This window comes from Pseudomonas sp. GW822-FHT04C11 (assembly GCF_058800905.1).
In genome coordinates this window covers 111,401-224,804 of the sequence record NZ_JBXAMS010000003.1, presented here as the reverse complement: position 1 = coordinate 224,804, position 113,404 = coordinate 111,401, and the positions used below count along the sequence as shown (strand labels likewise).

General features: G+C 59.1%; 104 protein-coding genes, 1 other RNA gene and 1 pseudogene (2 of these 106 cut by a window edge). 39 read left to right on the top strand and 67 right to left on the bottom strand.

Features of this window, described 5'->3' with window-relative positions; translation table 11 throughout:
* The 3 genes from AC1RJ3_RS06580 to AC1RJ3_RS06570 all read left to right on the top strand — a co-directional run.
* On the top strand, positions 1 to 1,314 hold the 3' portion of the coding sequence (locus AC1RJ3_RS06580; RefSeq protein ID WP_493078055.1) for a GMC family oxidoreductase. The gene continues 282 nt to the left of window position 1, outside the view; 1,314 of the gene's 1,596 nt are visible here — the last part of the coding sequence; its start codon lies off the left edge, out of view; the stop codon is at positions 1,312 to 1,314.
* A gap of 115 nt (positions 1,315 to 1,429) precedes the next feature.
* Positions 1,430 to 1,909 (top strand): pantetheine-phosphate adenylyltransferase, encoded by a 480-nt coding sequence (gene coaD, locus AC1RJ3_RS06575; protein ID WP_008019993.1) that lies wholly within the window; start codon positions 1,430 to 1,432, stop codon positions 1,907 to 1,909.
* Positions 1,910 to 2,033: 124 nt separating this feature from the next.
* Positions 2,034 to 2,285, top strand: a complete 252-nt coding sequence (locus AC1RJ3_RS06570) for a YfhL family 4Fe-4S dicluster ferredoxin (protein WP_019694109.1) — start codon at positions 2,034 to 2,036, stop codon at positions 2,283 to 2,285.
* 99 nt (positions 2,286 to 2,384) lie between these two features.
* Here the strand turns inward: AC1RJ3_RS06570 and AC1RJ3_RS06565 are convergent, their stop codons facing one another.
* Genes AC1RJ3_RS06565 through AC1RJ3_RS06555 form a run of 3 tightly spaced genes read right to left on the bottom strand, consistent with a single transcriptional unit; the run spans position 2,385 to position 4,421 of the window.
* Positions 2,385 to 2,708 carry a multidrug transporter gene (locus AC1RJ3_RS06565; RefSeq protein WP_103316813.1) on the bottom strand — a complete coding sequence of 108 codons (324 nt, stop codon included), beginning with the start codon at positions 2,706 to 2,708 and terminating at the stop codon, positions 2,385 to 2,387.
* 54 nt (positions 2,709 to 2,762) lie between these two features.
* Positions 2,763 to 3,575 carry a bifunctional DNA-formamidopyrimidine glycosylase/DNA-(apurinic or apyrimidinic site) lyase gene (gene mutM, locus AC1RJ3_RS06560; protein ID WP_054594486.1) on the bottom strand — a complete coding sequence of 271 codons (813 nt, stop codon included), beginning with the start codon at positions 3,573 to 3,575 and terminating at the stop codon, positions 2,763 to 2,765.
* A gap of 30 nt (positions 3,576 to 3,605) precedes the next feature.
* Entirely contained in the window at positions 3,606 to 4,421 is an 816-nt protein-coding gene (locus tag AC1RJ3_RS06555; RefSeq protein WP_347930089.1) for an HDOD domain-containing protein, read from the bottom strand.
* A 201-nt stretch (positions 4,422 to 4,622) separates the two neighbouring features.
* Between AC1RJ3_RS06555 and AC1RJ3_RS06550 the strand changes: the two genes are divergently transcribed.
* Positions 4,623 to 5,819 (top strand): class I SAM-dependent rRNA methyltransferase, encoded by a 1,197-nt coding sequence (locus tag AC1RJ3_RS06550; RefSeq protein WP_054594488.1) that lies wholly within the window; start codon positions 4,623 to 4,625, stop codon positions 5,817 to 5,819.
* Positions 5,820 to 5,965: 146 nt separating this feature from the next.
* Complete coding sequence (locus AC1RJ3_RS06545; protein ID WP_489110749.1) at positions 5,966 to 7,168, top strand: MFS transporter; 1,203 nt, start codon at positions 5,966 to 5,968, stop codon at positions 7,166 to 7,168.
* Here AC1RJ3_RS06545 and AC1RJ3_RS06540 read toward each other — a convergent pair.
* The gene (locus AC1RJ3_RS06540) at positions 7,165 to 8,898 is read right to left on the bottom strand and encodes a DUF4153 domain-containing protein (RefSeq protein WP_054594490.1); all 1,734 of its coding nucleotides are present in this window, start codon (positions 8,896 to 8,898) and stop codon (positions 7,165 to 7,167) included. The two genes, AC1RJ3_RS06545 and AC1RJ3_RS06540, sit on opposite strands and share 4 nt — an antisense overlap.
* A 278-nt stretch (positions 8,899 to 9,176) precedes the next feature.
* Here AC1RJ3_RS06540 and ilvD point away from each other — a divergent pair, with 278 nt between their 5' ends.
* A complete protein-coding gene (gene ilvD / locus AC1RJ3_RS06535) occupies positions 9,177 to 11,018 on the top strand; it encodes a dihydroxy-acid dehydratase (protein ID WP_347928251.1) in 1,842 nt (613 codons plus the stop codon).
* Between the two features lie 102 nt (positions 11,019 to 11,120).
* Here ilvD and AC1RJ3_RS06530 read toward each other — a convergent pair whose 3' ends face one another.
* Genes AC1RJ3_RS06530 through AC1RJ3_RS06520 form a run of 3 tightly spaced genes read right to left on the bottom strand, consistent with a single transcriptional unit; the run spans position 11,121 to position 14,836 of the window.
* A complete protein-coding gene (locus AC1RJ3_RS06530) occupies positions 11,121 to 12,347 on the bottom strand; it encodes an SGNH/GDSL hydrolase family protein (RefSeq protein WP_493078050.1) in 1,227 nt (408 codons plus the stop codon).
* Position 12,348: 1 nt separating this feature from the next.
* Positions 12,349 to 13,449, bottom strand: coding sequence for an SGNH/GDSL hydrolase family protein (locus AC1RJ3_RS06525; protein ID WP_493078048.1), 1,101 nt, complete (start codon positions 13,447 to 13,449; stop codon positions 12,349 to 12,351).
* Positions 13,436 to 14,836, bottom strand: coding sequence for an MBOAT family O-acyltransferase (locus AC1RJ3_RS06520; RefSeq protein WP_493078046.1), 1,401 nt, complete (start codon positions 14,834 to 14,836; stop codon positions 13,436 to 13,438). The genes AC1RJ3_RS06525 and AC1RJ3_RS06520 overlap by 14 nt, the downstream gene beginning before the upstream one ends.
* Positions 14,837 to 15,146: 310 nt before the next feature.
* On the opposite strand from AC1RJ3_RS06520, the gene AC1RJ3_RS06515 reads away from it, so the two are divergent.
* The gene (locus AC1RJ3_RS06515) at positions 15,147 to 16,538 is read left to right on the top strand and encodes an L-cystine transporter (RefSeq protein ID WP_054594495.1); all 1,392 of its coding nucleotides are present in this window, start codon (positions 15,147 to 15,149) and stop codon (positions 16,536 to 16,538) included.
* 132 nt (positions 16,539 to 16,670) lie between these two features.
* Here AC1RJ3_RS06515 and AC1RJ3_RS06510 read toward each other — a convergent pair whose 3' ends face one another.
* Positions 16,671 to 17,183: a dihydrofolate reductase gene (locus AC1RJ3_RS06510; protein WP_347928254.1), complete on the bottom strand. Its 513-nt coding sequence runs from the start codon at positions 17,181 to 17,183 to the stop codon at positions 16,671 to 16,673.
* A gap of 85 nt (positions 17,184 to 17,268) precedes the next feature.
* On the opposite strand from AC1RJ3_RS06510, the gene AC1RJ3_RS06505 reads away from it, so the two are divergent.
* Together AC1RJ3_RS06505 and AC1RJ3_RS06500 are read left to right on the top strand one after the other, a co-directional pair.
* Entirely contained in the window at positions 17,269 to 18,648 is a 1,380-nt protein-coding gene (locus AC1RJ3_RS06505) for a DUF2868 domain-containing protein (RefSeq protein ID WP_493078043.1), read from the top strand.
* Positions 18,641 to 20,023 (top strand): GTPase/DUF3482 domain-containing protein, encoded by a 1,383-nt coding sequence (locus tag AC1RJ3_RS06500; RefSeq protein ID WP_493078041.1) that lies wholly within the window; start codon positions 18,641 to 18,643, stop codon positions 20,021 to 20,023. Before AC1RJ3_RS06505 ends, AC1RJ3_RS06500 begins: the two co-directional genes overlap by 8 nt.
* Position 20,024: 1 nt before the next feature.
* Here AC1RJ3_RS06500 and AC1RJ3_RS06495 read toward each other — a convergent pair whose 3' ends face one another.
* The 8 genes from AC1RJ3_RS06495 to AC1RJ3_RS06460 form a co-directional block, all read right to left on the bottom strand.
* A complete protein-coding gene (locus AC1RJ3_RS06495; protein WP_493078039.1) occupies positions 20,025 to 20,459 on the bottom strand; it encodes a hypothetical protein in 435 nt (144 codons plus the stop codon).
* A gap of 85 nt (positions 20,460 to 20,544) precedes the next feature.
* Positions 20,545 to 21,129, bottom strand: a complete 585-nt coding sequence (locus AC1RJ3_RS06490; RefSeq protein WP_493078037.1) for a phosphonate degradation HD-domain oxygenase — start codon at positions 21,127 to 21,129, stop codon at positions 20,545 to 20,547.
* Positions 21,129 to 22,262 (bottom strand): TIGR03364 family FAD-dependent oxidoreductase, encoded by a 1,134-nt coding sequence (locus AC1RJ3_RS06485; RefSeq protein WP_493078035.1) that lies wholly within the window; start codon positions 22,260 to 22,262, stop codon positions 21,129 to 21,131. The genes AC1RJ3_RS06490 and AC1RJ3_RS06485 overlap by 1 nt, the downstream gene beginning before the upstream one ends.
* Positions 22,263 to 22,402: 140 nt before the next feature.
* The gene (locus tag AC1RJ3_RS06480; RefSeq protein ID WP_493078033.1) at positions 22,403 to 23,428 is read right to left on the bottom strand and encodes a putative 2-aminoethylphosphonate ABC transporter substrate-binding protein; all 1,026 of its coding nucleotides are present in this window, start codon (positions 23,426 to 23,428) and stop codon (positions 22,403 to 22,405) included.
* 53 nt (positions 23,429 to 23,481) lie between these two features.
* Positions 23,482 to 25,206, bottom strand: a complete 1,725-nt coding sequence (locus AC1RJ3_RS06475) for a putative 2-aminoethylphosphonate ABC transporter permease subunit (RefSeq protein ID WP_493078031.1) — start codon at positions 25,204 to 25,206, stop codon at positions 23,482 to 23,484.
* Positions 25,206 to 26,282, bottom strand: coding sequence for a putative 2-aminoethylphosphonate ABC transporter ATP-binding protein (locus tag AC1RJ3_RS06470; protein ID WP_493078029.1), 1,077 nt, complete (start codon positions 26,280 to 26,282; stop codon positions 25,206 to 25,208). Before AC1RJ3_RS06470 ends, AC1RJ3_RS06475 begins: the two co-directional genes overlap by 1 nt.
* Positions 26,283 to 26,567: 285 nt before the next feature.
* Positions 26,568 to 27,431 (bottom strand): LysR family transcriptional regulator, encoded by an 864-nt coding sequence (locus AC1RJ3_RS06465; RefSeq protein WP_054594505.1) that lies wholly within the window; start codon positions 27,429 to 27,431, stop codon positions 26,568 to 26,570.
* A 16-nt stretch (positions 27,432 to 27,447) separates the two neighbouring features.
* Complete coding sequence (locus tag AC1RJ3_RS06460; protein WP_493078027.1) at positions 27,448 to 29,733, bottom strand: heavy metal translocating P-type ATPase; 2,286 nt, start codon at positions 29,731 to 29,733, stop codon at positions 27,448 to 27,450.
* Positions 29,734 to 29,818: 85 nt separating this feature from the next.
* Between AC1RJ3_RS06460 and cadR the strand changes: the two genes are divergently transcribed.
* Positions 29,819 to 30,268 (top strand): Cd(II)/Pb(II)-responsive transcriptional regulator, encoded by a 450-nt coding sequence (gene cadR / locus AC1RJ3_RS06455; protein WP_054594507.1) that lies wholly within the window; start codon positions 29,819 to 29,821, stop codon positions 30,266 to 30,268.
* On the opposite strand, the gene AC1RJ3_RS06450 is transcribed toward cadR, so the two are convergent.
* From AC1RJ3_RS06450 to AC1RJ3_RS06425, 6 genes are all read right to left on the bottom strand, one after another.
* Positions 30,265 to 31,446 carry an MFS transporter gene (locus AC1RJ3_RS06450; RefSeq protein ID WP_493078026.1) on the bottom strand — a complete coding sequence of 394 codons (1,182 nt, stop codon included), beginning with the start codon at positions 31,444 to 31,446 and terminating at the stop codon, positions 30,265 to 30,267. The two genes, cadR and AC1RJ3_RS06450, sit on opposite strands and share 4 nt — an antisense overlap.
* A gap of 53 nt (positions 31,447 to 31,499) precedes the next feature.
* Positions 31,500 to 32,093 carry an undecaprenyl-diphosphatase gene (locus tag AC1RJ3_RS06445; protein ID WP_493078025.1) on the bottom strand — a complete coding sequence of 198 codons (594 nt, stop codon included), beginning with the start codon at positions 32,091 to 32,093 and terminating at the stop codon, positions 31,500 to 31,502.
* Between the two features lie 188 nt (positions 32,094 to 32,281).
* Entirely contained in the window at positions 32,282 to 32,485 is a 204-nt protein-coding gene (locus AC1RJ3_RS06440) for a co-regulatory protein PtrA N-terminal domain-containing protein (RefSeq protein ID WP_493078023.1), read from the bottom strand.
* 184 nt (positions 32,486 to 32,669) lie between these two features.
* On the bottom strand, positions 32,670 to 33,641 hold the full coding sequence (locus AC1RJ3_RS06435) for a thymidylate synthase (protein WP_054594510.1): 972 nt from the start codon (positions 33,639 to 33,641) through the stop codon (positions 32,670 to 32,672).
* A gap of 63 nt (positions 33,642 to 33,704) precedes the next feature.
* Positions 33,705 to 34,520 (bottom strand): prolipoprotein diacylglyceryl transferase, encoded by an 816-nt coding sequence (gene lgt / locus AC1RJ3_RS06430; RefSeq protein WP_054594511.1) that lies wholly within the window; start codon positions 34,518 to 34,520, stop codon positions 33,705 to 33,707.
* Positions 34,521 to 34,617: 97 nt separating this feature from the next.
* Positions 34,618 to 35,400, bottom strand: coding sequence for a sulfite exporter TauE/SafE family protein (locus tag AC1RJ3_RS06425; RefSeq protein ID WP_493078020.1), 783 nt, complete (start codon positions 35,398 to 35,400; stop codon positions 34,618 to 34,620).
* A 121-nt stretch (positions 35,401 to 35,521) separates the two neighbouring features.
* On the opposite strand from AC1RJ3_RS06425, the gene AC1RJ3_RS06420 reads away from it, so the two are divergent.
* A complete protein-coding gene (locus AC1RJ3_RS06420; RefSeq protein ID WP_493078018.1) occupies positions 35,522 to 36,268 on the top strand; it encodes an NRDE family protein in 747 nt (248 codons plus the stop codon).
* A gap of 166 nt (positions 36,269 to 36,434) precedes the next feature.
* On the opposite strand, the gene ptsP is transcribed toward AC1RJ3_RS06420, so the two are convergent.
* Positions 36,435 to 38,714: a phosphoenolpyruvate--protein phosphotransferase gene (gene ptsP / locus AC1RJ3_RS06415; protein ID WP_493078016.1), complete on the bottom strand. Its 2,280-nt coding sequence runs from the start codon at positions 38,712 to 38,714 to the stop codon at positions 36,435 to 36,437.
* 22 nt (positions 38,715 to 38,736) lie between these two features.
* Positions 38,737 to 39,216 carry an RNA pyrophosphohydrolase gene (locus tag AC1RJ3_RS06410; RefSeq protein WP_007897732.1) on the bottom strand — a complete coding sequence of 160 codons (480 nt, stop codon included), beginning with the start codon at positions 39,214 to 39,216 and terminating at the stop codon, positions 38,737 to 38,739.
* A 144-nt stretch (positions 39,217 to 39,360) separates the two neighbouring features.
* Here AC1RJ3_RS06410 and AC1RJ3_RS06405 point away from each other — a divergent pair, with 144 nt between their 5' ends.
* Positions 39,361 to 40,017, top strand: coding sequence for a histidinol-phosphatase (locus AC1RJ3_RS06405; RefSeq protein ID WP_493078013.1), 657 nt, complete (start codon positions 39,361 to 39,363; stop codon positions 40,015 to 40,017).
* A gap of 168 nt (positions 40,018 to 40,185) precedes the next feature.
* Here the strand turns inward: AC1RJ3_RS06405 and AC1RJ3_RS06400 are convergent, their stop codons facing one another.
* Complete coding sequence (locus tag AC1RJ3_RS06400) at positions 40,186 to 40,611, bottom strand: DUF2269 domain-containing protein (protein WP_347928269.1); 426 nt, start codon at positions 40,609 to 40,611, stop codon at positions 40,186 to 40,188.
* Between the two features lie 39 nt (positions 40,612 to 40,650).
* Positions 40,651 to 42,165, bottom strand: coding sequence for a threonine ammonia-lyase, biosynthetic (ilvA, locus tag AC1RJ3_RS06395; protein WP_054594517.1), 1,515 nt, complete (start codon positions 42,163 to 42,165; stop codon positions 40,651 to 40,653).
* A gap of 340 nt (positions 42,166 to 42,505) precedes the next feature.
* On the opposite strand from ilvA, the gene rpiA reads away from it, so the two are divergent.
* Positions 42,506 to 43,180: a ribose-5-phosphate isomerase RpiA gene (rpiA, locus tag AC1RJ3_RS06390; protein ID WP_054594518.1), complete on the top strand. Its 675-nt coding sequence runs from the start codon at positions 42,506 to 42,508 to the stop codon at positions 43,178 to 43,180.
* A 198-nt stretch (positions 43,181 to 43,378) separates the two neighbouring features.
* On the opposite strand, the gene AC1RJ3_RS06385 is transcribed toward rpiA, so the two are convergent.
* From AC1RJ3_RS06385 to AC1RJ3_RS06375, 3 genes are read right to left on the bottom strand one after another with little or no spacing between them, the layout of a single operon-like run.
* Positions 43,379 to 44,290, bottom strand: a complete 912-nt coding sequence (locus AC1RJ3_RS06385; RefSeq protein WP_493078010.1) for an SdiA-regulated domain-containing protein — start codon at positions 44,288 to 44,290, stop codon at positions 43,379 to 43,381.
* Entirely contained in the window at positions 44,280 to 44,945 is a 666-nt protein-coding gene (locus AC1RJ3_RS06380) for a fumarylacetoacetate hydrolase family protein (RefSeq protein ID WP_054594520.1), read from the bottom strand. The genes AC1RJ3_RS06385 and AC1RJ3_RS06380 overlap by 11 nt, the downstream gene beginning before the upstream one ends.
* 40 nt (positions 44,946 to 44,985) lie before the next feature.
* Positions 44,986 to 46,380, bottom strand: a complete 1,395-nt coding sequence (locus AC1RJ3_RS06375) for an FAD-binding oxidoreductase (protein WP_123581388.1) — start codon at positions 46,378 to 46,380, stop codon at positions 44,986 to 44,988.
* A 204-nt stretch (positions 46,381 to 46,584) separates the two neighbouring features.
* Here AC1RJ3_RS06375 and serA point away from each other — a divergent pair, with 204 nt between their 5' ends.
* Complete coding sequence (gene serA / locus AC1RJ3_RS06370; RefSeq protein ID WP_054594522.1) at positions 46,585 to 47,814, top strand: phosphoglycerate dehydrogenase; 1,230 nt, start codon at positions 46,585 to 46,587, stop codon at positions 47,812 to 47,814.
* A 101-nt stretch (positions 47,815 to 47,915) separates the two neighbouring features.
* Here the strand turns inward: serA and AC1RJ3_RS06365 are convergent, their stop codons facing one another.
* Together AC1RJ3_RS06365 and AC1RJ3_RS06360 are read right to left on the bottom strand one after the other, a co-directional pair.
* Positions 47,916 to 48,383 carry a hypothetical protein gene (locus AC1RJ3_RS06365; RefSeq protein WP_493078007.1) on the bottom strand — a complete coding sequence of 156 codons (468 nt, stop codon included), beginning with the start codon at positions 48,381 to 48,383 and terminating at the stop codon, positions 47,916 to 47,918.
* 287 nt (positions 48,384 to 48,670) lie between these two features.
* A complete protein-coding gene (locus AC1RJ3_RS06360) occupies positions 48,671 to 49,108 on the bottom strand; it encodes a DUF4399 domain-containing protein (RefSeq protein ID WP_054594523.1) in 438 nt (145 codons plus the stop codon).
* 131 nt (positions 49,109 to 49,239) lie between these two features.
* Here AC1RJ3_RS06360 and AC1RJ3_RS06355 point away from each other — a divergent pair, with 131 nt between their 5' ends.
* Positions 49,240 to 50,013 carry a transporter substrate-binding domain-containing protein gene (locus tag AC1RJ3_RS06355; protein WP_054594524.1) on the top strand — a complete coding sequence of 258 codons (774 nt, stop codon included), beginning with the start codon at positions 49,240 to 49,242 and terminating at the stop codon, positions 50,011 to 50,013.
* Between the two features lie 176 nt (positions 50,014 to 50,189).
* On the opposite strand, the gene AC1RJ3_RS06350 is transcribed toward AC1RJ3_RS06355, so the two are convergent.
* Both AC1RJ3_RS06350 and AC1RJ3_RS06345 read right to left on the bottom strand, forming a co-directional pair.
* Complete coding sequence (locus tag AC1RJ3_RS06350; RefSeq protein WP_493078004.1) at positions 50,190 to 50,675, bottom strand: 2-thiouracil desulfurase family protein; 486 nt, start codon at positions 50,673 to 50,675, stop codon at positions 50,190 to 50,192.
* A 2-nt stretch (positions 50,676 to 50,677) separates the two neighbouring features.
* A complete protein-coding gene (locus tag AC1RJ3_RS06345) occupies positions 50,678 to 51,310 on the bottom strand; it encodes a 2OG-Fe(II) oxygenase (protein ID WP_493078002.1) in 633 nt (210 codons plus the stop codon).
* Positions 51,311 to 51,442: 132 nt separating this feature from the next.
* Here AC1RJ3_RS06345 and AC1RJ3_RS06340 point away from each other — a divergent pair, with 132 nt between their 5' ends.
* Positions 51,443 to 52,195 (top strand): DUF2059 domain-containing protein, encoded by a 753-nt coding sequence (locus AC1RJ3_RS06340; protein WP_054594527.1) that lies wholly within the window; start codon positions 51,443 to 51,445, stop codon positions 52,193 to 52,195.
* Between the two features lie 127 nt (positions 52,196 to 52,322).
* Here the strand turns inward: AC1RJ3_RS06340 and bipL are convergent, their stop codons facing one another.
* Positions 52,323 to 53,276 (bottom strand): phospholipase BipL, encoded by a 954-nt coding sequence (gene bipL, locus AC1RJ3_RS06335; protein WP_493077999.1) that lies wholly within the window; start codon positions 53,274 to 53,276, stop codon positions 52,323 to 52,325.
* Between the two features lie 109 nt (positions 53,277 to 53,385).
* On the opposite strand from bipL, the gene AC1RJ3_RS06330 reads away from it, so the two are divergent.
* The 3 genes from AC1RJ3_RS06330 (at position 53,386) to AC1RJ3_RS06320 (ending at position 56,948) form a co-directional block, all read left to right on the top strand.
* The gene (locus tag AC1RJ3_RS06330; protein WP_493077997.1) at positions 53,386 to 53,970 is read left to right on the top strand and encodes a DUF6436 domain-containing protein; all 585 of its coding nucleotides are present in this window, start codon (positions 53,386 to 53,388) and stop codon (positions 53,968 to 53,970) included.
* A gap of 103 nt (positions 53,971 to 54,073) precedes the next feature.
* On the top strand, positions 54,074 to 56,485 hold the full coding sequence (locus tag AC1RJ3_RS06325) for a penicillin acylase family protein (RefSeq protein ID WP_493077995.1): 2,412 nt from the start codon (positions 54,074 to 54,076) through the stop codon (positions 56,483 to 56,485).
* A gap of 121 nt (positions 56,486 to 56,606) precedes the next feature.
* Positions 56,607 to 56,948: a carboxymuconolactone decarboxylase family protein gene (locus AC1RJ3_RS06320; protein ID WP_493077993.1), complete on the top strand. Its 342-nt coding sequence runs from the start codon at positions 56,607 to 56,609 to the stop codon at positions 56,946 to 56,948.
* Positions 56,949 to 57,173: 225 nt separating this feature from the next.
* Here the strand turns inward: AC1RJ3_RS06320 and AC1RJ3_RS06315 are convergent, their stop codons facing one another.
* From AC1RJ3_RS06315 to AC1RJ3_RS06280, 8 genes and pseudogenes are all read right to left on the bottom strand, one after another.
* The gene (locus AC1RJ3_RS06315; protein ID WP_347928277.1) at positions 57,174 to 58,064 is read right to left on the bottom strand and encodes an ABC transporter permease subunit; all 891 of its coding nucleotides are present in this window, start codon (positions 58,062 to 58,064) and stop codon (positions 57,174 to 57,176) included.
* Entirely contained in the window at positions 58,061 to 58,942 is an 882-nt protein-coding gene (locus AC1RJ3_RS06310) for an ABC transporter permease subunit (RefSeq protein ID WP_173859942.1), read from the bottom strand. Before AC1RJ3_RS06310 ends, AC1RJ3_RS06315 begins: the two co-directional genes overlap by 4 nt.
* A 35-nt stretch (positions 58,943 to 58,977) precedes the next feature.
* Positions 58,978 to 60,120, bottom strand: a complete 1,143-nt coding sequence (locus tag AC1RJ3_RS06305; protein ID WP_054594534.1) for an ABC transporter ATP-binding protein — start codon at positions 60,118 to 60,120, stop codon at positions 58,978 to 58,980.
* A 71-nt stretch (positions 60,121 to 60,191) separates the two neighbouring features.
* On the bottom strand, positions 60,192 to 61,286 hold the full coding sequence (locus tag AC1RJ3_RS06300) for a polyamine ABC transporter substrate-binding protein (protein ID WP_054594535.1): 1,095 nt from the start codon (positions 61,284 to 61,286) through the stop codon (positions 60,192 to 60,194).
* A gap of 187 nt (positions 61,287 to 61,473) precedes the next feature.
* Positions 61,474 to 62,568, bottom strand: coding sequence for a polyamine ABC transporter substrate-binding protein (locus tag AC1RJ3_RS06295; protein WP_054598196.1), 1,095 nt, complete (start codon positions 62,566 to 62,568; stop codon positions 61,474 to 61,476).
* A 199-nt stretch (positions 62,569 to 62,767) separates the two neighbouring features.
* Complete coding sequence (locus AC1RJ3_RS06290; protein WP_493077990.1) at positions 62,768 to 64,132, bottom strand: aspartate aminotransferase family protein; 1,365 nt, start codon at positions 64,130 to 64,132, stop codon at positions 62,768 to 62,770.
* A gap of 53 nt (positions 64,133 to 64,185) precedes the next feature.
* A complete protein-coding gene (locus AC1RJ3_RS06285) occupies positions 64,186 to 65,544 on the bottom strand; it encodes a glutamine synthetase family protein (RefSeq protein WP_054594537.1) in 1,359 nt (452 codons plus the stop codon).
* 74 nt (positions 65,545 to 65,618) lie between these two features.
* A pseudogene (locus AC1RJ3_RS06280) lies at positions 65,619 to 65,933 on the bottom strand (gamma-glutamyl-gamma-aminobutyrate hydrolase family protein); the annotation flags it as partial.
* A 278-nt stretch (positions 65,934 to 66,211) separates the two neighbouring features.
* Between AC1RJ3_RS06280 and AC1RJ3_RS06275 the strand changes: the two are divergent.
* Positions 66,212 to 67,588, top strand: coding sequence for a glutamine synthetase family protein (locus tag AC1RJ3_RS06275; RefSeq protein ID WP_054594538.1), 1,377 nt, complete (start codon positions 66,212 to 66,214; stop codon positions 67,586 to 67,588).
* 266 nt (positions 67,589 to 67,854) lie between these two features.
* Entirely contained in the window at positions 67,855 to 68,493 is a 639-nt protein-coding gene (locus AC1RJ3_RS06270; RefSeq protein ID WP_054594539.1) for a TetR/AcrR family transcriptional regulator, read from the top strand.
* 49 nt (positions 68,494 to 68,542) lie between these two features.
* On the opposite strand, the gene coaA is transcribed toward AC1RJ3_RS06270, so the two are convergent.
* The 3 genes from coaA to AC1RJ3_RS06255 all read right to left on the bottom strand — a co-directional run bounded on the left by coaA (position 68,543) and on the right by AC1RJ3_RS06255 (position 71,478).
* Positions 68,543 to 69,496 carry a type I pantothenate kinase gene (gene coaA / locus AC1RJ3_RS06265; RefSeq protein WP_054594540.1) on the bottom strand — a complete coding sequence of 318 codons (954 nt, stop codon included), beginning with the start codon at positions 69,494 to 69,496 and terminating at the stop codon, positions 68,543 to 68,545.
* Positions 69,497 to 69,535: 39 nt separating this feature from the next.
* Positions 69,536 to 70,495 carry a TauD/TfdA family dioxygenase gene (locus AC1RJ3_RS06260; RefSeq protein ID WP_493077987.1) on the bottom strand — a complete coding sequence of 320 codons (960 nt, stop codon included), beginning with the start codon at positions 70,493 to 70,495 and terminating at the stop codon, positions 69,536 to 69,538.
* A 68-nt stretch (positions 70,496 to 70,563) separates the two neighbouring features.
* Complete coding sequence (locus AC1RJ3_RS06255; RefSeq protein WP_493077985.1) at positions 70,564 to 71,478, bottom strand: 2OG-Fe dioxygenase family protein; 915 nt, start codon at positions 71,476 to 71,478, stop codon at positions 70,564 to 70,566.
* Between the two features lie 314 nt (positions 71,479 to 71,792).
* On the opposite strand from AC1RJ3_RS06255, the gene panD reads away from it, so the two are divergent.
* The 5 genes from panD to AC1RJ3_RS06230 all read left to right on the top strand — a co-directional run bounded on the left by panD (position 71,793) and on the right by AC1RJ3_RS06230 (position 76,630).
* Positions 71,793 to 72,164 carry an aspartate 1-decarboxylase gene (gene panD, locus AC1RJ3_RS06250; RefSeq protein ID WP_347928279.1) on the top strand — a complete coding sequence of 124 codons (372 nt, stop codon included), beginning with the start codon at positions 71,793 to 71,795 and terminating at the stop codon, positions 72,162 to 72,164.
* A gap of 41 nt (positions 72,165 to 72,205) precedes the next feature.
* The gene (locus AC1RJ3_RS06245) at positions 72,206 to 72,925 is read left to right on the top strand and encodes an HAD family hydrolase (RefSeq protein ID WP_493077982.1); all 720 of its coding nucleotides are present in this window, start codon (positions 72,206 to 72,208) and stop codon (positions 72,923 to 72,925) included.
* Between the two features lie 33 nt (positions 72,926 to 72,958).
* Complete coding sequence (gene panC / locus AC1RJ3_RS06240) at positions 72,959 to 73,834, top strand: pantoate--beta-alanine ligase (protein ID WP_054594545.1); 876 nt, start codon at positions 72,959 to 72,961, stop codon at positions 73,832 to 73,834.
* A 73-nt stretch (positions 73,835 to 73,907) separates the two neighbouring features.
* Positions 73,908 to 75,164, top strand: a complete 1,257-nt coding sequence (locus tag AC1RJ3_RS06235) for an aminoacyl--tRNA ligase-related protein (RefSeq protein ID WP_493077980.1) — start codon at positions 73,908 to 73,910, stop codon at positions 75,162 to 75,164.
* Positions 75,165 to 75,901: 737 nt separating this feature from the next.
* On the top strand, positions 75,902 to 76,630 hold the full coding sequence (locus AC1RJ3_RS06230) for a LuxR family transcriptional regulator (RefSeq protein WP_493077978.1): 729 nt from the start codon (positions 75,902 to 75,904) through the stop codon (positions 76,628 to 76,630).
* Positions 76,631 to 76,702: 72 nt separating this feature from the next.
* On the opposite strand, the gene AC1RJ3_RS06225 is transcribed toward AC1RJ3_RS06230, so the two are convergent.
* From AC1RJ3_RS06225 to argE, 10 genes are all read right to left on the bottom strand, one after another.
* Complete coding sequence (locus AC1RJ3_RS06225) at positions 76,703 to 76,918, bottom strand: TOBE domain-containing protein (RefSeq protein ID WP_003177394.1); 216 nt, start codon at positions 76,916 to 76,918, stop codon at positions 76,703 to 76,705.
* A 33-nt stretch (positions 76,919 to 76,951) separates the two neighbouring features.
* Positions 76,952 to 77,758, bottom strand: a complete 807-nt coding sequence (ssuB, locus tag AC1RJ3_RS06220; protein WP_054594548.1) for an aliphatic sulfonates ABC transporter ATP-binding protein — start codon at positions 77,756 to 77,758, stop codon at positions 76,952 to 76,954.
* Positions 77,755 to 78,543: an aliphatic sulfonate ABC transporter permease SsuC gene (gene ssuC / locus AC1RJ3_RS06215; RefSeq protein ID WP_019694158.1), complete on the bottom strand. Its 789-nt coding sequence runs from the start codon at positions 78,541 to 78,543 to the stop codon at positions 77,755 to 77,757. The genes ssuB and ssuC overlap by 4 nt, the downstream gene beginning before the upstream one ends.
* A gap of 8 nt (positions 78,544 to 78,551) precedes the next feature.
* Positions 78,552 to 79,700, bottom strand: coding sequence for an FMNH2-dependent alkanesulfonate monooxygenase (ssuD, locus tag AC1RJ3_RS06210; RefSeq protein WP_007939251.1), 1,149 nt, complete (start codon positions 79,698 to 79,700; stop codon positions 78,552 to 78,554).
* A 25-nt stretch (positions 79,701 to 79,725) separates the two neighbouring features.
* Positions 79,726 to 80,694: a sulfonate ABC transporter substrate-binding protein gene (locus AC1RJ3_RS06205; protein WP_493077974.1), complete on the bottom strand. Its 969-nt coding sequence runs from the start codon at positions 80,692 to 80,694 to the stop codon at positions 79,726 to 79,728.
* 89 nt (positions 80,695 to 80,783) lie between these two features.
* The gene (gene ssuE / locus AC1RJ3_RS06200; protein ID WP_054594551.1) at positions 80,784 to 81,377 is read right to left on the bottom strand and encodes an NADPH-dependent FMN reductase; all 594 of its coding nucleotides are present in this window, start codon (positions 81,375 to 81,377) and stop codon (positions 80,784 to 80,786) included.
* A gap of 312 nt (positions 81,378 to 81,689) precedes the next feature.
* Positions 81,690 to 82,328 (bottom strand): peroxiredoxin, encoded by a 639-nt coding sequence (locus AC1RJ3_RS06195; protein WP_054594552.1) that lies wholly within the window; start codon positions 82,326 to 82,328, stop codon positions 81,690 to 81,692.
* 290 nt (positions 82,329 to 82,618) lie between these two features.
* Positions 82,619 to 83,971: an OprD family porin gene (locus AC1RJ3_RS06190; RefSeq protein WP_347928284.1), complete on the bottom strand. Its 1,353-nt coding sequence runs from the start codon at positions 83,969 to 83,971 to the stop codon at positions 82,619 to 82,621.
* Between the two features lie 535 nt (positions 83,972 to 84,506).
* The gene (gene argA, locus AC1RJ3_RS06185; RefSeq protein ID WP_493077971.1) at positions 84,507 to 85,805 is read right to left on the bottom strand and encodes an amino-acid N-acetyltransferase; all 1,299 of its coding nucleotides are present in this window, start codon (positions 85,803 to 85,805) and stop codon (positions 84,507 to 84,509) included.
* Positions 85,806 to 85,943: 138 nt separating this feature from the next.
* Complete coding sequence (gene argE, locus AC1RJ3_RS06180; RefSeq protein WP_103317777.1) at positions 85,944 to 87,092, bottom strand: acetylornithine deacetylase; 1,149 nt, start codon at positions 87,090 to 87,092, stop codon at positions 85,944 to 85,946.
* A 158-nt stretch (positions 87,093 to 87,250) separates the two neighbouring features.
* On the opposite strand from argE, the gene AC1RJ3_RS06175 reads away from it, so the two are divergent.
* Positions 87,251 to 88,618 carry a CYTH domain-containing protein gene (locus AC1RJ3_RS06175; RefSeq protein WP_493077968.1) on the top strand — a complete coding sequence of 456 codons (1,368 nt, stop codon included), beginning with the start codon at positions 87,251 to 87,253 and terminating at the stop codon, positions 88,616 to 88,618.
* A 185-nt stretch (positions 88,619 to 88,803) separates the two neighbouring features.
* Here the strand turns inward: AC1RJ3_RS06175 and AC1RJ3_RS06170 are convergent, their stop codons facing one another.
* Complete coding sequence (locus AC1RJ3_RS06170) at positions 88,804 to 89,274, bottom strand: Lrp/AsnC family transcriptional regulator (protein WP_054594557.1); 471 nt, start codon at positions 89,272 to 89,274, stop codon at positions 88,804 to 88,806.
* 125 nt (positions 89,275 to 89,399) lie between these two features.
* On the opposite strand from AC1RJ3_RS06170, the gene AC1RJ3_RS06165 reads away from it, so the two are divergent.
* The 3 genes from AC1RJ3_RS06165 to AC1RJ3_RS06155 all read left to right on the top strand — a co-directional run bounded on the left by AC1RJ3_RS06165 (position 89,400) and on the right by AC1RJ3_RS06155 (position 92,086).
* Positions 89,400 to 89,738 carry an ACT-like domain-containing protein gene (locus AC1RJ3_RS06165; RefSeq protein ID WP_347928285.1) on the top strand — a complete coding sequence of 113 codons (339 nt, stop codon included), beginning with the start codon at positions 89,400 to 89,402 and terminating at the stop codon, positions 89,736 to 89,738.
* Positions 89,739 to 89,877: 139 nt separating this feature from the next.
* Positions 89,878 to 91,659, top strand: coding sequence for a type IV pilus assembly ATPase TfpB (tfpB, locus tag AC1RJ3_RS06160; RefSeq protein WP_489110773.1), 1,782 nt, complete (start codon positions 89,878 to 89,880; stop codon positions 91,657 to 91,659).
* A gap of 97 nt (positions 91,660 to 91,756) precedes the next feature.
* Entirely contained in the window at positions 91,757 to 92,086 is a 330-nt protein-coding gene (locus tag AC1RJ3_RS06155; RefSeq protein WP_103317793.1) for a DUF2388 domain-containing protein, read from the top strand.
* Positions 92,087 to 92,349: 263 nt separating this feature from the next.
* Here the strand turns inward: AC1RJ3_RS06155 and gcvP are convergent, their stop codons facing one another.
* Complete coding sequence (gcvP, locus tag AC1RJ3_RS06150) at positions 92,350 to 95,223, bottom strand: aminomethyl-transferring glycine dehydrogenase (protein WP_493077964.1); 2,874 nt, start codon at positions 95,221 to 95,223, stop codon at positions 92,350 to 92,352.
* A gap of 154 nt (positions 95,224 to 95,377) precedes the next feature.
* Here gcvP and AC1RJ3_RS06145 point away from each other — a divergent pair, with 154 nt between their 5' ends.
* A complete protein-coding gene (locus tag AC1RJ3_RS06145) occupies positions 95,378 to 96,517 on the top strand; it encodes a DegT/DnrJ/EryC1/StrS family aminotransferase (RefSeq protein ID WP_103317799.1) in 1,140 nt (379 codons plus the stop codon).
* Between the two features lie 100 nt (positions 96,518 to 96,617).
* Here AC1RJ3_RS06145 and gcvH read toward each other — a convergent pair whose 3' ends face one another.
* The 8 genes from gcvH to AC1RJ3_RS06105 form a co-directional block, all read right to left on the bottom strand.
* Entirely contained in the window at positions 96,618 to 97,001 is a 384-nt protein-coding gene (gene gcvH, locus AC1RJ3_RS06140) for a glycine cleavage system protein GcvH (RefSeq protein ID WP_054594563.1), read from the bottom strand.
* Positions 97,002 to 97,052: 51 nt separating this feature from the next.
* Entirely contained in the window at positions 97,053 to 98,135 is a 1,083-nt protein-coding gene (gene gcvT / locus AC1RJ3_RS06135) for a glycine cleavage system aminomethyltransferase GcvT (protein WP_493077962.1), read from the bottom strand.
* A 155-nt stretch (positions 98,136 to 98,290) separates the two neighbouring features.
* Complete coding sequence (locus tag AC1RJ3_RS06130; RefSeq protein ID WP_493077960.1) at positions 98,291 to 99,907, bottom strand: ABC transporter permease; 1,617 nt, start codon at positions 99,905 to 99,907, stop codon at positions 98,291 to 98,293.
* 197 nt (positions 99,908 to 100,104) lie between these two features.
* The gene (locus AC1RJ3_RS06125; RefSeq protein WP_493077958.1) at positions 100,105 to 101,106 is read right to left on the bottom strand and encodes an extracellular solute-binding protein; all 1,002 of its coding nucleotides are present in this window, start codon (positions 101,104 to 101,106) and stop codon (positions 100,105 to 100,107) included.
* Positions 101,107 to 101,263: 157 nt separating this feature from the next.
* Positions 101,264 to 102,481 carry a 2-octaprenyl-3-methyl-6-methoxy-1,4-benzoquinol hydroxylase gene (locus tag AC1RJ3_RS06120; protein ID WP_173859941.1) on the bottom strand — a complete coding sequence of 406 codons (1,218 nt, stop codon included), beginning with the start codon at positions 102,479 to 102,481 and terminating at the stop codon, positions 101,264 to 101,266.
* Positions 102,482 to 102,587: 106 nt separating this feature from the next.
* Positions 102,588 to 103,775, bottom strand: coding sequence for a 2-octaprenyl-6-methoxyphenyl hydroxylase (gene ubiH, locus AC1RJ3_RS06115; RefSeq protein ID WP_493077956.1), 1,188 nt, complete (start codon positions 103,773 to 103,775; stop codon positions 102,588 to 102,590).
* Complete coding sequence (gene pepP, locus AC1RJ3_RS06110) at positions 103,772 to 105,106, bottom strand: Xaa-Pro aminopeptidase (protein ID WP_347928291.1); 1,335 nt, start codon at positions 105,104 to 105,106, stop codon at positions 103,772 to 103,774. The genes ubiH and pepP overlap by 4 nt, the downstream gene beginning before the upstream one ends.
* 27 nt (positions 105,107 to 105,133) lie before the next feature.
* Positions 105,134 to 105,691, bottom strand: a complete 558-nt coding sequence (locus tag AC1RJ3_RS06105) for a YecA/YgfB family protein (protein ID WP_347928292.1) — start codon at positions 105,689 to 105,691, stop codon at positions 105,134 to 105,136.
* Positions 105,692 to 105,819: 128 nt separating this feature from the next.
* On the opposite strand from AC1RJ3_RS06105, the gene AC1RJ3_RS06100 reads away from it, so the two are divergent.
* From AC1RJ3_RS06100 to AC1RJ3_RS06085, 4 genes are all read left to right on the top strand, one after another.
* Positions 105,820 to 106,029 (top strand): TIGR02449 family protein, encoded by a 210-nt coding sequence (locus tag AC1RJ3_RS06100; protein ID WP_007982902.1) that lies wholly within the window; start codon positions 105,820 to 105,822, stop codon positions 106,027 to 106,029.
* Positions 106,026 to 106,343, top strand: coding sequence for a cell division protein ZapA (locus AC1RJ3_RS06095; RefSeq protein ID WP_019694181.1), 318 nt, complete (start codon positions 106,026 to 106,028; stop codon positions 106,341 to 106,343). The genes AC1RJ3_RS06100 and AC1RJ3_RS06095 overlap by 4 nt, the downstream gene beginning before the upstream one ends.
* A 30-nt stretch (positions 106,344 to 106,373) precedes the next feature.
* Positions 106,374 to 106,552: non-coding RNA, 6S RNA (gene ssrS, locus AC1RJ3_RS06090), on the top strand.
* An 88-nt stretch (positions 106,553 to 106,640) separates the two neighbouring features.
* Positions 106,641 to 107,246 (top strand): 5-formyltetrahydrofolate cyclo-ligase, encoded by a 606-nt coding sequence (locus tag AC1RJ3_RS06085; protein WP_054598197.1) that lies wholly within the window; start codon positions 106,641 to 106,643, stop codon positions 107,244 to 107,246.
* 42 nt (positions 107,247 to 107,288) lie between these two features.
* On the opposite strand, the gene AC1RJ3_RS06080 is transcribed toward AC1RJ3_RS06085, so the two are convergent.
* Complete coding sequence (locus AC1RJ3_RS06080; protein WP_178098566.1) at positions 107,289 to 107,447, bottom strand: hypothetical protein; 159 nt, start codon at positions 107,445 to 107,447, stop codon at positions 107,289 to 107,291.
* Between the two features lie 199 nt (positions 107,448 to 107,646).
* Here AC1RJ3_RS06080 and AC1RJ3_RS06075 point away from each other — a divergent pair, with 199 nt between their 5' ends.
* The 4 genes from AC1RJ3_RS06075 (at position 107,647) to AC1RJ3_RS06060 (ending at position 113,022) form a co-directional block, all read left to right on the top strand.
* Positions 107,647 to 108,096 (top strand): EVE domain-containing protein, encoded by a 450-nt coding sequence (locus AC1RJ3_RS06075; RefSeq protein WP_493077952.1) that lies wholly within the window; start codon positions 107,647 to 107,649, stop codon positions 108,094 to 108,096.
* Positions 108,097 to 108,218: 122 nt separating this feature from the next.
* Positions 108,219 to 109,184 carry an HlyD family secretion protein gene (locus tag AC1RJ3_RS06070; RefSeq protein WP_347928294.1) on the top strand — a complete coding sequence of 322 codons (966 nt, stop codon included), beginning with the start codon at positions 108,219 to 108,221 and terminating at the stop codon, positions 109,182 to 109,184.
* The gene (gene rbbA / locus AC1RJ3_RS06065) at positions 109,181 to 111,904 is read left to right on the top strand and encodes a ribosome-associated ATPase/putative transporter RbbA (protein ID WP_493077950.1); all 2,724 of its coding nucleotides are present in this window, start codon (positions 109,181 to 109,183) and stop codon (positions 111,902 to 111,904) included. Before AC1RJ3_RS06070 ends, rbbA begins: the two co-directional genes overlap by 4 nt.
* Positions 111,904 to 113,022 (top strand): ABC transporter permease, encoded by a 1,119-nt coding sequence (locus AC1RJ3_RS06060; protein WP_054594574.1) that lies wholly within the window; start codon positions 111,904 to 111,906, stop codon positions 113,020 to 113,022. Before rbbA ends, AC1RJ3_RS06060 begins: the two co-directional genes overlap by 1 nt.
* 43 nt (positions 113,023 to 113,065) lie before the next feature.
* Here the strand turns inward: AC1RJ3_RS06060 and AC1RJ3_RS06055 are convergent, their stop codons facing one another.
* Positions 113,066 to 113,404, bottom strand: the 3' portion of a protein-coding gene (locus tag AC1RJ3_RS06055) for a flagellar basal body-associated protein FliL (protein ID WP_054594575.1). Its footprint extends 69 nt past the window's final position; the window shows 339 of its 408 coding nt (coding positions 70-408); its start codon lies beyond the right edge, outside the window — the gene reads right to left on this strand; the stop codon is at positions 113,066 to 113,068.

Sequence of the window (113,404 nt, the reverse complement as noted above, 5' to 3'; positions counted from 1 at the left end):
ATCACCATCCTGCAAGGCCGCGCAGTCGGTGGCACGACGCTGGTCAACTGGACCTCAAGTTTTCGCACCCCCGAGCCGACCCTCGAACACTGGGCCACAGAACACGACGTCAAGGGCCACAGCCCGGCCGAAATGGCGCCTTGGTTCGAAAAAATGGAGCAGCACCTTGGCGTCGCCCCGTGGATGATGCCGCCGAATGCCAACAACAACGTGATCAAAAAAGGTTGTGAACAGCTCGGCTACAGCTGGCACGTGATCCCGCGAAATGTGCGCGGTTGCTGGAACCTCGGCTATTGCGGCATGGGCTGCCCGACCAACGCCAAGCAATCGATGATGGTCACCACCATCCCCGCAACCCTGGAAAAAGGTGGCGAGCTGCTCTATCTCGTCCGCGCCGAACACCTGCTGATCAAGGATGACAAAGTCACCGGCCTGCACTGCGCGGCAATGGATGAACGTTGCGTGGCACCGACCGGGCGTAGCATCACCGTCAAGGCGCGGCACTACATACTGGCCGGTGGCGGCATCAACAGCCCGGCATTGTTGCTGCGCTCAAAAGCCCCGGATCCCCATGAGCGCCTTGGCAAGCGGACTTTTCTGCACCTGGTGAACATGTCCGCCGGGCTGTTCGACGAGGTGATCAACCCGTTTTACGGCGCGCCGCAGTCGATTTACTCCGACCACTTTCAATGGCAGGACGGCACCACCGGCAAAATGTCCTACAAGCTGGAGGTACCGCCGCTACACCCGGCGCTGGCGGCGACCTTGCTCGGTGGCTTTGGCGAAGAGAACGCTCGACACATGCAGCAATTGCCGCACACCCACGCGATGCTGGCCCTGCTGCGTGACGGTTTTCACCCGGACAGCCCGGGTGGCAGCGTCGAGTTACGCGGCGATGGCTCACCGGTGCTCGACTATCAGGTCTCAGCCTATGCCTGGGATGGCATACGTCGAGCGTTCCACAGCATGGCCGAGATCCAGTTTGCCGGCGGTGCCAACGCGGTCATGCCGATGCACGCCGATGCGCGCTACGTGAAAACCCTCGCCGAGGCACGTGCTCTGATCGACGGCCTGAGCCTTGAGCTGTACCGCACACGACTGGGCAGCGCTCATGTGATGGGCGGATGTGCCATGGGTGAAGACCCGAAAAATGCCGTCACCGACAGTCTCGGCCGCCATCATCAACTGAGTAATCTGTCGATCCATGATGGCTCGCTGTTCCCCACCAGCATTGGCGCCAACCCGCAATTGTCGGTCTATGGACTGACCGCGCAACTGGCGACAGCGCTGGCTGTGCGTTTAAAAAACCTATGAAAAAACCCATAATTCGCATCGTCTATAGTGCTTTCTTACCCCAAAGGCGACTTGGCCGACCGGGAAGGCTGCGATACCATCCGACTCCCCAACGGACTCCCGCCAGGACGACGCGATGAACCGAGTGTTGTACCCAGGTACCTTCGACCCTATTACCAAGGGCCATGGCGATCTGGTCGAACGCGCCTCGCGCCTGTTCGATCACGTGATCATCGCCGTCGCCGCCAGCCCGAAGAAAAACCCGCTATTTCCCCTGGAACAGCGTGTGGAGCTGGCCCGCGAGGTCACTAAACATCTGCCGAACGTCGAAGTCGTCGGCTTTTCGACGCTGCTGGCGCACTTTGCCAAAGAGCAGAACGCCAACGTGTTCCTGCGTGGCCTGCGCGCGGTATCGGACTTCGAATACGAATTCCAGCTGGCTAACATGAACCGCCAATTGGCCCCGGACGTGGAAAGCCTGTTTCTTACCCCGTCCGAGCGTTATTCGTTCATTTCTTCGACGCTGGTCCGTGAAATTGCTGCCTTGGGGGGCGATATCACCAAGTTCGTCCACCCTGTCGTGGCCGACGCGCTGACCCTGCGCTTCAAGAAGTAGGCGCTGCCACAGACTGCTATCTCTTGCAGTCCATCGCGCCTGCGTGCACTGCGGGCGCCGATGCGGCACAATTGTACGCATCAGTTTTCAGATGCCTGGGCAGAACACCCCGGCAGGAGTCCCAATGTCCCTGATCATCACCGACGATTGCATCAACTGCGACGTCTGCGAACCCGAGTGCCCGAACGCCGCCATCTCCCAGGGCGAAGAGATCTATGTGATCGACCCGAACCTCTGCACCCAGTGCGTCGGCCACTACGACGAACCACAGTGCCAGCAGGTTTGCCCGGTGGATTGCATTCCGCTGGACGAAGCGCATCCAGAAACTCAAGAGCAGTTGATGGAGAAGTACCGCAAGCTTACCGGCAAGGCTTGAGTATTTTGGTGTCAGTTCCGACGCCTTCGCGGGCAAGCCTTGCTCCTACAGGTCGGTGAAATCCCGTAGGAGCAAGGCTTGCCCGCGATGCTTTTAAAGCTACTGCTGCTGCTCAAACCCCTCCCCGATACACCCCAGGCAACGGACGAACGCCGCTTTCGCCGGATCGACCACCAGCGCCTGCCCCGCATCGCCTACCCCGCCGCCCAGCGCGGTAAACGGCAAGGACACAATAAACACCCCGGCACCGATCACCGTCGCCGCGACCAGCAACGGGCGGGCGATCAGCAGATCGCCGATCATCGCGTAGGCCGGTGGGTTATGGATGCTGTAACTGGGGTCGCCGCTGCCGCCGTCGGACGCCTGGGCAGATAAGCCGATGCTCAACAGCAGCGCGGCAGCAAGGGTTCGAATCGATCTCATGGCACGGTCCTTCGGCTAGGCAGTCAGACCACTAACTATAGACCGTAGGAATTCTCAGCTCTGACAACGCGGGCAAAAGACGCTGGCGCGCTGCCCGAGGCGAACTTCCCGCAATTCGCTACCACAGACCTTGCACTGCTCACCGCCACGGCCGTACACGAACAACTCTTGCTGGAAATACCCCGGCTGGCCGTCACCGCCAATGAAGTCGCGCAGCGTGGTGCCGCCGCGTTCGATAGCGGCGGCCAGAATGCGTTTGATCTCGATCGCCAGCTTCAGATAGCGCGCCCGGGAAATCCCCTTGGCCTCGCGGCGCGGGTCGATCCCGGCAGCAAACAGTGCTTCGGTCGCATAAATGTTGCCAACCCCGACCACCACGGCGTTGTCCATGATGAACGGCTTGACCGCCATCGAACGCCCGCGTGACAGCTGGAATAGCCGCTCGCCATCGAACAGATCCGTCAGCGGCTCCGGCCCCAGACGAACCAGCAATTCGTGATTCAGCGGATCGAGGCTCCAGAGCATCGCGCCAAAACGTCGCGGGTCGGTGTAGCGCAGCGCCAGGCCGGATTCGAGTTCGATGTCCACATGCTCGTGCTTGAGCGCCGGCAAGCCGACTTCCACCAGACGCAAATTCCCCGACATGCCCAAATGACTGATCAACGTGCCGACTTCGGCGTTGATCAGCAAATACTTGGCGCGTCGCTCCACCAACACGATGCGCTGCCCGGACAGCCGCACATCGAGGTCCTCGGGGATCGGCCAGCGCAGACGCCGATCACGCACGATCACGCGACTGACGCGCTGCCCTTCAAGGAACGGGGCAATACCGCGACGGGTGGTTTCGACTTCTGGCAGCTCAGGCATGGTGTTCCCGGATCAGCTGAAAACCGACACTCAATGATGAGCGCCAAGCTCGCGAATCGTCTGTTTGAGGTTTTCGAAGTCGTAGTCCGAGAGGCCGACATAATCGAGCACCAAGTGCCCGATGCTATCCCACTCGTGGTCTTCGGTCTGATTGCCCAACACCCGATACGACGCGCAAATGTGTTCCGCCATCTTCAGGATCGCCAGCAAGTTTTTCAACTGGCTGTTACGGGATGATTCGTCGCTGAAAATCGCCAGCGCATTGTGGTGATTGGCGATAGCGTCGGTCACATGCTCCGGCAGGCGCCAGGACTTCGCGGTGTAGTAACCGACCACGGCGTGGTTGGTGTTGAGTACGCGGTTCTCGGTATCAACCACGCGACACTCGGCGTTGGCACTGGCGTAGGCTTCTTCCAGCACCGACATATAGTTGGGGAAGCGCTTGAGCATCAACGGCACACCACAATCGTGGAACAGGCCTAACGCATAAGCCTCGTCCACAGCCTGCGAACCAATGCGCTTGGCCAGGCTCAGGCTGGTCATCGCCACGTCCTGGGCGGTGTCCCAGAACCGGTTCAAGGTGACGATGGTGTCGTCATTCATCTCGCCCTTGATCGACTGCGCATTGATCAGATTGATGACCGAGCGACTGCCCAGCAGGTTCACCGCGCGCTGGATCGAGGCGATCTTGTTGCTCAGCCCGTAATACGGCGAATTGACGATCTTCAACAAAGCGCCAGAGAGGCCCGGATCTTGGGAGATCAACTTCGCGATCACTTCCAGGTCCGGGTCCGGCATGTACTGCTCCATCTGCAAATCCACCATGATTTGCGGCTGAGGCGGCACGCTGATGCCTTGCAGGGCCTGTTGAATCTGTTCGGAAGATAGCTCTTGGGACATACGTACTCACTCTGGGCCAAGGGGCGATTCTAGCGGAAAAAATCCGCCACATGGGCGATCTGTCCGACGCAACGCCCAGAAACAACCGCGCTGCGCCTCCCATCTAGCGCTATAATCCCGCTCTTTTTTTTCACCTGGAGCGACGTCATGTCCCTGCCAAGCTTGCGCCTCAAAGCCAACGCCGACCGTCGCCTGCGCGCCGGCCACCTGTGGGTCTACAGTAACGAAATCGACGTAGCCGCCACCCCGCTGCACGGCTTCAAGGCTGGCGATCAAGCGATTCTCGAAGCTGCTGGCGGCAAGCCGCTGGGCATCGTCGCCATGAGCCCGAACAACCTGATCTGCGCTCGCCTGCTGTCGCGCGACATCAAGTTGCCGCTCGACAAGTCGCTGCTGGTGCACCGCCTCAACGTTGCGCTGTCCCTGCGCGAGCGCCTGTTCGACAAGCCGTTCTACCGCCTGGTCTACGGCGACTCCGACCTGCTGCCGGGCCTGGTAGTCGACCGTTTCGGCGACATCCTGGTGGTGCAGATCGCTTCGGCGACCATGGAAGCTCATAAAGAAGACGTGATCGCGGCACTGACCCAAGTGCTCAAGCCAAGCGGCATCCTGTTCAAGAATGACTCCGCGGCCCGTGACGCCGAAGGCCTCAACCGCTACGTCGAAACCGTGTTCGGCCTGGTGCCGGAGTGGGTTGCCCTGGAAGAGAACGGCGTGAAGTTCGAAGCACCGGTCATCCAGGGACAGAAAACCGGCTGGTTCTACGACCACCGCATGAACCGCGCGCGCCTGGCACCTTATGCCAAAGGTAAACGCGTGCTGGACCTGTACAGCTACATCGGCGGCTGGGGCGTGCAAGCTGCCGCTTTCGGTGCCAGTGAAGTGTTCTGCGTCGACGCTTCGGCCTTCGCCCTCGACGGTGTCGAGCGTAACGCCGCACTGAACGGTTTCGCCGACAAAATGACCTGCATCGAAGGCGACGTGTTCGAAGCCCTGAAAGAGCTGAAAGCCAGCGAAGAACGATTCGACGTCATCGTGGCCGACCCGCCAGCGTTCATCAAACGCAAGAAAGACATGAAGAACGGCGAAGGCGCCTACCGTCGCCTGAACGAGCAAGCCATGCGCCTGCTCAACAAGGACGGCATCCTGGTCAGCGCTTCATGCTCGATGCACCTGCCTGAAGACGATCTGCAGAACATCCTGCTGACCAGCGCCCGTCACCTGGACCGCAACATCCAGCTGCTGGAACGTGGCGGTCAGGGTCCTGATCACCCGGTGCACCCGGCGATTGCCGAGACGCGGTATATCAAGAGCATTACTTGCCGACTGCTGCCTAACAGCTGATGGCTGAACTCGCTGTAGGAACGGGTTTGCCCGTTCCACAGCGACGGCCCGCATTACTACGGGAAGCCTCCTACGTTACTTTTGATTGAATTCCATTTTTCGCAGACTAGTATCGGTTTCTGGATTTACTCCGGAAAACAAAAACAATGTCTGAGTCCAGCTGTTCACCCTCAATCAGTGGCGACGTAAAGCGCCAACAACTCTCCCGTTTCATCCTCATCACCTGCATTTCCTTGATCAGCTTTTTCCCGATCAACATCCTGCTGCCTTCTTTTCCTGCCCTGGGTTCCAGGTTCGATACGCCAACGGCAGAAGTCGCACTCTCCATCAGCTTGTTCACGCTCGTCTTCTCGATCTCCCAACTGATCGCCGGTCCGCTATCGGATAAATGGGGCCGCAAGGAAGTCCTGATCGGCTGCATTACCCTGTCGATCCTCGGCGCTATTGGTTGTGCACTGGCCCCCAACTACCTGGCCTTCCTACTGTTTCGCGGTGTCCAAGCCATAGGCTGTGGTTTCTTCGTCCTGGGCCACGCGCTGGTGGAGGACCTGTTCGACGAACAAGACCGTGCCCGCGTGCGCCTCTATTACATGACCTTGAGCGGTTCGTTCGTCGCACTCTCGCCGCTGATCGGCTCATGGCTGCAAACCACATTCGACTGGCAAGGTAGCTTCTACGGGTTCGCCGCGATGGCGCTGGGTATGTTGATCCATGCGTTCTGCATCCTGCCCTCCAAGTCCGCCAGCCCGCACCGCGAGCCCTCATCGATCATCGGCACGCTGAAAGCCGTCATACGTAATGGAGACTTCCTGCGCTACTGGTGGATCGCCGCGCTGGTATTCGCCTGCTACTTCGCGCTGATCAGCGTGACGCCATTGATTTTCATGGATGCGCTGAAACTGTCCGAATACCAGTACGCACTGGTGCTGATGGTGTACGGCGTGGCTTATCTGCTTGGCGGTGTGGCGGCCTCGTATCTGCAAAAACGCATCGCGCTGTCCCGGCAAATCAATATCGGCCTCGGATTGCTTTGCGTCGCGGGTGTGCTGCTGACGCTGATCCTCAGCTTTGATGTCATCACCACCGTGACTCTGCTGATCCCGATGCTCATCAGCGCCCTCGCCGTCACCCTGGTTCGACCCGCCGCGATTTCTGCGGCGATGCTGCTGTTTTCCAGCAGCGCCGGCACGGCAGCCTCGGCGGGCAACAGCATTATGTTCCTCACGGCCGCCGTCAGCAGTGCGGCATTGGCCCAGGCTGGCGATCATCTACTCATGACCATCGCCTTCAGTTTCATTGGGCTCAGCCTATGGGGATTACTGACCAATCACCGAACAGGCCGCCGCTAAGGCTCTCGAATCACTGGCGTGAGCAGCATATCGCTGGACTGCAATTGTCTGTAACGCGGCTTGACCAACGAAATCCTGCCTTCGCGGATATCGTTAATCAGCGTCTCGGTGTCAACATTTCCGTCGGGGAGTTGCGTCCACACCAGAGGGCCGCGATCGTCCCACTCGCCTTTCCCGTCCAGGGCATAAATGCGCGGTGGTTTGAAATCGTGGCGGAAACTGGTGCGGGGCACCACCAACACCTCGTTCTGGCCGTCCTGGTCGAGGTCGACCGCCCATAGCACGCAGCCGGGCTCGCAAGGCGAATCGGTGTTCAGACTGATCTCGGCAAACTGCTCACTGCCTTTGGGCTTGGGGCCGATCCATTCCAGTTCGGGCTTGGGTCGTCGGGCCCGCTCCTTTGCATACTGCTCACTGAAACTCAGTGATGTGTCGTCCATCCTCTCGCGCAACGCGCGGCGTGCGTCCGGATCAAGAATGCGCTCCTGATCCAGATCAACTTGCAGCTTGGCATACGCCTCTTCACCGGCCTTCTCCAGGCCAAACCGCAGGTAGTGCGCATCAAACGCCTCAGCCTTGGTGCGCCCATCGAGCAAGCGCCGCACCTGATCGTCAACGCTGAGCTGTACAGGGTTGAGCAGCGGCGTATTGATCAACACCAACAGCACACAAAACAGCAACGCCAGTGCCGGGTTGGTCACGCGCAAGTTGCCCAGCCAGGCCGGCGAGCGCAAGGCCACCGCCCACACCGCCGCCAGGCCGTACAAGCCACACAGCAAGGCAAGCGCCAGCGCGACGAAACGTTGCGGCGACAAGGCATATTGCTCGACCCGCAGCCAGCTTGAGTAAAACGCCAAGGCGGCGAGAACCGGCAGGCACAAAAGGCTCAACTCGATAAAGTGCGTCAACCATTTGGGGTACGGCCGAGTTTGGACGCCCTGCTGGAAAACGCCATTGAGCAAGAACAGTTGAGCGCCGGCCAACACCAGCAAAATCGGGGTGGAGTAGCCCGTGGCCCAAATCCGATCAAGTCCGGTGAAAGGCAAGGTCAGGGTAAACAGCACACTGATCAGTGCAATCAACGGCAACAGCAATCCACAGGCACTGAACAACATGCCGCGCATCTGGCCGATGACTTTCTCGCTGCGCGCCGCCAAGTACATGCCTAGCGCAAACACCAGCGGCAGGCTGAAGCACAGGAACACCTGGCTCCAGAAGTGGCGCTCGAAAAATTCGATGCCCAACATCAGGAACAGTCGGCTCCAAAGCTTGAGCAACAACATGAACAATCCCACCAGAATCAGCGCGTACAGCACGATGAACACACTGTTCCAGGCTTGCTGAAACAAGTCTTCATAGCGCCAGCGCTGCCCTTTGACGGCGGGCCAGGCGAACAGGAAGCTGGCGCAGACATAGCTCAACAACACCAGGCTGATGAACCAGGAGTTGATCGCCCAGCGGCTGCTGACGACATGCTCGGGGCCGTAGCAGACCCACAGTGTCATACCGCCCATCAGCAGGGTGAACGCCAGCGTAGGCAGCAGAGAGCGCCACTGTCGGACTTTCTCCCCGAGCAACTGCAACGTTGTCCCGCCCACCAGGACCACGGTGCAGGTGACAAAAAACAGCGTTTCGCTCACGCGATAGAGCTGGTCGGAGTAGAAGAATACGATTCCCTGGATCAGGCCGATCAGCAGGTAAAACCCAAGAAAACGATTGAGACCGGGCATTCCAGTTCCTTTGGAGTGGGGGAAGGGCAAAAGGTCGCCAGTCTAAACAAAGCCGCCGGCCCTGAGTATTGCCCCGTTCCCTCCAGCCGCCAGCGGTGTAGAATCGAACGATTCATCGCCAGTCATCCCCCGGCGGGTTTATGAGCTCGAGGCCCAAGCAAGCGGCGATCCCGCGACGCGAGTGGCAACTTTCGGACACACGGCCATTTCTGAGTGTTCCCAAGGTCAATAGAAGCTCACTCCCCTTTTGATACCTGCTTAGCCGCCCGGAGTGCTCCATGCCTGATTACCGTTCGAAAACATCCACCCATGGCCGCAACATGGCCGGCGCCCGCGCACTGTGGCGCGCCACGGGGATGAAAGATGACGACTTCAAAAAGCCGATCATCGCCATTGCCAACTCGTTCACCCAATTCGTGCCAGGCCACGTCCACCTCAAGGACCTCGGCCAACTGGTCGCCCGCGAGATCGAGCGTGCTGGCGGCGTCGCCAAGGAATTCAATACCATCGCGGTCGATGACGGCATCGCCATGGGCCATGACGGCATGCTGTATTCGCTGCCGAGCCGCGAGATCATCGCCGACTCCGTCGAGTACATGGTCAACGCCCACTGCGCCGACGCCATCGTGTGCATCTCCAACTGCGACAAGATCACCCCTGGCATGCTGATGGCCGCCCTGCGCCTGAACATCCCGGTGATCTTCGTCTCCGGCGGCCCGATGGAAGCCGGCAAAACCAAACTCGCCAGCCACGGCCTCGACCTGGTCGACGCCATGGTTATCGCCGCCGACTCCAGCGCCTCTGACGAGAAAGTCGCCGAGTACGAGCGCAGCGCCTGCCCGACCTGTGGTTCGTGCTCCGGCATGTTCACCGCCAACTCGATGAACTGCCTGACCGAAGCCCTCGGCCTGGCACTGCCGGGTAACGGTTCGACACTGGCCACCCACAGCGACCGTGAACAACTGTTCCTGCAAGCCGGCCGCACCATCGTCGAACTGTGCAAACGCTACTACGGCGAGAACGATGAGTCGGTGTTGCCACGCAACATCGCCAACTTCAAGGCGTTCGAAAACGCCATGACGCTGGACATCGCCATGGGCGGTTCGACCAACACCATCCTGCACTTGCTGGCCGCCGCCCAGGAAGCCGAGATCGATTTCGACCTGCGCGACATCGACCGTCTTTCCCGCCACGTTCCGCAACTGTGCAAAGTCGCGCCAAACATCCAGAAGTACCACATGGAAGACGTGCACCGCGCCGGCGGGATCTTCAGCATCCTCGGTTCCCTTGCCCGTGGCGGCTTGCTGCACACCGACCTGCCGACCGTGCACAGCAAGACCATGCGCGACGCTATCGCCAAGTGGGACATTACCCAAACCACTGACGAAGCGGTGCACCACTTCTTCAAGGCCGGGCCTGCGGGTATCCCGACCCAGACCGCGTTCAGCCAGTCGACCCGTTGGGAAACCCTCGACGACGACCGTGAAAACGGCTGCATCCGCAGTGTCGAACACGCCTATTCGCAAGAAGGCGGCCTGGCCGTGCTTTACGGCAACATCGCCCTCGACGGTTGCGTGGTGAAAACCGCTGGCGTCGACGAGTCGATCCACGTCTTCGAAGGCAACGCGAAGATCTTCGAAAGCCAGGACAGCGCCGTGCGCGGCATCCTCGCCGATGAAGTGAAAGAAGGCGATATCGTCATCATTCGCTACGAAGGTCCGAAAGGCGGCCCGGGCATGCAGGAAATGCTCTACCCGACGTCCTACCTGAAATCCAAGGGCCTGGGCAAAGCCTGCGCCTTGCTCACCGACGGCCGCTTCTCCGGCGGCACCTCGGGCCTGTCCATCGGTCACGCGTCCCCAGAAGCCGCTGCCGGCGGTGCAATTGGCCTGGTACGGGACGGCGACAAGGTACTGATCGACATTCCGAACCGCTCGATCAACCTGTTGGTCAGCGACGAAGAGTTGGCTGCGCGCCGCGTGGAGCAAGACAAGAAAGGCTGGAAACCGGTTGAAGTGCGTCCACGTAAGGTGACCACCGCACTGAAAGCCTACGCCTTGCTGGCGACCAGCGCCGACAAGGGCGCTGTACGTAACAAAGCGATGCTCGACGGGCTGTAATGCTTAACCGTTGAACACAAAAATGCCCCGCCAAGTGCGGGGCATTTTTTTGCGTTTCAGAAGCCTCTGTGGGCGCCTAAAGCTGTGCAGCCTCAGCAAGGCTCACGGCATGCGCTCGCCCAACTGCTCCCGCAGGAAGCGATACAGTCCCTCGGCGCTCTTGCGATAACCATCCGCGGTCAGGTGCACCAGATCATTGCGGGCCAGCTCATTGGCCTGCCACCGGCTGATAGAGCAATCACCGCCCATGAAGGCCTGCCAGTCCCAGAACAGCACGCGATTGCGCTGCGCCACGGCTTTCTGGATCTGGATAAGCTGTCGCAAGGGCTGCGGCTGCGCGGAAGCGCAGGCACTCGCGCCACGGTGTTTGATGGAGTCCGGCGCACCGACCAGCAGAATCACGGCCTTGGGCAAGGTTTTACGCAACAGGGTGATTTTGTCCTGCAACTGGCTCCGGTATTTATCCAGATCCAGGTCGTCGTCAAAGGCCTCGTTGGTGCCGTAGGCCAGGATAACCATGTCCGGGCGCAACGCCTTGAGTGTGTCCGGCCAATCGGCCTGCCACTTGTCCAGCACGTCCAGCCGGGCACCGTTGATGCCCAGCGCCGAATAAATCACCCCGGAGCTCTTCTGCCCGAGGATATTCCAGCCACCCAGGGCCAGTCCCTCGGTATGGGTGACACTCATTTCCACTGGCAGCGTCACGTTGTTGAACGGCGGGCTGAAGCGCCACTGCCCGCCCGTGGCCGCAAGCATGCGAGTGGCCTGAGTGAGATTGGTCTGGGCCTTGAGGCTGCTGTTGGCAGACGCCTGATAGAGCGCTGAAATCCGGTACTGCTGGAGACTGCCTTCGCGCTCGGCGATCTGCACCTTGGCCCCCGGGGTCATCGGTAACGACAAGTAACCGCCCAGTGGGAACTGAGTACTTTGTTGATTACGCGCCGAGACCAGCGACCACTGACGATTGGCGGCGGTGAGGATGACCCGTTCATAGCGCGTGCCCGGCACAGGCGTTGCGGCGACAAACCCTATCCCGCCATCACCGTACTGGGCCTGCAACAACCGCCGCACCTCACCACTGAACAGATCGGCCGCTGTGTGGGAGTCGCCCAACTGCACAATGCTGATCGGCGTGCGATCCGCCGTATTGAACTTGCGCGCCAGTGCCGCCAGGTTCGGATCGCCGCCCCCCACCGGCACGACGTTCTTCGAGGTGTAGCCAGTTTTTTTCGGCGCAGACGCCGGTGTGGCCTGGACCTCGGTCGTGGGGCTGCAACTGCTCAGCAGAGTAATGCTCAACAACAGCGCAATGCCGTGCAGTCGCCGCATATCAGTGCTCCGTCAATTGTTGGCTGGGAAAGTTGATCAGCGACAACACGCGTTCGGCGATCAGCCTTTGCCCGGTCGGTGTGAAATGGATACCGTCATCGACCCGGGTCTTGACCTTCCGACTACCGTCGACCGTCAGGTAATAGGAGAACTCATCGGTTTGATAGCCCAGAATCTCGTTGGCCGACACAAAGTGCTGATGGTAGGCCGCAAGCTGGCTTTTGTAGAGCCCGTTCAGGTAGGCCATGGCCGTCGACAGCTTGGCCTTCTCCATGTTTGGCGGGCCGACCCAGATCACCTGTACCTGGTGTGCGCGGGCAGAGTCGAGAATGGAGTCGATACGCTGACGATAGGCCACTTCCCATTCGGGGGTCTTGAAGCGCAAGAACGGTTTGTGCTTGCCGTCGGGCATGTCCCAGGGATCGTTGGGGCCGAGGAACATCACCATCAGGCGAATCTTCGGGTGGCCCTGCAAGGTGCTTTCGACGGTCTTCGGCCAGTTGAAAAAGCTCGGGTAGGCCAGCCCGGTACTCTGCCGGCTCAGGTTGATGCTCTTGACCTTGTAACGCTTGAGCAGGGTGTTCGCCATATGCGGGGCGACTCCTTGCATCAGCGAGTCACCGACAAAAAGCACCTCGTCACCGAGCGCCAGCGTCGCCATCAGCGGAGTGACCGGCGCGCCGTCAATGGGCGGCGCAGGCTTCACCGCAGGATCAGTCACGACCTGGGGCGGAACTTCTACCGATTTCGCTGCCTGTTCGAGTGTCGGCAATGGCGCGAGCGTCTCGCCAAGCGGTTCCTCTTCATTTACTGCTGCTTGAGCCTGATCGATCAGTTTGACGTCATCCAGGCCCTCAAGCCGGGCGATGAAACCTGACCGCACATCCGCCAGCGTCTGGTTCAACTGAGCTCCGAAACGCCACTGCGGATTCTGCGCCAGGCCGGGAATCTCGCAGCCATCGTGATACTTCTGCTGACAGTACAGACGAATCGAGTCCTGGTTGAACCAAAACAGCAGCGCGCTGATGACGAGGATCGCATACAGCACTTTGAGTGCGCCGCTCAGGTTCGTGGACAGTGGCGATGCGTTAGAAACTGGCATAGATAAACCCCGGTACGCCCGATGGAGAAGCAAAGATAACCACGCAAATGAACAGCCCCAACGGCACTGGATACAGCAGCCATGGCAATCGCACAGTGGCGTCGAACAACCGACGCGTCAGCGCCACAATCTGTGGATAGATCGCCACGAACAGCAGGCAGCCCAACAATGAAAGACCATTACTGACCAGCCCCGCCCGCGACATCCCGCCCAGACCGCCGAGCATCTCGATGGCATCCCCAAGGGATGCACAACGGAAGAAGATCCAGGCAAAAGCCACATAGTGGAAGGTCAACAACCGCGCCAGCAGATCGGCCCCCAGCCAGGTCGGACGCTCCGGCAGCCAGTGACTGAAGAGTTTGTACAGCGCCAGTCCCACGCCATGCAGTGCACCCCAGATGATGAAATTCACACTTGCGCCGTGCCACAGCCCGGAAATCAGCATGGCCAGCAGCATGTTCAGATTGCCGCGCCAGACCCCACGGCGATTGCCACCGAGCGGGATGTACACGTAGTCACGGATAAACGTCGACAGACTGATGTGCCAGCGCCCCCAGAATTCCTTGAGGTTACGTGCGGTGTACGGGAAGTTGAAGTTCAGCGGCAAACGGAAACCCAGCAACAAGGCAATGCCCGTCACCAGGTCGGTGTAGCCGCTGAAGTTGAAGTAAATCAGGAACGAATAACCGTAAACGCTGCGCAAGATCTGCTCGGCCGAAAAGCTGACGGACGACTCGAACACCGGGTCGACCCATTCGTTGGCCAGCCAGGAGCTGAGGAAGAACAGCTTGACCACCGCCAGCGCAATCAGCCCCAACGCCCGCTGCGGTTCCAGCACCTGCCGGGCTTGCGTTGGGCGAATCTGCGGCAGCATGTCGGTGGCCCGGTTCACGGGACCGGCGATCAGGCTCGGGAAAAACGCCAGGTACAACGCCAGGTCAAAAGGTGAACCTGGTTTTAGCTCGCCACGGTTGATCGACACCAGGTAGCTGACCGAGTGAAAGGTGTAAAACGACAGTCCGACCGGCAGCAACACTTCCAGCAGCGGCAGCGAGACTTCAAGCCCTAGCTGAGCGAAGGCGCTTTGCACCGTACTGGTAAAGAAGTCCTGGTACTTGAACAGGTAAAAGCAGCCGAGCACCAGTAACAACATCAACCCGTTGACGAATGAGCGCCCCGGAAAACGTTCACTCAGCAACCCGAGCAGGTACACCAGTGCGGTGTAGCCCAGCAGGATGTAGAGGAAGTCCAGACTGAAACTGGCGAGGATCGCGTAACTGGCGGCCAGCAACAGTACGTTCTGTAGACGCGTACTCCAGCACACAGACCAGTAGACGAGGAAAAAAAGGATGAAACACAAACCGAATTCAATCGAGAGATAGCTCACAACGTAGTCCATTACGTACAGCAGAAATCCAAGCCCGGCACTGAAAACAGGCCGGGGCGCAAACGGCCGCGAGTATGGCAGAACGCCTTTAGCCGTCACAAGTTGAAACACTATTACGAATGAACAAAACCCGGTTTTACTGAATATCCTCCGGTCAGCCTCGCCGGTTTCGCCACAGCGCCATCGGCTTATTCCAAAAACCACAGTAACCATGCGTTTTAGATATTAATTCATTAGATATCAAGCTGTTAGGCTTCCCGGTTCGCAATCGCCCCGGAACGCGATTGGCACAAGTCTTTTTGGAGCCTCAATGAATCTGCCGCTGATCCTCAATCTGCTGGTGTTCCTCGCCTTGCTGTTCGGCCTGGCACAAACCCGTCACACCACCTGGAGCCTGGCGAAAAAAGTCCTGGTCGCTCTGGTGTTGGGCGTGGTGTTCGGTGTTGCCCTGCATACGGTTTACGGCGCCGGCAACCCGGTGCTGAAGGCCTCGATCGGCTGGTTCGATCTGGTCGGTAACGGTTATGTGCAGTTGCTGCAAATGATCGTAATCCCGCTGGTATTCGCCTCGATCCTCAGCGCCGTCGCCCGTCTGCACAATGCGTCGTCGCTGGGCAAGATCAGCTTCCTGACCATCGGCACCCTGCTGTTCACCACCGCCATTGCGGCGCTGATCGGCATCGGCCTGACCAACCTGTTCGGCCTGACGGCTGAAGGCCTGGTCGCCGGCACCCAGGAAATGGCTCGCCTGCAAACCATCCAGACCGACTACGCGGGCAAGGTCGCCGACCTGAATGTCCCGCAGTTGCTGTTGTCGTTCATCCCGCAGAACCCGTTTGCCGATCTGGCCCGGGCCAAACCGACCTCGATCATCAGCGTGGTGATCTTCGCTGCATTCCTTGGGGTCGCGGCGCTGCAACTGCTCAAGGATGACGTCGAAAAAGGTCAGAAAGTGCTCAACGCCATCGACACCCTGCAAGCCTGGGTGATGCGTCTGGTGCGTCTGGTGATGAAACTGACCCCGTACGGCGTACTGGCGCTGATGACCAAAGTGGTCGCCGGTTCCAACCTGCAAGACATCATCAAGCTCGGCAGTTTCGTCGTGGTGTCGTACATCGGCCTAGGCCTGATGTTCGTGGTTCACGGTCTGCTGGTGTCGCTGGCCGGGATCAACCCGTTGCGCTTCTTCCGCAAAGTCTGGCCGGTGCTGACCTTCGCTTTCACCAGCCGCTCCAGCGCCGCGAGCATTCCGCTGAGCATCGAAGCGCAAACCCGCCGTCTGGGTATTCCACAATCGATCGCCAGCTTCGCCGCCTCGTTCGGCGCGACTATTGGTCAGAACGGTTGTGCCGGTCTTTACCCTGCGATGTTGGCGGTCATGGTGGCGCCGACGGTGGGCATCAACCCGCTGGACCCGTTGTGGATCGCGACACTGGTAGCGATTGTGACCTTGAGTTCGGCAGGGGTTGCCGGTGTCGGCGGCGGCGCAACCTTCGCTGCGCTGATCGTGCTGCCGGCCATGGGTTTGCCGGTGTCACTGGTGGCGCTGCTGATCTCGGTTGAACCGCTGATCGACATGGGCCGCACGGCATTGAACGTCAGTGGTTCGATGACTGCCGGTGCGATTACCAGCCAGATCATGCAGCAGACCGACAAAGAACTGCTGGATGCGGATGAGCATGAGGAACTGGCCCAGGCTTAAACCACCTACCGCCTGATAGATCGCTATCGCAGGCAAGCCTTGCTCCTACGGGACCGATGTCGATCACCTGATGTGATTCGCCACAACCCTGTAGGAGCTAGGCTTGCTCCGGGCGGCGTTCCGACGATGCTTTTAGGTTCGCTCCCAAACCTCGAAGCTGTACGCCGGCTTATCACCTTCCGCCGGATTCGGGACATTCGACACCAGTGTCCACTGTTCCAGATCAAACTCCGGAAACCATGCATCGCCCTCGGGGCTCAGCGCCACGCGAGTCAGGTATAGCCGATCGGCCTGTGCCAGGCCTTGCGCATACAACTGCGCGCCGCCAATCAGCATCAGCTCATCGACGCCCTGCTCCAGCGCCCATTCCTGCGCCCGAATCACCGCGGCTTCCAGCGATGGATAGACCTCCGCGCCTTCAAGTTGCAGGTCGGTCTGACGGCTGACCACGATGTTCAGCCGGCCCGGCAGCGGGCGACCGAGCGAATCCCAGGTCTTGCGCCCCATGATGATCGGCTTGCCCAGCGTAGTGGCCTTGAAGTATTTGAAATCCCCCGGCAAGTGCCAGGGCATGCTGTTGTCGACGCCGATCACACGGTTTTCACCGAGGGCTGCGATCAGGCTGAGAGGGAGAGTTTTTTTCATGTCGGCGAGGATACCAGAGCCTCGCTTACCCCGATAAGCGCCACAGCGGTTATGCTCAGCGTTCATTTGAGCGACGGGATGCCGCGTGACTGAACTGACCACACTGCAAACACTTTGGCTGACCGAAACCATCCGCCTGCGCGAGGAACATGCAGGCCCACTGGAAGATCAGGAAGCCAACCGTCTGGCCCGAAGCGCGGGCGGCGACCTGCCGACCCGCATCGAGGCCCGCGCCCTGTGGCTGGCCGAACGCGATGGCTTGACCGGCGCGCTGCGCCATTGGCTGCAAGGGGCGCGACTGGCGCTGATCATTCTGGCCGTATTGGCGATCGTCAGCGGTGCCGGGTTGGCATTTGCCGCGTTGAACGACGGCCAGACACCGGTCAACGTGTTCTGGGCCCTCGGCAGTCTGCTCGGGTTGAACCTGATTCTGCTGCTGAGCTGGGCTTGCGGCCTGATATTCGCTGGCGATTACAGCGCCACGCTCGGACGCTTATGGTTGTGGCTCAGCGAAAAACTCGCCCGCGACGCCAAAGCCGCACAACTGGCGCCAGCCCTGCTGCTATTGCTGCAACGGCAGAAGCTCAATCGCTGGGCGCTTGGCGTGCTGGTCAACGGTTTGTGGCTGCTGGCAATGCTCAGCGCTCTGGCGATTCTGCTGACGCTGATGGCCACCCGGCGCTACGGTTTCGTCTGGGAAACCACGATTCTCAGCGGCGACACGTTCGTGGTCATGACCCAGGCGCTTGGCGCTCTTCCGGCACTGCTTGGCTTCAACGTGCCGACCGTGGAGATGATTCGCGCCAGCGGCGACACCGCATTGAACATCGAAAGCGCCCGGCAAGCCTGGGCCGCATGGCTGGTGGGCGTGTTGCTGGTGTACGGCGTATTGCCACGCCTGCTGCTCGCGCTGTTCTGCCTGTGGCGCTGGACAACCGGGCGTGCAGCGTTGCATCTGGACCTGAACCTGCCCGGCTACGCGCCGTTGCGTGAACAACTGATGCCGAGCAGCGAACGCCTCGGCGTCAACGATCTCGCGCCTGAGCGCCTGCATCAGGTCGAAGTCGGCGCCAGCGCGCTGGACAGCGACGGCGCGTTGCTGGTGGCCATCGAACTCGACGACCAGCGCCCATGGCCGCCGCAACTGCCGAAGAACGTCAAGAACGCAGGCATCCTCGACAGCCGCGAATCCCGACAAAAGTTGCTGGAGCAACTGACCCGCTTCCCGCCGGAACGCCTGGCCATTGCCTGCGACCCTCGGCGCTCGCCGGATCGCGGCAGCCTGGCGCTGATCGCCGAACTCGCCCGCAGCGCCAGCGCGACCCGGATCTGGCTGCTGCAAGCGCCGCCCGGCCAGGCACTCGACGCTGAACGCCTCGGCGACTGGCACACCGCGCTGCAACAGTTGGCATTGCCGTTCGCTGACTGCGCGCCGATGAACTGGCTGGAGTCGGGTCATGACTGATTCAAAAAAGACGCCGCTGAAGCTCGCCGTGGTCGGCCACACCAACGTCGGTAAAACCTCATTGCTGCGCACCCTGACCCGCGACGTCGGTTTCGGCGAAGTCTCCCATCGCCCGAGCACCACCCGGCATGTCGAGGGCGCTCGGTTGTCAGTGGACGGCGAGGCCTTGCTTGAGCTTTACGACACGCCGGGGCTGGAAGACGCCATCGCCTTGCTCGATTATCTGGAGCGGCTGGAACGCCCCGGTGAACGCCTCGACGGCCCGGCGCGGCTGGCGCGTTTCCTCGACGGCAGCGAGGCGCGCCAGCGCTTCGAACAGGAAGCCAAAGTACTGCGGCAACTGCTGGCGTCCGACGCCGGCCTCTATGTGATCGACGCCCGCGAGCCGGTGTTGGCCAAGTACCGCGATGAACTCGAAGTGCTGGCCAGTTGCGGAAAACCGCTGCTGCCAGTGCTGAATTTCGTCAGCAGCGCCAACCACCGCGAGCCGGATTGGCGCGAAGCCCTGGCTCGTTTGGGCCTGCATGCGCTGGTGCGTTTCGACAGCGTGGCGCCGCCCGAAGATGGCGAGCGCCGGCTCTATGAAAGCCTCGCGCTGCTGATGGAAAGCGCACGCGCTCAGCTTGAGCGATTGATCATCGACCAACAGGCGCAACGCGCAGCCCGCCAGCAAAGCGCGGCACGCTTGATCGCCGAACTGCTGATCGATTGCGCCGCCTGCCGACGCAGTGTGGTCAGCGATGCCGCACAGGAACAGCAGGCCATCGGCGAACTGCGCAAAGCCGTTCGCCAGCGTGAACAACGTTGCGTCGACGCGCTGCTCAAGCTCTACGCCTTCCGCCCACAGGACGCCGCCACCAACGACTTGCCGCTGCTGGACGGCCGCTGGGGCGATGATTTGTTCAACCCTGAAACCCTCAAGCAACTGGGCGTACGCGTCGGCGGCGGGATCGCCGCTGGCGCGGCGGCCGGTGCCGGCGTGGATTTGCTGGTAGGCGGCCTGACCCTCGGCGCCGCAGCACTGGCCGGGGCGATCGCCGGGGGCGCCCTGCAAACGGCGCGCGGCTACGGCAGCCGCTTGCTGGGCAAAATCAAAGGCCAGCGCGAGCTGACCGTTGACGACAGCGTGCTGCGTTTGTTGGCGTTGCGTCAGCGGCAACTGGTGCAGGCCATGAACCTGCGCGGACACGCGGCGATGGACAGCATCCAGGTCGCCACACCGCAGGACAAGAGCTGGCGCGAAGGCAAACTGCCGGAGGCACTGACCAAGGCGCGCGCGCATCCGCAGTGGTCTTCGCTCAATCCTCATGCACGGTTGAGCCAGGCGGAACGCCAGGAGCAGGTAGAGGTGTTGGCGGGCAAAGTGCTGGAATGATCTATTTCCAGCCAAACTTCAAAAACTCCTTGGCCAATAACCTGACAAGCCCTCGATCCTTTCTGTCTGCCCGCCCGTCATTGTTCACGTCCGAACTCAAGATCAACTCCAGAATCCCGTCGTTATCAAGGTCACGTGCAACGGCTTTGTAGACTGTTATCACCCCTTCGCGGAAGTACATCCACACCGCCTCAGGCGTGCCGTCACCCGTGCGGTTGTCAGCGAGGATGTGCAGATAGCGCTCAGTTTCATCCGTCTTGTGCCAGCCGAGCTTTAAAAAAGCCTGGGCAAACTTGCGAAGAGCTGGAAGATCAGTCCCAGCGTCACGGATTGTCTCTTCCCGATACAGCACCGCATCCGCATAAAACTGAAAATGAACGGTGTCCACCGCTCCCCTTTCGCTACTGTCCCAAGCAATCACGTTCACATAACGCATCCATGCGCTTCCTTCTCAAACGACCAACCTAAATCCTTGCATCAAGGCGGTCCATGCCTCGTTTCGCTATTGGTCGTGAGATAGCTCAGCACACGTCGAGCGCCACAATGCTGGTGCTGCGCAATAACCTGTAGGCTTTCGCCTTCAAGACCTCAAGATCAATCACCGGCACCCACAGCTCTTTCGCCTGCTCATCCCACTGGCGCATCCGCAGGCTGATCGCACACAACGGATCGCGCTCAAACGCCTGTGCCTCTTCAGCCGTCATTACCCCGCCCTGATAGTCCAGTGTGCGCCGACTGGCCTCGCTCAAGCGTTCGTAATAGCCCGGCTCTTTGAACGTCAGGTAACGCTTGGCCTGAACGTGGTATTCCACCAGCCGCGCCATACGTTCGCCAAAGCCCAGTCGGCGCAAGTAATCGGCGCCGAGGCGTTCATGGCTGACCACGCCAAAGCCGCCCATGCTCTGAGCGTTCTCGGCACACAGATGCCCGATGTCGTGGAAGAACGCGGCCAGCACCACTTCATCGTCGAAACCTTCGGCCATGGCCAGTTCGGCGGCCTGGGACATGTGCTCGATCTGCGACACTGGCTCGCCGATGTAGTCGCTGTCACCGAAGCGCTCGTACCAGCCGAATACTTCAGCGATCACCTGTTCGTTGCGGCCCATCAGTGTTCTCCCAACAAGGTCCTGATATTGCGCTCAGCCATCGCCGGCCCGATGCTCATGCCGACGCCCGTATGCATCAGCGCGGCATGCACGCCCGGTGCGGCCTGCAGGAATGAAAATGGCTGCGCGCCACGAGCGCCATAGACACCCTGCCACCGCTCGACCACCTGCACCTTGCAGCCCAGTGTTTGCTCGGCCAGTTCGATCAGCCAGTTATCGACCTGTTCAGAATTGAACGGTGAAGGGTCGCTGCCGTAATGGTGAGAATCACCGATGATCAGTTCGCCGTACGGCGTCGGACTGATCAACAAGTGAATACCGTGTTCGTGCAAGTGCGGCGCCTCACGCAGAATCTGCGCCTGCACTGGCGCAGCTTCCGGCAAATCGGCGAAGGCGCCGTAATGCACACAGCTCAAACCGGTAAGCAGCGCATGTTGCAGATTGAGGTTTATTTGCGGCCGCGCGCGGAGCATTTGCAGACGGCAGATCTGCGGCTTGAGCGCAGCGATCGGCTCGGCCAGCAGGGTCTGATAATCGTGGCCGGAGCAGACGATGATCTGCTCTCCCGTGAAGCTGCCGGCGGTGCTGTGCACACGACCGGGTTCGATGTCGCGCACCAGGGTGGAAAAGTGAAACTCCACGCCGAGGTCGCGGCGTAGGTAGTCGATCAACGCTGGAATCGCTTCGCGCGAATACAGTTGCTGGTCATCCAGACCGTGCAATGCCGCACGATGATGACGGAACTGGCCGTCGTACACATCGCCCAATGCGGCGCCGCGCAGCAGCTCGACGCGGTAATCGTGTTCGATGGCGCGGCCGGCACAGAAGGCTTCCAACAGTTGCTCCTCAGCTTCGCTGCGAGCAAACAGATACGAGCCGTTGCGCTTGAGCTGCAAGCCTGCCCGTTGCGCCCATTGGCCCCAGATTTCACGGCTGGCCTTGGCCAGTTCGAGCATCTGCCCCGGCGGCTGGCCGGTGACCAGCGCCTGGCCAAAGTTGCGTACCGAGGCGCCCAAAGGCGTGGCGCTGCGCTCGAAGACCTTGACCTTGAGCCCGCGCCTGGCCGCGGCATAGGCGTGGGAAAGGCCGAGAATCCCGGCGCCGATGATCAGCATGTCGCTGTGGTGAGTCATGGATTTTTCCTGAATTCGAAATCGCTATCGCGGGCAAGCCTTGCTCCTACGGATTGATGTCATTCACGGGATGATTGATCGACACAAACTCGTAGGAGCAAGGCTTGCCCGCGATGAGGCCCTCAGATCAAACGGATGAATTACTTGGCAACCACCTTCTCGGATTTGCCGTCATAGCGCTTGCGCCACTCGCTGAGGATTTCGTCGCGGTTTTTCGAGGCCCAGGCGAAGTCGTTCTTGATCAGGCGTTGCTCATAGTCGGCCGGCAGTTCGGTCTGCGGCTTGGCGATGCCAAGCTGGGCGAGGACTGCGAAGTTTTCTTTGTACAGTTCCATCGCCGCGGGGCTTGCGGAGAAGTCCGCGAGTTTCTTCGCCGCGTCTTCGTGCGGTGTGCCTTTGATCACGGCGGTGGCTTCGATTTCCCAGCCCAGGCCTTCTTTCGGCAGGACGATGTCCAGCGGCGCGCCCTGGCGCTTCAACTGCACGGCCGGGTATTCAAAGGAGATACCAATCGGGAACTCGCCGGCAGCCGCCAGCTTGCACGGCTTGGAGCCGGAGTGAACGTACTGGCCGATGTTCTGGTGCAGTGCGTCCATGTACTGCCAGCCCTGCTGCTCGCCGAAGGTTTGCAGCCAGGCGCTGACGTCGAGGAAACCGGTGCCGGACGACGCCGGGTTCGGCATGACGATCTTGCCCTTGTATTCAGGCTTGGTCAGGTCCTGCCAGCTCACCGGCTTGCTCAGGCCCTGTTTCTCGGCTTCGACGGTGTTGAAGCAAATGGTTGCAGCCCACACGTCCATGCCGACCCAGGCTGGCGGGTTGGCAGCGTCGCGGTAGTTGCTGCCGATCTTGCCGAGGTCCTTCGGTGCGTAGCTTTGCAGCATGCCTTGCTGATCGAGAATCGCCAGGCTGGACGCCGCCAGGCCCCAGACCACGTCAGCCTGCGGGCGGGCTTTTTCGGCCAGCAGTTTGGCGGTGATGATCCCGGTGGAATCGCGCACCCACTTGATCTCGACGTCAGGATTAGCCTTTTCGAATGCTTCTTTGTAGGTCTTCAGTTGTTCGGCTTCGAGGGCGGTGTAGACCGTCAACTCGGTTTTCGCCGCGAAGGCGTTCAGGCTGAAAGCGGTGAGGACAGCAGCGGCCAGGGCCATAGGCTTGAACATGTCTTTTTCCTTTTGTTTACCGGCAGTTGAGTTCAGGTTTGCGGGATTGCAAATCAGTTGCCGGGCGCGCTTTGCCGCCAGGCCTGGGAGCGGCGCAGCAAGCCGCGCGACGCCCAGGCCAGGAGCAGGGAAACGCCCGCCGAGGTGAACAGAATCAGGGTCGACATGGCCGCTGCGCCGCCGACGTTGCCGGCGTCGTCCATGTTCAGCACCGCCACCGCCGCGAGGATGGTGTCGGGGCTATAGAGGAAAATCGCTGCCGACACCGTGGTCATCGCCGAGACGAACAGGTAGCGCACGATGTCCAGCAGCGCCGGCAGGCAGATCGGCACGGTGACGCGCAGGTAATGGCGGTACAGCGGCGCCTTGAGCGACAGCGCAGCGGCTTCGAACTCGGCGTCGAGCTGGCGCAATGCGGTGGTGGCGGTCATTTGTGCGGTGGTCAGATAGTGCGCAATGGTGCACACCACCAGCAGGGTCATGGTCCCGTAGAACACATGCAGCGGGTTGTCGGTGAGGTTGAAGAAAAATACGTAGCCCAGGCCCAGCACCAAACCCGGCACCGCCATCGGCACGAAGCTGAGCATCCGCAGCGCCAGGTTCAAGCCGCGCTGGCCACGGGTTTTCTCCATCAGATAGGCACCGGTGAAAATCAAACCGCTGCCGATCAACGCTGTGCAAAAGGCCATTTTCACGCTGTTGCCGTAAGCCAGCCAGCCGCCACCGGCGGTGTCGCCGAACTGATAGTGATTGAGCGACAGCGACAGGTTGTACGGCCAGAACTTCACCAGCGACGAGTACACCGCCATGCCGAACACCAGCAGCAGCGCGGCGCAGATCAGCAACACGATGATCAGGTAGCAACCATCACGCAGCCGCGACGGCGCCGGTTGAAAGACTTGTGCCCGACCGCTCATGGCGTCGCCGTGACGACGGCGCAACCACGCATCGACGCCAAAGCTGAACAGCGCCGGCAGCAGCAGAACCATGCCGATCAGCGCACCGCGACCGAATTGCTGCTGGCCAACCACCGCTTTGTAGGCTTCCAGCGCCAGTACTTGGTAGTCGCCACCGACCACCACCGGCACGCCGAAATCGGTGATGGTCAGGGTGAACACCAGGCAGAACGCGGCGAACACCGCTTGCCGGGTCGCCGGCCAGGTGATGCTGCGAAACGCCTTGGCCGGACTGGCGCCCATGCTCGACGCGGCGTCGAACAAACGCGCATCCGCCAAGGACAACGCCGAGAGCAGAATCATCAAGGCGTGGGGAAAGGTGTAAATCACTTCGCCGAGGACAATGCCCCAGAAGCCGTAAATGTTGTCCGGCAGCAGCCCGCGCAACAGGCCCTGATTGCCGAACAGGTACACGAGCGCAATACCGGGCAGCATCGACGGTGCCATCAATGGCAACAGCGACATGCCGCGCCAGATCGCCTTGCCGGGAATCAGTGTGCGTTGCAGCGCGTAGGCAAACAGGTAGGCCAGCGGCACGACAATGGCCGCCACGCTGAGGGAGACTTTCAAGCTGTTGCCCAGCAACCAGTGGAAGTTGGCGCTGGTCAGTAGTTCGCGGGCGGCAACCAGACCACCGCCCTGCCCCGCGTCGTTGCTGAAGCCGCGCCAGAAGATCGCCAGCAGCGGCATCAACACCGCGATGCTGAGCAGGCACAGCAGCAAGACCTTGCCACCCACCACGAACAGCCGGTCACCGATTTCAGCCCGGGAAGCCTGTCGAACCGGCTTGTGCGGTATCGGCAGGGCGATCGGCGTGCTCATCAGGCAAATACCTGCAAGCTGCGCGGCGGCAAGGCGACCATGATGTCCTGCGCGCCGAGGCGTGGCATGGCTTCAGGCGCCAGTTCGGCGAGCAGCGCATGGCCCGGCAGTTGGTTCAACTCGAAACTCATCCGGCAGCGATTGCCGAGAAAGGTGATCTCGCGGACCTTGGCTGGGAACAGGTTTTCTTCATGCACCGGCGGGTTGATGCTAATAGCCTCCGGGCGGCAGAACAGTCGGCCCGACGCAGCTTTGCCGGAGTTGTCGGCCAGGCGCACATTCATCCCGCCGACCTGCGCGTGACTGTCACTGCTGCGCTGGAACGGCAGCCAGTTGCCCTGCCCGACGAACTCGGCAACAAACGGCGTGGCCGGGCGGTTGTAGATTTCCTGCGGCGTGGCGTACTGCTCGACCTTGCCGTTGTTCATCACGGCGATGCGGTCGGCCATCAGCATGGCCTCGTCCTGGTTGTGGGTGACCATCAAGGTGGTGATACCGAGGTTGCGCTGCAATTGGCGCAACTCGGTGCACAGGTGCTCGCGAACCCGGGCGTCGAGGGCCGACATCGGTTCGTCCAGCAGCAACAGCGACGGTGCCGGCGCCAGGGCCCGGGCCAGCGCCACGCGTTGTTGCTGACCGCCGGACAATTGGCCTGGGTACTTCTTTTCACTGCCGATCAGACCCACCAGTTCGAGCATTTGCGCGACACGCTTGCGCACTTCCTCGCGGCCGCTGCCGGCCAGGCCGTAGGCAATGTTGGCTTCGACGGTGAGGTTGGGGAACAGCGCGTAGGACTGAAACAGGATGCCGTAGTCCCGAGCCTGCGGTGCCAGTAGGGAAACGTTCCGATCACCCAGGTACAACTCGCCGCGATCCTGGCGTTCGAGGCCGGCGATGCAACGCAGCAAGGTGGTCTTACCGCAACCGGAAGGCCCGAGCAGGCACACCAGTTCACCCGCGGCGACATCCAGCGAAACGTTATCCAGCGCGGTGAACGCGCCGAAGCGTTTCTCGATACCGCGCACCTTCATCGGCGCACCGGGAAAAACCTGGGCAGTTGCGTTCGGATGGTTCATGGGCGGACCTCATCAAGCAGATGAAGGCCATCCTAGGTGGGTAATGCGTCCGTCCTGTGGCAGCGAGGCAAAAACGGCCGATAGTGGTATTCGGGGATTTGGGTTGTTCGAGACTTCAGGATCTACCGACGGGAACATTGTGGCGAGGGAGCTTGCTCCCGCTGGACCGCGCAGCGGTCCCAAAATCAGAGCAGAGCACTGTCAGGTAAAACGCATTCTCCGGGTTTACGACTGCTGCGCAGCCGAGCGGGAGCAAGCTCCCTCGCCACAGGGTGGGAACGATCATTACGCCGGGGCCATTTCCTGCGCCAGGCCGAGAAACGCCGCCGGCAGGCGTGCGCCTTTGCGTTCTTTGAGGCAGTACAGGTATTCGGGGATCTGCGGCGCGTTTTCGATCGTCAGCACCCGCAATTGCGGGTCATGGGGCACTTCCTGGCGGGCGATGATGCTGATGCCGATATTGCGCAGCACCGCTTCACGAATCGACTCACGGCTACCGATCTCCAGCAACGGACCGAAACTCACCCCAGCGGTTGCCAGCAACGCTTCAGTCAGACGCCGGGTGGTCGAGCCGCTTTCACGCATCAACAGGGTGTGTCCGACCAAGGCGCTCAGCGGCACATGATCATGCACCGCCAGCGGATGGTTACGGTGCACCGCCAACACCAGTGGATCGCTGCCCAGCACGCGGCGGATCAATCGCGAGTCTTCGAGCAATTGCGATGATGCGGCGATGTCGACCCGGTATTCCTCAAGGGACTCGAGCACCTGTTGGGAGTTGCCGATTTCCACCGAGACTTCCACTTGCGGCAGGCGCTCGCGGAAGGTCTTCACCAGATCGAGAATGTAATACGGCGCAGTGGCGGCGATGCGCAGCACGCCTTGAACCTGGCCACTGTTGCGCAGGAAAAACTCGATATCGGCTTCCTGCTGCAACAGCGTTTTGACCATCGGTAGCAACCGTGCGCCATCCTCGCTGACCGTCAGCCGACGACCACCGCGATAGAACAATTCAACCGAGTACTGGCTTTCCAGATGACGAATCTGAGTGGTCACCGTGGGTTGGCTCAGGCCGAGCTTTTTCGCCGCGAGGGTAATGCTGCCCAATCGCGCGACCATGTAAAAAGCCTTCAGCTCGGCACTCAGCACTTAACCCTCGTCTTGATTATTTGCGCAACAGGCGCAGACCGTTGAACACCACCAGCAGGGCCACGCCCATGTCGGCGAACACCGCCATCCACATGGTGGCGAGACCCACGAAGGTTACCCCAAGAAAGATCGCCTTGATGATCAACGCCAGGGCGATATTTTGCGTGAGGATATTTGAAGTCTGCCGCGACAACCGGATAAACGCCGGAATCTTGCGCAGATCATCATCCATCAGGGCAACATCAGCGGTCTCGATCGCGGTATCAGTGCCGGCTGCGGCCATCGCAAAACCGATCTGCGCGCGAGCCAGTGCCGGCGCATCGTTGATGCCGTCGCCGACCATCCCGACCCGATGCCCCTTAGCGTACAAGCCTTCGATAGCCTTGAGCTTGTCGGTCGGCAGCAGGTCACCTCGCGCCTCATCAATACCCACCTGGGCGGCAATTGCCCGAGCGGTGTGCGGGTTGTCTCCGGTCAGCATCAAGGTCTTGATGCCCAGTTCATGCAACTGCCGGATCGCTTCGCGGCTGGAGGCCTTGACCGTATCGGCCACCGCGAACAACGCCAACGGACCCGACCGGTCGAGCAACAGCACCACGGTCTTGCCCTGTTCTTCGAGGGCAAACAGTTTCTCTTCCAGCGCTGGCGAGCACAGGCCCAGCTCTTCCACCAGGCGGTGATTGCCCAAGTGGTAAACCTGACCATCAATCTCACCGCGCACGCCACGGCCGGTCAGCGCTTCAAAGTTATCCACAGCGAGCAACGTCAGCTGTTTATCCACAGCCGCGTTGGCGATGGCCAGCGATACCGGGTGATCGGAACGCCCGGCGAGGCTGGCGGCCAGAATCTGTGCAGTGTTTTCGACGGTCGGGTCCAGGGACAGATAATCGGTCTGCACCGGTTTGCCATGGGTGATTGTGCCGGTCTTGTCCAGCGCCAGGTAATCCAGTTCGTGACCACCCTCCAGGTACACGCCGCCCTTGATCAGGATGCCTTTGCGCGCCGCCGCCGCCAGACCGCTGACGATGGTCACCGGGGTGGAAATCACCAGTGCGCAAGGGCACGCAACCACCAGCAGCACCAGCGCGCGGTAGATCCAGTCGAACCAGGCCGCGCCCATGAACAGCGGCGGGATGAGCGCCACGGCCAAGGCGAGGATGAACACCACCGGCGTATAGATTTTCGAGAAGCGGTCGACGAACCGCTGGGTCGGCGCCCGTGCGCCCTGGGCGGCTTCTACGGCATGAATGATCCGCGCCAAAGTCGAGTTATTGGCCGCAGCGGTCACTTTGAACTCCAGCGAACCGGACTGATTGATGGTCCCGGCGAAGACTTTGTCGCCGACGGTTTTCTCGACAGGCAGGCTTTCACCAGTGATCGGCGCCTGATCGATGGTCGAGCTGCCAGACACTACTTCGCCATCCAGGCCAATCCGCTCGCCGGGACGAACCCGCACCCGTGCACCGAGATCGATACTTTTGGCTTCACGTTCGACCCAGCTGCCATCTTCTTGCTGCACGGTGACCTTTTCCGGGGTCATCTGCATCAGCCCGCTGATTGCATTGCGCGCGCGGTCCAGGGATTTGGCTTCGATCAGCTCGGCCACGGTGAACAGGAACATCACCATCGCCGCTTCCGGCCACTGGCCGATCAACACTGCACCGGTCACCGCGATGCTCATCAGCGCGTTGATGTTCAGGTTGAGGTTCTTCAGGGCAATCCAGCCCTTCTTGTAGGTGCCCAAACCGCCGCTGAGGATCGAGACCAGCGCAACGATCGCCACCACCCAGGTCGGCGCGGCGCTGGTGAAGTGAATCACCTCGGCCGCCAAGGCACCGACACCTGATACTGCCAACGGCCACCAGGGCTTTTTCACTGGCGCCGGACTGGCTTGAGCATCCGCACCCTGCTCAATGGGTTCGGCCAACATGCCAATCGACTTGATGGCGTCGATGATCGGTGCAGTCGTCGGCAGGTCATGGGTGACGCCGAGTACGCGGTTGATCAGGTTGAATTCCAGTTGCTGCACACCCGCCAGCTTGCCGAGCTTGTTCTGGATCAGCGTCTGTTCGGTCGGGCAGTCCATGGCGTCGATGCGAAAACGGCTCAGGCGCGCGCCGTCGGTCGGCGTTTCACTGAGCTTGATCAATGAAGGCGCTGCGGCGCTGGAACAGCAAGAGCCGCCGCCACTTGCGTGATCGTGTTTCTGAACCGGCTGAAGCTTTTGCCCGTGGCTGTGATCGTGATCGTGATCGTGATCGTGATCAGCGTGGGGTTTGTGGGTGTGCTGGGAATCGCTCATAAGGTCGCGTCCGAAAAGGTGCCTGTTGCCAAGTGAACACCCTGTAGCCACTATAGGGTCAAGCAGCCAATCGGAGATGATTGAAATGAAGATCGGTGAACTGGCGAAACTGACCGACTGCCAAGTCGAAACCATCCGTTATTACGAGCGCGAAGGCCTGTTGCCGGAACCGGCCCGCAGCGAAGGCAATTACCGCGTGTACACCCAGGCCCACACCGAGCGCCTGACATTTATCCGTAACTGCCGCACCCTCGACATGACCCTCGAAGAAATCCGCAGCCTGCTCAGCCTGCGCGACAGCCCGCAGGATCAATGCGAAAGCGTCAATGCGCTGATCGACGAGCACATCCACCACGTCAAGGCGCGGATCGACGGCTTGCTGGCCTTGCAGACACAGCTGCTGGAACTGCGCCAAAGCTGCAGCGAACGGCCGGATATCGAGCAATGCGGGATTTTGCAGCAGCTGGAAGTCAGCGGTGGCGTGGCGGCGAGCGAAGCCGAACATTCCCATGTCGGCCGAAGCCACGGGCATTAAGCCGCCCGGCGTAGCAGCAGCAAAAGCATGGCTAACGCGGCCAGCACCGCTCCGGTGATGAACGTGCTTTGTGCGCCAACGGTTTGCCACAGCCAGCCGGCGAGAACACTGGCAATCAACAGGCAAACGCCGCTGAGCAAATTGAAAATGCCGAAGGCCGTGCCCTTCAGTTCGTCGGGGGCCGTATCAGCTACCAGTGTGGCGAGGATGCCTTGGCTGAATCCCATGTGCAGTCCCCACAGGGCTACGCCCAGCATCATTGTCAGGGGCGAATGGCTTTGTGCGAGCACCAGGTCCGCCAACACCAGCAGCCCCATCCCTAGGCACAGCAATTTCGTGCGGCTGATGCGATCGGACAGCCAGCCGGCCGGGTACGCGGACAGCGCATAGAACACCGACATAACCACCATCACCAGCGGCACCCAGGTGGCTGACAAACCGGCCTGCTGCGCCCGCAACACCAGAAATGCTTCGCTGAAACGCGCCAGCGTAAACACCCCGCCCACAATGACCACCCACCAGTACCCGGACGAGAAGTCGTGAAGGACTCGCCAATGAATGGGCGATCGAAAGGTGTGCTTGCCAACAGCGTGCTCAGGCTCTTTTACACCGGCGACAATCAGCGCCACTGCGATGACCGCCGGGATCACGGCGAACCAGAGCACCAGCTGGATATCGGCGAGCCAGAGCATCAGCGCAATGGCCAGCGCAGGGCCGACAAAGGCGCCGACAGTGTCCATCGACTGGCGTAAACCGAAACACGCACCGCGAATTTCCGGAGGCGCTACATCCGCCACCAAGGCATCGCGCGGCGAGCCGCGAATGCCTTTGCCGATACGATCGAGAAAGCGCGCGGTGAACACCACATCCACCGAGTGAGCCAGCGGGAACAGCGGTTTGGACAACGCGGCCATACCGTATCCCACTAACAGCAAGCCTTTGCGTCGACCGATAAAGTCGCTGATCGCACCCGAGAAGACTTTGACGACCATCGCCGTCGCCTCGGCAATGCCCTCGATCACCCCGACGGTCAGTGCGCTCGCGCCCAAGGTCGTGACCAGAAACACCGGCAGCAGGCTGTGCACCAGTTCGGACGAAACATCCATGAACAGGCTGACAAAGCCCAAGGCCCAAATGGTTCGCGGGATACGCAGAGACTCCAATCTGACCTGATTCACGTGTTCATCCTGTCGTGCTCCAAGGCCCTATCGAAGGCGATGACCGGACCCCATCAGTGCATAGTGCGCCGAGCGAGTGCCGGAAATATTCGTTGGTACAGACGCTCAACTACGTCGAGCAGACGCTCGCCCTGCTGTCTCCAGTCCAGTACTTGCTTGACCAGCCAGGCGCTGATCAGCGAAACCAGGAACGAGCCGGCAATATCGAATGGAAAGTGCACGCCCAGGTAGACACGCGACCAGCCAACCAACGCCCCCAGCAACAATACCAGCAGGCCCAGATTGCGCAACGAGGCCAGTATCAACCCAAAGGCTAGCGCAAACATCACCGTGGCGTGGTCGCTGGGAAAAGATGATTCAGCGGCATGCGCCAGGAAATTTTGCCCCAACCCCAGCATAAAGGGACGTGGGTGGAACCAAAGGCTGCTGATCAGCAGATTGCAGCCCAGCGCGAAGACGATACTCAGCGTCGCAGTGAGCGCTACCGCCCGCTGCCGGCGTGCGCCTTGCAACCACAACCCGGCCAGCAAAAGCGGTACACAGAGGATCAGCCACTGTGCCAGAAACATCGCCAAAGACCGCATGGGCGCCGAGGCATCCGCGCTGGCGTTGATCGCCAGGAACAGGCTGCGATTGAGTTCTTCCACAAAGAGACGCCATTCAGTTCATCAGAAAACCCCGCACCGCGATCACACGCTGAGCGGTCCCCATCTTACTAATTGCAATCACCCGGACAGTCGGAGTACCCCGCCATCCGGGCTTCAGGCGTTTGACACCTGTTGTGCCACAAGTTCTGCTGCCACACGGCATGTCAGCAACCTGGTAAAACCCACCGTCAATTCGAGCGTTCGACAGTGTCGGACTGGGCTTTCTGACTGCTCGCTAAAGCCTGCGCATGTTCAGATTGCTGATAGTGAACCATCGCTACATCACGTGCGGCGTCCATTCGGGCCTGAACCTTGTCGCCGCCGCCTTCAGCCATCGCAGCCACAGAAGCGCACATCAGGGAAACGACCAAAAAAGCTTTCAGGGATTTCATCGGGAACTCTCCAGTAGTTGGGTTCTGCCAGACCCTGTATTGGCCTGACTGGAGCTCATCCTATAGGGCGCTGTTTATCGGCCCTTTCCCCGGGAGATGAATTTTCTGACATGTAGGTTTTTAGATTCGTGGCATTGACGCTTGATCGCTCCCACAGCGTGGGAACGATCAGGGCGGGAGGTATTCAGACCGCCATTGGCGCGGTCATTGGGGCGTGGTGCTCATAACCTTCCAGCGAAAAGTCGCTCGGCTCGATCTGTTCCAGCCACTCAGGCTGATACACGCCGGTCTTGGCGAACTCCGGCACACGGTCGGAAATCACCAGTTTTGGCATCGGGAACGGCTCGCGCTTGAGCTGTTCGTTGAGCATGTCCAGGTGGTTTTCGTAGACATGGGCGTCACCGATGAAATAGGTGAACCAGCGCGGCGTGTAACCGGTCAGCCGACCGATCAGGCTCAGCAGCGCGGCACCTTCGGTGAGGTTGAACGGCGTGCCCAGGCCCAGGTCGTTGGATCGGATGTAGAGCGTCAGGGAGATCTCTTTGGTCTCGACGTTCGGGTGGAACTGATACAGCAGATGGCACGGCGGCAAGGCCATTTCATCGAGCTGGGCGCAGTTCCAGCCGTGGAACAGGATACGCCGGCTGCCCGGGTCCTTGATGATGGTGTCGACGCACTGGCGAATCTGGTCGATCGCCTTGTACAGCACCACATAAGCCTGGCCGTCTTCTTCACCTTCAGCGATCTGCCGATAGCCCTGGCTCAGCGTCTGTTCGATAGCGGCCTGATTGCTGACCGGGATCTGCTTGTACGCCGGCCATTTGCGCCATTGCACGCCGTAGATCTCGCCCAGGTCGTCTTCGCCCTGACGGAACGGGTTGGCCAGCCATTGGGCGTTTTCATTGGCATTCTGGTCCCAGACCTTGCAGCCCAATGCCCGGAACTCAGCCGCGTTGTTCACGCCCCGCAGGAAACCGACCATCTCGCCGATGGCCGATTTGAACGCCATCTTGCGGGTAGTGATCGCCGGGAAACCTTCTTTCAGGTCATAACGCAGCATCGCGCCGGGAAAACTGATGGTGTTCACGCCGGTACGGTTGGCTTGCTTGGTGCCGTTCTTGATGACGTGGGCGACCAGATCGAGATATTGCTTCATGAGTTACCTGTGTCCTTGAACCCGGGACCAAAGCCCCGGGATTCGAATGTAGAGCGCGACAGCTTAAGCAGTCGGGGCAACCGGAGCCGCCGGAGCACGGTGATAAGCCAGCCAGATCAGGAACAGACCGGCAAGGATCATCGGTACGCACAGAACCTGGCCCATGGTCAGCCAGTTCCAGGCCAGATAGCCCAGTTGCGCGTCCGGCACGCGGACGAATTCGACGATGAAACGGAAAATACCGTAGAACAGCGTGAACATCCCGGACACGGCCATGGTCGGCCGCGGCTTACGCGAGAACAACCAGAGGATCAGGAACAGCGCCACACCTTCCAGCGCGAACTGATACAGCTGCGACGGATGACGCGGCAGCTGTGCCGGGTCGCTGAACGGCGGGAAGATCATGGCCCACGGCAGGTCGGTCGGCTTGCCCCACAACTCGGCGTTGATGAAGTTACCGATACGCCCGGCACCCAGGCCGATCGGCACCATCGGTGCGACGAAGTCCATCAGCTGGAAGAACGACTTGCCATTCTTCCTGCCGAACCACAGGGCCGCCAGCATCACGCCGATGAACCCGCCATGGAACGACATGCCGCCCTTCCACACCTCAAAAATCAGCGTTGGGTTAGCCAGGTAGGCATTCAGATCGTAAAACAGCACATAACCCAGCCGGCCGCCGACAATCACGCCCATCGACATCCAGAAGACCATGTCGGAGAGTTTCTCCTTGGTCCAGGTCGGGTCGAAACGGTTCAACCGTCGCGACGCCAGCAGCCAGGCGCCGCCGATGCCGACCAGGTACATCAGGCCGTACCAGTGGATTTTCAGCGGGCCGATGGCCAGGGCCACCGGGTCAATCTGCGGGTAAGGCAGCATTGCGACTCCTCGTTAGAGTTGAAACGTAAAATTCCTGGCGTGACCGTGCCACGCCTGGATTAAGCCAGGATTGCGTCGCTGTTCCCGGCAAAAGAGCTCAAAGCAAAAAGCTCAAACCCACGCAAAACAGCAACGCGGCAAACAGTCTTTTCAGCAACCGCGGTGACAGCTTGTGGGCCAGTCGCGCACCGATACGGGCAAAGACCATGCTGGTCAGGGCAATGCCCAACAGCGCCGGTAAATAAATGAACCCGAGACTATGAGCCGGCAGGCGTGGATCGTGCCAGCCCAGAATCATGAAACTTAATGCACTGACGAGCGCAATCGGCAGACCGCAGGCCGAAGAGGTGGCCACGGCTTGCTGCATCGGCACGCTGCGCCAGGTCAGAAACGGCACTGTCAGTGAGCCTCCGCCGACCCCAAAAATCGCCGAAGCCCAGCCGATCACACTGCCGGCCAGGGTCAGGCCGACTTTGCCGGGCACCGTTCGGCTGGCCTTGGGCCTGACCTCCAGCGCCAGCTGCAAGGCAATGACCAACGCGAACACACCGATGATCTTCTGCAAATGCGGTCCCGAGATGGCTTCGGCTGTCAGCGCGCCAAACCCCGCGCCGATCAGGATCCCGACGGTCATCCAGACAAAAATCGGCCAGCGCACCGCGCCTTTCAGATGATGTTCGCGCACTGCATTGACCGACGTGAAGATGATCGTCGCCAACGACGTGCCGACGGCCAGGTGAGTCAACACCGACACATCAAAACCCTGCAAGGTGAAACTGAACACCAGTACCGGGACGATGATGATCCCGCCGCCCACCCCAAACAGCCCGGCCAGCACGCCGGCACAGGCACCCAGCAGCAGATAGAGCGGAAATTCCATGACTGCCCCCCAAATAAGTGCGGCATGGTAACGGATGCATGGCCTCAAGCTCCACTGGATGGCGATGGATACCCGCCAGTTCTATGCGTAAAGTGGGCAAAAAGCCAAGAGGGATAACCCCATGTGCTTGATTGTCTTCGCCTGGCGGCCGGGTCACGCAACGCCGCTGATCGTTGCGGCTAACCGCGACGAGTTTTATGCACGCCCCAGCCTGCCGCTGGCGCAATGGCCCGAAACGCCGCAGGTGTACGCCGGACGTGACCTGGAAGCAGGTGGCACCTGGCTGGGCATTGGCGCCGACGGGCGCTTTGCCGCACTGACCAACATCCGCGACCCGCACCAGCCGCCGGCGCGCAAATCACGAGGCGAGCTGGTGGCACGGTTTCTCACCGGCGACTTGCCGATTGATCAGTATTTGGCCGACGCTGTCGACAGATCACCGGAATATGCCGGATTTAATCTGCTGATCGGCAATCGTCATGAGCTGTGGCATTACAACGCGCGCGCACCTGGGCCAGGCAAACTGCAATCAGGCATCTATGGATTGTCGAATGCCGGGCTAGATACGCCGTGGCCGAAAGTGCTCAAGGCCAAGGCGGCGTTGAGTGAAGTCCTGGCCGACCCGCAACCACAGGCCTTACTGGCCCTTTTAGGCGACCCGCAAACGGCGCCGTTCGCCGACTTGCCGGATACCGGGGTTGGTCTTGCGACCGAGAGTTTATTGTCGAGCGTGTTTATTGCCAGCCCCATGTATGGCACGCGAGCGAGTACCGCGTTGATAGTGCGGGCGGACGGGACGCGGCATATGGTTGAACGAAGTTTCGGTCCGTACGGCGGGCATCTTGGGGAAGTGGAGATCAGGATTTAGCCCTGGCGCGATACTCTGTGGCGAGGGAGCTTGCTCCCGCTCGGCTGCGAAGCAGCCGTTAAACAGTCATCGCGCACAGACTGATAGAACACGCTGGCCGATTCAGGAGCACTTCGCACTCCAGCGGGAGCAAGCTCCCTCGCCACAAAAGCCCACTGTCACAGAGTCAGAGAGGCTTGATCGCTGCCGGATTGATCATCCGCGCCAACCCGAGATTCTTCAGCGCCAGTTGCAGCGAGCTGTGGATCACCTGCGGGTTGTCGATGGTCATCAGCTCGGCGAGCAGATCCCTGGCCCAGCTCAGGTTGATCTGGCGCAGCATCCACTTCACTTTCGGCAAGTTGGTGGCGTTCATCGACAGGCTGTCGAAGCCCATCGCCATCAACAACACCGCTGCAGCTGGATCACCGGCCATCTCCCCGCAGATACTCACCGGCTTGCCTTCGGCATGTGCATCGCGCACCACGTTTTGCAGGGCTTGCAGAACCGCCGGGTGCAGGTAGTCGTAAAGATCGGCTACTCGCGGGTTGTTACGGTCCACGGCCAGCAGGTATTGGGTCAGGTCGTTGGAGCCGACCGACAGGAAGTCTACCTGCCGTGCCAGTTCCTTGGTCTGATACACCGCTGCAGGAATCTCGATCATCACGCCAACTGGCGGCATCGGCACGTCAGTGCCTTCGTCGCGCACTTCACCCCAGGCGCGGTGAATCAGGTGCAGGGCTTCTTCCAGTTCATGCGTGCCAGAGATCATCGGCAGCAAAATGCGCAGGTTGTTCAGGCCTTCGCTGGCCTTGAGCATGGCGCGGGTCTGTACCAGGAAGATTTCCGGGTGGTCGAGGGTCACGCGAATCCCGCGCCAGCCGAGGAACGGGTTGTCTTCCTTGATCGGGAAGTACGACAGTGACTTGTCGCCGCCGATGTCCAGGCTGCGCATGGTCACCGGTTGCGGGTGGAAGGCCGCGAGTTGCTCGCGATAAATCGCCAGCTGCTCCTTTTCGCTCGGGAAGCGCTGATTGATCATGAACGGCACTTCGGTGCGGTACAGACCCACGCCTTCGGCACCGCGTTTCTGCGCCCGTGCCACATCCGCCAGCAAGCCAGTGTTGACCCACAGCGGCATGCGGTGGCCGTCGATCGTCACGCACGGCAAGTCGCGCAGTGCATCCAGCCCCAGGGCCAGTTGCTTCTCTTCCTCGACCACGTCGGCGAACTGCTTGCGCAGCACGTCGCTCGGGTTGGTGTAGACCTCGCCGTGGTAGCCGTCGACGATCATCTGGATGCCGTCGACCTTGGAATACGGCAGGTCGACCAGACCCATCACCGTCGGGATACCCATGGCTCGCGCCAGGATCGCCACGTGGGAGTTGCCGGAACCGAGTACCGACACCAAACCCACCAGCTTGCCTTCCGGCACCTCGCCGAGCATCGCCGGCGTCAGTTCTTCGCTGATCAGAATGGTGTTGTCGGGATAGACCAGCGTCTGCTGACGTTCTTCCTGCAGGTAAGCCAGCAGGCGTCGGCCAAGGTCTTTGACGTCCGAGGCACGCTCACGCAGGTAGGCGTCGTCCATCAATTCGAAACGGTTGACGTGATCGGTGACCACCTGGCGCAGTGCACCCTGGGCCCATTGGCCAGTCTTGATCACGGTGGTCACTTCGCTGCCCAGCGAAGCGTCGTCGAGCATCATCAGGTAGACGTCGAACAGCGCCCGCTCTTCCGGCCGCAACTGCGTGGCAAGCTTGGCGGACAGCGCGCGCATGTCGGCGCGCACGCCTTCGATGGCGGTCTTGAACAGGCCAAGCTCGGCTTCGATATCAGCGATAGTCTTGTCAGGCACCACGTCCAGATCGGCCGGAGGCAGCATGACCACCGCGGTACCGACCGCCGCACCGGGCGAGCCGGGTACGCCGACAAACTTTGCTTCCTGAATGCCCTTGCCTTGACGCCCCAGGCCACGGATCGAACCGGTGGCCTCGGCGTGGGCGATAACGCCCGCAAGCTGGGCGCTCATGGTCACCAGGAAGGCTTCTTCACCTTCGTCGAACTGGCGACGTTCTTTTTGCTGGATGACCAACACGCCGACAACGCGGCGGTGGTGAATGATCGGGGCTCCGAGGAACGAGGCATAACGCTCTTCACCGGTTTCGGCGAAGTAGCGATAGCGCGGGTGATCCGCGGCGTTTTCGAGGTTGAGGGGTTCTTCACGCGTGCCGACCAGGCCAACCAGACCTTCGTTGGGTGCCATGCTGACCTTGCCGATCGAGCGCTTGTTCAAGCCCTCGGTGGCCATCAGCACGAAGCGGTTGGTTTCGGGGTCGAGCAGGTAGACCGAGCAGACCTGGCTGCCCATGGCCTCTTTGACGCGCAACACAATAATCCCCAACGCCGCCTTGAGATCCTTGGCGGAGTTAACTTCCTGGACGATCTTGCGCAGCGTATTGAGCATGGCTCGGGGTCGAACTCCGTCGTCAGTCGCGCGCTAAAAGGCGCGGGGCAAGCTCTTTGAGAGCGCGGCGATAAACCTCGCGCTTGAATGTCACCACCTGGCCCAACGGATACCAATAACTGACCCAGCGCCAGCCATCGAACTCCGGTTTACCGGTCAAATCCATCCGCACCCGCTGCTCGTTAGAGATCAGGCGCAGGAGAAACCACTTCTGTTTCTGGCCGATGCACAGCGGTTGGCTGTGCGTTCTGACCAGGCGTTGCGGCAAACGATAGCGCAACCAGCCCCGGGTGCAGGCGAGAATTTCAACATCTTCGCGCTCCAGCCCCACTTCTTCGTTCAACTCGCGGTACAAGGCGTCTTCGGGCGTCTCCTGAGGGTTGATACCACCTTGAGGAAACTGCCAGGCATCTTGATTGATACGGCGAGCCCATAGCACCTGGCCGGCATCATTCGTGAGAATGATCCCGACATTGGGGCGGAAACCATCGGGGTCGATCACGGCAACAACCTCGCAAACGCATGTCGTCGCATTGTTCCACAAAGGTTGTGAAGGCGGCAACGAAGCTTCCTACGTTATGTGCACTCTTGTGAAAAGACCGTATTCTGGAGGCCTTTTTACAGACTTTTCAGCGAGTAACTGCAAATGCGTCTGGCTTTATTCGACTTGGACAACACACTTTTGGGCGGCGACAGCGATCACGCGTGGGGCGATTACCTGTGCGAACGCGGTTTGCTCGATGCCGTCGCCTACAAAACGCGCAACGATGAGTTCTACCAGGACTACCTGGCCGGCAAGCTGGACCAGGCCGAGTATCTGAACTTTTGCCTGGAAATCCTCGGTCGTACCGAGATGACCCTGCTGGACGAATGGCACCGCGACTACATGCGCGACTGCATCGAACCGCTCGTGTTGCCCAAGGGCCTTGAACTGCTGGACAAACACCGCAAGGCCGGCGACCAACTGGTCATCATCACCGCCACCAACCGCTTCGTCACAGGTCCCATTGCCCAGCGTCTGGGCGTCGAAACCCTGATTGCCACCGAATGCGAAATGGTCGACGGCCGCTACACCGGACGCAGCACCGACGTGCCGTGCTACCGTGAAGGCAAGGTGACGCGCCTGAATCGTTGGCTGGAAGAGACCGGCATGTCGCTCGAAGACAGCTATTTCTATAGCGATTCGATGAATGACTTGGCGTTGCTGGAGGAAGTGGCAAACCCGGTGGCCGTGGACCCGGACCCGAACTTGCGCGCCGAGGCACAGAAACGCGGCTGGCCGATCATGTCGTTGCGTGACTGAAGTCAGCGACTTTATCTGTGGCGAGGGAGCTTGCTCCCGCTCGGTCGCGCAGCGGCCGCAAATCCGGCCGACGCGCTCCACCTGACAAAACGTCTTAGCCGAATTCAGGAGCGCTTCGCGCTCCAGCGGGAGCAAGCTCCCTCGCCACAGTTGATCGCATGAATCAGGTCAGACCGGCTTCGCGCCCATCAACCCGGCAATCGCGATAAAGCAGACAAAACTGAACAACGCCAAGGCAAACGTAAACTTGCCGTTTCCACCCGCTGCAGTGCGCAGCTTGTTAAGCCGCACCAGCAGCCAGAACATCGCCAGCGCACCGACGGTGTAGATCACGCTGGACGCCAGAATCCACATCTGCCCCAGCGGCCAGCCCACCAGGTGCACCATCCACCATCCGGTGAACGGCATGCTCAGCAACGCCAGGCCCATCACCAGCCAGACAAACACCCACGGCCGCTGCAACGTGCGCGCGTGCGCCGTCACATCGCCGTTACGCCGCGTGCGCCAGACCCAGATCGCCAGGCTCAGTGCACCGATCAGCAACAACACCGTTGCCAGGACGTGCGCAACTTTCAGGGCGGTTAACGTTTCCATTGTTCGATTTCCTTATGGACTGGCCATCAGCGTAGACGCTCAGCCGAGGAACAGCTGATACGCCGGGTTGTCGCTCTCATCCCAATACGGGTAACCGATTTCTGCCAGCGCCGCCGGCACCAGATGGCGCTCTTCGTGCGGTACTTGCAGACCGGCAACCACCCGACCATCGGCCGCGCCGTGGTTGCGGTAGTGGAACATCGAGATGTTCCAGCGCCCGCCGAGCTTGTTGAGGAAGTTGAACAACGCTCCCGGACGCTCCGGGAACTCGAAGCGCAACACCACTTCATCGACGACCTGCGCCGCGCGTCCACCGACCATGTGGCGAATGTGCAACTTGGCCAGTTCGTTGTCGGTCAGGTCGAGCACCGGGAAGCCCTGCTCGGTCAGACTGGCGAGCAGCGCACTGCGCGGATCGTTTTCCGGGTGCGTCTGCACACCAACAAAGATGTGCGCTTCGCTGCCGGTGTTGTAGCGGTAGTTGAATTCGGTGATCTGGCGTTTGCCGATGGCTTCGCAGAACGCCTTGAAGCTGCCCGGTTTCTCCGGGATCGTCACGGCGATGATCGCTTCGCGACCTTCACCCAGCTCGGCGCGTTCGGCGACGTGGCGCAGGCGGTCGAAGTTGACGTTGGCGCCGGAGTCGATGGCCACCAGGGTCTGCCCGGTCACGCCATACAGCTCGACATACTTCTTGATCCCCGCTACACCCAAGGCGCCGGCAGGCTCGGTGATCGAGCGGGTATCGTCGTAGATATCCTTGATTGCCGCACAGATCTCATCCGTGCTGACGGTGATCACTTCATCGACGTAGTCCTTGCAGATATCGAAGGTGTGCTGGCCGATCTGCGCCACTGCCACACCATCGGCAAAGAGCCCGACGGTCGGCAGAACCACGCGCTCACCGGCCGCCATGGCCGCTTGCAGGCAGTTGGAGTCGTCCGGCTCGACGCCGATGATCTTGATCTCGGGCCGCAGGTACTTCACGTACGCGGCGATCCCGGCGATCAGGCCGCCACCGCCCACCGGGACGAAAATCGCATCAATCGGGCCAGGGTGCTGGCGCAGAATCTCCATCGCCACGGTGCCCTGCCCGGCAATCGTGTGCGGATCATCGTAAGGGTGGATGTAGACGTAGCCCTTTTCGTCGACCAGTTTCAGCGAATAGGCCAGGGCTTCCGGGAAGGAATCCCCGTGCAGCACTACTTTGCCGCCGCGCGAACGCACGCCTTCGACCTTGATCTCGGGGGTGGTCTTGGGCATGACGATGGTCGCTTTCACGCCCAACACCTTGGCCGCGAGCGCCAGACCCTGCGCATGGTTACCTGCCGAGGCGGTGACCACGCCACGGGCGCGCTCTTCATCGCTCAATTGGGTCAGCTTGTTGTAAGCACCGCGAATCTTGAACGAGAACACCGGCTGCAAGTCTTCGCGCTTGAGCCAGATCTTGTTGCCCAGCCGCTCGGAGAGCTGGCGAGCAGTCTGCAATGGGGTTTCTACGGCAACGTCATAAACGCGCGAGGTGAGGATCTTTTTGACGTACTGTTCGAGCATCGGAAAGCATCACTGAGCGGGTTGGGCAGGGCCAAGGAGTCTAACCCGGCTTTTGCTCGTGCGACCACACGAATCCAGAGGTTTTACTGCGCATTTGTGGCGAGGGAGCTTGCTCCCGCTCGAGCGCGAAGCGGTCGCAACAAGGTTGAGTAGTTGAACCTGAAAAAATCGGGACTCAGATTCTACGACTGCTGCGCAGCCGAGCGGGAGCAAGCTCCCTCGCCACAGAAGCCTCCCCGGCATGCCATACATACTCATTGGTCAATCGGACAATGACCTTCCCTGCCCCGCAGCCTATAATGCCGGCCTTCAGTTCCCCTTGCCCGCTTTCGGAGCCCGCATGACCCAGGATCAACTCAAACAGGCAGTGGCCCAGGCCGCCGTCGACTTCATCCTTCCAAAACTCGACGACAAGAGCATCGTCGGGGTCGGCACCGGCTCCACCGCCAACTGCTTCATCGACGCACTGGCCCTGCACAAGGGCGCGTTCGACGGCGCAGTTGCCAGCTCCGAAGCCACCGCCGCGCGCCTCAAGGGTCACGGGATTCCGGTGTATGAACTCAACACCGTCAGCGACCTGGAGTTCTATGTCGATGGCGCCGACGAAAGCGATGAGCACCTGAACCTGATCAAGGGCGGTGGCGCAGCCCTGACCCGCGAAAAGATCGTTGCTGCCGTGGCCAAGACGTTCATCTGCATCGCCGACGCCAGCAAACTGGTGCCGGTCCTGGGCACCTTCCCACTGCCGGTCGAAGTGATTCCGATGGCCCGCAGCCACGTGGCCCGCGAGCTGGTGAAACTGGGCGGCGATCCGGTTTACCGTGAAGGTGTGTTGACCGACAACGGCAACATCATCCTCGACGTCTACAACATGCAGATCACCAACCCGGTCGAGCTCGAGACTCAAATCAACGCGATCGTCGGCGTGGTCACCAACGGCCTGTTCGCCGCCCGCCCGGCAGACGTGCTGCTGCTGGGCACCAGCGAAGGCGTGAAGACCCTGCGCGCCAAGTAAGGCGAACACAAAACCTGTGGGAGCAGGCTCTTGTGGCGAGGGGGCTTGCCCCCGCCGGGCCGCGAAGCGGCCCCAAAACCTGCAATCGCGTTGCATCATGCACACCGCGTTCGCAGGATTTACGACTGCTCCGCCCGAGCGCGGACCGGCCGACGGGGGCAAGCCCCCTCGCCACAATGAAAACGGCGCCTTCCAGAGTTATGGCAGCGTGGGCTTCTTGAAGACATAAAACAGGTTGGGCTCGCTGACCAGGTACAGCGTGCCGCTGTCGTCCATGGCGATCCCTTCTGCTTGCGGCACTGTCTTTTGCAAACCCTGACGCCCTTTGTTCAGCGACATCGTGCTTAACGGCCGACCGTCGATATCCAGCTCCAGCACCAGATGCGACTCATCCGACAGCGCCAGTAAATGGCCGCTGCGCTTGTCATATTGCAGGCTCGACAGGTCGCGCACGAACAGTCCGGCATCGCGCTTGGGGTTGTTGACCACGTGCACCGCGTAGGATTTCTCCGGGTTGTAATGCGGGAAGCCCTGCACTTCGTAGATCAGCATCGGGTCGCGTTCCTTGGCGACGAACAGCCGCTTGCCCACCGAATCATAGGCCAGGCCTTCAAAGCCCTTATTGCTGTTCATGTGCACGCCAAGGGGCATCTGCTCGGAATCTGCAGCGTCGAGAAACTCCGTTTCATCCGTCAGGTGAATCTTGATCAGGCGCTGCTGATATTCATCGGCGATCACATAGGTATCAGCACTGATGAACTCCACCGCTTCCGGGTCGCCAAATCCGATCAGCGTCACGCGGCGCAGGATTCGCCCGTCGAGGGACAGCTCGAGCAGCTCGGAGTTTTTATTGGTCACGGTGAACAGGCTATGGCGCACCGGATCAAACGTCAGCGCCGAAACGTCCGCGCTCAGCCCGTCAATGACCTTCGCCTCGACAACCACCTGGTAATCGTTGAGTGCCATGGACTGGCCGTCGGCCGGGTGCAACCAGGCTTGCAGGTTGAACCAGCCGCGCTCGAACAAACGATAATGCTGCCCGACCGCGCCCAACGCCACGACTGCAGCGAAGAGCACGATCAGGACTCGGCTTTGCAGTTTAGCGAACACTGCTCTTGAAGCTGCCGGCGCCCGGCAATTCCAGCACCAGTTCATCGCCAACGTTCAACGGACCGACGCCAGCCGGAGTGCCGGTCATGATCACGTCACCGGCTTGCAGCGAGAAGCAGCCCGCCATGTACTGGATCATTGGCACGATCGGGTTGAGCATCAAGCTGCTGTTGCCGTCCTGGCGAACTTCACCATTGATGGTCAGACGGATACCGATGTCGGTCAGGTCCGGGAAGGTGCTGCTGACCACGAATGGCGCCAGCACGCAGGCGCCGTCGAACGACTTGGAGATTTCCCAGGGCAGGCCTTTGGATTTCAGCTCAGCCTGCTTGTCGCGCAAGGTCAGGTCCAGCCCCGGCGCAAACCCGGAGATCGCGTCCAGCACTTCTTCGCGGCTTGGCTTGGTCGACAACGGCTTGCCGATCAACACGGCGATTTCTGCCTCGTAGTGGACCGAGCCACGCTCGGTCGGAATCGCAAAACCACCTTCCAGCGGCACCACGCAACTGCCAGGCTTGATGAACAGCAGCGGCTCGGTTGGCACCGGGTTATCCAGTTCCTTGGCGTGTTCGGCGTAGTTACGCCCGATGCACACCACTTTCCCGACCGGGAAATGAATACGTGTACCGTCGACATACTGGTGCTGATAGCTCATTACCGACTCCTGCCTTATAGATTCATCAGGGACAGCGGCTTCAAACAGCGAAGATTTTGCCCGGATTCATGATGCCGTTCGGGTCGAACACCGCCTTGACCGCTTTCATGTACTCGATCTCAACCGGCGAACGGCTGTAGGTCAAGTAATCACGCTTGGTCATGCCCACGCCGTGCTCGGCGGAAATCGAGCCGTTGTACTTCTCGACGGTTTCGAATACCCACTTGTTGACGGTCGCGCACTTGGCGAAGAACTCGTCCTTGCTGAGGTTTTCTGGCTTGAGGATGTTCAAGTGCAGGTTGCCGTCGCCGATGTGGCCGAACCAGACAATTTCGAAATCCGGGTAGTGTTCGCCGACGATCGCGTCGATTTCCTTCAGGAAGGCTGGGACTTTCGACACAGTGACCGAAATGTCGTTCTTGTACGGCGTCCAGTGGGAAATGGTCTCGGAGATGTATTCGCGCAGCTTCCAGAGGTTTTGCAGTTGCGATTCGCTCTGGCTCATCACGCCATCCAGCACCCAACCCTCTTCAACGCAGTGTTCGAAGGTTTCCAGCGCATGGTTGGCCACTTCCTCAGTGGTCGCTTCGAATTCCAGCAGCGCGTAGAACGGGCAATCGGATTCGAACGGCGCCGGCACATCGCCGCGCGCGAGGACTTTGGCCAGGGCCTTGTCGGAGAAGAATTCGAACGCGGTCAGGTCGAGCTTGCTCTGGAACGCGTGCAGCACCGGCATGATCGAGTCGAAATCGGCGGTGCCGAGGACCATCGCGGTGAGGTTTTTCGGGGCGCGATCAAGGCGCATGGTCGCTTCGACCACAAAACCCAAGGTGCCTTCGGCGCCGATGAACAGCTGACGAAGATCGTAACCGGTGGCGTTCTTGATCAGGTCGCGGTTCAGTTCCAGCAGGTCGCCCTTACCGGTCACGACTTTCATGCCGGCAACCCAATTACGGGTCATGCCGTAGCGAATAACCTTGATCCCGCCGGCATTGGTGCCGATATTGCCGCCAATCTGGCTGGAACCGGCGGAAGCGAAGTCCACCGGGTAATACAGGCCATGCTCTTCGGCGCGGTTTTGCAGCTGTTCAGTGACGACACCCGGCTGGCAGACCGCAGTGCGGTCGGTCAGGTTCACGTCGAGGATCTGGTTCATATAGTCGAAGGAAACCACCACTTCGCCATTCGCCGCCACGGCAGCAGCGGACAGCCCGGTGCGTCCACCAGACGGTACCAACGCAATCTTGTGCTCATTCGCCCAACGGACGATGGCCTGGACCTGCTCGGTGGTCTTGGGGAACACGATGGCCGTCGGGGCCGGGGCGAAATGCTTGGTCCAATCCTTACCGTAAGCATTCAGGGAGTCGGCATCGGTCAGCACCTTGCCAGGCTCAACCAGGGTCTTCAGCTCTTCAATCAGGGCGGGATTGGTCATCGACAGAACTCTCGAACAATTCATGGTCATCCTGAGCACGCTTCACGTCGCAGGAATGAGTGTTTGCGGGGTGCATATGCTAGCATACCGCCCCCGCAGGATAGTGCCCAAAGGCTGTTCTGCGGCGACGGCGTTCCTGCCGCTCGGGTCAGCATCTGCTGGCCACTTCCCTGCCATTTTTCTCCGGGACACAGGTTTACGCAGATGAGCAAGACTTCTCTCGATAAGAGCAAGATCAAGTTCCTTCTTCTCGAAGGCGTCCACCAATCGGCTGTCGACGTCCTCAAGGCGGCGGGCTACACCAGCATCGAGTACCTGACAGGTTCTCTGCCGGAAGCCCAGCTGAAGGAAAAGATCGCTGATGCGCACTTCATCGGCATTCGCTCCCGCACTCAACTGACCGAAGAAATCTTCGATCACGCGAAGAAACTGGTAGCTGTTGGCTGTTTCTGCATCGGCACCAACCAGGTCGACCTCAACGCTGCTCGCGAACGCGGCATCGCTGTCTTCAACGCACCGTACTCCAACACCCGTTCGGTGGCCGAGCTGGTGCTGGCTGAAGCGATCCTGTTGCTGCGCGGCATCCCTGAGAAGAACGCTTCCTGCCACCGTGGCGGCTGGATCAAAAGCGCGGCCAACTCCTTCGAAATCCGCGGCAAGAAGCTGGGTATCGTCGGTTACGGCTCGATCGGTACTCAACTGTCGGTCCTGGCTGAAGGCCTGGGCATGCAGGTGTACTTCTACGACACCATCACCAAGCTGCCACTGGGTAACGCCACTCAGGTCGGCAACCTGCACGAGCTGCTGGCGATGTCCGACATCGTGACCCTGCACGTTCCGGAAACGGCTGCTACCCAGTGGATGATCGGCGAGAAGGAAATCCGCGCCATCAAGAAAGGCGGCATCCTGATCAACGCCGCTCGCGGCACCGTGGTCGAGCTGGACGCCCTGGCGGACGCGATCAAGGACAAGCACCTGATCGGCGCGGCCATCGACGTCTTCCCGGTGGAGCCACGCTCCAACGACGAAGAGTTCGAAAGCCCGCTGCGTGGCCTGGACAACGTGATCCTGACCCCGCACATCGGCGGCTCCACCGCTGAAGCGCAAGCCAACATCGGCCTGGAAGTCGCTGAAAAACTGGTCAAGTACAGCGACAACGGTACGTCGGTGTCCTCGGTCAACTTCCCGGAAGTGGCCCTGCCGGCTCACCCTGGCAAGCACCGTCTGCTGCACATTCACCAGAACATTCCGGGTGTACTCAGCGAGATCAACAAGGTCTTCGCCGAAAACGGTATCAACATTTCCGGTCAGTTCCTGCAGACCAACGAGAAAGTCGGCTACGTCGTGATCGACGTCGACGCCGAATACTCGGACCTGGCGCAAGAGAAGCTGCAACACATCAACGGCACCATCCGTTGCCGCGTGTTGTTCTAACGCTCAAGCGCCAATAAAAAGGGAGACCCTCGGGTCTCCCTTTTTCATGCCTGCTGTCCCGCCCTGAACAGGCTCGCAGCTGTTCGGGACCCGGCCAACAACTATACCGGGACTCCTTCGCAGTAGAGGCCACTAGCGAGCAACTTTACCTCATGAGAAAACACATGAGACTTGGTCGGATTGCCATTTAGCTCGAAGGTGTACCAGATCTTGATAAAACCAGAGTGACCGCCAGACTCTTGCGGCTGCTGAATGGGTTTGACACTGCTCAAGTATGGAATATTCACTTGGAACACCCCCCCCTCCTCTCCACCAGTGACCGTGTGCTCTTTATTGAACTTGGTACCCGGGATCTCTTCACGCCCTGTAGCGTCAACAGTACCTACTGAATGCACCATGACATGGGTGCCTTTTGGCATGAACTTAGGTTCTATAGTGACGGTCACAGGCAACCAACGACCTGCTTCATCGACGTTCAAGCTTCTACAGTTCACTATCAATTTGCCACCCACATCAAAAACAGGTGCCATAGGTGCAGGGAATTCAATCAGGTTTTCTTTAGCAGTCATTTCACGCTCTCCATCGCAGCTGCATTGATGCCCCCCCCCGAACAAGTGTCACTGGTGGTCTTTTTTCAATAACAGGAGGTGACTTGGTGGACCTGCTGGAAATTAAGCGCCCTATTCCAGACACCGGCTACTGTCAGACCTGACAGGTTTTTCGACCATCTGTCGGTTTAAAGTCTGAAACGATTTTTCCCACAACTGCCTTCACATACAAAACGCCCGATGCGGTGCACCGGGCGTTGGGCTGAAACAGGGGCAACCCTGTTTCAGTACTAGTCACTGGAAACTGATTACTTCACGGTCACGGTGATTTTTTTCGAGAGAATCGGCGGATCGAACGGCACGTGGTTCTTGTCGCCCAGCTCCAGTTGCAAGGTGTGCTTGCCCGGCGTCAGGGTCACTTCGGTTTCGGTCTGTGCCTTGCCGAAATGCAGGTGGTTGGCGTCCGCCGGGATCGGCATGTTCTCGGCTGGCAACTGGTTGACGTCAATCAGCAGGTGGTGGTGCCCGGTGTGCGGGGTCTGATCGCCGGCCGGCGCCAGGGCAATTTTTTCAACAGCGAATCGGACCTTGAAGGTTTTATCTACAGTCGCACCGTCCGCCGGAGAGACGATATACACCTTCGCACCCGCAGGGGCCTTGGTGCGGGGGACGTCCGCGGCGCTCGCCAGCATCGAAGCGCTGAGCATCAGACCAGCGAGAACTGCACGTGACATAAAGGTTTTCATTCTTTTCTCCAGTTTTGAACTTAATCTTTACGGTTGTGACAACTTCGTGGCGATTCGTTGTCGAAACACCTCAACACCATAGCAAAGCGCACGAAACAGCGCGCCGCACATAACGAATTCAAGGAGTGACCATGCGCTTTCTGCCTGGCCTGATACTGTTGCTGCCCCTTGTGAGCCCTTTTGCTCATGCCGAACTGATCGACGATGTCAACGACCGTGGCGAGTTGCGCATTGCGCTTGAAGCCAACACGCCACCGTTCAACTTCAAGGAAGACGGCAAGCTCAGCGGCTTCGAAGTCGAACTGGGCCAACTGCTGGCCAACGAACTGGATGTGCGTGCCGACTTCGTGGTCACTGATTCGGCCGATCTGTTGCCGGGGGTCGAGAGCGGCAAGTACGACGTCGCCATCAACCACATAGCACTGACTCCAGAACTCAAGGATCGTTTCGACTTCAGCGAACCTTATAGTTATTCAAGCGCACAATTGATCGTGCGCCAGGAAGAACAACGCCCGCTCGGCACTTTGCTGGCACTCAAGGGCCAGTCCCTGGGTGTGGCGCAAGGCAGCCAGTTCGTCGAACAGGCGCGCGGTGTTGAAGGTATTGACCTGCGCAGCTATCCCGACGCGCAGCAGCCGCTAAAGGATGTGGCAGACAAACAGATCGACGCAGCCATCAGCGATCGCTTGCTGATCCCCTACGCCATCCGCGACAGTCGATTACCGGTAAAAGAAGGGGCCAAGGTCGGTCCGACCTTGAGCCTGGCGATACCGTTTCAGAAAGGTAACCCGGCATTCCAGGCCAGCCTCGACCGGGCCCTGCAACGGATCAAGGCGGACGGCCGATTGATGACGCTGTCGGAGAAATGGTTCGGCATGGACGCGAGCCAGCCGCCGAAACCTTGAGGCCTACACAGTTCATTGTGGCGAGGGGGCTTGCCCCCGCTGGGGTGCGAAGCGCCCCTAAAACCTGCAACTGAGTACTACCCGATAAACCGCACCGACTGATTTGCGACTGCTTCGCCCGAGCGCGGACCGGCCGACGGGAGCAAGCTCCCTCGCCACAGGTTTTGTGCCTGGCGTTAATCCAGTGCAGCCAACGCGAGCGCAGCTTCGGCCAACTCCAATTCGCTGAACACTTGCACCCCATTGCGGGTCAGCAAGGCTGCGGTGACGCCCTCGCCGCTGACTTTGACCCCGCTGAAGGTCCCGTCATAGGTCAGCAGGTTGCCGCAGGACGGGCTGTTGGCCTTGAGCACGGCGATGCGAATGGCATGTTTTCGGACCAGTTCCAGAGCCTGATGGGCACCCGAGAGAAACTCGGCGCTGACATCCTTACCTTCGGTCGTCATCACCCGCGCAGTACCATCGAGCACCTGAACGCCTTGCCCACCCGGAATCTCGGCCGCAGCCCGAGGTGTTGGCAAACCGCCGGCAACTTCCGGGCACAAGGGGATCACCCGACCTTCGGCGATCCACTGTTCCAGCTGATGGAACGGCCCGCTGGCGCCGCCGTCGTAACGCACGCGGTGGCCCAGCAGACAACGACTCACCAGAATTTTCTGCATGATCAGAATGGCTCGTTGCCGCGCCGGCGAAACCAGCCCGTCAATGACAGGCGCTCGCGGGTCGCGGGCAGGACTTCATGGGGCACCTCGCCCGACAGGAACACCACCAGACAACCGCCGGTGGGCACCACATCGTGCTCTCTGCCCTCCTCCAGGTACATCCGCAATTGGCCGCCATGCTCCGGCAGCCAGGATTCATTGAGGTAGATGACCGCCGACACCATGCGCCGGTCGTCGTCACGAAAGCGGTCGACGTGCTTGCGGTAGAACGCGCCCGGCGGATAAAGCGCGAAATGGCTCTCGAAATCCTCAAGCCCGAGAAACAACCCACGGTTCATCGCCTCGCGCAGGCTGTCCATCAACCCCAGATAGCTGTCGCAGGCCTCGTCTTGCCCGGGCTCAAGCCACTGAATATGGTCGCCACGAATCCCTTCGCGAATCTCCGAGAAAGGCCCGCGCCCCACTGCCGCTGGCGCCAGCTCACCTTCGGCTGCACGTTTACGGCACTCAGCCGCCAGTTCCAGGGTCAGAGCCTGGGGCAGGAAAATATTCTGCTGCGACCAGCCATGTGTAGCCAGGTCGTCGACGATACGTAACAGCAGCGGGTGATCAGAGGGTATTTGCATGGCGCGCATAGTATTCCTGCGCCAGAAAATCCGACAGAGCCGTGTAGCGGAGGATCGTCGGATAAGCTGACGAACCTGATACGAATTCTCGACAACCCGTGCCCGGCCCCGGAGAATAGTCGCCTGCCGACAGGAGTTCTTATGCGCCGTTTGCTTTTTTCACTGTTGATGCTCTGCACTTTGCCCGCTTGGGCAGACGGCCACGACCAGTTGTACAAGGTCGCCGGTTGGCCAGACCAACGCGCGCATTTTAACGATGCCCTCACTGCCGCCCAACAACGCTACCAAAGCAGCCTGCCGCCCGCGGTGTTTCAGGCGCTGGTCAGTAACAGCAACCAGCGCTTTGCCCCGCAAGCCATGGACCATCGAGCCGAAGCGCAACTGCGCAAAAACCTCGCTGACCCTGCACCTGCACTGGCGTTTTTCCAGTCGCCACTGGGGCGCAAGATCATCGCCGCCGAACTGCTGGCGACCCGCCGCGACCAGTTGGCGAAGAACGCCAAAGGCCTGCCGAAAATCGAAGCCAGTGACACCCGTCAGTTGATCATTGGCCATTTGGCCCAGGCACTGCCAGCGCGCGAAGCCGGAGCCGAAGTCAGCCTGGCGATTGCCGGCGTAGCGGCCGACAGCCTGAGCCAGATGATCCCCGGCCTGCTTGGCGGCGGTCAGGCCCAAGGCATGCTGGACGGCCAGCGTCAGCGCTTGATGGATCAGATCGGCTCCGACCTGAACAACACGTTGCTGTATGTCTATCGCGGCTTATCGGATGACGAACTCGAGGAGTTCGCCACCTTTGCCGAGTCCTCTGAAGGCAAGGCCTATTACCGGGCGGCGCTGGCAGCGATTCGGGCGGGGTTGGCGGTGGGGCAAAGCACCTCGAGCCTTAACCAATAATTTTAGGCGCCTTTGAAACCCAATCGCGGGCAAGCCTTGCTCCTACGGTTTCGTGCTGGATCACCATTTTCTGAACGACCCGATTTTGTAGGAGCAAGGCTTGCCAGCGATGGCGTCATAACAGTCGCTAGCGATTCCGCCCGTTGATCCGCTTGGTCAAAAACCCGAAATACTCCTCGCGCAACGCCGGGATTTCATTTGCCAGATGATGGCGGGCCTCGGGCAGTTTCAACACCTGCGGCCGGTCGAACTTGCCCTCCAGCACTTCAAGGTTGTGCTCCCAATCCACCGTCATGTCCGCTTGCCCCTGGACGATCAGTGGCCGACGACTGCTGCGCGGAGCCGCTTCAATGCGCTTGATCCACCGCGCCAGCGCCCCGACCCAGACGCTCGGCAAACGCAGCGGTTGCAGCGGATCGGCTTGCAGGAATGGCAAGAACGCCGGGTCGTTGGTGTTTTCGCTGAAACGCCGGGCGATGCCTTTGACGAAAGGCTTCATCAGGTAATAGCTGAAATGCGACCAGCCCCAGGAGCGCGGCCGAACCAGCGGCGCAAGCAGTATCACCTGCCCTTGTGCAGGACTGTCCGCGCCAGCGTTCAACACGTGATCGATGACAATCGCACCGCCCGTACTCTGCCCGCAGAGGTGCCACGGTTGCGGCAGGTCCAGCGACCGCGCCTCAGCGAACAGCCCTTGCAGCGCCGCCTGATACTCGGCGAAATCCTCGATGCTCGCGCGCTCGCCGCTGGACAACCCATGCCCCGGCAAATCACAGGCGATCACCACGAACCCCTGATCCAGCGCCCATTCGATCACATGCCGGTAAAGGCCCATGTGATCGTAGAAGCCATGGAACAGGAACATCGTCGCCACCGTCCGCTGCGGCCACCAGACCTGGCTGACCAACTGATAGTCACCGACCTTGAAGCTGCCGAGCCCGCGTTTGACCGGGACGCTGCGCTGCGGGAAATCCAGCCCGTAAAAATGCTGATAAGCCTGCGCTTCCTCCGACAACGGCTGCGCCTCGGCCAAAGGCCGCAGGCTGGCACGCAGATGATCGGGGTCGAAGGTGGCAGGCATCACGGGTTTCCAGGCAAAGCGCGGCGCGCAAAACAGACTTTATGGGCCTGCGATATTCATCTGTCGCGGCAAGCATGGCAAGCTACGCGACCTTCGAGGATGGTTCCGTATGCGCCCGCACTCCCGCACGACACTGCTTGCCAGTCTGCTCGCCCTTGTGTGTGCCGGCGTGCTGTGGGCCGCCTATGACTGGTTTCAGGGACGCTACCTGCGGGCATTCAGCTCACACACGGCGTTGTTTTCCGGCGATCCGCTGAACCTTCCCGCCAACCTGGCAGGCCCCGGCGCGATTCGGGTCGTGCACTTCTGGGACCCGGCCTGCCCGTGCAACGTCGGCAATCAACAGCACCTGGCCGAACTGCTTGAGCACTTTGTGCCACAAGGAGTTGAGTTTTACGCGGTACAGAAGCCCGGCAGCCAGGGTCAGTTACCCAGTACCTTGAGCCGTCTGAAAACCCTCGACACCTTGCCAGGCTCCGAGCAAATCCCCGCCAGCCCGGCGGTCGCGATCTGGGACCGCAGCGGCAAACTGGCGTATTTCGGGCCCTACAGCGAAGGCCTGACCTGCAACTCCAGCAACAGCTTTATCGAACCGATCCTGCAGGCACTGAGCGAAGATCGCCCGGTAAGCGCCACGCATACCCTCGCGGTGGGCTGCTACTGTCCATGGGCGAAGACGGATGAAACTCACTAAGGCATTCCGGACTTTTCAAGGAAGGTAATGCTCGGCACAGAGGGTCTGTGCTAAATGTTTGCAGCCTTAGACGGCGGCAATTTCGAAAGCACAAGGAGTCACCATGAAACGCGTTCTGACCCTGCTGGCCCTGCTACTCGTCGTCCTCGCGGCGGGCGGTGGCTGGTATGTGTACAGCAAGCAACCGACGCGTCAGGGACAGGTGGAATTGCAACGCCTGCAAGGCTCGGTGACGGTGCGCTACGACGAACGCGGCGTGCCGCATATTCGCGCCGAGAACGAAACCGACCTTTATCGCGCCCTCGGTTACGTACACGCCCAGGACCGGCTGTTCCAGATGGAAATGCTGCGACGCCTGTCTCGTGGCGAACTGGCCGAAGTCCTCGGACCGAAACTGATCGACACCGACAAACTGTTCCGCAGCCTGCGCATCCGCGAGCGCGCCGAAAGCTACGTGGCCGCACTCGACCGCCAGTCTGCGGCGTGGAAGGCCCTGCAAGCCTATCTGGACGGGATCAACCAGTATCAGGACACCCACGCTGCGCCCATGGAGTTTGACGTACTGGGCATCCGTAAACGCGCGTTCACCGCCGAGGACACCGTCAGTGTCGCCGGCTACATGGCCTACAGCTTTGCTGCGGCGTTTCGCACCGAACCGTTGCTGACCTACGTACGCGATCAGCTGGGCAGCGATTACCTGAATATCTTCGACCTCGATTGGCAGCCCAAAGGTGTGCTGGCCAAACGTCAGTCCAGCAAAGCCCCGGTGCTCTCCGCCGCTGACTGGAAAGACCTCAACGCCATTGCGCGCCTGAGTGAGCAAGCGTTCGCCGACAACGGCCTGCCGCAGTTCGAGGGCAGTAACGCCTGGGTGATTTCCGGCACGCGCACCCAAAGCGGCAAACCGCTGCTGGCCGGTGATCCGCACATTCGTTTTTCGACGCCGTCGGTGTGGTACGAAGCGCAACTCTCGGCGCCGGGTTTCGAGCTCTACGGGCAGCATCAGGCCCTGGTGCCTTTTGCCTTCCTGGGCCACAACCTGGACTTCGGCTGGAGCCTGACCATGTTCCAGAACGACGACCTCGACCTGATCGCCGAGAAGGTCAACCCGGACAATGCCAACCAGGTCTGGTATCACGGCAAGTGGGTCGACATGGTCAACACCGAGCAGCAAATTGCCGTGAAGGGCCAGGCAGCGGTCACATTGATACTGCGTCAATCACCCCACGGCCCGATCATCAACGACGTGCTCGGTGCCAGCGCCGGCAAGACGCCGATCGCCATGTGGTGGGCGTTCCTCGAAACCCAGAACCCGATCCTCGAAGGCTTCTACCAGCTCAATCGTGCCGACACCCTGACCAAGGCTCGCGCCGCGGCAACCAAGGTTCATGCGCCGGGGCTGAATATCGTCTGGGCCAATGCCAAGGGTGATATTGGCTGGTGGGCGGCGGCACAACTGCCCAAACGTCCCGCCGGGGTCAAACCGTGGTTCATACTCGACGGCAGCACCAATCAGGCGGACAAGGAAGGTTTCTACCCGTTCAGCGCCAACCCGCAGGAAGAAAACCCGGTGCGTGGCTACATCGTCTCGGCCAACTTCCAGCCGGTTTCGCCGACAGGCATGGAGATCCCTGGCTACTACAACCTGCCGGATCGCGGTCAGCAGCTCAACAGCCAGCTCAGCGACAAGAGCGTGAAGTGGAACATCGACGCCAGCCAGAAACTGCAACTGGGCACCACCACCGACTACGGCCCTCGCCTGTTGGCCCCGCTGTTGCCGGTACTGCGTGAGGTGGTCAGCGACCCGCAAGAGCTGCAACTGGTGGAGCAACTGGCCAAATGGAAAGGTGATTACCCGGTGAACTCCACCAGCGCCACACTGTTCAACCAGTTCCTGTTCAACCTCGCCGATGGCGCACTCCACGACGAACTTGGCGACAGCTTTTTCGAGACCCTGCTCTCGACCCGCGTGATCGATGCCGCGTTGCCCCGGCTGGCCGCCTCCGCGGATTCGCCGTGGTGGGACAACCGCAACACGCTCGGCAAGGAAACCCGCGCCGACATCGTCAAAGCCGCGTGGCAGGCCAGTATCGCCCACCTGAAAACCACCCTCGGCCCTGACCCGGCGCAATGGCTATGGGGCGACGCCCACACCCTGACCCACGGCCATCCGCTGGGCATGCAAAAGCCGCTGGATCGAATCTTCAACGTCGGCCCGTTCGAGGCCCCGGGCAGCCACGAAGTGCCGAACAACCTCTCGGCAAAAATCGGCCCGGCACCATGGCCTGTGACTTACGGCCCTTCGACCCGCCGGATCATCGACTTCGCCGACCCGGCGCACGGCCTGACCATCAACCCGGTCGGCCAAAGCGGTGTGCTGTTCGATTCACACTACGATGACCAGGCCGAAGCCTATATCGAAGGCGTCTACCAGGAGGCGCATTTCAACGAGGAAGAAGTCACGGCCAATACCCGCAGCACCTTGAAGCTGTTGCCAGCGCGGGTGGCGCAATAACAGTAAAAGATCGCAGGCTGCGATCTTTTAAGGCCCTGAATGAGCAAGCGCAAAGCGCCCGACTGGTCAAAACTGTACGTGTCGCACACCGTACATCCCAACCTGCTCAGGAGTGAATGCAATGTTCAATAACTGGTCCGAACTGCTGCCCACCATCCAGAAAGCCTTCGGCGCACTGGGCAAGAGCAACCCGAAAATGGTCAAGGCCTTTGTGGCGCTGGATGAAGCTGCCGCTGAAAACGAGGTGCTCGACGCCAAGACCCGCGAGTTGATTTCCATCGCCGTCGCCATCACCACTCGTTGCGACGGCTGCATCGGAGTACACACCGACGCGGCGATCAAGGCCGGTGCCACCCGCGAAGAAATCGCCGCTACCCTGGCCACCGCAATCTCGTTGAACGCCGGCGCAGCGTACGTCTTCTCGCTGCGAGCACTTGAAGCACATGACACCTTGAAAGGCTGACATCAGACTCTGTGGCGAGGGGGCTTGCCCCCGTTGGGGCGCGAAGCGGCCCCAAAACCTGTAAGCGCATTGCATCAGGCACATCGCGCTCGCTGGGTTTGGGAGTGCTGCGCACTCCAACGGGGGCAAGCCCCCTCACCACAAAAGCCTTTCCATTCGCCAACCCTGCACATAAAAAAACCTCGCTCTCTTTGCAGGGAGCGAGGTTTTTTTGTGCTGCCGGGGTTAAACCGCTTCCGGCGCCTGTGCGCGGCGTACGTCCGGTTGTTTCCAGGAGTCCGCAGCGCCCTCTTCGATGGCTTGCTGGATCGCACGTTTGCGACTTTCTTCAGCACGGCGGCTGAAGAACCAGACCAGGAAGGTCACGATCGACACCGCCAACAAAATCAGGCTGGCCACGGCGTTGATCTCAGGCTTCACGCCCAGACGCACGGCCGAGAACACTTCCATCGGCAAGGTCGTGGAACCCGGCCCGGAGACGAAGCTCGCCAGTACCAGATCGTCCAGCGACAGGGCGAACGACATCATGCCGCCCGCTGCCAGCGATGGCGCGATCATCGGAATGGTGATCAGGAAGAACACCTTCCACGGCCGCGCACCGAGGTCCATGGCGGCCTCTTCGATGGACAGGTCCAGCTCACGCAAGCGCGCCGATACCACCACTGCTACATAAGCGGCGCAGAACGTGGTGTGGGCGATCCAGATGGTGACGATGCCGCGTTCCTGCGGCCAGCCGATCATCTGCGCCATGGCCACGAACAGCAGCAACAACGACAGGCCGGTGATCACTTCCGGCATCACCAATGGTGCAGTGACCAGCCCACCGAACAGCGTGCGGCCCTTGAAGCGGGTGACGCGGGTCAGCACGAAAGCCGCCAGCGTCCCCAGCGCAACGGCGGCAACCGCGGTGTAGCAGGCGATTTCCAGCGAGCGCACCACCGAGCCCATCAGTTGGGTGTTGTCCAGCAGGCCGACATACCACTTCACCGACCAGCCGCCCCAGACCGTCACCAGTTTCGAGGCGTTGAACGAGTAAATCACCAGGATCAGCATCGGCATGTAGATGAACAACAGGCCGAGCACCAGCATCAGGCTGGAGAAACGGAAGCGCTTCATTCTTTACCCTCCATTTCCTTCGCCTGACTGCGGTTGAACAGGATGATCGGCACAATCAGGATCGCCAGCATCACCACCGCCAGGGCAGACGCCACAGGCCAGTCACGGTTGTTGAAGAACTCTTGCCAGAGCACTTTACCGATCATCAGGGTTTCCGGACCGCCGAGCAGTTCCGGGATCACGAACTCGCCGACCACCGGGATGAACACCAGCATACAGCCAGCGATGATGCCGTTTTTCGACAACGGAACAGTGATCTTCCAGAAGCTGTTGAAGGTACTCGAACCCAGGTCCGAAGCGGCTTCCAGCAAACTGTTGTCGTGCTTCACCAGGTTGGCGTACAGCGGCAGGATCATGAACGGCAGGTACGAATAGACCACGCCGATATAGACCGCCAGGTTGGTGTTGAGGATCTGCAGCGGCTCGTTGATCCAGCCCATCGACATCAGGAAGCCGTTGAGCAGGCCGTTGTTGCTGAGGATGCCCATCCACGCATACACGCGGATCAGGATGGCGGTCCAGGTCGGCATCATGATCAGCAACACCAGCACCGTCTGTATCTCTTTGCGCGCACTGGCAATGGCGTAGGCCATCGGGTAGCCGATCAGCAGGCAAAGAATGGTGCTGAATAACGCCATTTTCAACGAGCCGAGGTAAGCGGCGATGTACAACTCATCGCCGCCCAGCATCGTGTAGTTGCCCAGGTTCAGCAGCAACTGGACCTTCTGATCGACGTAGCTGTAGATCTCGGTGTACGGCGGAATGGCCACGTCGGCTTCGGCGAAGCTGATCTTCAAGACGATGAAGAACGGCAGCATGAAGAACATGAACAGCCAGAGGAACGGAACCCCGATGACCAGATGACGACCCGCGGGAATTATTCGACTGAGTCGGCGCGTGAGCTTTTGCGTGTTCATGAGCGCAATACCACGCCGCTGTCATCTTCCCACCAGACGTAAACCTGATCGCCCCAGGTAGGGCGCTGGCCACGACGCTCGGCGTTGGCGACGAACGACTGCACGATCTTGCCGCTCGGCAGTTCGACATAGAACACCGAGTGGCCACCGAGGTAGGCGATGTCGTGGACCTTGCCGCTCGACCAGTTGTGCTCGCAGGTCGGCATTTCTGCCGTCACCAGCAGTTTTTCCGGACGAATCGCGTAGGTCACCGACTTGTCTTGCACCGAGGTGCTGATGCCGTGGCCCACGTAGATGTTGCGGTCCAGATCCTTGCAGGTAATCAGCGCATGGCCCTCGGCATCGTCCACCACTTCGCCTTCGAAGATGTTGACGTTGCCAATGAACTCACAGACCAGGCGGCTGGTCGGGGTTTCGTAGATGTCGATCGGGCTGCCGATCTGGGCGATCCAGCCCAGGTGCATGATCGCGATGCGCTCGGCCATGGTCATGGCCTCTTCCTGATCGTGGGTCACCATGACGCAGGTCACGCCGACGCGCTCGATGATTTCCACCAGTTCGAGCTGCATCTGTGAACGCAGTTTCTTGTCCAGCGCGCCCATCGGCTCGTCGAGCAACAGCAGCTTCGGCCGCTTGGCCAGGGAACGAGCCAGCGCAACACGCTGACGCTGACCACCGGAGAGCTGGTGCGGCTTGCGCTTGGCGTACTGGCTCATCTGCACCAGCTTGAGCATTTCGGTCACACGGGCGTCGACTTCAGCCGACGGGATCTTGTCCTGCTTCAGGCCGAAAGCGATGTTCTGCGCCACGGTCATATGCGGGAACAACGCGTAGGACTGGAACATCATGTTGATCGGCCGCTCGTACGGCGGCATCTCGGTGATGTCTACGCCGTCGAGGAAAATGCGCCCCTCCGTAGGCCGTTCGAAACCTGCAAGCATGCGCAGCAAGGTCGATTTGCCCGATCCCGAACCGCCGAGCAAAGCGAAGATCTCGCCTTTCCTGATTTCCAGGGACACATCGTCCACGGCAATCGTCTCGTCGAACTTCTTCGTGACCCGGTCGATTTTGACCAGCACCTGTTTCGGTGTCTGGTCGCCCTCGAGGGCTTTCTTATAGGCGCCGGAGGCAACTGCCATTTACGAAACTCCCAACAAAATTTGCAGTTCACCCAATACAGGCGAACCTTGGATAGTCTGAGCCTTTGTCACTATTTACCCGACTTGACCTTGGTCCAGCTGCGGGTCATCAACCGTTGAATCTTTGGCGGCAGCTCAACCTGCACGTAGGTCTTGTCGAGGACCGCTTGCGGTGGATACACCGATTGATTGCTACGAATCGATTGCTCCATCAGTTTGTCCGCCCCGGGATTGGGGTTGGCGTAGCCGACGGCATCACTCACCTGAGCGATCACTTCAGGCTTGAGTACATAGTTGATGAAGGCATGGGCCTGTTTGACGTTGGCGGAGTCCTTGGGAATCGCCAGCATGTCGAACCACAGCGCACCGCCTTCCTTTGGAATCGCGTAGGCAACGTTCACGCCTTTTCCGGCTTCGGCAGCACGGGCCTTGGCCTGGAAAATATCCCCGGAGAAACCGACCGCGACACAAATGTTGCCGTTGGCCAGGTCCGAGATGTATTTGGACGAGTGGAAGTAGGTCACATAAGGCCGCACTGCCAGTAACTTGGCTTCAGCCTTTTGGTAGTCGTCCGGGTTGGTGCTGTTGGCGTTCAGGCCCATGTAGTTCAGGACCGTCGGCAGCATTTCGTCAGCCGAGTCGAGGAAGGCCACGCCACAACTGTTGAGTTTCTTGATGTTCTCGGGTTCGAACAGCATGGCCCAGGAATCGATCTTGTCGACGCCGAGCACCGCCTTGACCTTGTCGACGTTGTAACCGATGCCGTTGGTGCCCCACAGGTACGGCACGGCGTACTGGTTGCCAGGGTCGTTCATTTCCAGGCGCTTGAGCAGCGCCGGATCGAGGTTGGAGTAGTTCGGCAACTGCGACTTGTCGAGCTTCTGGAACGCCCCGGCCTTGATCTGCTTGCCCAGGAAGTGGCTGGACGGCACGACCACGTCATACCCGGTGTGCCCGGCCAGCAACTTGCCTTCCAGGGTTTCGTTGGAGTCGAACACGTCGTACACCGGCTTGACGCCAGTGGCTTTTTCGAAATCGACGAGGGTGGTCTGCCCGATGTAATCCGACCAGTTATAAATATGCACGGTGGACGCAGCTTGAACGCTGACAGCGAGCGTCAGGCCGACGCCGACCAGCATGGCGTTGCGAAACAAAGAAACAGGCAAGTGAAGGTCCTCTAAAATAGTTGGGCCCAAGTTGCCCAGCGTTACGTGACAGCCATGGCTGCGTGGCAACAAAACCGGCGCGCAACTTACCCTCGATAAACCTTTCCAGCAAAACTTTCTGTCATTTAATTATTCCTGCTGCCGCCGCCAGAGCGACGACGGCAACAGGTGATTGCTTCAAACCGGCTTATTTACCGGATTTGATCTTGGTCCAGCTGCGGGTCAGCTCACGCTGGGTAGCGGCTGGCAAATCGGCGATTGCATACAGCTTCGACTGCACATCGGCAGTCGGGTAGATGCCCGGATCCGAGGTGATGTCCTTGTTCACGTACTGAGTGGCTTCGGCGTTGCCGTTAGGGAAACGCACGGCGTTGGTGATTTCAGCCATCACTTTCGGCTGCAACAGGTAGTTCATGAACTTGTAGGCACCCTCGACGTTTTCCGCATCTTTAGGGATAGCGACCATGTCGTAGAAGCTGCCGGCACCTTCTTTTGGAATGGCGTAGCTGACTTTCACCTTGTCACCGGCTTCGGCGGCACGGGTTTTGGCCTGCTGCACGTCACCCGAATAACCGACGGCTACGCAGATGTTGCCGTTGGCCAGGTCCGAGATGTACTTGGACGAGTGGAAGTAGGTGATCGAAGGACGAATCTTCAGGAACAGCTCTTCAGCCTTCTTCAGATCTTCCTTTTTCTGGCTGTCGGTTGGCAGGCCCAGGTAATGCAGGGCAACTGGCAGCATTTCGGTCGGCGAATCGAGGAAACTCACGCCGCAGCTCTTGAGCTTGGCAATGTTCTCCGGCTTGAGCACGACATCCCAGGAATCGATTTTGTCGATGCCCAGCGCCGCTTTGACCTTCTCGGCGTTGTAACCGATACCGATCGAGCCCCACATGTAAGGGAAAGCATGTTTGTTGTCCGGGTCGCTGACAGAAACCGCCTTGAGCAGCGACTTGTTCAGGTTGCCGTAGTTGGTCAGCTTGGACTTGTCCAGCTCCTGGTAAACGCCGGCCTTGATCTGCTTGGCCAGGAAGTTGTTGGACGGTACAACCACGTCATAACCGGACTTGCCGGCCAGCAACTTGGCCTCGAGGGTTTCGTTACTGTCGAACACATCGTAGACGACCTTGATCCCGGACTCTTTCTCAAAGTTCGCGATGGTGTCCGGTGCGATGTAGTCGGACCAGTTGTAAACGTGCAGGACTTTATCGTCGGCCTGGGCTGCCCCAGCCATCACGCCCATCAGGGACAAGGCGAGCAGTGTCTTGCCAGTTTTCTTCAAACCTAATGCCTTCATGCGTAATGCTCCAATTATTCTTTTTAACCACATTTTTTTGTGAACCAAGATCCAGCGGCCGATTCCTTGGCAACTCAAACAGCGGATAGTCTGGCAAGTTACAAGGCAGGCTTTCAAGGAAAGACCCGTCCTTTGTGCGCCCTGAGCGAAGTGCCAGCCACGGACCTCGCTCAGAGCCTAGCACTTAGCTTTGCAGCGCACTCAGGGTCAGGTCCAGGCACTTGCGCGCCTTGGTCACCAATTCGTCGATCTCGGCCTTGGTGATGACCAGTGGCGGAGCAATGATCATGGTGTCGCCCACGGCGCGCATGATCAGCCCGTTGTCGAAGCAGAACTGCCGGCAGATCATGCCAACCCCCTTGCCGACATACCGCGCACGGGTCGCCTTGTCCTGAACCAGTTCGATAGCCCCCAACAGACCTACCCCACGAACTTCACCCACCAGAGGGTGATCGTTCAGTTCCCGTAGACGCTTTTGCAAATAAGGTGCCGTTTCTGCACGAACGTGCTCGATAATTTTCTCTTCGCGCAGAATACGAATGTTTTCCAGTGCCACCGCAGCGGCGACCGGGTGCCCGGAATAGGTGAAACCGTGGTTGAAGTCGCCCCCTTCGTTCAGCACCTCGACCACTTCATCACGCACGATCAGGCCACCCATCGGGATGTAACCGGACGTCAGGCCTTTGGCGATGGTCATCATGTCAGGCTTGAGGCCGTAGAAATCGCTGCCGAACCACTCGCCGGTACGGCCGAAACCACAGATCACCTCATCCGCAACGAACAGGATGTCGTACTTGGCGAGGATTTCCTTGATGCGCGGCCAGTAGCTGTCTGGCGGAATGATCACGCCGCCCGCGCCCTGGATCGGCTCGGCAATGAACGCACCGACCGTGTCGACGCCGAGCTCGAGAATCTTTTCTTCCAACTGGTTGGCGGCCCAGATACCGAACTCTTCAGGGGTCATGTCGCCCCCTTCACCGAACCAGTACGGCTGCGGGATGTGAACGATGCCCGGGATCGGCAAGTCGCCTTGTTCGTGCATGTAAGTCATGCCGCCCAGGCTGGCGCCGGCCACGGTCGAGCCGTGGTAGCCGTTTACGCGGCTGATGATGACCTTCTTGTTCGGCTGGCCCTTGATCGCCCAGTAGTGGCGAACCATGCGCAGCATGGTGTCGTTGCCTTCGGAGCCGGAACCGGTGAAGAACACGTGGTTCATGCCTTCTGGCGCGATGTCCGAGATGGCCTTGGCCAACTCCAGCACCGGCGGGTGGGCGGTCTGGAAGAACAGGTTGTAATAAGGCAGCTCGCGCATCTGTTTGCTGGCGGCATCGGCCAGTTCATCGCGACCGTAACCGATGGCCACGCACCACAGGCCGGCCATGCCGTCGAGGATCTTGTTGTCTTCGCTGTCCCAGAGGTAAACGCCCTTGGCGTTGGTGATGATCCGCGGGCCTTTCTCTTTCAGCTGCTTGAAGTCGCTGAAAGGCGCCAAGTGGTGTTCGCTGCTCAGGGTTTGCCATTCACGGGTTTGCGGGTTCTTGCTGGTCATAAAGCTCTCCTTATAGGGTGAGAGTGCGGCTTTTCAGGGCCGCACCCGGCGCATCAGACGGCGAACAACAGGAACTCCCGCTCCCACGAACTGATCACGCGCTTGAAGTTTTCATGCTCGGCCCGCTTGACCGCGACGTAGCCAGTGATGAATTTTTTGCCCAGATATTTCTCGATGGTCGCGCTGTGTTCCATGCGTTCCAGTGCATCTTCGATGGTCAGCGGCAGACGCAGATTGCGTCGCTCGTAACCCCGTCCAACCACGGGTGCGCTCGGGTTGATGCCTTCCACCATGCCGATGTAACCGCAGAGCAGGCTCGCGGCGATCGCCAGGTAAGGGTTGGCATCGGCGCCCGGCAGGCGGTTTTCCACCCGACGGTTTTGCGGGCCTGCGTCCGGGACTCGCAGGCCGACGGTGCGGTTCTCTTCGCCCCACTCCACGTTCACCGGCGCCGAGGTATCCGGCAGGAAGCGGCGGAACGAGTTGACGTTGGGCGCGAACAGCGGCAACAGCTCGGGGATGAACTTCTGCAAGCCACCGATGTGGTGCAGGAACAGCTCGCTCATCGTCCCGTCTTCATTCGAGAAGACGTTCTTGCCGGTTTCGATGTCGATGATGCTCTGGTGCAAGTGCATCGCACTGCCCGGCTCGCCGGTCATCGGCTTGGCCATGAAGGTCGCGGCCACGTCGTGCTTGAGCGCCGCTTCGCGCATGGTGCGCTTGAACACCAGGATCTGATCGGCCAGGGACAGCGCGTCGCCGTGACGGAAGTTGATCTCCATCTGCGCCGTGCCGTCCTCGTGGATCAGCGTGTCCAGGTCCAGCTCTTGCAGTTCGCACCAGTCGTAGACGTCTTCGAACAGCGGGTCGAATTCGTTGGCCGCCTCAATGGAGAACGACTGACGACCGGTTTCCGGGCGACCGGAGCGGCCAATCGGCGGCTGCAACGGGAAGTCCGGGTCTTCGCAACGCTTGGTCAGGTAGAACTCCATCTCCGGCGCCACGATCGGCTGCCAGCCCTTGTCGGAATAGAGTTTCAGGACTTTCTTGAGCACGTTGCGCGGCGACAGCTCGATCGGGTTGCCCTGCTTGTCGTAGGTGTCGTGAATCACCTGCGCGGTCGGCTCGATGGCCCACGGCACGAGGAATACCGCGTTCGAGTCCGGGCGGCAGATCATGTCGATGTCGGCCGGGTCGAGCAGTTCGTAATAGATGTCATCTTCGACGTAGTCACCCGTCACTGTCTGTAACAGCACACTCTCGGGCAGGCGCATGCCTTTTTCGGCAATGAACTTGTTGGTCGGCGAAATCTTGCCACGGGTGATCCCGGTCAGATCGCCAATCATGCATTCGACTTCTGTGATCTTGTGGTCTTTCAACCAATCGGTGAGCTGGTCGAGGTTGTTACTCATAAATGCCTCTGGGCTGAGTGTCCTGACGTCTTTAAACGTCAGGCGTTGTTTGACGCATCCGCGTCGCGTTGTACTGCACGCTTGCCGGCGCGTATCAACGAAAGGGTGGTGGCGTCGCGTGCAGGATCATGAGCAGTTCCAGGCACACTCGCAGGACCGCTATAGTGAAAAGGTTCTACAGTAGAAGAAGAGCCGGTAAACAGGATGCCATCCAGACCGTCAATAATATCGGTCGGATCGAGCAGTTCCGCCAGTGACGCAAGTATCGACGGCAGGCCCTTGGCAACGGTGGCCGCTGCGCGGACGTACTTATCGCAGGTGATGTGATAAGCATGCAAACCGATCTGTCTTGAGCAGTCGGTGACGCCGATTAACGGCAGGCGAGACATGAAGCACCCCGGTATTATTGCTGTTATGGGTTTGATTTGAGCTTAGCGTTGTTCATTTTTTTACACAACACCCCCGTAAAAAATACAACACGCCCCGCTCAAGGCTGCGGCCGCCAAAGACCCCGAAGGCATAAAAGTGCCCCAAAGCACCTCAAAAATGCCCTTCGAGCGCTTTTTTAGGGCAAAAAAGGCCTCGCTTGACTTCGGCATGCCGTTCGGGTTGACTGGAATCCGAAAAGATCAATGATTGATATTTTTAACAACAAAGGTGTTGCATCATGTCGGTACCCCCGCGTGCCGTTCAGCTCAACGAAGCGAACGCGTTCCTTAAGGAACATCCTGAGGTTCTGTACGTTGACCTTCTGATTGCGGATATGAATGGTGTGGTGCGCGGCAAGCGCATCGAACGCACCAGCCTCCACAAGGTTTACGAGAAAGGCATCAACCTGCCGGCCTCTCTATTTGCTCTGGATATCAATGGCTCGACGGTGGAAAGCACCGGCCTGGGCCTGGACATCGGTGATGCTGACCGAATCTGCTATCCAATCCCCAATACCCTGTGCAATGAACCCTGGCAGAAGCGCCCGACCGCGCAACTGTTGATGACCATGCACGAACTCGAAGGCGAGCCGTTCTTCGCCGACCCGCGTGAAGTGCTGGCCAATGTGGTGCGCAAGTTCGACGACATGGGCCTGACCATCTGCGCCGCGTTCGAGCTTGAGTTCTACCTGATCGACCAGGAGAACGTGAATGGCCGGCCGCAACCTCCACGCTCGCCGGTGTCTGGCAAACGTCCACACTCGACCCAGGTTTACCTGATCGACGACCTCGACGAATACGTCGACTGCCTCCAGGACATCCTGGAAGGTGCGAAAGAGCAAGGCATCCCTGCCGACGCGATCGTCAAGGAAAGTGCTCCGGCGCAGTTCGAAGTGAACCTGCACCACGTTGCCGACCCGATCAAGGCCTGCGACTACGCGGTACTGCTCAAGCGTCTGATCAAAAACATCGCCTACGACCATGAGATGGACACCACCTTCATGGCCAAGCCTTACCCAGGCCAGGCGGGTAACGGTCTGCACGTCCACATCTCGATCCTTGATAAAGACGGCAAGAATATTTTTGCCAGTGAGGATCCCGAGCAGAACGCCGCACTGCGTCACGCGATCGGCGGTGTGCTCGAGACCCTACCGGCGCAGATGGCTTTCCTCTGCCCGAACGTCAACTCGTACCGTCGTTTCGGCGCACAGTTCTACGTGCCGAACTCCCCGTGCTGGGGCCTGGACAACCGGACGGTGGCGATTCGCGTACCGACCGGCTCTGCCGATGCCGTACGTATCGAACACCGCGTTGCTGGCGCCGATGCCAACCCGTACTTGCTGATGGCTTCGGTCCTGGCAGGCGTGCATCACGGCCTGACCAACAAGATCGAGCCGGGCGCGCCCGTCGAAGGCAACAGCTACGAGCAGAACGAGCAAAGCCTGCCGAACAACCTGCGTGATGCACTGCGCGAGCTGGACGACAGCGAAGTCATGGCCAAGTACATCGATCCGAAATACATCGACATTTTTGTCGCCTGTAAAGAGAGCGAGCTGGAGGAGTTCGAACACTCCATCTCCGACCTCGAGTACAACTGGTACCTGCACACCGTGTAAGCGGCTGTAGCAAAAAAACAACGCCGTTGGCTTCATCGCCAACGGCGTTTTTTTATGGGTATCAACACCGAACCTTGTGGCGAGGGGGCTTGCCCCCGCTGGAGTGCGCAGCACTCCCAAACCCAGCGAACGCGGTGTGTCCGATGCCATGGGATCGCATGCTTTGGGGCTGCTTCGCACTCCAACGGGGGCAAGCCCCCTCGCCACAGGGTATGGATCATCTCTGCGCTCTGCGTACAATGCCCGCTGCCCTGCAGGAGACTTCAATGACCCGCCCCGCCCCCCTTCGCAAACCCCGCGCACGCAGCCAGGCCCGGATCGACTCGATACTCGACGCCGCCCGCACGCTGCTTGCCGCCGAGGGCGTGGCCAGCCTGTCGATCTACAGCGTGGCCGAGCGCGCCGAGATCCCGCCGTCATCGGTCTACCACTTCTTCGCCAGCGTCCCGGCCCTGCTCGAAGCCCTGACTGCCGACGTCCACAGCGCCTTTCGTGCGTGCCTGCAAGAACCGATCGACGTCGACTCGCTGAATGGCTGGCGTGATCTGTCACGACTGGTCGAGCAACGCATGCTCGCCATCTACGACGAAGACGCCGCCGCCCGGCAACTGATCCTCGCTCAACACGGCCTCACCGAAGTCACCCAGGCCGACCGCCAGCACGACATCGAACTCGGCGACCTGATGCACAAACTCTTCGATCAGCATTTCGAACTGCCGACGCTGCCCAAGGATGTCGATGTGTTTGCCCTGGCCATGGAACTGGGCGACCGAGTCTACGCGCGCTCAGTGCAACAACACGGGCAGATCACCCCACGCATGGCCGAGGAAGGCATGCGGGTGTTTGATGCTTATCTGGGGCTGTATCTGCCGCCGTATTTGCCCAAGCGACCTGCCGCATTCTGATTTTTCAGAGATAAGCCTGACGAAATCGTTTCGAGCGCTGACAGTCGATTCAAATAGCCCGGAGCAGTAACCTATCGATGGAATGATCTGATGATTTATTGATGATCAGGCTCGCCCTGTCACGCGTTGGCAGGATGTTCTCGACGAGGTTCTTCAAGTTGACTCGATCCCACGTATCGGACGCCATTGAAAGGGCCTCATGGTCCGACAGATCTCTGAACTTGTTGAAGTAAGACTCAGCCGACTGAAAAGCTGTGTTTTTCAAATAAACAAAACGTTCGAGATACCACTTCTTAATGGACTCTGTCGAAGCATCAATATAGATAGGAAAATCTATAAAGTCCAAAACGTTCAGTCCAAGGCATTTATCCCCCTGCAACACATTCAATCCTTCCAAGACAATAATATCGGGCAACTGCACTCGCTGCATTTCGTTGGGAAGTATGTCATACCGAACATGCGAATATATTGGAATCTGGACCGCTTTTCCCTCATTGCACACTGAGTGCAGAAAATCCAGGAACAGTGATTTATCGTACGATTCCGGAAAACCTTTTCTGTGCAAAAGATTTTTCTCTTCGAGCATCGCCAAGGGAAAGAGAAATGAGTCAGTTGTCACCAATTGCACATTGGGTGAACCAGGCCAAGATGACAAAAGTGCCGACAGCACCCTGGCGAAGCTGCTCTTCCCTACCGCAACACTACCGGATATACCGATAACATAGGGCGGCTTGAACAGTGGCACCCCGAGAAAAGCGGCTTGTACCTGACTAAATGACTGCGTTGCCGAAGAGTGCAGATTCAGCAGGCGCGATAGAGGAAGCAATATATTCATTACCTCCTCCGGAGTTATGGGCTGGGTAGGGCTTACCAGTGCCTTCATCTCCGAAGACGAAAGACTCATCGCCACCTTGGCCCGAAAGGAAGACCACTGCTCGCGACTAAACTCCCAATACCCGCGATTGGCTTGCGAAAGCACTATTGCATCCTGCTCTGTAGTCATATCCGTCCTGTATATGCCTTACCAAAAGCAGGGAACATATCAGATTTGATCGTCATATCCAAATCGATACTTGGCAAAGTCCTCAGGAAATGCTCGATGCTTGTGAGGATTTATCCATACGCGATGCAATAATCTGTTCGTCGCTTCGTGAGGACTACTCACAAAAGGCGTACGAGCGTGCAAAGCTGCGTTATTGTCGTAAAAAACAATATCGCCGGGAGCCATTTTAAAAGAAATATAATTCCTCGGATCTTCACATAACCGAGTAAATAGCGCGAGCGCGTCGAGTTCAGCTTTACTCGGCTTGAGGCTCATTTTTTCCAGACCCGGCAAAATATAATCAGTTAAGTAAAATCGACAACTTAGCTTGGTATCCTGGTAGTAAAATACCGAATTGCGATAGGCAGGAGGTAATCCAGGTGCTTCTTCACCACGGCTATCGTAGAGAAAGCCATGATAGAAAAGCGACAAGAACTCCTTATGCTCTGCCAGGATCAGATTATGGATATTACCAGCACTGACCACCAGCGAGTCACCACCCTCTTGTGAGTTATGAATGCACAGAAGACCCGTTATATCTGATGAATCACTATGAAAGTTTAGCCCTTGACTTGTGTTATACGCTCGCACATTCAAATCAGACAACGTGCCCGACATTTTATTAGAAACAGTAACGACTTTATCGCCATTGTGGTTTTGTGAAACAAGCAACCCAATTTGACTGGATAACGAGAGGTAAAAGCGTAACAGCTGTGCTTCGGAATAGTCTTCAGGCGACAACCCCTTCAGCACGGCGAACCCCTGCCCACTCTCGCAAATATTGGTAATACGTGCTGCAAGGTGCCTCAGTGCGCCGTGGTTCTCGAGCAATGCATCCGAGGATCCCAGTAGCCCCTCCAACTCACCTTCAAAAAAGTCACTCAACTTAAGAAATGACTCTTTCGCTTCATAGGTTTTTGCTGTCCAGCAATGACGACCTTCAACTTTATCCAGCAGCATACACAAAGCTCCCTCAGCATCCATAACTCGGGGTGATCATTCTTATAAACAGTACATGAACGATGGCATTAACCTATCGAATCAACATTTAACCCAACCGAAGGTACCTGAATACGCATGGGTAAAACCTCATGTGAATCAAGCGAATCAAAAGGATTGGTGTTATGTAGCAGCGCTGTAGGGCGGCGGGTGAAAAAAATCAACATATCGCGAGTTGCCTCTTGACTTTCGTCCATAGCATAGACCGGTGAAAGACTATGCTTTTTTTCGCTGTCGACGATTAATAAGGTATCAAGAAAGTGTCTATGTTGAACTTTACCCAATACATAGTGTTCGCGAGCATTGTCCCAACTCACACCATTTTTTTCCCTCGCATCATGAATGAAGGTAACGGCACTGTCCGACGACATATTCTTCGTCCCTAACAACGTGGTCATTGTATGTTCCACGCCATCACTATGAACGCCCTCCAGTGCCGGCTCACCCAATAGTTCCGGCGTCGTAAGTGTCCTGAGATTGAACACGGTACAGACATTGCGATGCCGATCAGGCAGCAAATTTTTTCTGGGATGGATATAAACCTTATTGATGATCATCGATTTGATACAGAGCAAGGCCTGAAACGCCGTATTCAATTGCAAATCGTCGTTGATCTCCTCGAAGGACCTTAGCTGATTGGAGTCGAAACGGACAAAATCCTCATCGTATGAAAGGACAAAGGGCTGGTACTCAAGTCTGGATATACTGGATTTTTTATAGTCGAACAAAAACCGACCATTTCGCGATTTTCTGAAGGGCAGCGTTGGATCGGACTGCAGACTCTCACTGACGCGCTGCAACGACGTTATGTCAGAGTCCGTCGCACCAAGACAACGAAGATAACCCAGTAACTTCTTACCCTCAATAAAAATGAATCGATGCTGTATATACCGAGCTCTCAATTCCGATAGTTCAGTACAGACCCAAGCCGGCAAATTATTCATCACTGTTCATCCTGAACGTAAGTTCCAATAATCGCCAAGCCGGGTACGGCCTTAGCGAAACATGACTAGCCAGATAGTAAGCATGACAAAAAGCATTAGTCACCTGTACCTTGAGACAGGTTGTCATTACCGGCATATGTGTGACATAAATTCGTCAATATCTCGATACAAGAAAGCGCTCTACTAAGGCTAGACCAAATGCGTCTGGGATGACGGTCTAACAACTCCACTTCCTTATAAAAGCTTTCTGAAAAGATGGAACACGCCCACAAGGCCACGCGAACACCAACTGAATATATATTGGGGACCTGTACATGCGCACTGTTCTGCACGCCAAACTTCATAACGCCATTGTGACAGAGGCGAATCTTGCTTACGTCGGTTCCATTACCATTGATCAGGAACTTCTGGACAAAGTCGATATTTGGCCTGGTGAAAGGGTCATGGTCGTTTCAAACACTTCGGGGGCAAGACTGGAAACGTACGTAATTTCAGGGGAGCGAGGTAAAAAAGACATCTGCGTAAACGGCGCGGCAGCACACCTTATTGGTGCAGGCGAGCAAGTCATTATTATGGCTTTCCGAAATAGCAACAAACAACTTGAACCAAAAGTCGCGATTCTGGATAAAACGAACGTTATTATCCAGATGCTTCATGAAAAGCCCAACATGGTAGTTCCTTTGTAATAGCACATGGGCTTTACTAGTTTTTGGAGTTCATTCACACAATGAAACTATCTAATTATCGCGCTATCAGCTTTGACTGTTTCGGAACTTTGGTCGACTGGGAGTCGGGCATTATCAATGCTTTGCGAAATGCCTGTGACGACAAACTCCAGCAGGTTTCCGATGCGCAACTTATAGCGTATTTCCTGAGACAGGAATCGACTATTCTTGCCGACACACCGGACATACCTTATCCGTCCGCACTGAGCAAAACGTACGCGAGCATCCTGGCCAAACTCGACAGACCTTGCGACAAGAGCAAAGCTATACACTTTGGGAACTCCATCAGTGAATGGCCATTATTCAGCGACACGATCAAAGCGTTGACCCATCTACAGCGTCATCACAAATTGGTTATTTTATCCAATATCGATGAAGCTTCAATCGAAGTGACCAGAGCTCGACTGCTGTGCAACTTCTACCGTACCTATACGGCTCAGACCATCGGCTCATTCAAACCCGCCCTGAACAACTTTAACTACCTAGTCCGCCACCTCGCAGACCTCGGCATTAAAAAACACGAACTGCTGCACGTGAGCGTCAGCAGATTTCACGATATTGAACCAGCAGCCGCGACAGGTATTGACACAGCATGGATCAACCGTGCCGACACCTTGAACGGGACACTTTCCATTCAACCCGAGTTCTCCCCCAGCATTGAACCACTCTATAAATTTGGTTCACTCGCAGAACTGGTCAGCGCACACAAAGCGGGACATTAACACTCGCCTTTCATATTTATAAGAGGAACGATAATGGACGTCATCCACACAATTAGCGAATTGAGAACCCACCTGAAGCGTGAGCGAGATAATGGCAAAAGCATCAGCTTCATTTCAACAATGGGGGCATTGCACGCAGGTCATATCAGCCTCGTGGAACATGGAAAAAGCATCAGTGATATCACTGTCGCCGGCATTTTTCTTAATCCATCTCACTTTGCAGAAGGTGAAGACTATGATAAATATCCACGCACTCTGGAGACCGACTGCTCTAAACTGGAAGCTGTAAGATGCGACATTGTATTCGCACCTTCAGTCAAAGAGATATACCCACTCGGACTGGACTACCAGGCAACCGTCGATGTGCCATTCTTGAGTGAGCAATTTTGCGGTAAAACACGGCCACATTTTTTCAGTGCAATAGCGACTGTTGTCACAAAGCTGCTTAATATAGTGCAACCTGACTTCTCCTTGTTTGGTGAAAAAGACTTTCAGCAACTTGCTGTTTGCCGTCGACTGGTCGAGACATTAAATATTCCAACCCAAGTCATCGGGGTCCCAACCATCAGAGATGATAGCGGTTTAGCCCTGAGCTCACGAAATGGCTATTTGAATGATGCCGAACGGGAACAAGCTTCTCACCTATACCAGGTTTTGCTCAATGCCAAACGAAAAATCCTAGAACGCTCTTCAACATATTCCACAATCGAAAGTGAATCCATAGAGGCATTGACCCGGTTTGGCTTCAAACCGGACTATTTCAGTTTCGCCGATGCGCTCACACTTGAGCCGGCGTCTGACGCTACAACCGATATTGTAATCCTCTGCGCCGCTTATCTCGACTCCGTACGCTTGATAGACAATATCGTCGTCTCAAAAGAAAAGACCGGTGCATCTACCGCTATCTAACCTTCACTAAAATCAGGTTTCCTGGCCTGACTTTCTATTTCTGAAAACACAACAAGTCCAGTAAGGCTCACCTATGAATAGGCTCCCTCTAGAAGACGTTCTTGCAATGTGCAAACAGATCGGTATTTTCAGCTCTTCGTGTTCAATATACGGAGGAATGCCTGGCATTTTCGACTATGGGCCATTGGGTGCAGAAATAAAAATCCACCTAAGAAAGGCCTGGTGGCAAGCAATGGTCTATGACAGGGATGATGTCTACGGTATTGAAGCAGCACTTCTAACCTCGCCCTTATTGCATGAGCACTCCGGCTTTCTTGGCGCTAACTATGAAGAGTTCGGTGTATTCGAGACCCGCATCAAAGATGAAAACAATAACTTATCGCCCTGTCACCTGCGAGTGACGACTGCTCAACATAGCTTCGCCAATTTCGATAATGTAGTGGAGTGGACCCATCCATCCCTTCCTTTTGGTATTGCTCAGATAGGTAAAGCCTTTCGAAACGAACAGCAAGTCACTGACTTCCCCGTACGCATGAGGGAGTTCGAACAGATGGAACTGCAGTATTTTGTTCCCACCGAAAACACCCAAGAGTGGCACGAATTCTGGTTAAAACAACGACTGGACTGGTGGGAACAACAGGGGATCAACTTGCAGAACTTGATCGTGGATGACGTAGTGGCCGACGAACTGGCTCACTACTCTAGTAAAACCTATGATATTCATTATAAACAACCAAACGGGGACATCTTCGAAATTGAAGGTATCGCCGATCGTGGAGACTTTGATTGTGGTTCCCATAGCGGGTCTCAAGACAAACTACACCTCAGTTCTTCCGTCCTACCGAACAACATGTCCACCGCACTCATGGCAATAACACAACCAGGCACTGAGACCTTAATCGCACCGTGCGCCATTGAACCTGCAGCAGGCGTTGACCGGGGGTTGATGGCAGTACTCTTCGAGTCGTTTGTTCGTGTCGATTCATCCGATGGTACAAGCCGTGTTGTTTTGCGTATCAAACCCCATTTAGCGCCTGTCAAGGCATGCCTACACATTCCAAATTCAAATGCGATCTTATCAATAGAAAGCGCCTCTATCATAAAGCACAGGTTACAACGTCTCGCTGCCGGAAAAATCGTTATAGAGATTGGTGGCGACAAACAAAAAGTAACAAAATATCATGACGAAGTCGGCACTCCTTTTTTAATAACCTTGGAAGACAGCATGCTGAACGATAACATCGTTATCGTTCGAGAGAGAGATACCGGGGTAACCGAGCATATGCCCATCGATCAATTTTACATACGTTTTGAGTCGATCTATTCATAATGCACCGCACGCACGCTTTCAGTCCTAAAGCGCCCCACTCAAGTTAACGCCACACTTCACAGCGTTAACTTTCACCTTCCACTCAGGCGCACCTTACGACCATGAAGTCATTCCCAGAACTCAGTGCTGACCAGCACATTCAACATGACGAACTATTAATTCGCATAAGAAACCAACTGTACTTGAACAAAGTAAAAAACCATAAACTCGTACTCCTTTACTTCTCTATTCTCGCAGTGACTTTTTTCGGTAGCAACCTTTCACAGCCATCAACAAAAATATCCATCGCCTATCAAATATTCCTTTTCCTATCCGTCGTTTTTTTCTGCGTCTCGACCACTCTTTTCCTTCGAGAAAGTCGCTTAGAAGAAAAAGCATACCGCGACTTATCCCTTTATTTATCAACCTTACCCGGCCCGACAACCCTGCTATCCTATCAATACATTGACAATTTCAGGACTCATATACTTTACATTGAATACAATGATAATAACCAATGCAATTGGTGTTACAGCATCAAATTATCTGCAGAGGCTGGCCTGGAGATTATCGATTCAAGAAAGCCGCGCCCTCATCAAAACTCAACAAAACCGGTGTCATGACTGCTCCTCCATGGCAACGCTCACCAAGCGTATTATCCAACATACATCGCCCCTTCAAACAAGTTAATCCCCAGCCCTCATATAATAGCCGGGTTATCCACCTTGAATTAGTTACTTACCACAAGTTGCCTCTATATGGATATAGACAATAAGCCACACAATAACAACCTACCGAAGCTGATCGCGCGCCTCAAATTGAGTCTTGAGTTAGAGATCCGAAAAAAAGGCTTCAGACGATTCACTTATTTTATCGCAAGGAAAGCAAATCTTCGAAACCCATTCCTCATGAGCAATTACCCTGAACACTGGATAGAAGAATACATGCTCAGAAATCATCATCTCACTGATCCTGTCATCCAGTTCGGACTTCGCTCGATTGCACCATTTTCTTGGGCTGAATGCAGAATTAAAGCAGATAACTCCAGCTTCAACTTTTTCGAAAAGCCGAGGAGCTATCGTCTTACAGATGGATATTGCTTTACGCTTCATGATGCCAACGGCTGCTTTTCCCTACTTAGTGTCTGCGACAGGTTCGACCCTGCGCTATTTCATATTCTCGAGCAACAAAAATCCGAGCTCCAAATGCTGCTCATTCGAGTCCATCAACTTATGAACATTAGCCCACGAGTACTTGACTTCATATTTCCAGAGAGTTCAACCAAACCACTGACTCAACGAGAACACGAAATATTGAAATGGGCGTGCATCGGAAAGACATACTCCGAAATTTCACTAATAACCAGTATTAGCGTACGCACAGTAAAATTTCACATGAGCAATATTGTAGACAAGCTTGATGTTACCAATGCCAAGCATGCTATATCCAAAGCTCAGCAAGATGGTCTGTGCTTACAAATGCGTTAGCGCCCCCCTGGAAGCAGCACATAAAAAACCCCGAAGGGCTCAAGCCGTCCGGGGCTGTGTGTGACACATCGATCACAACTTGGCGATCGACACCTCGGTGGATTTCACGAAAGCGATCACTTCGCTACCAATCGCCAGTTCCAGCTCTTTGACCGAGCGCGTGGTGATGACCGAGGTGACGATGCCAGACGCGGTCTGAACATCGATCTCCGAGAGCACGTCGCCCTCGACGATTTCCTTGATAGTGCCTTTGAACTGGTTGCGAACGTTGATGGCTTTGATCGTCATGATGTTGATTCCTGTCGTTGGGAGAACATTGGGTCAGTGAGCCCAGCGCAACTGCGTGGGCAAGGGTGAAACAGGTTCCGGCGCCGGCGGTGAACCCGGCAGTGACAGCACGCGGTTGAGCACCTCGGTTTCCAGCGCTGCCAGCCGATGGGAACCACGGACTCGAGGGCGCGGCAGTTCGACCTGCAGGTCGAGGCCGATTTCGCCTTCTTCGATCAGCAACACCCGGTCGGCAATCGCCACCGCCTCGCTGACGTCGTGGGTCACCAGCAACACGGTAAAACCGTGCTGTTGCCAAAGGCGTTCGATCAGTTGCTGCATTTCAATCCGGGTCAGTGCATCCAGTGCGCCCAGCGGTTCATCGAGCAACAGCAAGCGCGGCTGATGGATCAGCGCCCGCGCCAAGGCCACCCGCTGCTTCTGCCCGCCGGACAATGCGGCCGGCCATTCATCGGCGCGATCTGCCAGGCCCACGGCATCCAGTGCGTCCAGCGCCTGCTGGCGCCAATCGCCCTTGAGCCCGAGGCCGACGTTGTCGATGACCTTTTTCCAAGGCAGCAAACGCGCCTCCTGAAACATCAACCGGGTGTCTTCGCGCGCCTCATCGAGTGACGCGGAACCGGCCAACAGCTCACCATCCGTGGGTTGATCAAGGCCCGCCAGTAAACGCAGCAAGGTACTTTTACCGCAGCCGCTGCGACCGACCACGGCCACGAACTGACCGGCCGGAATGTGCAGATCAATCTCGCGCAGCACCTGCCGTGCACCAAAGGTTTTTTGCAGCTTGCGCACCACCAGCGGAATTCCGCGCAGCAGGCGTGGAGGTTGTTGCGCCGTCATGCTGCACCGCCCTTAACCACTTGATAGGCCGGATGCCAGCGCAACCAGACCCGCTCCAGACCACGCGCCGCAAGGTCGGCCAATTTGCCGAGCACCGCGTACAAAACAATCGCCAGCACCACCACATCCGTCTGCAAGAACTCCCGGGCATTCATCGCCAGGTAGCCGATGCCGGAGCTGGCGGAGATGGTTTCAGCGACGATCAGGGTCAGCCACATGAAGCCCAGGGCAAAGCGCACGCCCACCAAAATCGACGGCAGCGCGCCCGGCAGAATCACCTGACGGAACAGGCTGAAACCGGACAGGCCATAACTACGCGCCATCTCCACCAGAGCCGGGTCAACATTGCGAATGCCGTGATAGGTGTTGAGGTAGATCGGGAACAAGGTCCCCAGCGCCACCAGGAAAATCTTCGCCGACTCATCAATCCCGAACCAGAGGATCACCAGCGGAATCAGCGCCAGATGCGGCACGTTGCGGATCATCTGCACCGAACTGTCGAGCAGGCGTTCGCCCCATTTCGACAAGCCAGTGATGAAACCCAAGGCCAGACCGATACCGCCGCCAATCACAAAACCAATGCCGGCGCGCCAGCCGCTGATCGCCAGGTGTTTCCAGATTTCGCCGCTGCGCACCAGGCTCACGCCCGCCTCGATCACCGCGCTGGGGGCCGGCAAAATCCGTGTCGACAACCAGCCCGCCGACACCGACAACTGCCACACCGCCAGTAGCAGCACCGGCAAGGCCCACGGCGCGAGGCTGTGGATAAGCTTTTCCCTTTTCATGGCGCGCCTCAGCTCTGGGACGCGGCTTTGGGAAGAATGTCGTTGGCGACCATCTCGCCGAACGGGCTGACGTAACCGGCGCTTTTCGGCAGCTCGGGACGCTCGATGTCGAGGTGCGGGAACAACAACTCCGCGACCCGATACGATTCCTCCAGATGTGGGTAGCCCGAGAAGATAAAGGTATCGATGCCCAGGTCTGCGTATTCCTTGACCCGCGCGGCCACGGTTGGGCCATCGCCGACCAATGCGGTGCCGGCACCGCCACGCACCAGACCGACGCCGGCCCAGAGGTTCGGGCTGACCTCAAGATTGTCGCGACTGCCGCCGTGCAGCGCGGCCATGCGCTGCTGGCCGACTGAGTCAAAACGCGCCAACGAGGCTTGAGCACGAGCAATGGTGTCGTCATCCAGATGGGAGATCAACCGATCCGCCGCCTGCCAGGCTTCAGCGTTGGTTTCGCGGACAATCACATGCAAACGAATGCCGAAGCGCACGGTGCGCCCGAGCTTCGCGGCCTTGGCGCGTACCTGTTCGATTTTCTCGGCGACGGCGGCCGGTGGCTCACCCCAGGTCAGGACCATTTCGACCTGCTCGGCTGCCAGATCCTGAGCCGCTTCCGAGGAGCCACCGAAGTACAGCGGCGGACGCGGTTGCTGGATCGGCGGATAGAGCAATTTCGCGCCCTTCACGCTGATGTGCTGACCGTCGTAGTCGACCGTCTCGCCTTCCAGCACCCGACGCCAGATCCGGGTGAACTCCACCGAGGCCTGATAGCGTTCTTCGTGACTGAGGAACAATCCATCGCCGGCCAGTTCTTCTGGATCACCACCAGTCACCAGGTTGAACAGCGCACGCCCTCCGGACAAGCGATCCAGGGTCGCCGCCTGGCGCGCGGCCACCGTCGGGGAAATGATCCCGGGGCGCAACGCGACCAGAAACTTCAAGCGCTGGGTGACCGGAATCAGCGATGCAGCCACCAGCCACGAGTCTTCGCATGAACGTCCGGTGGGAATCAGCACCCCGCCAAAACCCAGGCGATCCGCCGCTTGGGCGACTTGCTGCAAATAACCGTGGTCGACGGCGCGAGCGCCTTCGGCGGTGCCAAGGTAATGGCCGTCGCCGTGGGTAGGCAGGAACCAGAAAATATTAAGGCTCATGGAGTGGTCTCCTAAGGAAATCGAATTACGGCGCAGTGGCAACGGCTGCCGGTGGCGTCCAGATCACGTCTTTGATGCTCAAGGGTTTCGGAATCAATTTGAGCTGGTAGAAGCTGTCGGCAATTTTCTGCTGGGCCGCGATCACTTGCGGTGTGAGGAGATGCGCGCCGAAGCCCTGGCGTTTCACTGCGGTCAGGGTGATGTCTGCCGGCAAGCCGAGCAGTGGCGAGACTTGTTGCGTGACTTCTTCAGGGTTGGCTTTGGACCATTCGCCGATGGTGCGGACTTCTTCCACCAGGGCCTTGATCACGGCCGGATGTTTTTCGGCGTAAGGCTTGGTCGCCAGGTAGAACTGATGGTTGTCGACGATGCCGATGCCGTCGCGCAGGGTGCGTGCATGCAGTTGTTGTTCGGCGGCAGCCTGGTACGGGTCCCAGATCACCCAGGCATCGACGCTGCCGCGTTCGAACGCCGCACGGGCATCGGCCGGTGGCAGGAATACGGTTTGAATGTCGGTGTACTTGAGGCCGGCATCTTCCAGTGCGCGTACCAGCAGGTAGTGCACGTTGGAGCCTTTGTTGAGGACGACTTTCTTGCCCTTGAGGTCCTGCACCGATTTGATCGCCGAGTCTTTCGGCACCAGGATCGCTTCGCTGGTTGGCGCGGGTGGCTCGTAAGCGACGTAGAGCAGGTCGGCACCGGCCGCCTGAGCGAACACCGGTGGAGTTTCGCCGGTCACGCCGAAATCGATCGAGCCGACGTTCAGCCCTTCGAGCAGTTGCGGGCCGCCGGGGAATTCCGTCCATTGCACGCTAATGCCTTGGTCGGCGAGGCGTTTCTCCAGCGAGCCGCGAGCTTTGAGCAGCACCAGGGTGCCGTACTTTTGATAGCCGATTCGCAAGGTCTCGGCCGCTTGAGCTTGAGTAATGACGCCGAAGGACACAGCCGCAGCAAACAGAGCGACCAGGCCACGACGCAAAATGACAGTGCGCATAGCGCTCTCCTTTTTGCAGTAGGGTTTTGGCTGCACCTGCTTGCCCGTTAGCGGGCGAGTAAGGCGAGTACATCAAATTCGGGTAAGGCTTAAATGCTCCAGCGAGCACTCAACAAACGTTCATTCAACAGGTTTGGGTCCAGTGGTTTTGGCCGACGGGCCATGGCACTGAAGAACTGCTCCAGCGCCTCAACCAGGCGCTGCTCCAGTGCCGGCGACAACTGCGCCTGCGCACTGCCTTCGCCGTAAGCGATCTGGCTGTCTTCGGCGAAAATCCCGTGGAGCATTTCCTGGGCTTTCAGCGCCGACAGCACCGGCTTGAGCGCGTAATCCACGGCCAGCATGTGGGCGATGCTGCCGCCAGTGGCCATGGGCAGTACAACCTTGTGGCTCAGGGCGCGCTCCGGCAGCAGATCCAGCACGGTTTTGAGTGCGCCGGAAAACGACGCCTTGTAGACCGGCGTGGCAATCAACAAGCCATCAGCGTTTTCAATCTGTTGCAGCAGGTCGACCACCTTCGGGCTGTCGAAGCGCGCGTGCAGCAAGTCTTCGGCCGGGAAGTCCCGTACCTGATAACTCACCACCTCTACGCCTTGTTGCTGCAACCAGCGTTGGGAGCGATCCAGCAGCACCCCGGAGCGGGAGCGTTGGCTGGGACTTCCTCCGAGTGAGACGACCAACATGCGGCTATTCCTTAAGCGTTTCCGGCGATTCGCAGTGTGCGATCTCGCGACAATGGGCAGACCTTACCAGTTGATTTATATATCCATAAATCATATTTATTTATGTATTTATTCTTTAAATGCATATGCAGAAAAACGTTTTCCTGGCGAAAAAAAAGGCCGTCGAAACGGCCTGAAATCCCCTGCTTTGTGGATACGGACAAACCCTTGCAGGAGCAAGGCCTGCCCGCGATGACGTCATCCCTGACGACAGAAACACCGAGTCGTTCTCATCGCGGGCAAGCCTTGCTCCTACAGGGGTGGTATTTCAAATTAGCGATTCGGCTGTGGCGTCAGGCGCAGGTATGGTTTCACTGCGCGGTAGCCTTTAGGGAAGCGTTTGCTGATTTCCTCTTCATCCTTCAACGACGGCACGATCACCACTTCATCTCCGTCCTGCCAATTAGCCGGGGTGGCCACTTTGTAGTTGTCGGTGAGTTGCAACGAGTCGATCACCCGCAGGATCTCGTGGAAGTTGCGCCCGGTACTGGCCGGATAGGTGATGGTCAGGCGAACCTTCTTGTTCGGATCGATGACGAACAGCGAACGCACGGTCAGGGTGTCGTTGGCATTCGGGTGGATCAGGTCATAGAGATCGGAGACCTTGCGGTCGGCGTCGGCGAGGATCGGGAAGTTGACAAGGGTGTTCTGGGTTTCGTTGATGTCTTCGATCCACTTGTGGTGCGAGTCCACCGGGTCGACCGAGAGTGCAATGGCCTTGACGCCGCGCTTGGCGAATTCATCCTTGAGCCTGGCGGTGAACCCCAGCTCCGTGGTGCACACCGGCGTGAAGTCCGCCGGATGGGAAAACAGCACGCCCCAGCTATCGCCCAGCCACTGGTGAAAACGGATGGTACCGGCGCTGGAATCCTGTTCGAAATCGGGGGCAATATCGCCCAGTCTGAGGCTCATGGTGCTGCTCCTGGTGAGTGCGTGATGAGCCTACTGTGCCTATTGTCGACAGCTATTAAAAAGAATAAATATCGATTTATTTAGATCCAAAGTGAATATTAAACATCTATTCACTGGACGCATACCCGAGTGAAGATCACTCTTGGAACCAGGGTTCGAGAAGGCCTTGAGTTGCTGCAAAGAGGGAAGTGAAGGCGGGCCTGCGGGGGTGGGCCCGACTTGAAACGCAAAAGCCCCGCCAGGCTTGCGCCGAGCGGGGCTTTTTATACAGGCTTACAAACGTCTGGGTATTACAACAGCGGGATCGAGTAGCTGACGATCAGGCGGTTTTCGTCCTGGTCGCGGGTGTTAGCAAGGTCGGTGCGCCACATGGCGTTTTTCCAGGTAAAGCCGAGGTTTTTCAGCGGACCTTCTGGAATCACGTAAGCCAGGCTCAGGTCACGTTCCCACTCGGTTTTGTCGCCAGTAGCGGTGTCGATGCCGTTGCCACGCAGGTAGATCACACCGGCGGTCAGGCCAGGTACGCCGACCTTGGCGAAGTCATAGGCGTAGCGAGCTTGCCAGGTACGTTCGCCAGCGCGGGAAAACTTCTGGATCTGCATGTCAGTGATGGTGCTGTTCGACGAGCCGTCACCCTGGTTCAGATAAGGGAAATCGCTGTCGCCGCTGCTGACCTGATAGCCGCCGCCGAAGGTATGACCTTCAACCGAGTACAAAGCCAGGTAGCTGTACAGGTCGTTGTCGACCTTGCCTTTGGTCAGCGATTTTGGGGTGTCTGGGTAGTAACCCGAGGTGAAGTAGTTTTTGTCGTTACCGTTGGCACCGTTGTCGCGGCTACGGTAGTAGCGCAGGTCACTTTTCAGCACGCCAGGACCGATGGACCAGTTGTGCACCAGGCCCAGGAAGTTCTGCGAGTAGAAGTCCTTCAGCTCGCCGTAGTAGTACGAGGCGGTCAGGTCTTTGGTGAGCTTGTAGTCAGCACCACCGTAGTAGAACTTGTTGCTGAACTTGCCCGCGTCGTAGTTGGAGCTGCCGTTGGCACCGGCGATCGACAGACCTTCGTCGTTGCTGGAGTTGCGGCCTTTGGCCTCGTTGATCTCGCCTGCAGTCAGGGTCAGGTCCTTGATCTCGTTGGACTTGATCTCGCCACCGGTGAAGGTTTGTGGCAACAGACGACCATCGTTGTACTTAATGACCGGGTTGTTCGGTTGCAGGGTGCCGATTTTCAGCTCGGTCTGGGAGATTTTGACCTTACCGGTCAGACCCAGGCTGGCGAATTCGTTAACAGCCTCCTTGCCATCACTTGGGAATACAGTGCCGCCGGAAGCAGTACCGTTGTAGTTACCGTGATTTTCACGGCTGGAGTCCAAACGCACGCCATACAGGCCAATGGCGTCAACACCGAACTGGACAGTACCTTGGGTGTAACCCGAGATAAAGCGCAGATCGAAGCCTTGACCCCATTCTGCGTTCTTGCTTCTGGTGTTAGACGAAGCCGATGGTTGGCCGTCACGGTTATCGGTGTTGATGTAGAAGTTACGCAGACCCAAGGTCGCCTTACTGTCTTCGATGAAACCGGCGGCGCTTGCCTGCTGCGCCAAAACCCCTACGGCCACAGCCAGGGCCAAGGTGGACTTATTCATGTTTCGCTCCTCTACGTTTCTAATTTTTGTGCACTTTGGTCCAGGATCTGACGCCCCGGTTCCCATCGATGCGCGATTAGCGCAAGACCGTGACCGATAAGTCAATCGTAAGCAGTCACGTCTACGACCTTGGTCTAATCGCCGTGTTTGGTCCGTTCAGGTTAGTGAATCTCTCATAAACCCAAAAAGAATTATTTATTCATTTTTCATACGATTCGGGAATATAGCTCAGCACACCTCAACCGAACCGGATCCTGGGGTATCGGCCTATGAGCTAATTCCTAAATGGTATTTACAAACGCTTCTTTAGTTCCATTTGTGATCACGTAATTCCTCTTACGTCAATCACGATCAAATAAGCGACGCCATCATGGCGAAACGTGCATCTTCCCGTCAAATTGTTACAGTTTGTATACCGTTGTAATTTTTTTTACCGCCCGTCCGGTAAGCACTGCAACGGGCGACAAAAAGGCAGAAACGATCGACTCATTACCCTGGTCGGTTAGTACCTGGGGCGAAGTCTAGGCGCCGCAGGTTACAGAGTCTTTTCGAAGATCTTCGAATTACGCTGATAGTTGTACAGCGAGGCCCGGGCCGACGGCAGGCGCTCGACGCTGCTGGGCACAAAGCCACGCTCGCGGAACCAGTGCGCAGTCCGGGTAGTGAGGACGAACAGGGTTTTGAGCCCCTGAGCACGAGCCCGGGTCTCGATCCGTTCCAGCAATTCATCACCACGGCCGCCATGGCGGTATTCCGGGTTTACCGCCAGACAGGCCAGTTCCCCGGCATCCGAGTCAGCGATCTGATACAACGCCGCACAGGCGATGATCATGCCTTCACGCTCAACCACGCTGAACTGCTCGATTTCGCGCTCCAGCACTTCGCGTGAGCGACGCACCAGAATCCCCTGCTCTTCCAGCGGACTGATCAGATCCAGCAAACCACCGACGTCTTCGATAGCCGCTTCGCGCACTACCTCGAACTGCTCCTGGGCCACCAGCGTCCCGCCACCGTCACGGGTGAAGAGTTCGGTCAGCAGCGCGCCGTCTTCGGCATAACTGACAATATGGCTACGGCCCACACCACCACGGCAAGCTTCGGCCGCCGCATCCAGCAACTCGGCCTGATAGTTCGAGCCCAGACGCTGCAAGTGCGCCGGCACCTGTTGTGGACGCAGCTCGCGGACCAGACGGCCGTTTTCATCGATCAGCCCCGGGGCCGCGCCGAACAGCAGCAGCTTGTCGGCGCCCAGATCGATGGCGGCGCGAGTGGCGACGTCTTCGCAGGCCAGGTTGAAGATTTCCCCGGTCGGCGAGTAGCCCAGCGGTGACAGCAATACGATAGAGCGCTCATCCAGCAAACGGTTGATGCCCTTGCGGTCGACCCGACGCACTTCGCCGGTGTGGTGATAGTCGATACCTTCGAGCACACCGATCGGCCGTGCGGTCACCAGATTGCCGCCAGCCACCCGCAGACGCGAGCCCTGCATCGGCGAAGACGCCATGTCCATCGACAAGCGTGCTTCGATGGCAATGCGCAGTTGCCCCACCGCATCGATCACGCACTCCAGGGTCGCCGCATCGGTGATGCGCATCCCGTGGTGGTAATGCGGAGTCAGGCCACGTGCGGCGAGACGGGTTTCAATTTGCGGACGCGAACCGTGAACCAATACCAGCCGCACACCCAGGCTGTGCAGCAGCACCAGGTCGTGGACGATATTGCCGAAGTTCGGATGCTCGACGCCGTCGCCGGGCAGCATGACGACGAAGGTGCAATCGCGGTGAGCATTGATGTAAGGGGAAGCGTGACGAAGCCAGTTAACGTATTCGGGCATAACACCTGCGCCTGTAACAAATAGCAGCCGATAAAAAGGACGAAGCAAAACGCACAGCGGGCTGGTGGTTATCGTCGGAACAGGCTTGGCGACACGCGCGTTCTCCTCATGAATACAGGTTGGATGCCCCGGGATTTATCAAGCCGGGGTCAGGCAGTAGTGTTCGATCAATTGACGTAATAGATGCACGGTAGGCTGCAAACGTGACATTTCAAGGTATTCCCCAGGTTGGTGGGCGCAGGCGATATCGCCTGGGCCAAGCACCAATGTCTCGCAGCCAAGACGCTGAAGATAAGGCGCTTCAGTGCCGAACGCTACTGCTTCGGCAAGGTGGCCGGTCAGCCTTTCGGCGACCTGCACCAGTTCCGAGTCGGCCGCCTGCTCGAACGGCGGCACTTCAGGGAACAGCGGAGCGTAGTCGATCTTTACCTGATGGAGCTCGGCGACCGGTTCGAGTTTCTGCCGGATCGCCGCACGCAATGCGTTCGGGTCCATGCCCGGCAAGGGCCGCAGGTCAAATTCCAGCGAGCATTGACCGCAGATTCGGTTCGGGTTGTCGCCACCGTGGATGCAGCCGAAATTCAGTGTCGGTTGCGGCACGCTGAACTGCGGATTGTGAAACTCGCGCTGCCATTGCAGGCGCAAGCCGCGTAACTCGCCCATCGCATCGTGCATGGCCTCCAGAGCACTATGGCCCAGGCGCGGGTCGGACGAATGGCCGCTCTGACCGAGAATGTCGATGCGTTCCATCATCACGCCTTTATGCATACGGATCGGTTTCAAGCCAGTTGGCTCACCGATCACCGCTACCCTGCCCAATGGACGGCCGGCAGCAGCCAAGGCCCGGGCACCCGCCATGGAGCTTTCTTCGTCACAGGTGGCGAGGATCATCAGCGGCTGCTTGAACGGTTTGTCCAGCAGCGGCAACACGGCTTCGATGACCAGCGCGAAAAAACCCTTCATGTCGCAACTGCCGAGGCCGACCCAGCGACCATCGACTTCGGTCAGTTTCAGCGGATCGGTCTGCCACAGTGCGCCGTCGAACGGTACCGTGTCGCTGTGCCCGGCCAGTACCAGCCCGCCGGGACCGCTGCCAAAACTGGCGAGCAAGTTGAATTTGCCGGGGCTGACTTGCTGGATATCACACGAAAAGCCCAGGTCACCGAGCCAGGTCGCCAGCAAATCAATGACCGCGCGATTGGATTGATCGAGGCTGGGTTGGGTGCAACTGACGGACGGTGCGGCGATCAGTGCAGCGAACTGATCTTTCATGGACGGCAAAGGCATCGCTGACTCCCAACTCCCAAGATGAACCCTCATCATAGAGCCATCCTGCGGCAGGAATAAACCGTCGCGGCGCGTAGGTTTAATGAGTGCTGTACACTGCACGGCCTTGGCAGCCACACATTCCCCCGGCTGCGCTCCCGATCCTGGATTTTCCGGCCATGCAGAAAGAAACCGAAATCAAACTCCGCGTCAGCCGCGAAACCCTCGCCGCCCTGCGCGAGCACCCGCTACTGAAAAAACGCAACAAAAGTGGCTGGGAACGCCGTGAGTTGATGAACCAGTACTTCGACACGCCAGAACGTGACCTGGCCCGCGCCAAGGTCGCCCTGCGCCTGCGCCGCGATGGCGAAGAAGTCATTCAAACGCTCAAGACCCGTGGTCACAGTGTCGCCGGTCTGTCCGAGCGTAACGAATACGACTGGAACCTGCCCAAAGCCAAGCTCGATGTGAAAAAACTCGACGGCGAATGCTGGCCCGAAGAGCTGGCCGAACTGGACAAGAAAACCCTGAAGGCCATTTTCACCACTGATTTCGTGCGCGAACGCGCAGAAATCGCCTGGGGCCGTGGCAAGACCAAAGTGGTCATCGAAGCCGCGCTGGACCTGGGCCACGTGATTGCCGGCAAGCAGAAAGAAGAGATCTGCGAACTGGAGCTGGAGCTGCGCGAAGGCGAGCCCGCGGCATTGCTGGAACTGGCCGCCGAACTGGCCGCTACCCTGGCGCTGATGCCATGCGATATCAGCAAAGCCGAGCGCGGCTACCGCCTGTTCGACGCCAACAGTTATTCATTGAGCCTGCCGGCGCCGGAGTTGACCTTCGAACTGCCGCTGGACGACGCGTTCGCCGCATTGAGCTGGCACTTGCTGGGCAGCAGCCAGCGTCTGGCCGAGCAATATCGCTTCAACGGCCACTGGCGCCTGCTGCAGGACTGGGTCGAAAACCTGGCTGAGTTGCGTGCGCTGCTCAGCAGCCTGGGTCAAGCCGCACCACGTCAGTCGACTCACGACTTGCGCGTGGCGCTGGATGCCTTGCTGGAAGACTGGCGTCCGTTGGTTCAGGCTGGCCTGGACGACGAAGACGTGCGCAAAGCCGCGCCGGAGCAGTTCCTTGAAGAACTCGAAGACCCGCGCTGGGGCCAGTTCTCGCTGAACACCTCGCGCTGGTTGATGGCCCGCACCTGGACTGCCGATCGCAACGTTCGCGGCAATCGCCAAGGTGCTGCACAACTGGGTAACTGGTTGCCGCGCCTGCTGGGCGAAGAAGCGACGTCCCTGCAATTGCAGCGCTATCAGCAACAGCCGGAAGACCTGGCCGAGCAACTGCCGCGTATTGAACGCATCCAGGCCTGGCTGCACCATGCCCGCAACGTGCTGGACATCCCGGAAATGGATCGCCTGTACGGTGAACTGAACAAACTCGCGCAACTGGCCAACGAGCCGATCACCGACGAAGTGCTGGACGCACGCAAGCAGCAGGCGATTGCGGTGTATCAGAACCGCGCGTGGAAGATGTTGTTGCGTATGTAATCCCACCTGAGGCGAGGGGGCTTGTCGGAACTCCGCACCGCCTCGTTCGGTTGCGCAGCGGCCGCAAACCCGGTGTCCGTGTAATGCCTGATTCACCGCGTTGGTCGGGTTTGGGAGTCCTGCGGCCTCCAACGGGGGCAAGCCCCCTCGCCACAAGCACCCTTTAGCCACGCACTCACACCGCCTCAGCGCAACACCGGCAAACTCGTTGTGGACTTGATCTCCGACAAGGCCACGATCGAGTTGACCTCCTGAATCCCCGGCACCATCGACAGCTTCTCGAAGAAGAAGCGCTCATAGGCTTCGATGTCTGCTGTGACGATCCGCAACAGAAAATCCACCGCGCCCATCAGCACATAACACTCCAGCACCTCCGGAAAACCGCGAATCGCCTCGGTGAACTCCGTGAAGTTCGAACGTCCGTGGGCGTTGAGTTTGATTTCGGCGAAGATTTGCGTGTTGAGGCCGATTTTCTTGCGATCGAGCAAGGTCACCTGCCCGCGAATAACCCCCTCCTCCTTCATCCGCTGAATGCGCCGCCAGCACGGCGACTGCGATAACCCGACCTGCTCGGCAATCTGCGCACTGGAAAGCGAGGCATCCTCTTGCAGCAGTGCCAGAATCCGGCGGTCATACGCGTCAAGCTCGCTATGCATAGAAAAACCCGTAAAGACATTATTTGAGAATTGAACAATTCGATTGAAAGCCAATTAACCCCATCATAGATAAGAAATACCCGGTACCAAATGTAAAAATTTCTCCAGTGTTTTGGAGACCGACCATGCCCCCGCTCGAAGCCGTCAGCAACACCCCTACCCGCGCCGATGTATGGAACGTCAGTAATGCGCATTGTCGCGTGCACTACCAACTGCTGGCCGAGGCCGAACCGGACGTGTTGTGTCGTGCGCTGAATCTGTTCGCGTTGCAGTTTCTGGTTCCGCAGCAGGTCAATGTGCTGCGCGACGACGACCTGCTGTCGATCGGTATCGTCATGGACGGCCTGAGCTGGCACCGCGCCCAGGTCATCGCGGAAAAATTACGTAACCTGATCAGTGTCTGCTCGGTGGAACTGCAAGCGGCTGATTCGCAATGGGTTCAGCCTGCACAGGCCGCCGGCTGAAGCGTTCCGGTAAAGACTCGCAACGATGAATCGGCCGACAACCGAACGGCCGGTCCTGCGGGGACTATTCTTGGCATCTGTGGTCAGAGACGCACCTGTCTACACCATACGTGCAGGATCGTTTCCATAAGGAGCCCGGATGCCCGTTCAACTCGCCACTCAGGATCGCTGGCTGGATCTCAATGACCTGCTGCGCGAACTGGTCGCCCAAGGCTTCATCAGCCAGGACTCGGCCGAACACGCGCTGACCACTCGCCGCAATGCCAGCAACAGCCAGTTGCACCCGCTGGAGTTCCTTGCCAGCCAACACCTCGACGACCTCAGCCGCCCCGGTAAACGCCTGGATCTGGAAAGCCTGACCCTGTGGCTCTCGCAGCAGGCCGGCCAGCCTTACTTACGCATCGACCCGCTGAAAATAAACGTCGCGCAAATTACCTCGCTGATGTCTTACGCCTTTGCCCAGCGCCACAAGATCCTCGCGGTAGCGATCGACCGCGACGCCGTCACTGTCGCTAGCGCGCAGCCTTATGTGCGCAGCTGGGAAGCCGACCTGACCCACGTTCTACAGTTGCCGATCAAACGGGTAGTGGCCAACCCGGCGGACATCCAGCGCTTCAGCGTGGAATTCTTCCGCCTGGCCAAATCGGTCAGCGGCGCAACCAATGCCGATCAGCAAACGAACACCCTGGGCAACTTCGAACAGTTGCTCAACCTCGGCGCCAGCGATCAGGAACCGGACGCCAACGACGCGCACATCGTCAACATCGTCGACTGGTTGTTCCAGTACGCTTTCCAGCAACGCGCCAGTGATATCCACATCGAACCACGGCGCGAGCAAGGCACCGTGCGCTTTCGCATCGACGGCGTATTGCACAACGTCTATCAATTTCCACCGCAGGTGACCATGGCGATCGTCAGTCGCCTGAAGAGCCTGGGGCGGATGAACGTTGCAGAAAAGCGCAAACCCCAGGATGGCCGGGTCAAGACCAAGACTCCGGACGGCGGCGAAGTAGAGTTGCGGCTGTCGACGCTACCCACGGCATTCGGGGAAAAAATGGTCATGCGCATCTTCGATCCGGAAGTGCTGCTCAAGGACTTCGACCAGCTCGGGTTTTCCGCCGATGATCTGCGCCGCTGGCAGGACATGACCCGCCAGCCCAACGGCATCATTCTGGTCACCGGGCCGACCGGTTCGGGCAAGACCAGCACGCTCTACACCACACTGAAAAAACTCGCGACGCCAGAGATCAACCTCTGCACCATCGAAGACCCGATCGAAATGGTCGAGCCGGCGTTCAATCAGATGCAGGTCCAGCACAACATCGACCTGACCTTTGCCAGCGGCGTGCGCGCGCTGATGCGACAAGATCCGGACATCATCATGATCGGCGAGATCCGCGACCTCGAAACCGCCGAAATGGCTATTCAAGCGGCACTCACCGGGCACCTGGTGTTGTCGACCCTGCACACCAACGACGCACCGAGCGCCATCAGCCGCTTACTGGAACTCGGCGTGCCGCATTACCTGATCAAAGCCACCCTGCTGGGAGTCATGGCGCAACGTCTGGTCCGTACGCTGTGCCCGCACTGCAAGGCACCGCTGACGCTGGGCGAAGACGATTGGCAAACCTTGACCCGTCCCTGGCAAGCACCGCTGCCAGGCAACGCCCAACGTGCGATTGGCTGCCTGGAGTGCCGCGACACCGGTTATCGCGGACGCGCCGGGGTCTACGAAATCATGCAAATGACCGACAGCGTCAAAGCCCTGATCAACCCCGACACCGACCTGCTCGCAGTCCGTCGCCAGGCGTTCAAGGAAGGCATGCGCAGCCTGCGGCTGTCGGGCGCACAAAAAGTCGCGGCGGGGCTGACGACAATTGAAGAGGTGCTGCGAGTGACGCCGCAGAGTGAGCAGAAATAGAGGGGTTATCCTGGTCGAACACGCCGATGAACGCTACGGAACTCGTTTGGGGTATTGGCAATCCAACCTGCCAGAAATCCCACTGGAGTCACCCATAATGCGTTTTAAACTTGCTGCCGCTACGTTTGCCTTGCTTTCCCTGTCCGTAGGTTCAGCAATGGCCCGTGATCATGATGATGGCATCTTGCGAGAAGTTATTTCCTCAGGTGCGACCACCGCGTCCACCTACCTGACCTCCAGGGATCACAAGCTGGTCGTCGCCGCTCAGGACGACGCCAGCAGCTTCGTGGCCAGTGACGGCAATATCCGTGGTCCGTACCTGGAATCCGCCATGCAGAAAGTCCGTGCCGACAACCCGGGTTTGAAGGCTACCGACATGGAATTGGCCAACGCAATCCTGGCCAAGAACGCGGTCGCCCCGGAATAATTCTGTTGCTGTAAAAATGCCGCTCTCAAGAGCGGCATTTTTTTTGCCTGTTCATTTGTGAAACCGGTGGGACGCAACACTCGTGGCGAGGGAGCTTGCTCCCGCTGGGGTGCGAAGCGGCCCCAAAACCTGACACCACATACCTTCAGGTAGAACGCGTGTACCAGCTTCACGACTGCTGCGCAGCCGAGCGGGAGCAAGCTCCCTCGCCACAACTATGTATCGCAGGTGGGCAATCACTGCGCTCACGCAAGTGGTATCTCTCAGCGGTATTCGTCCACCGGCACGCAGGCGCAGAACAGGTTGCGATCCCCGTAAACGTTGTCCACGCGGTTCACCGTCGGCCAGTACTTATGCAGCCTGGTGTGCGCGTCCGGGGTCACCGCTTGTTCGATGCTGTAGGGCCGATCCCAGACGCCGGTAATGTCCGCCAACGTATGCGGAGAGCGTTTCAGCGGATTGTCCTCGGCAGACCAATTGCCATTCTGCACCTCGGCAATTTCCGCGCGAATACTCAGCATCGCGCTGATAAAGCGATCCAGTTCCGCCTTGGATTCGCTTTCAGTAGGCTCGACCATCAACGTACCCGGCACCGGGAAAGACATGGTCGGGGCATGGAAACCGTAATCCATCAGTCGCTTGGCGACGTCTTCTTCACTGATACCGGTTTGCACCTTGAGCGGTCGCAAGTCGAGGATGCATTCGTGCGCCACCCGCTCGTTGCGCCCGGTGTAGAGCACCGGGAACGCACCGGACAAATGTTTTGCCAGGTAATTGGCCGAAAGAATCGCCACTTCACTGGCATCCGCCAACTGCGGCCCCATCATCGCGATGTACATCCAGCTGATCGGCAAAATGCTCGCACTGCCCCAAGGCGCCGCGCTGACTGCGCCATTCTGCGGATGGGGTCCCTCGATCGGCACCACCGGGTGATTGGCAACAAACGGCGCCAAATGCGCCCGCACACCAATCGGCCCCATCCCCGGCCCGCCTCCGCCATGGGGAATGCAGAAAGTCTTGTGCAGGTTCATGTGTGAGACATCGGCGCCGATATCCGCCGGGCGAGCCAACCCGACCTGTGCATTGAGGTTGGCGCCGTCCATGTACACCTGACCGCCATGGCTGTGGATAACTTCACAGATTTCGCTGATGCCCTCTTCGTACACCCCATGGGTCGAAGGGTAAGTGGCCATCAGGCAGGAAAGCTTGTCGCCAGCAGCCGTCGCCTTGGCTTTCAGGTCATCGAGATCAACGTTACCGGCATCGTCGCAGTCGACGATCATCACCCGCATCCCGGCCATCTGCGCCGAGGCCGGGTTGGTGCCGTGAGCAGACGCGGGAATCAGACAGATGTCACGTGCGCCTTGCTGACGGCTTTCATGGTATTTGCGGATCGCCAGCAACCCGGCGTATTCACCTTGGGCGCCGGAGTTGGGCTGCATGCAGATCGCATCAAAACCGGTAATCGCGCAGAGCCAGCTCTCCAGTTCGCTGATCATCAGCGAATAACCCACCGCCTGCTCTTTCGGCGCAAAGGGGTGCAGGTTGGCGAACGCTGGCCAGGTGATCGGGATCATTTCGCTGCTGGCATTGAGCTTCATGGTGCAGGAGCCCAGCGGAATCATCGACTGGTTGAGTGCCAGGTCCTTGTTTTCCAGTTGCTTGAGGTAACGCAACATTTCAGTTTCGCTGTGATGGGCGTTGAATACCGGATGCCGCAAATACGGCGTGGTCCGCAACAAGCCGTCGGGAACCCCGGAGATCAGCTGTTCGCCATCCAGTTCGGCGACATCAAGCCCGTGATCTGCGCCCAGGAACACATCAAACAGCTTCGCCACCGTGCGTTCATCGCAGCTCTCGTCGAGACTCAAGCCAACTTGCCCGCGCCCAAGAATCCGCAAATTGATCTGCGCTGCTTTGGCGCTGTCGATGATTGCGGTCTGGCTGCCGCCGACTTCCAGGGTCAAGGTGTCGAAGAAGTGCTGGTTGAGCCGGGTGATACCGTTGCGCTCAAGCCCGGCGGCGAGAATGCACGTTAGCCGGTGTACCCGTTGCGCAATCCGTTTAAGCCCCTGCGGGCCATGGTAGACCGCATAAAAACTGGCGATATTGGCCAGTAATACCTGGGCCGTGCAGATGTTCGAATTGGCCTTCTCGCGACGGATGTGTTGCTCGCGGGTTTGCAGGGCCATGCGCAGCGCGACGTTGCCGCGAGCATCTTTCGAAACGCCGATGATCCGCCCGGGAATCGCTCGTTTGTATTCATCGCGGCTGGCGAAGAACGCTGCGTGCGGGCCGCCGTAGCCCATTGGTACGCCAAAGCGCTGGGACGAGCCAAATACCACGTCAGCGCCCATTTCACCTGGCGGCGTCAGCAACAACAGGCTCAGCAGATCAGCCGCAACGCAGGCCAGCGCCTGCTGCGCATGCAAGTGATCGATCAGCGGGCGCAGGTCGCGGATTTCGCCATGGGTGTCGGGGTACTGCAGCAGCGCGCCAAACACCTGATGCTGTTTCAGGTTATCCACAGTGTCGACGATCAGCTCGAAGCCAAAGCCTTCAGCGCGGGTCTTCACCACGGAAATGGTTTGTGGATGACAGTTCTCGTCGACGAAGAACAGATTGCTTTTCGACTTCGCGACACGCTTGGCCAGTGCCATGGCTTCGGCCGCCGCCGTGGCTTCGTCGAGCAGCGAGGCGTTGGCCAGCTCCAGGCCCGTCAGGTCGATGGTCAATTGCTGGAAATTGAGCAACGCTTCGAGTCGCCCCTGAGCAATTTCCGGCTGATAGGGGGTGTAGGCGGTGTACCAACCGGGATTTTCCAGCACGTTGCGCAAGATCACCGCAGGTGTCAGGGTGCCGTGGTAACCCATGCCGATCAGGCTGGTCCAGACCTGATTCTGTTCGGCATAGCCGCGCAGCTTTGCCAACGCGGCCTCTTCATCGAGCGCAGGCGGCAAGTCCAGTACGCGATTGAGGCGAATTCCCGGCGGCACCGTCTGCTCGATCAGCTCGACACGGCTGCCAAGCCCGAGGCTGTCGAGCATCGCCTGCTGCTCGGCGGTGTCCGGCCCCAGGTGGCGCCGCAGAAAGGCATTCGGGTCTCGTAACTGGCTCAAGGATGGCAACTGGGACATGACGGGCTCTCTCTTGAATGGCGCTCAACGTCGATGCAACTCGATCAAAGCAGCATAGCTCCCCCTGTGCACTCGGCATGGCGTCTTTGCTCAATCAGGCTCATCATGTGCGGCGCATATATCTACCGTCAGCCAATCGGGTGCACTGATCGTCATGAGCCAACTGCCTTTTCTGCCGTTTTCCAAACCTACTATCGATGAAGCCACAATTGCCGCGGTCGGCGATGTCTTGCGCTCCGGCTGGATCACCAGCGGGCCCAAGGTTCAGGCGTTCGAAGCCCAGCTCTCGGAGTTTTTTGGCGGCCGTCCGGTGCGCACGTTCAACTCCGGGACCTGCACCATGGAGATCGCCCTGCGCATCGCCGGGATCGGTGCCGGTGACGAAGTCATCACCACGCCGATTTCCTGGGTCGCCACAGCCAACGTGATTCTCGAAGTCGGCGCCACCCCGGTGTTTGCCGATATCGACCCGATCACCCGCAACATCGACCTGGACCAGCTCGAAGCGGCCATTACCCCGCGTACCAAGGCCATTATCCCGGTGTTCCTCGCCGGTTTGCCGGTGGACATGAGCCGCCTGTACGCGATCGCCAAAAAACACGGCCTGCGCATTATCGAAGACGCCGCCCAGGCATTGGGTTCGAGCTGGAATGGGCAGCGTATCGGCGCCACCGGCGACTTCGTGTCGTTCAGCTTCCAGGCGAACAAGAACGTCACCTCCTCGGAAGGTGGCTGCCTGGTATTGAACAACGCTGAAGAAGTGCGCCTGGCCGAGAAATATCGCCTGCAAGGCGTGACCCGTACCGGCTTCGACGGCCTGGATGTCGATGTACTGGGCGGCAAGTTCAACATGACCGACGTGGCAGCAGCCATTGGCCTGGGCCAATTCGCCCACATCGAAGCCATCACCGCTCACCGCCGCGAACTGGCCAAGCATTACTTCGCCTGCTTCGGCAGCGATTTCGAGGCCAAATACGGTGCGCAGCTGCCACCGGCAGACTTCACCAACAGCAACTGGCACTTGTTCCAGCTGGTACTGCCAGAGCGCAAGGACGGCAAACCGGCCCGTGCGACCTTCATGGAGCAAATGCAGGAACTGGGCGTCGGCATCGGCTACCACTACCCGCCGATCCACCTGCTGAGCCTTTACCGCGAACGCGGTTTCAAGGAAGGCATGTTCCCGGTGTCCGAGCGTGTCGGTCGCCTGATCGTCTCGCTGCCGATGTTCACGGCCATGAGCAAAAGCGATGTCGAGCGTTCAGTGGCGGCGGTGAAGGCTGTATTGCAGGCTTGAGAGCAACGCTTTTGTAGGAGCGGGGGGCGCCTAGCCCTTGCCGGCGATGGCGATCTTGAGAGCGCTATCGCCGGCAAGCCGTGCTCCTACGGGGCGAGCATTACTCGCCGATGGCGTGCTTGTAGCCAGTCGGGTCGAGCAACTTGTCCAGCTCGGAGGTATCCGTTGGCTCGAGTTTGAAGAACCAGCTGTCGTATGGCGCGCTGTTGACCAGCTCCGGGCTGTTGGCCAACTCTTCGTTAACGGCAATGACTGTACCGGAGACCGGTGAGTAGATATCCGAAGCGGCCTTGACCGACTCGACTACGCCCGCAGCTTCACCGGCAGCGAAGACTTTGCCGATTTCCGGCAGCTCGACGAACACCACATCGCCCAAGGCTTCCTGAGCATGGTCTGAAATACCGACTTTTACGCCGCCATCTTCGTCCAGACGGGCCCATTCGTGACTTTCGGCAAAACGCAGGTCTACAGGAATTTCACTCATGTTCTGTGTCCTCAAGAAGAAATGTCAGCGGTGTTGGCCCGCCAGAAAAAGTTAGATCAGGGTTTTGCCATGACGCACGAAGGTCGGTTTGACTACCCGAACCGGGTACCACTTGCCACGAATTTCCACTTCTGCCCGGTCGGCCGTTGCCATCGGCACCCGCGCTAGGGCAATCGATTTGCTAAGCGTAGGAGAGAAACTACCACTGGTGATCTCCCCTTCGCCAACATCAGCGATGCGAACCACCTGATGGGCGCGTAAAACCCCACGCTCTTCGAGCACCAGACCAACCAGTTTTTGCTTCACCCCTGCTGCCCGTTCAGCCTCCAGCGCGGCCCGGCCAATGAACTGACGAGTGGCCGGTTCCCAGGCAATGCTCCAGGCCATATTGGAAGCCAGCGGTGAGACAGCCTGATGAATGTCCTGGCCGTAGAGGTTCATCCCGGCCTCAAGACGCAGCGTGTCGCGGGCGCCAAGGCCTATCGGCGATATGCCTGCACCGACCAGATCGTTGAAGAATCCCGGCGCCTGATCGGCCGGCAGGGCAATCTCCAGACCATCTTCGCCGGTGTAACCGGTACGGGCGATGAACCAGTCGCCGTCGCAGTGACCTTCAAACGGTTTGAGTTGCTGGATCAGAGTGCCACGGGACTGGGTCACCAGTTCGGCGATCTTTTGCCGCGCCTGAGGACCTTGAATCGCCAGCATCGCCAACTCGCTGCGCTCGTGCAGTTGCACCTGATAATTGCCGAGCTGGGCTTGCATCCAGGCCATGTCCTGATCACGGGTGGCGGCGTTCACCACCAGGCGGTAAGCATCGTCCAGGCGATAAACGATCATGTCGTCGACCACCCCGCCCCGCTCATTGAGCATGGTGCTGTACAAGGCACGGCCGACGCTGTGCAGACGTTCGACATCATTGGCCAGCAAATGCTGGAGCCAGGCCTTGGCCTGAGGGCCGCTGACATCGATTACGGTCATATGGGAAACATCGAAAACCCCACAGTCGCGGCGCACCTGATGGTGTTCCTCGACCTGTGAGCCGTAATGCAATGGCATATCCCAACCGCCAAAATCGACCATCTTCGCGCCAAGTGCGAGATGAAGGTCATACAGAGGCGTACGCTGTCCCATGGGTTTCTCCTTCCGGGCGTGGCGAAGGTACGGACAGGCGCTGTATGGTTGAAAGCCTTGAAGTAGAAGGCTTTCAGCCTATTTCAGCGACCCGGTCTGAAGGACGATCCGCACCGAATGCCGCGCATTGTAGCCGCAAGGTGTAGGACTGGCACCTAGCCGTTTTGATGTGCCGAACGTCGAATCAAGCCGATGACCGGCAACAGGCCCACCAGAATCAGTGTCAGCGCCGGCAACGACGCCCGCGCCCACTCGCCTTCGCTGGTCATTTCAAAGATCCGCACCGCCAGCGTGTCCCAGCCAAACGGGCGCATCAGCAAGGTCGCAGGCATTTCCTTGAGCACATCGACGAACACCAGCAGCGCCGCGCTCAACGTGCCGGGCAGCAGCAACGGCAGATACACTTTGAAAAACAGTCGTGGCCCACTGACACCCAAACAGCGTGCAGCTTCTGGCAACGACGGACGGATCCGCGCCAGGCTATTTTCCAACGGCCCGTAGGCCACCGCGATAAAGCGCACCAGATACGCCAGCAACAGCGCCGACAGGCTGCCCAGCAGCAACGGTTTGCCCGCGCCGCCAAGCCAGTCCGATAGCGGCACCACCAGTTCACGGTCCAGGTAACTGAACGCCAGCATGATCGATACCGCCAGCACCGATCCGGGCAAGGCGTAGCCAATGTTGGCCAGGCTGACCCCGGAACGAATCGTCCGGGTCGGAGCCAGGCGCCGGGCAAATGCCAGCAACAGCGCGACGCTGGCGGTGATCAGCGCAGCCATGGCGCCCAGGTACAACGTATGGATGATCAGCCCGGCGTAACGCTCATCCAGGTCGAAGCGCCCGCGCTGCCAGAACCACGCCACCAGTTGCAGCAATGGAATGACAAACGCACAGGCAAATACCAGCCCGCACCAACTGCTGGCGGCCATAGCCTTGAGCCCGCGCAGGTGATAAAGCGCCTTGCCCCGTGGCCGCTCGTTGCTCGCCCGGCTGGCGCCACGCGCACGCCGCTCGCCGTACAGCAGCAACATCACCACCAGCAGCAACAGGCTGGCCAGTTGTGCGGCGCTCGACAGGCTGAAAAAGCCGTACCAGGTTTTGTAGATCGCCGTAGTGAACGTGTCGAAGTTGAACACCGACACTGCGCCGAAATCCGCCAGCGTCTCCATCAATGCCAAGGCCACACCGGCACCAATTGCCGGCCGGGCCATCGGCAAGGCCACGCGCCAGAATGCTTGCCACGGTGATTGGCCGAGCACGCGTGCAGCCTCCATCAGGCCTTTGCCCTGGGCCAGAAACGCCGTGCGCGCCAGTAAATAGACGTAGGGATAGAACACCAGCACCAATACCAGAATCACCCCACCGGTGGAGCGCACGCGCGGCAATCGCAAGCCGCTGCCAAACCACTCGCGAAGCAGGGTTTGCACAGGACCGGCGAAATCCAGCAGCCCGACAAAAACGAACGCCAGCACATAGGCTGGGATCGCAAACGGCAACATCAGCGCCCAATCCAGCCAACGCCGCCCGGGGAACTCGCAGAGGCTGGTCAACCACGCCAGGCTCACGCCCAACAGCGTGACGCCAATCCCGACGCCGAGGATCAGCGTCAGGGTGTTGCCTAGCAGGCGTGGCATCTGGGTGTCCCACAGGTGCGACCAGATCTGCATATCGACGGTTTGCCACGACAGCAGCAACACACTCAGTGGCAGCAGCACCAGGGCGGCAACGACGAAAACCAGCGGATACCAACGGCGTTGGGCGGGATGGGCCAAGGAAAGTCTCTGAAAAGTGCGGAGCCGACGCAGTAATGCAGCCGGCCCCATTTTGTGGCGAGGGGGCTTGCCCCCGTTGGGTTGCGAAGCAGCCCTTGGTCAGCTACTTCATTTCTTCAGTCAAAGCGTGTCAGCCAATATTACGACCGCTTCGCGCTCGAGCGGGAGCAAGCTCCCTCGCCACAACAACAGTGGAGTCAGTTCCAGCCGGCGCGGTCCATCAGGCGGATGGCTTCGGCCTGACGCAGGCCAGCCACTTCAACCGGCAGGGTGTCCCGGATGAACGTGCCCCAGGCCTCGACTTCCGCGGACGGTTTCACCGCCGGGTTGGCCGGGAACTCCTGGTTAGCGTCGGCGAAGATCTTTTGCGCTTCAGGTGTGGTCATCCATTCCACCAGCGCCTTGGCGGCTTCCGGGTGCGGGGCGTGCTTGGTCAGGCCAATGCCCGACAGGTTCACGTGTACGCCACGGTCGGCCTGGTTCGGCCAGAACAGTTTGACCGGAAGATCCGGCTTCTGCTGGTGCAGACGGCCGTAGTAGTACGTGTTGACGATACCGACGTCGCATTGCCCGGCGCTGATCGCTTGCAGTACGGCGATGTCGTCAGAGAACACGTCTGTGGACAGGTTGCGCACCCAACCCTTGAGGATCTCTTCGGTTTTTTCCGCGCCGTGGGTTTCAATCAGGGTTGCAGTCAACGACTGGTTGTAGACCTTCTTCGCGGTACGCAGGCACAGCCGGCCTTCCCACTGCTTGTCGGCCAACGCTTCGTATGTGCTCAGGTCCGAGGGTTTTACCCGGTCGGTGGAATAGGCGATGGTCCGCGCCCGCAGGCTCAGGCCGGTCCAGGCGTGAGACGCAGCGCGGTATTGCAGCGGGATGTTGGTGTCGATCACCTTGGAGGTGAACGGCTGCAGGATGCCCATTTGCTCCGCCTGCCAAAGGTTGCCGGCATCGACGGTCAGCAGCAGGTCGGCGGTGGCATTCTCGCCTTCGGCCTTGATGCGCTGCATCAACGGCGCTTCCTTGTCGGTGATGAATTTCACCTTTACGCCGGTTTTTTGGGTGTAGGCATCGAAGACCGGTTTGATCAGCTCGTCGATACGCGAGGAGTAGACCACCACCTCGTCGGCGGCCTGGGCGGTGGTGCCGACCAGGGTCAGGGCGAGGGCTGTCAGTAGACGCTTCGGTGCCAACATGGGAGCGGTCTCTCGAAATCAAAAATGAGTCGAAATGATAAGGACTCACATTTAGCTTCTCAACCGATCCCGCCCTGGAGGAGTTACCAGATGTTGCACCGTCGGAGATTGTTGGTGAATGTGCTCGCGATGAGGGCATCAGCACTGATACAAAATGTCAGGCCTTGGCCAATGCCGGCAGATCCCCGATCAATCCAAGCGCTTCGCGCACAAACAACGCCTTGGCTTCGGGCATCTGGTCGACCATTTTCAACCCGGTATTACGCAACCAGCGCAGTGGCAACGGGTCGGCCTGGAACAAGCGCTCAAAGCCTTCCATCGCTGCCATCAACGCCAGGTTGTGCGGCATGCGCCGACGCTCGTAGCGGCTGAGGACCTTCACATCCGCCAGGCGCTCACCACGGCTGGCCGCCTGCAGCAGCACTTCAGCCAACACTGCGGCATCGAGGAAACCGAGGTTGACGCCCTGCCCGGCCAGCGGGTGAATGGTGTGCGCGGCATCGCCGATCAGCGCCAGGCCTTCGGCCACATAGCGCTTGGCGTGGCGCTGGCGCAACGGCACGCAAAGTCGCGGGTCGGCGCTTAGCACCTTGCCCAAACGCCCTTCGAAAGCGCGCTCCAGCTCTCGGCAGAAACCTTCGTCATCCAGCGCCATCAGGCGTTCGGCTTCGCTCGGGGTGGTCGACCAGACGATCGAGCACCAGTCCTGCTGGCCATCCCGCTCCAAGGGCAGGAAGGCCAGCGGGCCGTAATCGGTAAAACGCTGCCAGGCGGTCATCTGATGCGGCAGCGAGCTGCGAACACTGGTGACGATGGCGTGATGCAGATAATCCCACTCACGAGTCGCGACACCGGTGAGACGACGCACCGCCGAGTTGGCGCCGTCCGCCGCGATCACCAGCGGTGCGCGCAACGTGCGGCCATCGGCCAGCGTCAGTAGCCAGTCGTCGCCGGAACGGCGCATCTGCTCCAGACGCGCATTGGCCAGCAGGCCGAGGTCGCAATCATGCAGGCGATCGAGCAGCGCATCCTGCACCACCCGGTTTTCGACGATATGCCCGAGTGCCTCGGCGTGGACGCTGGTGGCCGAGAAGTGAATCTGCCCGGTGCCGCTGCCATCCCAGACGTGCATGTCGGAATAAGGGCTGCTACGCCGGCTGACAACGCCGTCCCACACCCCCAGACGCTCCAGAATTCGCTGACTGGCGGCCGACAAGGCGCTCACTCGAGGCTCGAATGCCGACTGCGCATCGAAGGGTTTGACGCTCATGGGGCTGCCGTCGAGCAGCAGGACTTCCAGCCCGCTGTTCTGTAACGCCAGCGCCAACGCGCTCCCGACCATTCCGGCCCCGACAATCAGCAGATCTGCGCGCATTTCCATGCTTTAAGCCTGTCTCGCTTGCGGCGTGAGCCGCACGTAAAGGGGTTTATCGACCACGCTGCCAGCGCCGTCGTAAGTATCGAAACGCCGGGGTAAGCACTCAACCATCGGCGCGTGTTCCCAATCCCATGGCTTGCCGGGCGAACCAGCGTTTGGCCGGCGGCAACAGATCGAGGCCCAACAGGCCGATGTTGCGCCCCAGCGAAACCAGCGGCTGGGTGCTGCCGAACAACCGGGTGACTTGATCGGAGAAGCCCACGGTGAGGTTCTGGTCCAAACGCTGGCGTTCGCGATAAGCCTGCAAGGTGGCGAAGTCGCCCGGTGCACTCGGGCTGGCGAGCAGCGCTTCGGCCAGGGCCTGGGCATCGCGCAACGACAGGTTGAAGCCCTGACCGGCAATCGGGTGCAGGCTGTGGGCAGCGTTGCCCAGCACGGCCAGATGCGGACGTACCTGCTCCTCGGCTTCGATCAACGACAACGGGTATAGATTCCGCGCACCGACCTGCTTGAGCGTGCCGAGGCGATAGCCGAACACCCCCTGCAACTCGCTGAGAAAGCTACGCTCATCGAGTGCCGCCAGACGCTGCGCGTCCATGCCCAAGCGAGTCCAGACCAGCGCGCAGCGGTTTTCCGGTAGCGGCAGCAAAGCCATCGGGCCGTCATCGGTGAAACGCTCGAACGCCATGCCGTTGTGGGCCTCGCTCGGGGTGATGTTGGCGATCAACGCACTTTGGTTGTATGGACGCTTTTTGACGCCGATCCCCAACTGCTCGCGCAAGCCCGAACGGCCGCCATCGGCCAGCACCGCGAGCTCGCACTCCAGTAGGGTTTCATCGTTGAGGGTCAGGCGGTAGCCGTCTTCCAGCGGTTCCATGCGCGTGACTTCGGCCGGGCAGCGCCAACTGATCACGTCCTTGTCCAGACCCTGCCAGAGGCATTGGCCCAGCCAGGCGTTTTCCACCACGTAGCCCAAGGCCGGAACGCCCTCTTCCATGGCCGACAGTCGCGCGGTGGAGAAGCGTCCGCGGTCGGACACATGGATCTGCTTGATCGGCTCGGCGCGGCGGGAGATTTCCTGCCACAGGCCCAACCGCTGATAAATCTGCCGAGCGCCGAAAGACAGCGCCGAAGAGCGCGCGTCGTAGCTTGGCTGGTAGCCGTCGCCGGGGGCGAACGGTTCGATCAGCACGATCTTCCAGCCACGGGCGCGGGCGCCGGCCTGTAACGCCAACGCCAGACTGGCGCCCACCAGACCGCCACCGATGATTGCCAGATTGACTCGACTCATGCCGCCTGGGCTCGTGCAGCGGCCATCAAGGCCTCGATCTCGGCGACCGTTCTCGGCACACCGTTGGTCAGAATTTCACAGCCCTGCTTGGTTACCACCACGTCATCCTCGATGCGCACGCCAATGCCGCGCCATTTCTTCGCCACGTTCAGATTGCCCGGGGCAATGTAGATACCCGGCTCGACGGTCAGCGTCATGCCGACTTCCAGCACCCGCCATTCACCGCCGACCTTGTACTCGCCGACGTCATGCACATCCATGCCCAGCCAATGACCGGCACGGTGCATGTAAAACGCCTTGTAGGCTTCGCTGGCGATCAACTCATCGACATCGCCCTGCAACAAACCGAGCTTCACCAGGCCTGCGGTAATTACTTGAACCGTCGCCTCGTGCGCCTGGTTCCAGTGCTTGTTGGGGGCGATCTGGGCAAACGCGGCAGCTTGCGACTCCAGCACCAATTCGTAGATCGCCTTCTGTTCCGGCGAATACTTGCCGTTGACCGGCCAGGTGCGGGTGATGTCGCTGGCGTAGCAGTCGATTTCGCAACCGGCGTCGATCAGCACCAGATCGCCGTCCTTGAGCTGCGCGTCATTCTGCTGGTAATGCAGGATGCAGCTGTTGCGCCCGGCGGCGACGATCGAACCATAAGCCGGCATTTTCGCCCCACCTTTACGGAACTCGTAATCGAGCTCGGCTTCCAGGCTGAACTCATGCAAGCCGACACGGCAGGCCTGCATCGCGCGAATGTGAGCCTGCGCGGAGATCCGTGCGGCTTCGCGCATCACCTTCACTTCTGCCGCCGATTTATACAGGCGCATGTCGTGCAGCAAATGATCCAGCGCAACGAATTCGTTCGGCGGCTGGGCGCCCAGGTTCGCCTTGGAACGAATCACGTTGATCCAGTCCATCAGGTGGCGGTCGAATTCCGGGTTGCTGCCCATGGCCGAATACACCCGGTCCCGGCCTTCGATCAGGCCCGGCAGGATGTCGTCGATGTCGGTGATCGGAAAGGCGTCGTCGGCGCCGAAATCCCGGATCGCACCTTCCTGCCCGGCACGCAGGCCGTCCCACAGTTCGCGTTCGGCGTTGCGTTCACGGCAGAACAGGATGTATTCGCCATGCTCACGACCAGGTATCAGCACGATCACGGCCTGAGGCTCGGGAAAACCGCTGAGGTACTGGAAATTGCTCTCCTGTCGGTAAACGTGTTCGACGTCGCGATTGCGGATCGCCACGGCGGCGGCCGGCAGGATTGCGATGCTGTTGGGTTCCATCTGCGCCATCAACGCCTTGCGGCGGCGGGTGTATTCCGATTTAGGGATATGAATCATGGGCAGATGGAAGTCCCTAGCAAACGATCAGTGCAGAGAAGGTTTGGCGGCCGATGCGGCAGCTTTGTTGTTCTCGGTGAACAGCAGCAATGGCGCGACCCGCAGGTACTCCATGACTTCCATATAGTCGCTTTCGCCGTCGTCGGATTCTTCCAGCGCATCTTGCACCTGAGCGATAGCCGCGAGATCCTGCAGGACTTCGGTGGCTTCAGCGCTCAACATGCTGCTGTCACGGCAGTTCAGGCCGAAACCGCTGAGGAAGCCCTGACACCACTGGCCCAGTGCGACGGCACGTTCGGTCAGCGGCGCGTCATCGGTCGGCAACAGCAGAACGACGGTCATGTCGTCGCTGGTCAGCTCGCCCTTGACCATCTCTTGCAGGCCGATCAGGGCGTTGCGGACGTTGTCTTGTGGTTCGCCTTCGAGCAGCTCGGCGGCGTCGACCAGCCAGCCATCGGCTTCAAAGCCTGCACCAGCGCAGCTGCGTCCGAGCAGCAGGCCGTGCAGTTCGGCAGGCGATACAGGATGGCCGCTGGTGCTCAGCAGGGTGGCGAAGGCTTGATACGGAGAATTCTGAATGGGCATGGGCAGCTAGGCGCCAGACGGCGCTATGTCTAGAATGAAGGCCTTGTATCCTACATCGACAGACTCGCCAAGACTATTAAAGGCTGTCCGCCAGTTACCGCCCATCAGACAAATCCCGTGGAACACGTATGGAAGACACCGACTTGCAAGCGCTGATGGCCAGACTCGAGCTGCTAATTACCCGAGTCGAGCAACTTAAGAGCCAGAACGGACTCTTATTAGCTCAGGAAAAGACCTGGCGCGAGGAACGCGCGCACCTCATTGAAAAAAACGAAATCGCTCGGCGTAAGGTCGAATCGATGATTTCGCGCCTCAAGGCCCTGGAGCAAGACTCATGAGTTCAAGCAATAGCGTTACCGTGCAGATCCTCGATAAAGAGTACTCGATCATTTGCCCCCAGGAAGAGCGCAGCAATCTGGTGAGCGCCGCCCGTTATCTGGACGGAAAAATGCGCGAAATCCGCAGCAGCGGCAAAGTCATCGGCGCCGATCGCATCGCCGTGATGGCCGCGCTGAACATCACCCACGATCTGCTGCACACACGGGAACGTCCTGATGTGCAGGCCAGTGGCTCGACCCGCGAGCAGGTGCGTGACCTGCTCGATCGAGTGGATCTGGTGCTCGCCACCGATCCGGATGTCAGCAAGGGCTGATTCCCGAAGGTGGTTGCGGTATACTCGCGCCACTCCCTGGGGTGCTTGCCAGTTGACGATGTCCCTGAGCCGATTCGCACTACCCTGGAAGTTGCACGTTGGGCTGGTGTGCATGTCCGCTAGACGGAAAGCCTTAAAGCCTACTGCATCTTCCACCTTGAACTTTCGGGTTCAAGGGCTAAGTCGACAGCGGTTCATCCGGGGAGCCTATATTCAAGCCGATGCCGGTTTTTGCCGACATCGGCTTTTTACGATGTCACCGCCCTGGTGCCCTCGACACTCGAACAGCCCATGACGATGACCGAACCTGCGCCGCTATCCCGCCCGCAACTTCGACGCATGCTGCGCCAGGCCCGTCGCGCACTGAGCAACAGTGAGCAGCGCCAGGCCGCTCGCGGGCTGTATCGGCAATTGGCGCAACATCCGTTGTTCCGCCGCGCAAAACACATCTCCCTGTACCTGCCTACCGACGGTGAAATCGATCCGCGCCTGTTGCTGCGTGCCGCTCAACGCCGGGGCAAGGCGACTTACCTGCCGGTACTCAGCGCCTGGCCGCGAACCAAGATGGTCTTTCAGCGCATTCACCCCGGTGAAAAGCTGCGGCCTAACCGCTTTCGCATTCTCGAACCACGGGTCAACCAGGCTAAGCAACGCAAGGTCTGGGCACTGGACCTGGTGTTGTTGCCGCTGGTCGGTTTTGACGAACACGGCGGACGCCTGGGGATGGGGGGCGGCTTCTATGATCGCAGCCTGGCCTATCTGGCGCGCCGCAAGACCTGGCGCAAGCCGACGCTGCTGGGGCTGGCCCATGAATGCCAGAAAGTCGAAAAACTGGATCAAGCGAGCTGGGATGTACCGATGCAGGGAACGGTGACTGACAGGAAGTGGTATTTCGCGGACTAGATCTGGACGCCACTGCCATCAGCGGCGTCGCTTGCAGCGGTTTTAGCGCTTGTGCGGCTTTAGAGGTTGTTTCTGTTGTTGCGCGACTTCGATCGGTGCATCAGTCTTGTTCGCCCAGAGGCTTTGCGCATACCCCGTGGTTACGACGCCCAGGCCGAACACAATCACTAAAATCCACAGTAAATCCGGTTTGCGTTTCATCGATTGCCCCCCTCAAGGCATGTCGCACACGATGACAGCAACGGTATCCGAAATAGGCCGTGCTTGCCGCGTCTCGCTTAAAAGTCCGGCATTTTGCGGTAACGTGAAGCGACACGCAAACGCTGGCGTCAACCGACCGTCGGTTTGTCATAAAATCGCCGGACAACGTTCCCGACCACCGCTTTCGGAGCAAAAAAAGATGGCCTACTGGCTTATGAAATCCGAGCCCGACGAGCTCTCGATCAAAGGCCTGGAGAAGCTCGGCGAAGCCCGCTGGGACGGCGTTCGCAACTATCAGGCACGCAACTTCCTGCGGGCCATGGCGGTTGGCGACGAGTTTTTCTTTTACCACTCCAGCTGCCCTGAACCGGGCATCGCCGGGATCGGTCGAATCATCGAAGCGGCATACCCGGACCCGACGGCGCTGGAACCCGAGAGTGTTTACTTCGACCCGAAGGCCACGCCCGAGAAAAATGCCTGGAGCGCGATCAATGTTGGTCACGTCGAGACATTTCCCAAAGTGCTGAAGCTCGACTATCTGAAACAGCAGACGGCACTGTCGGGAATGCCGCTGGTACAGAAAGGTTCGCGATTGTCGGTGATGCCGGTGACCGCCGAACAATGGGCGGCGGTGCTCGACCTGCGCTAAATAATGCAGAACCGGCCGGTCACCTGGTCAATCGGGTTAGGCTTGGCCTTCAGTTGACGGACATCAAGGCGCCTCGGCGCTCGCCCGTTCAAACTAGGACGTTACCGTCGCAGGATGCCCGAATGTCAACGCACAGCCGTTCTTCGATTTTTTTCGCCAGCTCTCTGATCATTCTGCTGCTGGCCGCCGGGGGCTTTGGTTACTGGAAATCGATGCATGACCGCCTGCCTGAAGGCCTGTATGTCGGCAACGGACGCCTCGAAGCCACCGAAGTGCAGATCGCCAGTAAAACGCCCGGGCGACTGGCCGAAGTGCGCGTCAATGAAGGCGACAAGGTGATCAAGGGGCAATTGCTGGCGCGCATGGACACCCGCACCCTCGAAGCCCAGCGCAACCAGGCCGAGGCCGAAGTACTGCGTGCCCGGGAGAACCTTTCTGCCGCCCAGGCCAATGTGCAACTGCGCCAGAGCGAACTATTGCTCGCCCAACAGGAACTCAAACGCTCCCAGGAACTGTTCAGGCGCGGTTACGCCAGCGGCCAGATCATCGATCAACAACAGGCGCGCTTCGACACCGCCAATGCCGCCGTCGCAGCGGCCCGCGCCCAGGTTTCGGCCGTCGGGGCCGCCATTGGTGCAGCTCAGGCACAGGTCGCCCAACTGACCAGCGAAATCGACGACAGCAGTTTGCGGGCACCGATCGACGGCGTCATCCAGCTGCGCATGGCCGAGCCCGGCGAAGTGCTCGGTGCGGGCGGACGCGTATTAATGCTGATCGATCCGAATGATCAGTACATGAATCTTTACCTCTCAGCGTCCGTGACCGGGCGCCTGACCGTCGGCGATGAAGCCCGGATCCTGCTCGACGCCCTGCCCGGCCATCCACTGCCGGCAAAAATCAGTTTCGTGGCGGCCAAATCGCAGTTCACACCCAAAGAGGTCGAAACGCGCGACGAGCGGCAAAAGCTGGTGTTCCGCGTCAAGCTGCGACTGACTGACCCGAGCGCCATGCCCCAGGCCAAACCGGGCATGCCCGGTGCCGGCTATGTGCGCACCGCCCCTGTTGACTGGCCGGCCAATCTGCAATGACCGGTCTGGCGCTGCGCACCACCGGCCTCCAGCACCGTTATGGCAAACAGCAGGCACTGACCGACATCGCGTTCAGCCTGCCGGCCGGCACTCGCTGCGGGCTGATCGGCCCGGATGGCGCCGGCAAGTCGAGCCTGCTGGGGCTGATCGCCGGTGTGAAGACCCTGCAACAAGGCCAACTGGAAGTACTCGGCGGCTCAATCCAGGATCGCCTTCATCGCAACAGCCTCTACGCTCGTATTGCGTTCATGCCCCAGGGCCTGGGCGGCAATCTGTACCCCGAGCTATCGATCCGCGAGAACATCCACTTTTTTGCCACCCTGTTCGGGCTCTCGAAAGCCGACTTCGAGCAGCGCATGCGTAGTCTGTTGCTGGCCACTGATCTGCTGGGTTTTGCCGATCGTCCTGCAGGCAAGCTGTCGGGCGGCATGAAACAGAAGCTCGGACTCTGCTGTGCGCTGATTCACGAGCCGGATTTGCTGATCCTCGACGAACCCACCACCGGTGTCGATCCCTTGTCACGGCGGCGCTTCTGGGAGCTGATCGACGATGTACGTCGCCAACGCCCGCAGCTGACGTTGCTGGTCGCCACTGCCTACATGGAAGAAGCCGAGCAATTCGAACACTGCCTGATGCTCGACGGCGGCAAGCTGATCGCTACCGGCATGACGCACGAACTGGTCGCTGTCACCGCCAGCGGTAAACTCGATGAAGCGTTCACCCATTTTCAAGGCAGCCGCGACCACGACAAGCAACCGCTAGTCATTGCCCCCAGAACCCGCGCCAGCACCGACATTGCCATCGAAGCCCACGACCTGACCCTGCGTTTCGGTGATTTCACCGCGGTAGACAAGGTCAGCTTTGCCATCGGACGCGGGGAGATTTTCGGCTTCCTGGGCTCCAACGGCTGCGGCAAAACCACCACCATGAAAGTCCTCACCGGGCTGATTCCGGCCAGCGAAGGCCACGCCTCGCTGCTGGGCAATCCGGTGGACGCCAAGGACCTGGCTACCCGCAAACGGGTCGGCTTCATGTCTCAAAGCTTCTCGCTGTATGGCGAACTCAGCGTGCGGCGGAACCTGGATTTGCATGCGCGACTGTTCGATTTGCCCAAAACCGACAGTGCCCGGCGCATCGACGAACTGATCCAGCGCTTCAAGCTGGGCAGCGTCGCCGAACAGCAGTCCGGCGCATTGCCGTTGGGCCTGCGCCAGCGTTTGTCGCTGGCGGTGGCGGTGCTGCATCGCCCGGAAGTGTTGATCCTCGACGAACCGACCTCCGGCGTGGACCCGGCAGCACGGGACGATTTCTGGCGGCTGCTGATCGAGTTGTCGCGTGAGCAAGGTGTAACGATCTTTCTCTCGACCCACTTCATGAACGAAGCCCAGCGCTGCGACCGCATTTCGCTGATGCACGCTGGCAAGGTACTCGCCTGCGATACCCCGGCGGCGCTGCAACAGCAGTTCGGGGGGCAGACCCTGGAAGCGGCATTTGTTACCTGCCTGGAACAAGCTCAAGACCCGGCCGAGTCACCGACGCCTGCTGGCCCCGCCGACGCGACGATCAACCCGGTCATGCAGTTGAAGGATCGCGGCTTCAGCCTCGGACGCCTGCTGGCGGTCGCCAGTCGCGAAGGCAAGGAATTGCTGCGGGACAAAGTACGAATGGCCTTCGCCCTGCTGGGGGCGATTTTCATGATGGTGATCTTCGGCTACGGCATTTCCCTGGACGTGGAAAAACTCGCCTTCGCCGTCTACGACCAGGACCAGACGCCGCAAAGCCGCGCCTACCTGGAAGCTTTTCGCGGCTCTCGCTACTTCAGCGAGCAGCCGTCGATCCGCGATGCCGCAGAGCTGCATCGCCGTCTTCAGCGCTCGGAAATCAAATTGGCGCTGGAGATCCCGCCAGGCTTTGGTCGCGACCTGTACGCCGGTCGCCAACCGACCGTGGCGGCCTGGCTCGATGGCGGCATGCCGTTTCGCGCCGAGACCAGTCGCAACTATGTAGAGGCCGTGCACCTGGCCAACATTGAACAACTGGCCGAGCAGAGCAGCCCTGCGCTGAATCGACAGTCAGCCGCCAAACTGGAAACCCGTTTCCGCTACAACCAGGATGTGGTCAGCGTCAACGCCATCGGGCCCGGGGTGATGGCGCTGATCCTCGCGTTCATTCCGGCCATGCTCACTGCGCTGGGGATCGTGCGGGAGAAAGAGCTCGGCTCGATCACCAACTTCTACGCCACGCCCCTGACCCGCCTGGAGTTTTTGCTGGGTAAACAGGCGCCATATCTGCTGGTGAGCCTGATCAACCTCGCGGTCCTGACGGCCATGAACCGCTGGCTCTTCGGCGTGCCATTCAAGGGCAGTGCGTTGACCCTGGCCTTCGGCGGGTTGCTGTATGTGCTGGCAACCACCAGCATGGGCCTGCTGATTTCGGCGTTCACCCGGACCCAGATCGCCGCCATCCTCGGCACCATGATCATCACCAGCCTGCCGACCATCCAGTTTTCCGGGCTGATCGTGCCGCGCTCATCTCTCGATGGCGCGGCGGCGGTCATGGGCATGCTGTTTCCGGCGGGCTACTTCCTCGACATTACCGTCGGCACCTTCACCAAGGCGCTGGATATACGGCAGTTATGGCCGCAGTGCCTGGCGCTGTTCGGATTCTTTATCGGGTTCACCGGGCTCAGCCTGGTCATGCTGAAAAAGCAGGAGGCCTGATGCACAAGCTTGCGCACATACTGCGCCTTGGCCTCAAGGAAATGAGCAGCCTGCAGCATGACAGCGTCTTGCTGCTGTTCCTGCTCTACGCCTTTACGGTGGCGATCTACATGCCGGCCGCAGGCTCGGTGATCGGCGTGCATAACGCCAGCGTGGCCATCGTCGACGAAGATCACAGCAACCTGTCGCGACAACTGGCCCAGAGCCTGCAACCCCCGGAATTCCAGCGTCCAGTGTTGTTACCCTATGGGCAACTGGATCAGGTGATGGACAGCGGCCAGTACACCTTTGTCATAAACGTGCCAGCCAGTTTCCAGGCGGATATGTTGGCCGGGCGCCAGCCTGCGGTGCAGGTCAATGTCGATGCCACGGCCATGAGCCAGGCGTTCATGGGCGCGGGTTACATCGCACGGATTTTCCAGCGCGAACTGTTGAGCTACAACGACCAAAGCGACCCGACCGGCAAAGCCCCCGCCCTGCTGACCACCCGTTCGCTGTTCAATACCAATCTGGAAGGCGGCTGGTTCCTGGCGGTGATTCAGATCGTCAACAACATCACCATCCTCGCCATCATCTTGACTGGCACGGCACTGCTGCGTGAGCGCGAACATGGCACGCTCGACCACTTGCTGGTGCTGCCGCTGACAGCACTGGAAATCATGCTGGCGAAAATCTGGAGCAACATGCTGGTGGTGGTGCTATGCACCTGGGCATCGCTGGAAATCATCGTCAAAGGCGCACTGGGCGTGCCGCTGGCGGGCTCCATGGCGCTGTTTTTGCTGGTGACCGCGGTTTACCTGTTCGCCAGCACGGCGCTGGGGATTTTCCTCGCGACCCTGGCCCGCTCGACACCCCAGTTCGGCTTGCTGGCCATTCCGGTGATTATTCCGATGTTGCTGCTGTCCGGCGGCAGTACACCGCTGGACAGCATGCCGCAATGGCTGCAATGGGTGATGCAGGGCTCGCCGTCGACGCACTTCGTCAGTCTCAGCGCCGCAATACTGTTTCGCGACGCCGGAGTCAGCGTGGTCTGGCCGGACTTACTGGCGCTGAGCGCCATTGGCTTGCTGTTCTTTGCGATTGCGCTGAAGCGGTTTCGCAAAAGCCTGGCGTCCTGAACACTTCATGCGGCGAGGGGCTTGCCCCTGCGCCACAGTCTGTTTACTGGATGATCAGGTTATTGAACAACAGATCGTCCACCATCGGCTTGCCGGTCTCGTCATTCATCACTTGCTGGGTCTGCTTCAAGGCTTCCTGACGCAGCTTCTCTTTCGCTTCGACGTTGTTCATGGCTTCAGTGGTCTGCTGAGAAAACAACGCCACCAACTGATTGCGAATCAACGGTTCGTTGGCCTTCACGGCCTTGACCGCGTCCTCGCCGGTTACCCGCAACGCCACATCAGCCTTGTAGACCTTGAGCTTCTGGGTGCCATCCAGCCCATAGTTACCCACGAACGGTGGGCTCAGGCTGATATAGCTGACTTTCGGCGCTTCGCCTTC

Excerpts from the sequence above, each read along its gene's own strand:
- serA (WP_054594522.1), top strand. The coding sequence starts at position 46,585 with ATGAGCAAGACTTCTCTCGATAAGAGCAAGATCAAGTTCCTTCTTCTC.
- AC1RJ3_RS06375 (WP_123581388.1), bottom strand. The coding sequence starts at position 46,380 with ATGACCAATCCCGCCCTGATTGAAGAGCTGAAGACCCTGGTTGAGCCT.
- AC1RJ3_RS06420 (WP_493078018.1), top strand. The coding sequence starts at position 35,522 with ATGTGCTTGATTGTCTTCGCCTGGCGGCCGGGTCACGCAACGCCGCTG.
- AC1RJ3_RS06325 (WP_493077995.1), top strand. The coding sequence starts at position 54,074 with ATGAAACGCGTTCTGACCCTGCTGGCCCTGCTACTCGTCGTCCTCGCG.
- ubiH (WP_493077956.1), bottom strand. The coding sequence starts at position 103,775 with ATGAGTCGAGTCAATCTGGCAATCATCGGTGGCGGTCTGGTGGGCGCC.
- AC1RJ3_RS06075 (WP_493077952.1), top strand. The coding sequence starts at position 107,647 with ATGGCCTACTGGCTTATGAAATCCGAGCCCGACGAGCTCTCGATCAAA.
- AC1RJ3_RS06245 (WP_493077982.1), top strand. The coding sequence starts at position 72,206 with ATGAAACTATCTAATTATCGCGCTATCAGCTTTGACTGTTTCGGAACT.
- AC1RJ3_RS06460 (WP_493078027.1), bottom strand. The coding sequence starts at position 29,733 with ATGAGCGATTCCCAGCACACCCACAAACCCCACGCTGATCACGATCAC.
- AC1RJ3_RS06405 (WP_493078013.1), top strand. The coding sequence starts at position 39,361 with ATGCGTCTGGCTTTATTCGACTTGGACAACACACTTTTGGGCGGCGAC.
- AC1RJ3_RS06285 (WP_054594537.1), bottom strand. The coding sequence starts at position 65,544 with ATGAGTAACAACCTCGACCAGCTCACCGATTGGTTGAAAGACCACAAG.
- AC1RJ3_RS06500 (WP_493078041.1), top strand. The coding sequence starts at position 18,641 with ATGACTGATTCAAAAAAGACGCCGCTGAAGCTCGCCGTGGTCGGCCAC.
- AC1RJ3_RS06125 (WP_493077958.1), bottom strand. The coding sequence starts at position 101,106 with ATGTTGGCACCGAAGCGTCTACTGACAGCCCTCGCCCTGACCCTGGTC.
- panC (WP_054594545.1), top strand. The coding sequence starts at position 72,959 with ATGGACGTCATCCACACAATTAGCGAATTGAGAACCCACCTGAAGCGT.
- AC1RJ3_RS06235 (WP_493077980.1), top strand. The coding sequence starts at position 73,908 with ATGAATAGGCTCCCTCTAGAAGACGTTCTTGCAATGTGCAAACAGATC.
- pepP (WP_347928291.1), bottom strand. The coding sequence starts at position 105,106 with ATGATTCATATCCCTAAATCGGAATACACCCGCCGCCGCAAGGCGTTG.
- AC1RJ3_RS06565 (WP_103316813.1), bottom strand. The coding sequence starts at position 2,708 with ATGAGATCGATTCGAACCCTTGCTGCCGCGCTGCTGTTGAGCATCGGC.
- AC1RJ3_RS06085 (WP_054598197.1), top strand. The coding sequence starts at position 106,641 with ATGACCGAACCTGCGCCGCTATCCCGCCCGCAACTTCGACGCATGCTG.
- AC1RJ3_RS06480 (WP_493078033.1), bottom strand. The coding sequence starts at position 23,428 with ATGTTCAAGCCTATGGCCCTGGCCGCTGCTGTCCTCACCGCTTTCAGC.
- AC1RJ3_RS06175 (WP_493077968.1), top strand. The coding sequence starts at position 87,251 with ATGCAGAAAGAAACCGAAATCAAACTCCGCGTCAGCCGCGAAACCCTC.
- AC1RJ3_RS06380 (WP_054594520.1), bottom strand. The coding sequence starts at position 44,945 with ATGAGCTATCAGCACCAGTATGTCGACGGTACACGTATTCATTTCCCG.
- AC1RJ3_RS06440 (WP_493078023.1), bottom strand. The coding sequence starts at position 32,485 with ATGAAATCCCTGAAAGCTTTTTTGGTCGTTTCCCTGATGTGCGCTTCT.
- AC1RJ3_RS06260 (WP_493077987.1), bottom strand. The coding sequence starts at position 70,495 with ATGCTGCTGGATAAAGTTGAAGGTCGTCATTGCTGGACAGCAAAAACC.
- coaD (WP_008019993.1), top strand. The coding sequence starts at position 1,430 with ATGAACCGAGTGTTGTACCCAGGTACCTTCGACCCTATTACCAAGGGC.
- AC1RJ3_RS06190 (WP_347928284.1), bottom strand. The coding sequence starts at position 83,971 with ATGAATAAGTCCACCTTGGCCCTGGCTGTGGCCGTAGGGGTTTTGGCG.
- AC1RJ3_RS06100 (WP_007982902.1), top strand. The coding sequence starts at position 105,820 with ATGGAAGACACCGACTTGCAAGCGCTGATGGCCAGACTCGAGCTGCTA.
- AC1RJ3_RS06550 (WP_054594488.1), top strand. The coding sequence starts at position 4,623 with ATGTCCCTGCCAAGCTTGCGCCTCAAAGCCAACGCCGACCGTCGCCTG.
- AC1RJ3_RS06525 (WP_493078048.1), bottom strand. The coding sequence starts at position 13,449 with ATGCCAGTTTCTAACGCATCGCCACTGTCCACGAACCTGAGCGGCGCA.
- AC1RJ3_RS06495 (WP_493078039.1), bottom strand. The coding sequence starts at position 20,459 with ATGCGTTATGTGAACGTGATTGCTTGGGACAGTAGCGAAAGGGGAGCG.
- gcvT (WP_493077962.1), bottom strand. The coding sequence starts at position 98,135 with ATGGGACAGCGTACGCCTCTGTATGACCTTCATCTCGCACTTGGCGCG.
- panD (WP_347928279.1), top strand. The coding sequence starts at position 71,793 with ATGCGCACTGTTCTGCACGCCAAACTTCATAACGCCATTGTGACAGAG.
- bipL (WP_493077999.1), bottom strand. The coding sequence starts at position 53,276 with ATGCCTGCCACCTTCGACCCCGATCATCTGCGTGCCAGCCTGCGGCCT.
- AC1RJ3_RS06165 (WP_347928285.1), top strand. The coding sequence starts at position 89,400 with ATGCCCCCGCTCGAAGCCGTCAGCAACACCCCTACCCGCGCCGATGTA.
- AC1RJ3_RS06095 (WP_019694181.1), top strand. The coding sequence starts at position 106,026 with ATGAGTTCAAGCAATAGCGTTACCGTGCAGATCCTCGATAAAGAGTAC.
- AC1RJ3_RS06470 (WP_493078029.1), bottom strand. The coding sequence starts at position 26,282 with ATGAACCATCCGAACGCAACTGCCCAGGTTTTTCCCGGTGCGCCGATG.
- AC1RJ3_RS06205 (WP_493077974.1), bottom strand. The coding sequence starts at position 80,694 with ATGCGCACTGTCATTTTGCGTCGTGGCCTGGTCGCTCTGTTTGCTGCG.
- ssuD (WP_007939251.1), bottom strand. The coding sequence starts at position 79,700 with ATGAGCCTTAATATTTTCTGGTTCCTGCCTACCCACGGCGACGGCCAT.
- AC1RJ3_RS06315 (WP_347928277.1), bottom strand. The coding sequence starts at position 58,064 with ATGAAGCGCTTCCGTTTCTCCAGCCTGATGCTGGTGCTCGGCCTGTTG.
- AC1RJ3_RS06400 (WP_347928269.1), bottom strand. The coding sequence starts at position 40,611 with ATGGAAACGTTAACCGCCCTGAAAGTTGCGCACGTCCTGGCAACGGTG.
- AC1RJ3_RS06545 (WP_489110749.1), top strand. The coding sequence starts at position 5,966 with ATGTCTGAGTCCAGCTGTTCACCCTCAATCAGTGGCGACGTAAAGCGC.
- AC1RJ3_RS06360 (WP_054594523.1), bottom strand. The coding sequence starts at position 49,108 with ATGAAAACCTTTATGTCACGTGCAGTTCTCGCTGGTCTGATGCTCAGC.
- AC1RJ3_RS06340 (WP_054594527.1), top strand. The coding sequence starts at position 51,443 with ATGCGCCGTTTGCTTTTTTCACTGTTGATGCTCTGCACTTTGCCCGCT.
- gcvP (WP_493077964.1), bottom strand. The coding sequence starts at position 95,223 with ATGTCCCAGTTGCCATCCTTGAGCCAGTTACGAGACCCGAATGCCTTT.
- AC1RJ3_RS06485 (WP_493078035.1), bottom strand. The coding sequence starts at position 22,262 with ATGACTCACCACAGCGACATGCTGATCATCGGCGCCGGGATTCTCGGC.
- AC1RJ3_RS06060 (WP_054594574.1), top strand. The coding sequence starts at position 111,904 with ATGCACAAGCTTGCGCACATACTGCGCCTTGGCCTCAAGGAAATGAGC.
- AC1RJ3_RS06305 (WP_054594534.1), bottom strand. The coding sequence starts at position 60,120 with ATGGCAGTTGCCTCCGGCGCCTATAAGAAAGCCCTCGAGGGCGACCAG.
- coaA (WP_054594540.1), bottom strand. The coding sequence starts at position 69,496 with ATGACTACAGAGCAGGATGCAATAGTGCTTTCGCAAGCCAATCGCGGG.
- AC1RJ3_RS06230 (WP_493077978.1), top strand. The coding sequence starts at position 75,902 with ATGGATATAGACAATAAGCCACACAATAACAACCTACCGAAGCTGATC.
- AC1RJ3_RS06120 (WP_173859941.1), bottom strand. The coding sequence starts at position 102,481 with ATGCGCGCAGATCTGCTGATTGTCGGGGCCGGAATGGTCGGGAGCGCG.
- AC1RJ3_RS06365 (WP_493078007.1), bottom strand. The coding sequence starts at position 48,383 with ATGACTGCTAAAGAAAACCTGATTGAATTCCCTGCACCTATGGCACCT.
- AC1RJ3_RS06320 (WP_493077993.1), top strand. The coding sequence starts at position 56,607 with ATGTTCAATAACTGGTCCGAACTGCTGCCCACCATCCAGAAAGCCTTC.
- mutM (WP_054594486.1), bottom strand. The coding sequence starts at position 3,575 with ATGCCTGAGCTGCCAGAAGTCGAAACCACCCGTCGCGGTATTGCCCCG.
- AC1RJ3_RS06270 (WP_054594539.1), top strand. The coding sequence starts at position 67,855 with ATGACCCGCCCCGCCCCCCTTCGCAAACCCCGCGCACGCAGCCAGGCC.
- tfpB (WP_489110773.1), top strand. The coding sequence starts at position 89,878 with ATGCCCGTTCAACTCGCCACTCAGGATCGCTGGCTGGATCTCAATGAC.
- AC1RJ3_RS06255 (WP_493077985.1), bottom strand. The coding sequence starts at position 71,478 with ATGAATAATTTGCCGGCTTGGGTCTGTACTGAACTATCGGAATTGAGA.
- AC1RJ3_RS06570 (WP_019694109.1), top strand. The coding sequence starts at position 2,034 with ATGTCCCTGATCATCACCGACGATTGCATCAACTGCGACGTCTGCGAA.
- AC1RJ3_RS06155 (WP_103317793.1), top strand. The coding sequence starts at position 91,757 with ATGCGTTTTAAACTTGCTGCCGCTACGTTTGCCTTGCTTTCCCTGTCC.
- lgt (WP_054594511.1), bottom strand. The coding sequence starts at position 34,520 with ATGCTGCCTTACCCGCAGATTGACCCGGTGGCCCTGGCCATCGGCCCG.
- AC1RJ3_RS06515 (WP_054594495.1), top strand. The coding sequence starts at position 15,147 with ATGAATCTGCCGCTGATCCTCAATCTGCTGGTGTTCCTCGCCTTGCTG.
- argA (WP_493077971.1), bottom strand. The coding sequence starts at position 85,805 with ATGCCCGAATACGTTAACTGGCTTCGTCACGCTTCCCCTTACATCAAT.
- ssuC (WP_019694158.1), bottom strand. The coding sequence starts at position 78,543 with ATGAAAAGGGAAAAGCTTATCCACAGCCTCGCGCCGTGGGCCTTGCCG.
- AC1RJ3_RS06345 (WP_493078002.1), bottom strand. The coding sequence starts at position 51,310 with ATGCGCGCCATGCAAATACCCTCTGATCACCCGCTGCTGTTACGTATC.
- AC1RJ3_RS06170 (WP_054594557.1), bottom strand. The coding sequence starts at position 89,274 with ATGCATAGCGAGCTTGACGCGTATGACCGCCGGATTCTGGCACTGCTG.
- AC1RJ3_RS06350 (WP_493078004.1), bottom strand. The coding sequence starts at position 50,675 with ATGCAGAAAATTCTGGTGAGTCGTTGTCTGCTGGGCCACCGCGTGCGT.
- rbbA (WP_493077950.1), top strand. The coding sequence starts at position 109,181 with ATGACCGGTCTGGCGCTGCGCACCACCGGCCTCCAGCACCGTTATGGC.
- AC1RJ3_RS06425 (WP_493078020.1), bottom strand. The coding sequence starts at position 35,400 with ATGGAATTTCCGCTCTATCTGCTGCTGGGTGCCTGTGCCGGCGTGCTG.
- AC1RJ3_RS06530 (WP_493078050.1), bottom strand. The coding sequence starts at position 12,347 with ATGCGGCGACTGCACGGCATTGCGCTGTTGTTGAGCATTACTCTGCTG.
- AC1RJ3_RS06105 (WP_347928292.1), bottom strand. The coding sequence starts at position 105,691 with ATGCCCATTCAGAATTCTCCGTATCAAGCCTTCGCCACCCTGCTGAGC.
- ilvD (WP_347928251.1), top strand. The coding sequence starts at position 9,177 with ATGCCTGATTACCGTTCGAAAACATCCACCCATGGCCGCAACATGGCC.
- AC1RJ3_RS06330 (WP_493077997.1), top strand. The coding sequence starts at position 53,386 with ATGCGCCCGCACTCCCGCACGACACTGCTTGCCAGTCTGCTCGCCCTT.
- ssuB (WP_054594548.1), bottom strand. The coding sequence starts at position 77,758 with ATGACGGCGCAACAACCTCCACGCCTGCTGCGCGGAATTCCGCTGGTG.
- AC1RJ3_RS06355 (WP_054594524.1), top strand. The coding sequence starts at position 49,240 with ATGCGCTTTCTGCCTGGCCTGATACTGTTGCTGCCCCTTGTGAGCCCT.
- cadR (WP_054594507.1), top strand. The coding sequence starts at position 29,819 with ATGAAGATCGGTGAACTGGCGAAACTGACCGACTGCCAAGTCGAAACC.
- ilvA (WP_054594517.1), bottom strand. The coding sequence starts at position 42,165 with ATGCTCGAACAGTACGTCAAAAAGATCCTCACCTCGCGCGTTTATGAC.
- AC1RJ3_RS06490 (WP_493078037.1), bottom strand. The coding sequence starts at position 21,129 with ATGGGCCGCAACGAACAGGTGATCGCTGAAGTATTCGGCTGGTACGAG.
- gcvH (WP_054594563.1), bottom strand. The coding sequence starts at position 97,001 with ATGAGTGAAATTCCTGTAGACCTGCGTTTTGCCGAAAGTCACGAATGG.
- AC1RJ3_RS06070 (WP_347928294.1), top strand. The coding sequence starts at position 108,219 with ATGTCAACGCACAGCCGTTCTTCGATTTTTTTCGCCAGCTCTCTGATC.
- AC1RJ3_RS06275 (WP_054594538.1), top strand. The coding sequence starts at position 66,212 with ATGTCGGTACCCCCGCGTGCCGTTCAGCTCAACGAAGCGAACGCGTTC.
- ptsP (WP_493078016.1), bottom strand. The coding sequence starts at position 38,714 with ATGCTCAATACGCTGCGCAAGATCGTCCAGGAAGTTAACTCCGCCAAG.
- ssuE (WP_054594551.1), bottom strand. The coding sequence starts at position 81,377 with ATGTTGGTCGTCTCACTCGGAGGAAGTCCCAGCCAACGCTCCCGCTCC.
- argE (WP_103317777.1), bottom strand. The coding sequence starts at position 87,092 with ATGCCTTTGCCGTCCATGAAAGATCAGTTCGCTGCACTGATCGCCGCA.
- AC1RJ3_RS06290 (WP_493077990.1), bottom strand. The coding sequence starts at position 64,132 with ATGACCAGCAAGAACCCGCAAACCCGTGAATGGCAAACCCTGAGCAGC.
- AC1RJ3_RS06435 (WP_054594510.1), bottom strand. The coding sequence starts at position 33,641 with ATGAAGCAATATCTCGATCTGGTCGCCCACGTCATCAAGAACGGCACC.
- AC1RJ3_RS06540 (WP_054594490.1), bottom strand. The coding sequence starts at position 8,898 with ATGCCCGGTCTCAATCGTTTTCTTGGGTTTTACCTGCTGATCGGCCTG.
- AC1RJ3_RS06225 (WP_003177394.1), bottom strand. The coding sequence starts at position 76,918 with ATGACGATCAAAGCCATCAACGTTCGCAACCAGTTCAAAGGCACTATC.
- rpiA (WP_054594518.1), top strand. The coding sequence starts at position 42,506 with ATGACCCAGGATCAACTCAAACAGGCAGTGGCCCAGGCCGCCGTCGAC.
- AC1RJ3_RS06145 (WP_103317799.1), top strand. The coding sequence starts at position 95,378 with ATGAGCCAACTGCCTTTTCTGCCGTTTTCCAAACCTACTATCGATGAA.
- AC1RJ3_RS06510 (WP_347928254.1), bottom strand. The coding sequence starts at position 17,183 with ATGAAAAAAACTCTCCCTCTCAGCCTGATCGCAGCCCTCGGTGAAAAC.
- AC1RJ3_RS06080 (WP_178098566.1), bottom strand. The coding sequence starts at position 107,447 with ATGAAACGCAAACCGGATTTACTGTGGATTTTAGTGATTGTGTTCGGC.
- AC1RJ3_RS06195 (WP_054594552.1), bottom strand. The coding sequence starts at position 82,328 with ATGAGCCTCAGACTGGGCGATATTGCCCCCGATTTCGAACAGGATTCC.
- AC1RJ3_RS06475 (WP_493078031.1), bottom strand. The coding sequence starts at position 25,206 with ATGAGCACGCCGATCGCCCTGCCGATACCGCACAAGCCGGTTCGACAG.